Below are 111046 nucleotides of genomic sequence, written 5' to 3' on the forward strand. Positions count from 1 at the left end.
CTTCGATGATCTTGTGAAGTTCCGCCAATATGTCAGCGACCCGTTGGGTTGTTGCGCGTTGCCCATTTTAGAACGCCACCGCGTTTCTCGCCATATAGCCACTTCCCCGGATGGCCCGTTTGAGACCTGGCGAGGGGTACTAAAGATGTCCGCTCACTGGGGCTGACCGGAAGTCGTCTCGGGAGAACCAAATCGACGCGATTGACCCAGAACAGACATTGGTGACCGATCACTCCTCCGAGGTTGAATTGTCGCCATCGCGATGTATAACGGCGTTCGGGTGCTCGCTGCATTGAACAGCGACAGGTCAAGCGATGGTCGGGCCGCCACGCGGAAAGCGTGCGCCCGTGAACGATAGCTCTTCATTCGACGATCTGCCGAAAGCCCAGCGGCTGGCGGAACAGGCCCTCAGCACCCTACATAGGTTCCTGCATGTTGAGGCTGTCAGCGGTGCCGTGCTCCTCGCGGCCGCGGCCGCTGCACTTATCTGGGCCAACTCTCCGTTCGCTCATAGCTATCACGCCTTTTGGAACCTTCCGCTCACAATCGGTGTCGGCGAATACGTGTTTTCCCGGTCGTTGCATTTCTGGGTCAACGACGCACTTATGACCGTCTTCTTCCTCGTCGTGGGCATGGAGATTCGGCGCGAGGTCCATGAAGGCGCACTGAGCAGACTCGACCAAGCCATTCTGCCGCTGGTTGCCGCGACAGGTGGCGTCATCGTGCCGGCGCTCATCTATCTGAGCCTCAACAGCGATCCGGCTAGAGGGCAGGGCTGGGCCGTGCCAACCGCGACAGACATCGCCTTTGCAGTCGGAGTGCTCGCGCTGCTTGGACGAACGATCCCGGTCAATGTGCGTGTGTTCTTGCTTGCTCTGGCGATCATCGACGACATCATTGCGGTACTGATCATTGCCCTGTTCTACACCGCAAGTCTTCAGCCTGGCGGTTTCATCATCGCGTCAATTGGCGTTCTCGCGGCTTTGGGATGTCAGCGGTTCGGGATCGGTTCTGCGCCCTTTTACGTACTGCCCGGTTCTTTGGTTTGGATTGGGTTCATGGTAGCCGGCATCCATCCAACTCTTGCAGGTGTCGTGCTCGGGCTGATAACTCCGGCACGCGCCATACCGATGCGGGAGCCGCCACTGGAAGTCGTGTCGCGAGTGCTCAAGCAGTTGCGAAGCAGCGATGCGGTGAAGGCAAGGGATCCGCACCTGTTAGAGCAACCGCTGCGAGACCTTCGCATAGCTCACCGCGAGATATTGCCGCCGGTGTCGCGGGTGCAGATGGCAATGCATCCGTGGGTGGCTTACGGCGTCATGCCGATCTTCGCGCTGGCAAATGCCGGCGTCAGCTTAACGGGCACTGATCTCTCCGCAGGGGGCCACCTGGTGATGATGGGCACTGCGCTTGCCTTGGTCGCTGGGAAACCGCTTGGCGTCGTCGGTGCGACTTGGGTCGCGGTACGACTGGGCTGGTGCCGCCTTGCTCCTGGAGTTACGTGGGGTGGCGTCTGTCTGGTCGGCCTGCTGGCTGGTATCGGTTTTACAATGTCGATCTTCATCTCGATGCTCGCCTTCTCCGATCAAGGATTATTGAGGGCGGCGAAACTGGGCGTCCTCTTCGGTTCGCTTGTCGCCGCCACACTCGGCCTTGGCTGGGGAGCGACCTACGTTCGACGTCAGTGAAAGCAGCTCAAATGTCTTTCAAAGCTCCCCACGTATCGTTTGTATCGCTTGCCGTCGAGATTCTGCCCTCCGGGGTTACCCAAGTGATGATCGTAGAAACTGGCTTGCACCTAAATCCGAAGCATTCCTCGTACAATAAATCCGCCGTGGAAGGTCTCATTTCGGCCGCGCAGGAATATGTTAGCGTCAACATAGAAGGTCCTGCCGCTATTCGGCTTGTTTCGACCCAAAGCGGGGAGATCTGACGGTCTGCTCCCGTTGTTCGTCGGAATCAGCTCTATTGCGCTTCGCCATCTCGCCAAAGGTTTGATCCGCCGGTAAATCGTCAATGAAAGATGATAAACTTCTATTCTGGCTTTCAGTAGTAGTGGGCCTCCTTGTGATCGGCTACTCGCTCTACGTTCTCTATTTCATTATCGGTTGAGAATGTTTGTGGCTCCTTATTGCGATGTTTGGGCATGTCCGCCTGTGGCCCTGAGCAGACCTCCGCAACTTCGGGTTTTTCGCGCTATCCCCATCTTGTCGCGTTGCGCATCTACATCCGCAGGATCGGCTCTGTGCTTCCTGGGTGAGCAAAAATCGAATCCGTTCTAGTGCTACATTGCGACCTCACCGACGTCGGCGTGTCCGCTTTTCCCCCTAGGTCGTATCCCTTAGGGGTGGACGCGAGGACTGACACATTGTCATGTCCGCCTCGTTGCATTGATTTAGATCAAGGTCGTCTCTACCGAACGGCCATTACTTCCGATTACGCTTTGGGAAAGCCTGGACCGCGCTGCGCCGTCAGCAAACGGCAGGGTGGTTTTCTGCACCAAAAAACCAATGCCGGCGGCTTCGAACGTACCTCGCAAGTCACGACCCCCGAACGACCAACGCAAAGATTTCACAGAAGGCATCAAAGGCGGCACGCATTTGTGTGTGCCGAACTACTGCAGACGCTAGCGGCCTGGCTGCGCGCCGTGCGGAGTCGGCCGACGCGTCCACCAGCCATCTTGTCTTTCGATGCATCAGGCGATGAGCCTCTGATGCATCATAAAGAGGGAGCGTAACCATGTTGAGTTCCGTATTGCCCGACAAACAACCCTTTACTGCAACGCCGCCACGCAAGACACCTGGTTGGCTAAAGCGTTCAAGCACTGTCCTGCTGGGCGCGACGATGATGACGATGATGATGCCGCTGGTTGGGCCGGCCAGTACGCCAGCAGCAGCTCAGCAGCCGGCCCAGAAACCAAACATCCTCTTCATCATGGGCGACGACATCGGATGGATGCAGCCGCGCATCTACCATCAAGGACTGATGGTCGGCGAGACGCCCAACATCGACCGCATCGGACAAGAGGGCGCCAAGTTCATGCACTACTACGCCGAGCAGAGTTGCACTGCGGGGCGCAATGCCTTCTTCACCGGTATGAACCCGCTACGCACGGGCATGATCCCGCCACAGCTGCCAGGCAGCCCGACCTACCTGCGACCTGGCACCCCAACGATCGCGTGGTTCCTGCGCGACCTCGGCTACAACACCGGCGAGTTCGGCAAGAACCACCTGGGCGACCACACCGACGCGCTGCCGACCGCCCACGGCTTCCACGAGTTCTGGGGCTATCTATACCACCTGGATGCGATGCAGGGCGTGAGCTTCCCGGACATTAACAAGACCCCGACCCAGCAGACCGTCGCCCCACCCTGCAGGAACACGCCGATCCCGGGTCTTGCGGAAGTGCCGGGCGCGGTGGATCCGAAGATGGTAACGAAAACAAAGACCTGCCTGACGCCCCCGCGTCCGGTCATCTGGTGCAAGTCCTCCGACGGCACGGCGAAGAACCAGACCTGCCAGGACCAGGGCCCGCTGACCCTCGAGCGTTCGAAGGGGGTGGACGAGGAAATTTCGGCCAAGGTCATCGACTTCCTCGACCGCAACGATCCCAAGAAGACCAACAAGCCGTTCTTCGTCTGGTACAACCCGGCGCGCATGCACGTCACGACCGTGCTGAACGAGAAGTACATGGCTATGGTCGGCGAGCCCGGCGGCAAGGATTGGGGCGTCAACGAAGCCGGCATGAAGCAGATGGATGACAATATCGGCTATGTGCTGCAGAAGCTGCAGGAGATGGGCCAACTCGACAACACCATCGTGGTCTTCACCACGGACAACGGCGCCGAGACCTTCACCTTCCCCGACGGCGGCGTCACGCCGTTCAAGGGCTCAAAGATGAACACCTGGGAAGGCGGCATGCGCGCACCGTGCGTTATCCGCTGGCCGGGCGTCATCAAGCCGGGCACGGTGAAGGACGAGATCTTCGCCTCGCTCGACTGGCTGCCCACGTTTGTTGACATCGCCGGCGGCCCCAAGGGCGACGGCCTCAAGGCGCAAATCGAGGCCGGCAGCTACCCGGGCATCGTCAAGACCACGCTCGACGGCTTCAATCAGCGCGACTATCTGGAGGGAAAGACCGAGAAGTCCGCGCGCGACGTCTTCTTCTACTATTCCAGCGCGCACCCGTCGGCGGTGCGCTACAAGAATTGGAAGATGTATTTCGCGATCGCGCCCGAAACCGCGACTGGCTTCGTGAACCCGGGAGTCCAGACGATGTTCGCGGCCGGCATGGTAAATCTCAAGCGCGATCCATTCGAGATGGGATGGGGCGATGAGAAAAAGGCGGCTTTCTGGTTCAGCGGTGCGCTCGCCGGACCAGTCACGGGTTACATATACGACTGGAACCTGCTGCCCATCGGCCAGGCGCTGTGGCTCGCAGAGCTCGAGACCTACAAGACGTTCCCGCCGATGCAGGATCCGGCCAGCTACAACCTCGACCAGGTCATGGAGCAGCTCAGGAAGTTGCCGAACCACCCGAGCCAGTAGCTGACCGCGCGCAACACGACCACGCGGGCGCCTCTACGGGGGCGCCCGCTCACGACAAGTGAACGATGAATGCGCTTCCGGTGCAGTCGCTTCCAGAGGCGGTCTAACCCATGCGTTTGGGTGGCGAAGTAAGGAAAATTGCTCGCGACCATGAAGAACCGAACCAGCTGCCACCGTCCAGCAACTGAGAGCAAAAGGGTGTGGTGAACCTACTGCGCGCAACAGGGCGTACGAAATGCTAGCCGGCGTCAAGGCGACCGTGCCCGCTCCGTCTTCCTGGAATCAAGCGTTTGCGAACTGGACGGCGAGACTAAAAACGAGTGTCACTGTTACGGCATCGACAGATATGAGAGGCCATGCCCATGTCAGCCAGATCGGATCGACTTCGCATCGAGGACGTTACTCCTTCGCTGGTCGCGGTCTCGGGGCGCGGCTTTCGACGCGTGACATCCTTGTTTGTGCTCTTGGTATTGCTCTGTTGGCCAACGCAAGAAAGCTTTGGCGCCGAGAATCTGGAATGTCCTGAGATCGGAGCCGCTTCCGTTCCCGATCTCATCGGCGACACTTCTGGTGGGGGGCTATTTGTTTCCGAAAACCGCATTGATCTCGCCAACGAAATCAATGAGGCGATCAACAGGCTGCAAATCACCAGTCCCAACATCTCGTGGACCGAGGTGCAGAACGTCCTGGTTGCTGCCTATTGTCGTGTCGTGGCCCGCACGGGGGGACTTACTGCCTCCGAGAAATGGGGCCGCATGCGCCAGTTCGACAATGTCCTGGAGCAGCAGATCGCAGCGAACACGATGCCGGCGGGAACGCTGATCATTGCCAGCGTTCCTCTTCCGCCGGAGGTCTTTCGAGAACTCAGGAGGCAGGCCTTTGTCTCAAATCAAACGCCGGCTCAACTGATGACAGCCATTTTGAGTCGGGCAACAGGGAAGTAGCCGACAGCACGGCGGCTACGTTCGTCTTGCATTTCGAAAAGGTCGGCGAGTGGTTTGTCGAATCGGTCGGCCCACAGATGGCTGCCTGTTTCGGTATCGACTAGTTGCACGCACACCCGAAAACGATCCCCGCTCCGCTGCACGGAACCTTCGAGCACGTAACGAACATTCAGCTCGCGGCCAATCTGCTTGAGATCGACTGCTTTGCCCTTGTAAGTAAATGCGGTGTGCCGACCAATCACGAACGAGCCTCTGATGCGTCGGATTTAACCGCGCGCGGCGGACGCGAGACTGTAGCGGTCAAGCGGATGGCTCGTTCTCGTTCAGCACATCCACAAACCGCGCGTGTAGCGTTATCTCATGCTTTGATCCGTCAAGCAGAACACGAAGGCGGTGGCGCGTTCCGCCAGATCCGAGAACAACGCCATGTCGGCCGACCATTCTGGGACCCGCCGCTGCGTTCACGATGATCCGTTGCCCTTTCACCAGCTCGTTTTTGACGAGTGTGAGGTCCAGCAGGTTCGGCAGGCTGCGTCTGTTTGGCGGAGGCATGGTGGAAACTTAGCGCCGCCAGACGCGAAGCAAAACGTCTCGTCGTCGTACCAGGTAGTTTGCGATCAGCAGCCTGACAGCCAAGACGGCGAGCGCGACAACAACAATCTCGCAGATCATTTGGACCTCGAAACGTTCATTTACTTCACGAGATCATCAAATCGTCAAGGCTCGTTGTGTTGCGCGACGGAATTACGTTAGACGATCGTTTAAGAGGGTTTCAGCAGACAAAATCGGTCAGCTCAATCAAGCTTAAGCGTCAGCTCGCAACGGCGACCTAGCAGGAAGCATCAAGAGCATCAGCGAGTCGAGCGGCGGTTTTGGGGTCAAGGCGGAACAGCTTTATAGCCTTTGCGACACGGGTCGTAGGCGGTCTCACTGCTAAACTTAGGCCTTAGGCTCGTCCGGAAAATCGAAGCTGAGAAAAATGAGGGTGACCGCTCCGACGATCAAGAGCACGACGCACAGCGCCGCGATTCCGTAGGGCCACACTTAGGTCTCCGTTGGAAAGAACGAAGCCGACGCGCCGAGTATAATGGCACGCCGGCGTCGCCATGCTGAATCCGGACAGGGCAACTCGTCCGGTGACGGCAGCGTAATCGGGCAACCGACGAGCGCAATCGAAGGCTGAAATTAAGCTTGAGCGGTAGGGTAAATGAGGGAGGAACTGCCCGACAAGCGAAGGCGTGTGCCCAGAGGAAGAAGCCGATGACCTGTTCGACTAACTTTCATGTCAAGACGCGAGGATCGGACTAGATCACAAACGTCGTACCAAGATTAAGGACCATCTTTACCATCCACTGGCCCCTGATCGTAAAGGTCATCGGGTTCGTGTTGGGTAAATCGAAATTAAAAAAGACGCTTCCACTCTTATTGAATGCCACGCCGGACAAGTCATCTGGTGAAAAGGACACGTTTTGCGTGACGTCACCGCGATGCCCCTTAATGTCCTTCAACGAAAATGGGCCGCTGAAGGTGCGCATAAGTTGCGTGTCTAATTGGAAGTCCGTGTCCGCAACACCACTTCCCGAGATTGGTCCGGAGCAACCCAACAGTGCTGCGATGTTAGCTACCCTGCTGCCAATCTTAAACGATATCGATGCGGTGCCCGACGACGTGCGTACCCTCAGCACGTGCGCAGCAATAAACCAGTCGTCCGCCTTTGTGTCTGCTGCCACGGCTGCCTCCCGCTGTAACTGAAACCTCTCGCCAGCGACTGGAGATTAACCGTCCTGATGTCATACCCATGTGAAGAGGTTCACACGACGTAAAACGACATCGGGTGATGCGCCCATTGTGTTGTTCAACAGAAAGGCCGCAGCGGCGAACCACTGCGGCCTGCTGCCGGGTTAAAATTTATAAGTGAAATATTGAGTCCAGCCCCGGCGAGATGAAGCCTACAGCGCGGGTGCCTGGGCGCAATGTCGTCGATGTTACACTGTGGGACAATTAAATGCGTCAGCTTCGCTGACTGAGGTGGGACTCGCCGGGGCTGGCGAAGGCGAGCCCTCAACCCCAAGGCCGCGAAAGCTAAAAGCTCCGGCTGCCTTGACGGACGCAGTAGTCTGCACCTGATCGGCGCAGATGCGAGCGTTAAAACAATATCGAAATTTGGCGGCTCCCTCAACGAAGCCAGCGTCAATTTACCGCTGATGCCCCAGGCCGATACCCAACACGATCGCCTTCTGACGTAGCGCGCCCTCGGTTCGCTTGGTCATCTTGGCGATTTTGACGACCGGCGTGCGAGCCTTGGAGTGCGCCTTCAATTCTTTGATATTTTCCTTCGTCCACTCGCGGCGAACCAGCTTTTTCTTCTTGGCCAAAACGGCGCTCCTTCCATGTTGAAGGCGCGGTCTAACAACATGGCGCAATATACGCAACAAACGCTCTGCGCACTTACGGAGATTTAATGGCCGACAACGAACAGCTAGTTCTATCTATTTCGGCTGACACGCGGGAAAATGCAGAACCAGCAAGACAATCGAAACGGCGACTGAGGCGGTAGACGCCAAGACCACGACATCGAAGACCTTGCCGCTCGTTCTGCTCGGCACTTTGCGCCAGTGCATGGCAGTCTTCTCGCTCAGATTTTCGGCGCAGCACCAGCCCGGTCAAAGACCGGCACTTTTTCTTCGTCGTCAGGTGCTGCAGCAGATGGCGTATCTTCTGCCGCGTGCCGCAACGTTTCGGTTTGAGCGTCCAGGCCATCGACAGTTTCATTCGCCTGACTGCCGGAGTCGTGCGGTTTCGTCGGAACTTGGCCAGCGCCGGAACCAGTAACGGGATCCATTGTGCTCGAACCACGTGGCGTCCGATTTTGCTGTGTCATCGGAACCTCCCTGACGAGTCAATTTTTTCGCTCGCTGCAGGTTCCAGCCAGCAGAGTCCGCTAGCAATCGCGGCTATGTCGACGCCGCCGGTTGAAGATCTACTGGCCGCGGGATGGCAAATTGGCGCGGATCGCGATGCGCGCAACGCGGAGGTGGATCTACTGCACATGATGTAAGTCCAGCGGCGCCGCCCAGCCAGCGATGGCCGGCATCACATAGGCGGCCATCGGTGCTGACGACGGTGACCGCGGATGGCGTGACGCGGCGCGCGGTGTGCATCGTTGGCGGGAGGATCGGGCGGGGAAGCCGGTGAGGCCGCAAGGAGAGGCGCGGAGGAGGGCGGCTGCCCAGGGAGTGCGTAGTTAACGAAATATCACCACTTTCTTGTGACTCTCTGGACTCTGAAGGGGAACTCCATGGCTGAAACCTCGATCGAGTGGACCGATGCGACGTGGAATCCTGTCGCCGGCTGCGCCATTCTCTCGCCCGGCTGCACCAACTGCTACGCCATGCGGATGGCCGCGCGCCTCGATGCCATGGGTGTTGCAAAGTATAAGGGGCTGACGCGAAAGAGCGGCGGCCGAGCGAAGTGGACCGGCAAGCTTTATCTGGATCGCAAGGCGCTCGACGCGCCGAAAGGCTGGGGTAAGCCACGCCAGATTTTCGTGAACTCAATGTCGGACCTCTTCCACGAAGATGTGCCGGCGGATTTCATTGCCGAAGTGTGGTCGACGATGGCGGCGACACCACAGCATACATACCAGATCCTCACAAAACGGCCGGATCACATGGCCAAGATCACCTCAGGTCTGCCGTTGTTGCGCAACGTTTGGCTCGGCACTAGCGTAGAGAGCGCGGACTATCTTGGCAGAATCGATGAATTGCGTGCGGTGCGGGCCGTGGTGCGCTTCATCTCGTTTGAGCCACTGCTCGGGTCTGTCGCCGATGCTAACCTCAAGAGAATTCACTGGGCAATTGTGGGCGGCGAGAGTGGTCCGAAGGCTCGGCCGATGGATGCTGAGTGGGTTCGCGAAATCGAGTCCGCATGTCGCCGCTACGACACCGCATTTTTCTTCAAGCAGTGGGGCGGCAAAAATAAGAAGGCTGCTGGGCGCACATTGAATGGGCGGACCTACGATGAGATGCCTTCAGCTACAGCTTGAAAAAATCACCTTGTCCTTCTGGGTTGGCAGCCGTCTTCCAAAATTTGTGCGCGAGCTCGTGCTTGGCTACCAGAAGCAGCCAGTAGAGGTGCTGGCCACCACTATTTTTTAGGAGCTTCATTTCGGTGGATGCCTTGGTACCTAATCCAGATACGAGGTCTCTCCAATGATCGATAATCTCGCCGCGGATGCCACGCTGAGCCTGATCAGCGTCGATTACATCTTTCCAGCCTGGGGCGAATCTGTCGAACGCTGATAGAGCAGATCCGATGTTTTCGTCTAGGTTTCGTTGAAGGTCCATTTTGCTGAGGTGAACCAGCATATCCATTCGAGTTCGGCGCGAGAGCGTCCTGAAGATGTTGATGTCCAGGGCGCCCAAGCTGTACGGATCGATGAATGCGAAGTGCAGGCCCTTCGGTTCTAAGCGCTTCAGAATTGCGAGCGAAGTATCGACGGCTTCGCCACGGATAGCGGCCACAGGTGCGCCAAGCGCGCGCAGACGCTTTGTCGCAGCGTTGAGCCGTTCCTCATCCATGTCGGCGATATACATTTGCGAAAAAGGCGCCTTGCCGGCTACGCTCTTCCGCCACGCGGCAACGCAGCTTCCGTCAATGAAAGCGCCGGTGGTTTTAATCTTTGAGCGACCTGGTCCGCAAAATAAGTCGATGTAGGTAGCGCCGGCCTTTCCTGGGGCGATAAACTTGGAGCGAGCTCCACGCGAGATGTCGATGTATCGACAAAGTAGATCCTGCTTCTCTTCTGCCCAGGGTCCCACCTCTTCGGCGGGGAATCCATCGTCGCCGGCAACAAGCTTCCCCATGGCTACCTCTGCGATGTTGGCAAACGAGGTGGGGAGACACCTAGAGAAGTCCGCAGGTAGATGGAACTGAAAGCAGCTTCTACCACGCGCGAGCCGTCTAAGACGTAATGCCGCTGATCGCCAACTTCCCCGAAGGACGCTTCAGGACCCCACTGAAATCCTTTACAATCGATCGTCAGATCGAGCGTGGACTTCGCTTGTCGAAGCCAGATAGGATGGAATGTCTCCTTGAAGTGATCTTCCTTGAGAGTTACGACGATATGGAGCGTGGTCTCGTCGACCATGTTCTCGTCAGGCGTCCACACCATAGCTTTGATGTAGTCTTTTGAGCTCTCGTGGCATTTGAGCGTAATCCGCCTTACCGCACCCAAAAATTTGGTGCCGCGAAATGCGAAGGTTCGAGAGTTTACCTCCGACATAGATCCGTTGATGTAGCGACGAACGCGAGGCTCTTCCGGGTTTTCGTCTCGGTGCCCGCGAAATGGCCACTCGATGCCAGCTCTCACGGTTAGTTCAGTGCTTTGAAGTATTAATAAGCAGTCTGACTCTTCCAGTTCATAGTTGAATGACTCGGCCCCCAATAAGCGGATGCCTTTGTCGGCAGGTTCGACGGTCTGCGCCCTATCAAACATCGACCAGCTTGCCCATGCTTTAGTCCCGCGTGAAGCCGGCGCACAGCCAGCCAAGAAGCCAAAACAACCCAAAGCTAAGAGCCGAGCACACTGTGGTAGTGCCGAGCCCGATGAAGAACGGACCTAGGAAGAATTCCATAGGGGCAGGCGCGTTTGCTGCCGCTATGGCTACCTCGGCAGGGGTGCCGCCGTAGCCAGGGCCGAAGCACCCCGATCCGTCGTAATCGATTTTCGACTTATCGTATTCACGCATTTTGACGGGCTGGCCGGCGGATAGCTTGTCGTAAACGCACTTTGCCTGTCTGTATCTGCCGTCAGCGGAAGATTGTTGATCGATTGCGATCACAATCGTCGTTATCACGCCGACGATTCCAACGAGTCCCGCGACGACGATGCCAACCCGCTGGAAGCCCCGGATAAAGCGGGCTCCAGCTGACAATGGCGGTTTCGGCGTAGCGATTGGTCCGATCTCTCTCATGTGGGCCGTAGCTGATAGGTGGGCGCGCGTCTGCCACGGCCCAGAGGAAGGTAGTCAAGCAAGCAACGGAAAAATCTTCCGTTGCTTTCACCAGGGAGACGGCCAACACGGCGCAGCGCCCTGTTTCGGATTGAGCGCGTCGTACACCCGCACGCCTGTTTAATCAAATAACCGGACAATTCTGATCGCCGCCGGCCCACGCCAATAACAGCGTTTTGTATCTCTCGCTTGCCAGGGTATTGCCTGAACGAACCGTCAGCTTTGAGCCGGCCGGCTGCTTATCTACACGGGCTGAGACGTAGTAATTGCGTGTTCCCATGTTGATCAAGGAAAGTGTTAGCTCTCCATAGCCGAGTTCTGAATACAATTCCGAGTCGACCGCAAAGGATGCGTAGGCGCCGACGTTACCGGCAAAACAACGCTTCGCAGTCGTCGAAACTCTCCGATAAATTTCTTGGTAGTTTTCGGGATATGTCTGGACGATCGGTGCAGCTTTAGCTTCGAGTTCGGCCGGTGTCGAAGAACAGCCCGCAAGTAGCAATGTGGCGCAAACCGCCACGATTCCCAAATTACGCATATTGGTCCCCCAGACCCAAGGCGCCACCATAGAGCGAGGGAGGTGGGGAGGGCAACCGCCTCGGATTGGACTTTAGACCGATTTGTTGCGCTAAGCTCGGCTCATGGCCGAGTCGATTGACTGGACCGACGACACCCCACGCCGCCTATCGGTAATCGCCAAGCTCGCCTTCCCTGATGGAGGGATGACCGCGAGCAGCCTAAGGCGAGAGGCCGAGCGAGGCCGGCTCGCCGTTGAGCGCACCGCAGGGAAGGATTTCACGTCGTTTCAGGCCATCGCGGAGATGCGAAAGCTGTGTCGCGTTGAGCGGAAGGAAACACCCAGCTTCCCCCATGGGGCGTTTTCGGTAAAGCGGTCGGGGGCATCGTGGGTTGTCGATGACGGGGCGGGTGAGACATCTAGGCTGGATGCGCTGCACAAGCAGCTATCGAAGAGACCTAACGTCTAGCCGTAAAATCCCACGATAAAACGGATGGCAAAGAACGCCCCAGCGGCGACGGTCGCTGTCGCGCCGATCGCAAGCATCACTCGCAAGCTCTCGTCCATGGTACCTCGCATACAAGACGGCCCCCGCGGGGCAACGCGGAGGCCGCTGTTGAGACGCCTCAGGCCGGGGAAACCTGAAGCAAGAGATCAATCTCTGGCCCGCAGGATGGTTCCTGTGCCTTTGACGGCGAAATACGAATCAGCTCTCGGCGTTAGGGTATCTTGACGCGCAAGGCAGCGAGGCCTGCTGGCGTGATCCGGTACGCCCCCGCCGTGCTCCCACGCTCAATCCAGCTCTTCGACAGCATGTTTGCTATGGTGCGCTGACCGGTGGGCTCAAGGGCTCTCAGTGTCAGCTCGCGACCCGCCCGCAGTTTCTGCAATGCATCTCGCTCCGAGCTGGTCGGCAGGTGGCTGGCGCGGGCTGGCATCTATTTCTTGGCCTTCAGTCCGAGTCGCCCTTGGGTTAGAGCGGCATATCATTGATCGGCTCACGCGGCTTGCTCTGCGTAACTCGTACGGCTTAACGCGCGATCGTCAAAGCGAGTAGGTGGTAATCACTGGAAGCTTGCCGGGTTGGGCTTGACGCCTCGCGTTCTCTAGCGCTTTCAGCCGCTCGGTGGGTGACCGCCCCTCCAGCCATCTGGAAGTGATGACGGTCCCAGAGACCACATAATCTCCGCATGCAGCGCAGTGAAAACCATCGCCGTCATGAGTTTTCGGTAGCGGCTCAGCAAGTTTCCCGCAGACTGCGCAACGCATCGCTTCACTCCAGTTTGAGTTGGCGAGACCAGGGCGCGCTAGAATCGGCGAGACCATTCGTCCAGCAGTCTTTCGATCTTGATCAATAGCGCCATTTCAGCCGCGCCAGCCTCGATCTTTTTCTTCGAACGTCGGAGAAACACCGTTAGATCATCAGCAAAGTCAAAGGGTCTACGTGGTGATGTGGATTTAGCCAACTTCCAATAGGGCAGTCAAATGAGCCGGACGACAGTGGAAGTAAATGACTGACTTAGATCTTAATGCTAGCGCGGGTATCGATCTCTCCACGCATTTCTGTGCAAAGACCTACTATACCGGCCTAAGAGACGCGGGCTGCGACCCCGTCGTTTACGCTCTTCACATCCATCTCGGGGAGTCCTCGGTGAGCAACCTCAACAAATGGGCTGCGCGGCACGATCCGGACGGCGCGCTGAGGCTGGAGTGTGCGCGCGCTGCGTGGGCCAAGCGGACTTCAGACGACGAGATCATTGCGCTCGGCATCCGTCAGTAGCTGAAAGGTCACTGGCCCGCCTCAGCGCAAGTTGGGGCGGGCTTATTGTGCTACTTAGCTTTGTCTTCTGCTGATATTGCGGATTCCATGCTAAAATTGAACAGCAATTTTTCAGTAAATATTTCAGGAGGGGTCCCGGAATGACTAAGCTGATTTTGATTGCTTTTGTTGCTTTGGTTCTGACCGCCGCCGTTGGACAGGCTCAGCAGGGCGCGCTTCGCAACCCGCAAAAATGGGAGAAGTGCCGGCAGCTCGCTACCGAACGCGGCTTTTCGAGCGCAGGCGGAATAATGAAGGGACAAGGTCGCGCCAAGAGAGAGTTTGTGCGAGCCTGCATGCAGGGGAAGCAAAGCTAACTGGCGATTGCTGCGCTAAACTATATCATCGGCGGCCGGTCGTACCTGACACCCATCGAGCCCGCGCCGCCGAGGCCCGCTCCAGTCGCGAAGCTGGGGCGGGCTACCGCTTTCCCCGGAAGCGCGCTAAGCGTGCACCAGCAGGGGACGTCACATGTCAGACAAGGCCCGCGAGTTTATCGATTTCTGGGCTGAGAACAGCATCCACGCTGTCGAGCAGTACCGGACTGCGGGCGCGTCGCAGGATGTGGCGGAACTAACGCGGCGTCTCATCGGAGCTGCCAAAGGGCAGGGCATTTCGGAGGCCGATTTGCGGGCGGCGATTGGCGACATCGCCGCCTACATCGAAGAGCTTCTGAGGGCTGCGAACACGGCTGAAAGCGAGCGACGTCAGTCTACGTAGGTGCGCCGCAACCCTTGCGGATGGTCAGTCTCCTTCGCGCTATTTCCCGTTCAGTGCAGCAGCGATCTTGCCGCCGATGGCCTCCACCGCCCGGCGCGCCGCCTCGTCAGCCAAGTGAGCGTAACGCTGCGTCGTGCTGGGATCGGCATGACCGAGGAGGGTACCGATAACCGGCAGGCCCATCTGGTCGCCGATTCCAACGCTGGCAAAGCTATGCCGCAAGTCGTGGATCCTGACGCCGCTCACACCAGCCCGCTTGCAAATGGCAGTCCATGGGCGCTTCAGGTCTGCGCGCGGTTTCTCATTCTTAGTCCCGGCCGATTCGCCGGCAATCACAAATGCGCCCAGCCTGGTCAGGGACTTGATGATGTCGAGAGCGGCGGTCGGTAGGTAAATCGTTTTCTTGCCGGTTTTGCTGTCGGCCAACCGCAACACACCGCGGTCCAGATCAACTTCAACCCAGCGCAGGTGCAGAATTTCCCGCAAGCGAGCGCCCGTGAGCATGAGCAATCTGACGGCCGCGGTGGCATAAGGTGACATTTTCACAAGCTGCCCCACAGGTGCATGCTTGGCGTCCCCTGCATCTACCGGCAGGCCCACGGTCTCGGCCTCTATCATGGCGTTGCCGATCGCCAGCAGCTCGGCGGTAGTGAGGAAGCGTTCGCGACCCTCTTCCTCGTTTAACTTGACTCCGGACGCCGGGTTCATGCCTTCCGGCACGTGACCGTGGCGTGAGCCCCAGCCGTAGGCCGCAGACACCAGCTTGATTGCCCGATTGGCGGATACGCGGGCCTCGCGCGACATCAGGGCGTGCGCGCGTTGTACATCAACCCGTGTCAGCACCACTGCCTTGGTTGAGCCCATCCGAGGCTTAACGTGCTTCTTGTGCAGCATGCGGTAAAGGCCGGCGGTGGACGCTTTTTTGTGCTCGGCGACGTATTCCTCGATGTATTTTGAGACCAGTTCCTCAACCGTCAGGCTGGCCCGCTCGTCGCTTCGGTTTTGAGCAAGGTCCTTTCCCAGTGCAGCGTTAGCAATCGCCTTACGGGCCGCCTCGCGGGCCTCATTGGCCTTCAGGGTGCCGACCCGGCCCAGCTTTAATCGCTTCTTGCTGCCGCCGGCTACGGGGCGGAATTCGGCGAAATATGTGCCCGTGCCCGTGGTGGTGCGATAGAGCCCGAAGCCAGCCAGTTCATCGTCGAAGTAAAAGGTTGTTTTATTCGGGACCGCAGACTTCATCAGCGCGGCTACGCTATCGGTCGAAATCCTGATCTTGGCCATGCCCCACCAAATTTATAGCCAGTATGTAGCCAGCAGTCTGGCTATTGCTCCGAAAAAGGCAAGTGGTCATTGGTTTGATTGTGTTGGATTTGTAGGGGTTTTCTACGTTTCATCCAACGTCAGGAATGGCTATAAAACAGGTCGTTTATAACTGGGAGACTAGGGGTCGGAGGTTCAAATCCTCTCGCTCCGACCATTTTTTCCAACTCATCGGTGGATTGACCGTCGGCGTGGAGCCTGCTCCCGCTGCGTGACGCATGCGCGACGACCGGTAGCGGGCGGCTGCTTCTGGGGGCGGAAAATTAAAATGTCGAAAACAACCCCATGCACAGTAGCGAACCCATTGGCGAATTATGTTTTTCCGAATCGATTTGACGCGTCGGGCAAAACAGGAGCATGATGTCACCATGCCAGCCTGTGGGACGGGGGAATATTCACGACAGCTGCTTCAATGCATTGCGTCGCAGGGACTTGGGAGGCGCGACGTCCGGAGCGGAGTTGTCTTCTCCCCGCGCTATGATGTGTAACCTGTCCTGGCGGCAAGCAAGTAGCGTCCGCGCCGCGCGAGTTTCACGGTAGTCAACCTCCCGGTTGCGAAGGCGCTCGGCCTGGTGCTTCCAACGTCCGTTCTGAGCCGCGCAGACGAGGTGATTGAATGACATCTTGCTGATGAAGTTCACCAGACCTCATGTCTTGCGTCGGGGGTTGCTAGGATGGGTAGGTAGTCCGCTGCCCTTGGCGAGGTCGCGGACAGGTTTAAACGGTTTGGTAAGAATGGAGTCTTGATACTGGGACGGGCTTGGGGACTCACGGGGTCCCTTAGATGGAGCGTTCAGCGCGATCCAAACGAAAAGTAAGTCGAAAGCGCTGGGTTGTTTGTTACGGTAATTTTTCTATTGAATGTCGAGACGAAGATGGCGCGAAGAATTTGGCAGCCAAGCTCCGTAAGCGCCGATACCGTGTCACAGCCCGGACAGCCGATGGCGTCTCACCTTCGTGGCGAGTAGAGCCAGACGAAATCGACGAGTGGATATCTTCACCCACGCGCCCTAGTCGCTCGCCGCGGGTTCGGCCTACGAAGAATCGATGATTTGCGAAACACTCGAGTTGGATCGCGGCTTCAGCACGTTGGTTTCGCCCGCGTCTAGTTCAACTTCGGACACACTCTAGCCCCGATTTGGCTGCTGGAATGCTGGCTCTCGCGACTCATCTGGAGTTGCAGCCAACTTGGGTCGAGATTGGTTCCGCAGGAGGAACGAGCGCTCCTGCAGCTATCCAGCGATCGGTCTTGCGTGTGATCCATCGCAAGGCCTGTGAAGGCCCCGGTCTTCCCCATTGGCTGGGGCCTTCCTTTTGCGCCAGATCACAAAGATATTGGCATCGCGGCGTCTGAGGAACGACTCTCCAAGGGAGAGATTGAAAAATCGGTCTGTGGCGAATCTGGACCTCCTCAAGGTCTCGCCATCCACCCGGAACGGCCCCACCGTCTGACGCGCGTTTGGCGATGGGCCGGTTTTCGTAGGTATTCACTCAACTCCCGCCGGCTCACAAAGTCGGCGGGGTTTTTAGCTAGCCGTCTTGGCATCGGACTCCGAAGTTGTCGCAGGTGCGAGCGAAGGCATCTGTAGCATTTGCGTCTTCAAAGCAAAAAAGTGTGCCGACGTCGGCACGATCGATCCACCAGTCGACCTTGTTCGCCTTCGCAATGCGGGAAGCCTCTCCGCGCAGTAGGTCGAGCTGTCTTCCGGCGGCATGGACTATCAGGCAATTTTTCTTGGGCATATGTTTTGTCCTCAATAGGAAAGCTGAATTGATCGCCATCAAAAATGGAAAACTCATGGCCATGGGCTCGGCTCAATGCAGCCCGCAGATAAATCAACTGCTTAGCAGGATGCCCGCTCTCCCGCGTAGAGCGGGCATGAGGCGACGTTTTCGCAAACTACCTCAAATACCCCACCACCATCCGTGTCGTCTCATCCACCAGCGTCCTCACCATCTTCTCCGAGAGCATCTCGGCCTGGTTCAGCACCGTGTTGTGCGCGACCGCCTCGATCGCACTGACGCAGATGAAGGTCGCCAGTCCCGGGTCGATCTTGCGCATCTCGTTGCGGCGGCTTTCGAGATAGGCGCGCACGAGGGTGTGGACCTCGCGGTTGAAGGCTTCGACGTCCTTGAGCTGGCCGGTGCGCGGGATCTGCTCGGCAAGCACCCGATGTAGTTTGGGATCGATGCGGTGGGCTTCGATCGCGACGGTGACGAGGCGGCGCACGGCTTTGTCGATCGGCAGGTCGGCGACCTCGGTGAGGGCGGCACGGACGATGCCCATGATCTCCTCGTTGTGACGGTCGATCACGGCGGCGACGAGCGCCTCCTTGCTGGGAAAATACTGGTAGAGCGAGCCGACGCTGACGCCGGCGATTTCGGCGATCCGGTTGGTGCTGGCTTTCTCAAAGCCTTCGCGGACCAGAATGCGAGCGGTTGCCTCGACCAGCGCGTCGACGGTGGCGCGCGATCGCGCTTGCAAGGCATTTTTCCGGGGTTTTGTCGGCGGTTTGCGCGCCATGGGCCTGTGATCCGAATGCGAGTAGGAAAAGCGAGCGAATGCTCGCATTATATCCGCATGTGGCGGCGGTCGACACAAGCCTTTTCGTGCCCATACGAAGAGCCCGGTCTGGAGGAGACCTGACATGAGCGTTGCAAAGATCGCATCGGCCTTCCAGTTTTGTCCAGGCGGCCGGCTGTTGAGGATGCGGCCACCCGGCGATCCCGCGCCGAGCCTGCAGAGCCGTTGCTTCAACGCGCTGTTGCGGCAGCTTCCGTTCAAGAAGCACCTTGCCTCGGCCGAGGCCGTGCAGGCGCATGTGCAGAAACTCGCATTGCAGCCGGCCTCCTACGAGCCGACGGGTTTGGGCCGCGGCGTCGAGGTGACGTTGACCAAGATGGGCGGATGGCCGGTCTATTACACGGCGCCATCATCGGGCCATGAGGGCTGCAACCACGTCATGTTCTTGCACGGCGGTGGCTTCATCAACGAGATCGTGCCGGCACATTGGCGCTTCGTCGGCCAGATGACGCGCAGGGCGCGCGTCGTCTGCGTGGTGCCGATCTATCCGCTTGCGCCGCATGCCACCGCCAAGGATCTCGTGCCGGCGACGGCCGAACTGTTGCGGATGCTGCTGGAGGATGTCGGGCCCGCAAAGGTCACGGTGGTCGGCAATTCCGCCGGCGCGGGACTGGCGCTCGCTGCCTGCCAGTGGCTGCGCGACCGCGGGCATCGGCAGCCGGGCCGGCTGATGCTGATCTCGCCGGCGGCCGATGCATCGGTCAGCCGTCCGGAGCAGGTCGAGATCGCAGGCCGCGATCCGATCCAGGACATTCCGGGGATCATTGAGGCGGGGCGGCTCTATGCCGGCGAGCTCGATGTCGGCCATCCCTTCGTCAGCCCGCTCAACGGCGCCTTCCGTTCGCTCGCGCCGATGACAATCTTCTCGGGCACGCGCGATCTGCTCTATCCCGATAGCGTCGATCTCGCGGAGCGCGCGAGGGCGGCGGGCGTGCCGGTCGAGCTGCATCTGCTCCGTGACCAGCCGCACAATTTCGCGCTGATGCCGACGCCGGAAGGGCGACAGGCGCGTGCGATCATTCTGCGTGCAGTGGCTTAAAGGGAAGGCGTGATCGTCGTCACTGGGGCGCGCCGCCGCAATGGGGTCTGGCGCTAGCGGTGCCCGCGCGGAGAGACCAGGCTACCTCCGGGGCGTTTCCTCATCCGTAGTCTTGCGGGGCCTTAGGCGTGGCCCTTGATCTCGTAGTGACCCGGCACGCATTTGTAGCGCTCGAGGCGCCAATTGGCGTGATAGATCGGATGCTCGCCCATCCATTTGGCAAGCGGGGCCTGTGCGCCGATCGCGCACTGCATCATCGACATCTCGGGCGTCATGTTGCTGTCGGTCACGATTTCCTCGATGCAACTGCCTGAGCTGGCTGCGCTCAGCCGGCAGAGCACGGCAACCACGGTCACGAACATTCCTGTCACCTCATCGGTAGTTTCAGACCACGAAGAGGATGCAAGCGGAGTGCCAGAGCCTGTGACACAAACAACACGCTGACCTAGCCGACTCGACCCAGCGTCCACCTCCATTTGGTGATTCGGATTGTAAAAAAATTGCCCCTAAACCGAAGCCGGGCAAATACGGGGAATCCCCAAGGAAAAGGGCGAGGAAGGATCGCAGGAATGAGCGATTGTGGGGGCAGCGCCGCGCGAAGCGCCCCTTCACAAGGCCTGCGCAGCCGATAGGCTCGAAAGCGGGCGGATACTCGTCAAGAGAGCGGGACCGCCGCAGGACCAAAGGAAACGCGAGGGTAGACCATGAAGGCACGACCGACCGGCGTGATCCCGCCGATGACGACGCCGTTCCGGAAGGACGGCGAGATCGACCTTGGGCTCGTGGCGCCCCAGGTCGACTGGATGATCGGCGCCGGCGCGCATGGCGTCGCGGCCGGCGGCTCGACCGGCGAGGGCCACACGCTCGATCACGAGGAATATCGCGACCTGATGGCCGCGACGGTCGAGGCGGTGAAGGGACGCATTCCCGTGATCGCCGGCATCATCGTGGACTCCACGCGCGATGCGATCCGTCGCGGCAAGCTCGTGCGCGACATGAATGTCGCAGCGCTCCAGGTCACGCCGGTGCATTATCTGTTCAAGCCCGACGACGAGGCGATGGTCGCGCACTTCCGCGCCATGGCTGACGAGACCGGCATGCCCATCATCATCTACAACGTGGTGCCGTGGTCCTATCTGTCACCGGCGCTGCTGGTGCGGATCATGACCGAGGTGCCGCTGGTGGTCGGCGTCAAGCAGAGCGCGGGCGATCTCAAGCTGTTCGCGGATCTCATGATGATGGCGCCGGACAAGCTGATCTACAGCGCGGTCGATGCCCTCATGTATCCGTCCTACACGCTCGGCGCCCATGGCTCGATCGCCGCGATCCTGACCGCGGCGCCGCATGCCTCCGTCGCGCTGTGGGATGCGGTGAAGGCGGGCGACCATCCGCGCGCGCTCGACCTGCACAAGAAGCTGTTGACGCTGTGGAACGCCGTGATCGCCGACAATCTGCCGGCCTGCACGCGTTACGCCCAGACGCTCCAGGGCTTGCCCAGGACCTATCCGCGCGCACCGATGCCGGAGGCCTCGCCGGCGCAGCAGGCCGCCACTCGCAAGGCGCTGGAGGCACTCGGCGCGTTGAACGGGGTGCGTGTCGAAGCGGCCGAATAGTCCGCCGGCCGAAATTATCGATGTCCAATTGCAGCGCCGATCCGCTTTTACCTGCGGATGCGGCGCTGCTACATTTTGCGCGCGCCGCGATGCGCGGCGCTAGCTGTGAAGAAACATACCGACAAGGGGAGGGACCGAAGTCCCATGAAGGATTTTGCAGGAAAGATCGCCGTCATCACCGGCGGCGGCACGGGGATGGGACGCGAGCTCGCACGGCAGCTCGTCGCGGAGGGCTGCAATGTCGCGATGTGCGACGTCTCCGAAGCCGCGATGGCCGAGACCAAGCGGCTCTGCGAGGTCGAGAAGCTGCCGCAGGGCCTGCGGGTCACGACCCATGTCGCCGACGTCTCGATCGAGGACCATCTCAAGCGGTTTCGCGATGAGCTCGCCGAGCAGCAGAAGACCGACCGGATCCATCTCCTGTTCAACAATGCCGGCATCGGTGGCGGCGGCAGCCTGTTCACCAATACGCGCGAGCAGTGGGAGCGCACCTTCAACATCTGCTGGGGCGGCGTCTATCTCGGCGTGCGCACCTTCCTGCCGATGCTGGTGGCGGCGGACGAGGCCCACATCGTCAACACCGCGAGCGTCAACGGCTTCTGGGCCTCGATCGGCATGGGACAGGCGCACACCGCCTACAGCTCGGCCAAGTTCGCGGTGAAGGGATTTACCGAAGCGCTGATCAACGACCTCCGCCTGCACGCGCCGCACGTCAAATGCTCGGTGGTGATGCCCGGCCATATCGGCACCTCGATCGTCTCCAATTCGCGCAAGGTGCAGAGCGCCGACGGGTCGGAGCGGCTCAATGCCGACGAGGTCGCGCTGACCCGCAAGCGCATGGTCGCGGCTGGCGTGCCGGATGCTGACAAGATGTCGGACGAGGACATCCAGGCTGCGTTCGCCGAACGCGCCCGCAGCTTCCTCGAGGACGCGCCGACGACGGCTGCGCAGGCCGCGAAGATCATCCTCGACGGGGTCAAGGCGGACCGGTGGCGCATTCTTGTGGGCGAAGACGCAAAGCGCCTTGACGAACGCGTGCGCGCAACGCCGGAGCAGGCCTACGACCGCGCCTTCTATGAAAGCTTTACGCAGGAAGTTGGCTGGCGGCTCGGTTGATTCGGTTTGGCTGAGACTATCAACGAAACGTCCGCGTATCTGGGTATGACGACCATCATGGCAAGAGGTGCGGACGTATTATTACACAGGTAATTTACATGTTACGCAGGTAACTTTACGTGCCACCTCTTGCCACTTTCCGACGCCTTATGACGATTTGGAATGTCACGCATGCGACATGCTCCGTCGTTCAAGCAATGTTCAAGCGATGGTGATGTGAAACGGGTCTCATTCGGCGCACGGCAGCTTGGTTGGTGAACCAAAATAGTTTAGTCCATCAGGGGTAACGCCATCATAAAGCGTAGCTCCGATGATACCCGCATGCCTCTCCGACGACTGGATCCTCTGCCCGGAGAGAGAGGATATTTCCGCTGAATTCACGCGGCTCCTCACCGCGGCGCAGGAGGGTGGCGCCACCATCGCAGAATGCCTGATGATCGCGCGGCAGCTCAAGCAGGGCGGCGAGCAGTCCTGGCACCGCGAGTGGAAGCGGCTAGCGCAAGCCAACCGGCAGCGTGCCGAGGCGGCATTCGCGGAAGGCCACATGGCGACCGCGCAGCGCAACTGGCTGCGGGCAATGAATTACTACGGCGCGGCCGCGATGCCGCTGGACCAGGCCGACGAGCGCCGCTGGGTCGCGGTGCTCGCCATGCAGGAATGCGCGCGCCGCTTCCTCACCGCGCGCGGTCCGGCTGGCGAGGTCGTCACGATTCCCTGGGCCGATGACGGACACGTTTTGCAAGGCTATTTCCTGCCTGCGTCCCCGGCCGGCAAGCGGGCTCCGACCGTGATCTGCATCGGCGAGCCCGGACACCGCAAGGAAGAATTCCTGTTCAAGCTCGCGCCGCATGCGCGCGAACGCGGACTGTCGATGCTCGCGCTGGACCTGCTCGGCGACCAGCGTGACGACTATACCGACACGCTCCTGCAGCGCCGCGACCTCGAGAGCTCGATTGCCAGCGTCATGGATTATCTGGAGACGCGCCGCGACGTCGATTTCGATCGCGTCGCCATCGTGGCCGACGGGTGGGGCTCTTCCTTCGTCGCGCGCGCGGTGTTGCAGGAGCCGAGGCTCGCCGCGGCCGTCTGCGACGGCGGTCTGTGGGACCTGCACGAACGATCCTTCTTCGCCAGCCGCTTTGCGATGAGCGACCTCAGCATCGTCCCGGTGCCGTCGGCGCCGTTGATGGCCTCGAGCGTCGACTGTCCGGTGCTGATCACGCTCGGCGAGGACGGCTGGCTCAAGGCCGACCGGGCGCGCCAGATCGTGCAGAAGTCGCGACTCGGCAGCTCCGACATCGTGCTGAAGGTGTTCACCGCGCAGGAGACCGGCGCGGCGCAGGCCCATGCGGACAATCCCAGCCTTGCCAACGAATACATCTTCGACTGGCTGGAATCGCAACTGGGCGCCACGGGGCGGCGGATCTGAACGCCGCCTGCTGTCTTAAAGCGCGATGAGATTGGGATGAATCGTCATCGCGATTTAGGTTGTTGCTTGGGCATGATCTTTTCGGAAAACCGCTTCGCACTTTTCCGGATCATGTTTTAGTAGTCGAGGGATATCCTGACGCAGGCCTTTTCGAGCCGGGTCTTCAGCGTCGCCAGCTTGCCGGTGAATTCGGTCAGTTCGTTCTCGTCGAATTCCTGGAAGACGAATTCGCGGATCGTTTTGTACTGCTCGTTGAGGCTTGCGATGTGCTTCTGCGTCTTCTCGACCAGCGACAGCCGCACCACGCGGGCGTCGGTCGGCGAGGGCCGCCGCCGCAGCAGGCCCTTCTTCTCCAGCAGCTTGGACTGGGTGGTGACGAAGGACGGATCGACGTGGAGCAGCTTGGAGACCACGTTGACGGGCACGCCGTCGTCCTTGTCGAGGTCGGAGATCGCCATCAGGATCAGCCATTGCGGACCGCTGATGCCCAGCGTTCTCGCCCAGAACTGACGCAACTCCTCCAGATACATGTTGATCGACGAAATTTCCCAGGTGAAACGCCTGATGATATCGAGATTGCCGATGGAGCGGAGGCGCGCCCCTTCCTTCCTGGTCGCTGACACAGCGTCACTCCCGTGATCTGATTCTTTTCCGGCCGGTGTCTTGCACGGCCATAGTCCACGCAAGTCTGCCCTGACGCAAGTGCAGAGCAGGGTAATTTTGTCACTAAAACTACAAAGATGATCAGCTCAGCATATTCCCTCACTCGCGGTGTTGCGCGCGGGGCACAGGTTTAGTGAAACAACAAAGCTGACTAAATAAACTATTTTGATTAGCGGAACGGCGCAGGCATATTGGCCCGTGACGGTGGGGGGTACTCAATCGTCCCGTTGCAGGTGGTTCGCTCACGTCCCTCGCGTCGATGCGGGTGTGTCCAAAAGCGCGAAGCGGCCGAGCGGATTTGAAAAGACGGGGATCTGGGGGGCCTCACGGTCCGGTCTCCGTAAAATGAGCAACTTGGAGGTTTTATATGAAAGTGGTGAAGAGCCTTTTGCTCGGCACTGCGGCGGGTCTGATCGCCGTCGGCGGAGCACAAGCGGCCGATCTTCCGGTCAAGGCCAAGGCGGTCGAGTACGTCAAGATCTGCTCGCTCTACGGCGCGGGCTTCTACTACATCCCGGGCACCGACACCTGCATCAAGCTCGGCGGCTATCTGCGTGCTGAAGTCGCGCTCAATGCCGGCGGCAACTACAGCGCCGCCTACAACGGTGTTTCCGGCGCGAACAACCGCCTGTCGAACTACTATTTGGCGCGCGCTCGCGAGGACCTCAACATCGATACCCGTACCGCGACTGAGTACGGGGTGGTTCGCACTTACTTTGACGCGGTGTTCACCTGGACGACCGATAACTATACGGGAAGCGGCTCGGCAACAGGCGCGACCGTTTACTCGCAACTCGGAAGCACGGGCGTGTCTGCGCCGAACAACGCAAGCTCGGGCACGATCTCGGGTGGTACGCTCGGCGTCTACTATGCGTTCATCCAGTTCGCCGGCTTCACCATGGGTAAGTCCGTGTCGCAGTTCGACGCGCCCTGGACCAACTATCCCGGCAACAACTTCGACCAGCTCGTCGGTGGCAGCGGCTCCGTGAACGGCGTCGCCCAGTTCACCTACACGGCCGATTTCGGCCAGGGCGTGACCGCGACCGTTTCGGCGCAGGACCAGACCCAGTTCTTCACGACCAACATCTGGAACACCGCCGGCATGTCCACCAGCGGCGTCCTCGGCGGTGCTTACGGCTCGAACGATATCGGCGGCACTAGGTCGCCCGACATCGTCGGCATGGTTCGTGTCGACCAGGCCTGGGGCCTGTTCCAGGCGTCGGTGGCTGCGCACGACAACCACGTCGCCTACTACGGCGCGTCCGAAGTCACCGGTCATCCGGAAGACAAGTGGGGCTGGGCCGTTCAGCTAGCTCTGCAGATCAAGAACATCCCGACCGGTGCTGGCGACGTGATCAACATCTCGGGCGTCTATACCGACGGCGCGAGCCGCTACAACTTCCAGTCGCTGGCGGCGACCAGCTACTCGATGTTCGGCGGTTCGGGCAGCGCGTATCAGAGCATCGGCTTTGCCGGCGTGTCTGACGCGGTGTTCGGTCCCAACGGCCAGCTCGAGCTGACCAAGACCTACGGTTTCCGTGGTGCCTACACCCACAACTGGAACCCGTACTGGAATACGGCGCTCTACGGCGCGTGGGCTGCGGTCAACTACAGCGGCACGGCGAAGGGCCTGATCTGCGGCAGCGCTGCGTTCGCCTCGCTGACCGGCACCTGCAACCCGGACTTCAACATCGGCCAGATCGGCGTCATCACCCGCTGGACGCCGGTCAAGAACCTGACCTTCTCGGCTGACTTCGTCTACAGCCACCTCGACCAGAAGTACTCGGGCGTGATCACCACCCCGGCGCTGGCGTCGGTTGCCAAGCCTGCGGCAACCTACGAGCTGAAGGACCAGGACACCTACAGCCTGCTGCTGCGCGCCCAGCGCAACTGGTAAGCTGAAGACCGTTCCGATCTGATAGAGCCCCGGCGGGAAACCGCCGGGGCTTTTTCATGAAAGCGGCCTTCGGAAAATCCGGCAACACGTTGCAAACGACGAAGACGAGCTATGCGAATCGATCGCCCTCAAACTTATTTACTTACCTGAGTTGATCAGCTATCTTGTTTTCAGCCGATTACGAAAGTCACGGCTCTTAGCTTCATGCTAAGCCTCCAGAAACCTCCGGTGATGCCCCGCCGGAGGTTTTTCGTTTTGGGATTTTCCTTCAGCCGCGCATCACACGGGCGCGCGAGTTCGGCCGGTAGGCGAGGCGGCTGTGGCCGACGCAGTAGGACTGGCCGTCGGGCGCGGTATTGCCGCAGAAGCAGAAGTCGTCTGCGCCCGGCGTCGAGATCGGCCAGCGGCAGCGATTCTCGGCGAGCTCCAGCAGCGAGCAGCGGTTGGCATCGTCGATTGGACCCGCGACCACAGGTGTGTCGGTGTCGCCGTAGATCGTGGCGAGCATCTCATATTGCAGCCGCGGTACGGCTCTCGTCCCGCGCCGCGGCGCGAGGCTCCGCTCGAGCTTGCGCTCGTCGCTCGTCCTGCCGCGCGTGAGATTGAGCCGGGACAGCTTGCCGATCACCGCGTTGCGGCTGACGCCGATGTCGGCAGCGATCTCGCTGCAGGTGAGGCCGGCCTCGAAGTGCTGCTTCAGAAGCTCAATTCGTTCGTTGGTCCAAGTCGGTGAAGAAGCAGTCGGTGAAGAAGTTGGTGAGAGAACAGGCATTGTAACGGTCCCAGGTTGCAGATGTCGGCCATCCGCCTCTCGAGATCCGTCCGCCTCACGTCCGGCGCGCCCTCACGTTCTGCCGTTGTCGCGAATCGACAGAAGCCCGTCCTTGATGGCGAGACGGATGCCTTCCTCGATCAGTGTGCGTGCGACGCCGGGAACGCTGGTGCCGTGGGTGCCCTGTCTCACCAGTTTTTCCAGATAGGTGATGGTCGAGAGCGCCAAGGTTACGGGAATGCGGTCAGTCTCGGCTTTTTCGGTGGCCATGGCCCGAACGCTAACCTCATACTAGGATACATAAAAGTAACGATTAAGACTCTATTTAGGTTCAGGGGTGGAAGTCAAATCCGGGCAAGACCGGTGTTTCAGCTCATTGGAATCGCTCGGGAAATCAGGCGCAGCTCCGCGCGCCGCGCGGGATGCCGAGCGGCGGCGGAGTGGGGACGGGGCCGGGCAGGCGGGTGGAGCTAGCCGTGCACGATCGCCTTTTCGATCATGCAATGGATGCCTTTGCAGCCGTTGACGGTCTGCGTCACCCGCAGGTCGGCGGCCAGGCTGCACAGCGTGTAGGCGTCCTCGCGCGACAGGTTTCGCGTCTCGCCGAGCAGCACGATCATGTCGCGCAGCGCGCGCACCACGCACTGGTCGAGGTCGGGGTCCATGGCCATGGTCATGTAATGCGTCGCCGTTTCGGCGCGGGGATAGTCGAACCTGAGGTCCTTGCGCAGCGTCAGGCGGAAGCGGCCCTGAAGCGCGGTCTCGATCGCGGTGACGCAGACCTCGCCGTCGCCCTGCACACCATGGCCGTCGCCGCAGGAGAACATCGCGCCCGGGACGAACACCGGCAGATAGAGTGTCGCACCGGCCCCGAGCTCCTTGTTGTCGAGATTGCCGCCCATTGCGCGCGGCACGAGCGAGGAGATGCGGCCCCAGGCCGATGGTGGCGAGACGCCCATCACGCCGAAGAACGGCTTGAGCGGCAGATCGAGGCCCCAGGGCATGCGGCCGACCATCCGCGACCGGTCGAGCGGGATGTTCAGGATGCGCGTTTCGTGGAAATCGTCGGGCAGGGTGCCGGACAGCGGCTTGATCATGTTCCAGCCCCAATCCTGCCGGAGCTGGACGTCGAGGATCTCGACCGCGAGCACGTCGCCGGGCTCGGCACCCTCGACTGCGATCGGGCCGGTGAGGATGTGGCCGGGCAGCATGCGCTCGTTTTTGGCGTGAACCTCGAACATCTCCGGCGGAATGTGAAATTTGGTGCGGTCGGGCAGCATGTCGGGCCCGCCGCTGATGGTGTCGACCGTCACCTCATCGCCGCTTTTGACGGTGAGGACGGGTTTGAGCGCGGCTTCGAAGAACCCCCAATGGCAGGTCTCGGGGCTCGAATGCAGGTGGTGATGGGTCATTGGCCGCGTCCAATCGGTTTCATCAGAACTCGTCATGAGAACCTGTTATGCCCGGGCTTGACCCGGCGATCGATCCTCTTTCAAGAAGATTTCTGAAGATGGACGGGCCGGTCAAGCCCGGCACGATCATTCCAGCGAGGCTCCCCTGTATTTCGTTCTTTCCAAGACCCTCGGCACCGCTCTGCTGCCGATCAATCTCCTGATCGAGCTCGGAATCCTGTCGCTGCTGCTGATGGCGACGCGGTTTGCTGCGGTCGGCCGCAAGCTCGCCGTGACCACGCTGGTGCTGCTGGCGTTGGTCGCGTTCTCGCCGATCGGCAATCTTCTGCTCTATCCGCTTGAGTCGCGTTTCCCGGCGTGGGACCCGTCGCGGGGCGCCCCCGACGGCATCATCGTGCTCGGCGGCTCGATCGACACCGATCTGTCGGCGGCGCATCGCACGCCCGTGGTTGCGCACGCGGCCGATCGCATGCTGGCACCGGCCGACCTCGCGCGGCGCTATCCGAACGCGCGTATCGTCTTCACCGGCGGCTCGGCGAATCTGGTCGCGACGGAGGCGAGGGAGGCCGACTACACCGCGCCCATACTGGAAAGCCTGGGCATACCGAAGGAGCGCCTGATCCTCGAGCGCGACTCCCGCAACACCTGGGAGAACGCGATCTTCACAAAGCAGCTGGTGACGCCGAAGCCGGGCGAACGCTGGCTTCTGGTCACGTCGGCTTTCCACATGCCGCGCGCAATGGGCATTTTCCGCAAGGCCGGGTTCGATGTCGAAGCCTATCCGGTGGATTGGCGGATGGGTGGGCGCGACGGGCTCTTCGCCTTCACCCGCAATGGGGCAGATGGTCTCGGCAAGACCGACGTCGCCGTGCGCGAATGGATCGGCCTTTTGGCGTATCGCATCATGGGGCGGACCGGCGAGTTGCTTCCGGGACCGGGCAAGGACTAAAACGGGAGTCGCAAAACAAGAACAGAGTACCGGCGCGCGATCGCCGGTCGGGAGGACGCCATGCAACAGCAGAGCGCAGACAGGATCGATCTTGCCGGCCTCGTCGCCGACCTCAACAGCCTGCTGCGGCTGAAGACGACGGTGATCGGCATGAAGCTGTTCGCGAGCGCCGCCGACATGGAGGCGATCCCGAAAATCCGGCGGCCGAACGCGGTCCACACCACCGACCAGATCGTCAGCATGGCTGCACGTCTGGGCTGGACGGTCGGCATCACCGCCGACGATCTTGTCGGCGCGCAGTGTCGCGCCGTGATCGGGCTTGCGCCGCAGGACGAAAAATGGCTCGCCGGCGAAAACTATGTCGGAGTCTGGCACGGCACCGCCGAGGACGCGCGCAAGCGCCAGGAGGCGCTGGACGTGGTTCCGTTCGGGCAGTATCAGGCGCTTGCGGTTAGTCCGCTCGCCAGCGGGCGGCTCGATCCGCCCGACATCTGCCTGGTCTATGCAACGCCGGGGCAGATGATCATCCTGATCAACGGGCTGCAATATACCGGCTACAAGAAGTTCGAATGGGGGGTGGTCGGTGAGACCGCCTGCGCGGATTCCTGGGGGCGGGCGCTGAAAACCGGCGAGCCCAGCCTGTCCTTGCCATGCTATGCCGAACGGCGCTATGGCGGCGTGCCGGACGAGGAGATGCTGATGGCCTTGAAGCCCTCGCATCTTGCCAAGGCGATCGAGGGCATGAAGGCGCTGGCCAAGAACGGCCTGCGCTATCCGATTCCGCCCTATGGGATTCAAAGCGACGTCCGCGCCGGCATGGGCGTGAGTTACGCGAAGAAATAAAGGTCGACCATGAGCTCAGCGAAATTCGACATCGTCGTCTACGGTGCGACCGGTTTCACCGGCCAGCTCGTCGCCGAATATCTGACTCAGCATTACAAGGGTGACCACGCGCTCAAATGGGCGATGGCAGGCCGTAGCCTCGGCAAGCTCAAGTCGGTACGCGATGCGATCGGCGCGCCCGGGAATACGCCGCTGATTGTCGCGGATGCGTCGGACGCGGCCTCGCTGAAGGCGATGGCGGAGCAGACGATGTCGGTGATCACCACCGTCGGCCCGTATCAGCTCTATGGCGAGGAGCTGTTAGCTGCCTGCGTTGCTACCGGCACCGATTATTTCGATCTCTGCGGCGAGCCGATCTGGATGCGGCAGATGATCGACAAGTACGAGGCGGCCGCCAAAGAGAGCGGCGCGCGTATCGTGTTTTCCTGCGGCTTCGACTCCGTGCCGTTCGAGCTCGGCGCGTTTGTCGTGCAGGAAGAGGCCAAGCGCGTGTTCGGCGCTCCGGCCTCGCGTGTGAAAGGCCGCGTGCGCGACATGCGCGGCACGCTCTCGGGCGGCACCGCAGCGAGCGCCAAGGCGACCTTCGATGCGGTCGCAAAGGACATCAGCCTGATCGCGATCCTGAACGATCCGTTCGCGTTGACTCCGGGCTTCACCGGCCCGAAGCAACCGAAGGGCAACAGGTCGCTGCTCGAGGAGGACCTGCAATCCTGGGCCGCGCCGTTCATGATGGCACTGATCAACACGCGCAACGTCCATCGCTCCAACATGCTGATGGGCTTTCCCTACGGCCAGGACTTCGTCTACGACGAGATGGTTCTGACGGGTCCCGGCGAGAAGGGCGAAGCCAACGCGCAGCGCGTGGTGGCAGCCAACGCCGAGAAGACCGGTCCGAACGCGCCGAAGCCGGGCGAGGGGCCCTCGAAGGAAGAGCGGGAGAACGGCCGCTTCGACCTGCTCTATGTCGCGATCGCGCCCGACGGCCGCATGGTTCGCGCCGGCGTCACCGGCGACCGCGATCCCGGCTACGGCTCGACCTCGAAGATGATCTCCGAATGCGCGATGTGCCTGTTGCGCGATGTGACAGATGTCCCGGCCGGATTCTGGACGCCGGGCGCGGCGATGCAGCACAAGCTGATCAAGCGGCTGCGGGATAATGCTGGGCTGACGTTCGGAGTGGAAGCATAAGGTCCACGGCTCCCAAGGAAGCGTGATCCGTGTCCGCGAAGTTCGACATCGTCGTCTACGGCGCAACGGGATACACCGGCCAGCTCGTCGCCGAATATCTCGCTGCAAGCTATGCCGGTGACGGCGCGCCGACATGGGCGATGGCCGGGCGCAGCAGGGACAAGCTCGCCTCCGTTCGCGATGCGATCAGCGCACCCGCTGACACGCCGCTGATCGTGGCGGACGCAGCCGATCCGGCTTCGTTGCGGGCGATGGTCGATCAGGCGAAGCTGGTCATAACCACTGTCGGTCCCTACCAGCTCTACGGCTCCGATCTGCTTGCCGCCTGCGTCGCGTCGGGCACCGACTATATGGATCTCTGCGGCGAGCCGATCTGGCTGAAGCAGATGATCGACAGGTATGACGCGGCGGCGAAGGCGAGCGGCGCGCGCATCATGTTCTCCTGCGGCTTCGATTCCATCCCGTTCGAGCTCGGTGCGTTCTTCGTGCAGGAGGAAGCCCGTCGCGTGTTCGGAGCGCCGGCGCCGCGCGTCAAGGGGCGCGTCCGCGACCTCAGCTGGAAGTTCTCCGGCGGCACCTCGGCGAGCGCGAGGGTCACCTTCGAAGCAGTCGCGCAGGATCTCAGCCTGGTGTCGATCCTCAAGGACCCCTTCGCATTCACGCCCGGCTTCGAGGGGCCGAAACAGCCGCGCGGCAACAAGCCCGTTTTCGAGGAAGACCTGCAATCCTGGTCCGCCCCGTTTGCTATGGCGACGCTGAACACGCGCAACGTCCATCGCTCCAACATGCTGATGGGATTCCCGTATGGCCGCGATTTCGTCTACGACGAGATGGTGCTGACGGGGACGGGGGACGAAGGGCAGGCCAACGCGAAGCTCGTCATGGCCGCCAATAGCGAAAAGACCGGCCCCAAAGCGCTCAAGCCCGGCGACGGGCCATCGAAGGAAGAGCGCGACAACGGTCATTACGACGTGCTCTATGTCGCGATCGCGCCCGACGGCCGTCAGGTGCGCGCGGCGGTGAAGGGCGATCTCGATCCCGGCTATGCCTCAACGGCGAAGATGGTTTCCGAATGCGCGATCTGCCTGCTGCGCGACACGCCTGATGTCCCGGCCGGTCTCTGGACGCCGGGCGCAGCGATGCAGCACAAGCTGATCAAGCGGCTGGTCGATCACGCCGGGCTGAGGGTTGAGGTGGAGAGATAGGCGCTTTTGCGTGCCTAAATGACGGTGTCGTCGCCCGGCTTGACCGGGCGACCCAGTATTCCAGAGACAGTGTTGTTGAATCGAGAGGCCGCGGCGTACTGGATCGCCCGCCTTCGCGGGCGATGACAGTGAGATTGCCGCTACGCCGCCCGCGCATCATACGCGTACATGAACTCCATGCTCTTCGAGCCCAGCGGCAACAGCCATTTCATCATCTGATTGCGGACCCATGCGCCGGTGGCGCTGAACTCGCGCTTGCTGTTGCCGTTGCGGCGCGCCATCGCGACGATCTTTTCCGTGCGCGGGCGCCGCTCGGCCTCGAAAGCCTGGAAGGTGGCGCCGAGCTCCTGGCCCTCCTGCATCAGCCGCGCGAGCCGCATCGCATCCTCGAGTGCGAGCGAAGCGCCCTGGCCCGCGTGGGGGCTGGTCGCATGCGCGGCATCGCCGATCAGCAGGGAGCGCTTGCGCGACCAGGTCGGCAAGGTCGCGACGTCGAGCGTGTCGGTGACCACGATATTCTCGGCCGCGTCGATGATATCGGGGATCGGATCGTGCCAGCCGTGATGGAAGCCGCGCAGATGCTGCTTCAGCGTCGCGTGGTCGAGCGCGCGGAACATCGCCGCGTCCATGCCGTGCGCGGGCTGCGTGCTCCACCACATCACGCCGTCGTTCGGATCCGGGCTGCAATAGCCGTAACCGAAGAAGCCGCTCTTGCCGAACGTGGTCTCGACGTGCCGGCCGATCGGCCTGCCATCGAGGACGGCGTGCGGCACGAAGCCGCCGAACCCGATCAGCCCGGTGTCGAACGGTTGCGGACCGTCCGGCACGACCTGGCGGCGCACGACCGAGTGCACGCCATCGGCGCCGATCAGAAAGTCGCCTTCGGCCGTGGTGCCGTCGGAGAAGTAGGCGATGATCGGCTGGTCGCCGCGGTCCTCGATCTTGATCAGGCGCTTCTCGAAATAGAGCGAGACGCAGGCGCACCAGGCCTTGTCGATCAGGATTTCGTTCAACGTTGCGCGGCAGACATTGACGGCCGGCTGGCCGAAGCGCCGCGCCATGTCGCGGTTGATCGAGCCGAGCCGTTCGCCGCTCTGCGAATAGAAGTCGAAGGATTCAGCGATCGAGCCGCGGCTGATCAGCTCGTTCGCGAGCCCGATCTCGTCCAGCACATGCATGCCGTTCGGTGCGATCTGGAGGCCGCCGCCGATACCTTTCGAATAAGGCCAGGCCTCGTAGATCGCGGATTCGATGCCAGCGCGGCGCAGCAGGATCGCGGTGACGGGCCCGGCGATACCGGCGCCGATGATCAGGGCCTTGCGGGGACGGTTGGACATGGCTTGCTCCCGACGTTTCCGTGGTGCTAGGAGAAATTACGGTTGCTAAATCTCTTAGTAGCTAAGATATATATCGACTAAGATATGAGGTCGGCCTTGTCAAGGACGAAGGCGCGCGCGGCGCTGTTGCAGGAGCTCGAGGAGGCGATGCGGCGGTCGTCCGCGCAGGGCGTGCTCTATGGCCAAACGGTTGCAAACGTTGCCGGAATTGCCAATTCCGACCTCGAATGCATGGACATCCTCTATCTCGAAGGACGCGTCACCGCGGGCCGGCTTGCCGAGGTCACGGGGCTGACGACGGGCGCCATCACCGGCGTGGTGGACCGACTCGAGAAGGCCGGGCTGGTGCGCCGCGAGCGGGACGAGCAAGACCGCCGCAAGGTCTTCATTTCCGTCGTGCCCGAGACGGCGATGAAGATCGGCCAGCTCTACGTGCCGATGCAGCAGGCGATGGAGAAGGTGTTTGGCGCCTATTCCGACGAGGAGCTGCGCCTGCTGCTGCGCTTCGCGACCGAGGGCTACAAGGGCGTGCTCGCTGCAACCGAGGCGCTGAAGGGCCTGCTCGATACGCCGCCGGAAAAGCGGCCCGATCTCAAGCTGAAGAAGCTTCGTCGCTAGAGCGTTTTCGAGCGAAGTGGATACCGGTTCGCGTCAAGAAAACGCGTCAAAACAGAAAGCCAGACATTACCGTTCCGATTCCATCGGAACGGTATTGTCCTTGATCTTGTAAGCCTGCGCAGCCGCGATCATGCCCCACATCGCGCCCAGCATCATCCAGAAGTGCCGCCAGTGGTCGGTGTCGATCACGAAGCTCTCGCCGACGGTGCCGACGAAGGCGGAGAAGATCGCCAGATAAGCGCGCTGCCAGGGCACACGGACGAAGATGTGCCTGATACCCATGATCACGGTGGTGAAGACCAGCGCGGGGTAGCACACGCCGGAGAGCCAGCCGCCGGACATGAAGGCGTTGAGGTAGGAGTTGTGGGTGTCCTCGGGGAAGTAGCGGTGGAATTGCAGGGGGCCGATGCCGAACGGCAGGTCGAGCGCCATCTCCGCGCCGAGGATGTGCCGGCCGAACCGGCCGAAGCGGCCTTCGTCATAGCTCTGGTCGAAGCTCGCGCGTTGCTTGAACATCTCGGCGGTGGAATCGAATGACAGCAGCACCGCGATCAGCGCGAGGCCCAGCACCGCGGCGACGATCGCCATGACGACGATGCGCGAGCGTTGCGCGTTGGTGCGGCTGGTCAGCACCATCAGCACCAGCATGAAGGCGGAGGTCAGCACCAGTCCGCCCCAGGCGGCGCGGGAGAACGCGAGCAGGATCGCCAGCGACATGATGCCGAAGGCGATGACGTTGCGGAACGCCTTGGCAAACTTGTCGGAGACCACGCTCTGGAGCGCGAACAGCGCCGGTAGGATCAGGAAGGCGCCGAGCACGTTCGGGTCCTTGAACGTGCCGCGCGCGCGCCCGTAGAGTGTGAGGAGATCGTCTCCGCCGGGAACCAGATGGAAGTAGCCGGCGACCGCAGACAGCGAGGCGACCATCGCGCCGACCACGAGGCCGCGGCGGAGCATGTCCAGCCGGGCCGCGGTGTCTTCCGAGGTGACCATCGCGAAGAACACGACGGTGACTGCCATGTACCACGAGGTCGCAATCCAGCTCGCCACCTCGGACTGTTCGTACAGCGGGACCGCGCTGATCGTGTAGCCGACATTGAGCAGGACCAGCATCAGGATCAGCGGCATCAGCACGAGCCGCAGGCGCAGACCGGTCGCGAAGAAGGTGACGGCGGCCAGCAGCGTCACGATCTCGTAGGGGCTCGGCTCGATGAAGACGATGGCGCCGGAGGCGCCGGCCAGCCACACCAGCGCGCGCTGGATAGCCAGCACGCCGGGCGCAGCCGGTGCGGCTAATTTCACTCCACCGGCTGTCGCCGCATACGCCATCACATGCTCATACGCTTACGCAACTTGTACGCCACAACTTCCGCCGTCATGCCCCGCGCAGGCGGGGTATCCAGTACGCCGAGCCGTTCGTGGCAGTTTCCACTGCCGGCGATTACTGGATCGCCCGGTCAAGCCGGGCGATGACAGTGTGGCTCGGGGGTAGCAAACTCAATACGCGTTCTCGTTCTTGGTCAGCAGCGAGACCGGCGTCTTCAGGAGAATGACGAGGTCGAACAGCACCGACCAGTTCTCGATGTAGTAGAGGTCGAATTCGACGCGCTTCTGGATCTTCTCTTCATTGTCGATCTCGCCGCGCCAGCCGTTGATCTGGGCCCAGCCGGTGATGCCGGGCTTGACGCGGTGACGAGCGAAATAGCCGTCGACGGCTTCGTCGAAAAGGCGGCTCTGGAGCTTGCCCTGCACCGCATGCGGACGCGGGCCGACCAGGGACAAATTGCCTGAGAACACCACGTTGAAGAGCTGCGGCAGCTCGTCGAGGCTGGTCTTGCGGATGAAGCGGCCGACGCGGGTGACGCGCGGATCGTTCTTGGTCACGACCTTGGAGGCGGTCGGGTCGGCCTGATGGTGGTACATCGAGCGGAATTTGTAGACGTCGATGCGCTCGTTGTTGAAGCCGAAGCGCTTCTGGCGGAACAGCGCCGGGCCGGGGCTGTCGAGCTTCACCGCCAGCGCCACCAGTCCCATCACCGGCAGGGCTGCGAGCAGCGCGAGGCCGCCGACGATGCGGTCGAACAGCCACTTCATCACCAGGTCCCAGTCGGTGATCGGCGCCTCGAACACGTCGAGCGTCGGCACCTCGCCGAGATAGGAATAGGAGCGGGGACGGAAACGCAGCTTGTTGGTGTGCGCGGAGAGCCGGATGTCGACCGGCAGCACCCAGAGCTTCTTCAGCATCTCCAGGATGCGGGTCTCCGCCGAGATCGGCAGCGCGAACAGCACGAGATCGACGCGGGTGCGGCGGGCGAATTCGACGATGTCGTCGACCTTGCCGAGCTTGCGCGCGCCGGCGCAGGTGTCGAGCGCGCGACTGTCGTTGCGGTCGTCGAACACGCCGAGCACGTGGATGTCGGAATCCTCCTGGGCATTCAGCGCCTCGACCAGTTGCTCGCCGTTGCTGTCGGAGCCAACGACGATGGTGCGGCGGTCGAGCCGGCCCTGGCGTGCCCAGGCGCGCACCAGCGAGCGCAGCACCAGACGTTGGGAGATGAGCGCGGCGAGCCCGAGGAAGTAGAAGGCGGCAAGCCACAGCCGCGACATTTCGCTGCCGAACTTGGCGAAGAAGGATACGCCGATGAACAGCAGGAAGACGAACGACCAGGAGGAGATCATCCGCGTCATCTGCCGGAGCTGACCGCGGAACAGCTGCACCTGATAGATGTCGGCGGCCTGGAAGCAGACCACGACGGCGATGATCTGCGCGGGATAAACCCAGCTGAAGGAGCCGGCGAGCGGCATGACATAGCCGACATAGAGCGCGATGCCGACGAGGCTCAGCAGGGCGAAATCGGCCAAACGGACGAAGCCGGTGATCACGATCGGAGAATAGGCGCGGGCGACCTTCTGGTTGACGACGTCGAGCGCGGCGGGCGAGAGCCGGCGGCGGCGCTCCACAAACGGTTGGTCAGCTGGCTTCGCCGCGGCGCCTGTCGCGGCGTCGAGCATCGAGCGTGCGTTGAGCGGTTCCACGGGCGTCCACGTCCATTCCAAAAAACCCGCGGGTCGCAGCGTTGCGCCCCGGGCGAGCATCCCCTGGCACGTCGATTATCGGACAAATCGGAAGATTCTCTAAAGCGGTCTTAAGGATGGTTAATGATTGGCAAATGCGTCGCGATAACCCGCGAGCACGCCGTCAACCATCGCCTGCTGGGAGAAATGCGCGGAGATGCGCTCGCGCAGGGCGGATGCGCGCTGCGCGGTCGCCTGCGGATCGTCGAGCGCGGCCGCGATCGCCTCCGCCATCGCTTCGGCATTGCTCGCCGCGAACAGGGCCGGGCTCTCGGGCCCAAAAATCTCGGGGATGCCGCCGACGCGGGCCGCGATCATGGGAATGCCGGCAGCTCCAGCCTCGATCACGACGTACGGCATGGAATCGCCGCGCGAGGGCACGACCAGCAGCCGCCCCTTGGAGAAGCCGTAGCGCGCCTTGACGTGACCGATGAAGCGGATGGCGCTCGAGAGGCCGAGCCTGTCGACCTGCGCCTTCAGCGCCGCCGTCTCCTCGCCGTCGCCGCCTAGCGTGAGCGTGACCTTCTTGCCGCCCTCGTGCAGGCGCGCCACCGCATCGACCAGCAAATCCGCGCCCTTGATGTGCCTGAACTCGCCGACATAGGAGAGGTCGGTGGCATCGTCGGCGATGCTAACAGGCTCGAATTCTTCCGGCGTCACGCCATTGAAGACGCAATGCACCACGCCCTTGGGTGTGCCGACGATGCGCTGATAGGTGTCGCGCGCAAACGCGCTCTCGAACAGAAACAAGTCCGTCGCGTCCATCAGCGTGCGTTCGAGCCGCGCGTAAAACTCGCCCTTGAAGGTGTTGAGGGGATAGTGCAGCGAGCCGCCATGCGGGGTGTAGATGCGGATGGTGTCGTTGGATCGCCGCCGCATGCGGACGAAGGCGCCGGCCTTGGCTCCGTGGCCGTGCGTGACGTCGGGTTTGAGCGCGGCGATCAGGCGCCGCATCCGCAGCCACACCAGAAAATCGTCAGGCGACGGTTCGCGACGGATCGCCAGCCGGTGCACGCCGAGCTTCAGCCGCGGCGCGAGCTCGGCCAGCGCCTTGTCCGCGCGCTCACCACCGGTGAGGCTGTCGGCGAGAATCCCGACGTGATGACCGCGATCGACCTGACCGTTGGCGAGATCGAGGATGTGGCGGAAGATGCCGCCCACGGGAGCGCGCACGGCGTGCAGGATGCGGAGCGGCCGGTCGGGAGAGGGGGGCATGATCAGAACCAGCGCTCGACGGCGAATGCTCGAACAATTCTCGAAATATCGAGATGGATTAAGAGCCCTCGTGGTTAACAAACGGTGTCGGCGCGGTGCGCGCCGGTCGCGGCAGGGCGCGATTAACCCAGCAGCAACCTTAATGGAGTGTAATCGCCCCGGTTGAGGTAGAGTCGCAGCGTTGCCCTGCGGGAGTGTTCGATGCGTTTAGCGTTCTGGCGTGCCGGCAAGGACAAGGCGGTGGTCGAGCGGGCTATTTCGAAGCCCAAGGCCGAAGCCAAATCGACCGAAGCCGCGCCCAAGATTGAAGCAGAGCTTGCGCCCGTTGCTGCGAAGCAGGCACAAGCCGAATCCGGCGACATCGATTTGCACGCGCTCGGCGCGGTGCTCGCCCGCAAGCGCGGCTGGATCATCGTGCCGACGGTGCTCGCGCTCGTCGCGTCGATCGCCGCCGTCAATCTCATCACTCCGCGTTACAAGTCGGAATCCCGCATCCTGATCGACGGCCGCGAGAACGTGTTCTTGCGGCCGAGCAGCGACCGCAGCACCGAAGAGCGGCAGTCGCTCGATCCCGAGGCGGTGACCAGCCAGGTGCAACTCGTGCTGTCGCGCGATCTCGCGCGTGAGATCATCAGGAAGAACAAGCTCGCGGAGCGCCCCGAATTCGATCCAGTGCTGCAAGGCATTTCGCCGCTGAAGTCGCTCGCGGCGCTGATCGGCATCGGCCGCGATCCGTTTTCGATGACGCCGGAAGAGCGGGTGCTAGATGCCTATTACGAGCGGCTCCAGGCCTACGCCGTCGACAAGTCGCGCGTGATCGTGGTCGAATTCCAGTCCGCCGATCCCGACCTTGCCGCGCGCGTCGCCAATTCGATCGCCGACGGCTATCTCGTGCTCCAGCAGAATGCGCGCCAGGATCAGGCCCGCAGCGCCAGCCAGTGGCTTTCGGGCGAAATCGAAAATCTGCGCAAGAAAGTCTCCGACGCCGAAGCCAAGGTCGAGGACTTCCGTTCCAAGTCGTCGCTGTTCGTCGGCACCAACAACACCACGCTCTCGAACCAGCAGATGGGCGAGGTCAATACCCAGCTCAACAACGCACGCTCGATGAAGGCGGATGCTGAATCCAGGGCGCGGCTGATCAAAGAGATGCTCCAGAGCGGCAAGCCGATCGAGGCGTCCGAGGTGGTGAACTCCGAACTGATGCGGCGGCTGTCGGAGCAGCGGGTGACGTTGCGGGCGCAGCTTGCCGAACAGTCATCGACGCTGCTCGGCAATCACCCGCGGATCAAGGAGCTGAAGGCGCAGCTTGGCGACCTCGACAACCAGATTCGCGACGAAGCGGCCAAGATCTCGCGCTCGTTCGAAAGCGATGCGCGGATCGCCAGTGGCCGGGTCGACGGCCTGACGGCGAGCCTCGATCAGCTCAAGAAGCAGGCGACCTCGACCAACGGTCAGGACGTCCAGCTCCGCGCGCTCGAGCGCGAAGCCAAGGCGCAGCGGGACCTGCTCGAGACGTATCTTGGGAAGTATCGCGAGGCCAGCACCCGCGAAAGCATCGATACCGCGCCGGCGGAAGGCCGCATCATCTCGCGCGCCATCGTCTCGAATACGCCGGCCTATCCGAAGAAGCTGCCGATCGTGCTGATCGCGACGATCGCGACGCTGCTGCTCTCGTCCGGCGTCGTCGTCACCGGCGAGCTGTTGCGCCAGACCGCGCCGCGCGCGGCGGCCGTGTTCACGCCGGCGCAGACGCAGGCACCGGTGCGCCAAGAGCCGGTAGTCCACCAGCCGCTGGTCCAGCCGGTCGTCCAGCCGGCGGCTGAACCGATGCTCGATCCGGTTGTGGAGGACCTTACGCCGCTTCAGCCCGAGATGACGGCCGATGCCGACGTCACTGAATTCACCGAGATCGAGCATCTGGCCGACAGCCTGCGCGCTGCGGGGCCGGCGGCGAAGAAGGTCACGGTGCTCGGCACCGCGGCCGGCGAAGCTATCACGCTGTCGACGCTGACACTGGCCCGGCACCTGGCGCGCGATGCGCGCGTCGTTGTGGTCGATCTCGCCGCATCCTCGCCGACCATCGCCGCGGTGTCCGTCGATGCTTCGGCTCCCGGCCTCGCCGAGCTGATGCAGGGCGAGGCCTCGTTCGCGCAAATCATCACCCGGGACAAGCTCTCGCGGCTGCATCTGGTCATGGCCGGCCGTCCCGGCTTCGACCGCAGCCTGCTGCAATCGCCGCGGGTGACGCTCGCGATCGATGCGCTGCTCCGCGCCTACGACCACGTGCTGGTGGACGCCGGCAGCGCCTCGGACCTCCCGGCCGAACTGCTGACGGCGCATGCCCGCGCCGTCGTGGTGCCCGATGCCTCGATGGCGCCGGATGCCCGCACGCTGATGTGCGAGCAGCTGCGGGCCGTCGGCTTCAGCGAGGTAACGATGCTGAGCAGGCCGGTGCAGCCGTCGGACGCGGCCGAAGCACCGCGCGGCGTGGCGGCGTGATCTCTCTTACCCTCTCCCCTTGCGGGAGAGGGTGGCTCGCCGCGTAGCGGCGGGACGGGTGAGGGGTATCTCTCCGCGAGTCTCATGGCCGTTTAAATTTGCGGAGACATACCCCTCATCCGGCGCCATAGCCGAAGCTTCGCTTCGGCGTTCCTAAGAACGGCGGCCGAAGGCCGCCTATGCAACCTTCTCCCGCAAGGGGAGAAGGGAAGGGCAGCTCGCAAGTGGCTAGAGATTGAGAGGCTGTGACGCCTACCCGAACGTCTGCCGCAGCCGCCGCGCCAGATCGAACAACATCTGGTTCTGCTTCACCAGCCGTTTGCCGTGGCTCAGCGAGGACATCGCCATCGCCGCGAGTTTTCCGCGCGCGGTCAGGGGCACGAAGCTGTCGAAAATGTCGTCGTCGTCCTTGCAGAACATGCGTTTGTAATCGTCCGAGCCGATGCCGAGATCGAGCGAGCGGTAGCCGCGTTCGGCGTAGCGGTCGATGATGTAGCGCATCAGGATCAGCCCGGGGCTGTAGCGGGCGTGCTCGGACATCGTGTAGGTGTTGAACATCATCGAGAAGCGCTGGCCGTCGGCGACGCCGGCGAAGATCGCGATCACCTCGTCGTCGCATTCGAGCGCATGGATGTCGATGACGCGGCCTTCGCCGCGCGGCGACAGGCATGCGCTGCGGATGAACGCTTCGACGCCGGGCTCGGCAAAGACGTTGGGCAGTTTCTGTTCGGCCATCCGCGCCGGCTTGACCCGGAAGAACCAGTCGAGCAGGCGGGTGACGTCCGCATCCGTGGTGGCGAGGTGATAACGATAGCCGGCAAGCGCCTGGAGCTTCTTTTCCTTGCTCTTGAGGCGGCGGCGAAAGGAGTTGCTGATCCGCGATGTGGGCGGCCCGCCCGGCTCCATCGCCAGGAGAGGGCAGCCGTTGATCGCACTCTGCCGCGGCAGCTGCGCGAACGGGTTGTGCTGGTCGTGCCAGCGCAGCGGCTGCTGCGTCAGCGCGAGCACGTCGGCATGCTCGCGCAGCGGCGCAAGCAGCGCGTCGAGATCGGCGCTGGCGACCTCGGCGGCGAACGCGGCGTTCCACAGGCCCATGTTGAAGGTGGTGTGCTTGCCGCCCATGAAGCAGGCCGTGCGCACGCCGTGGCCTTGCCGCAGCGAGAGCGGCAGCAGCAGGAGCGGCTGGCGCTCGGTGTCGCGGGCAATGACGATGAAGGGACTGGCGCCGTCGTGGCTGCCGACCAGCCGTTGCCATGGGCTGAGCAGGTCGAAGCGCTGGTAGGGCGTGAAGAGGTGACCGCTCTCCTCGAACGCGCGCCAGACCGTCTCGGCCTCGGCCAGATCGGTGACGATATCGACATGCGCGATACGGCTCGCTTTCGACCGCGCTGGCGATTCTGCCGTCCGGCTTTGCATCGCCGCAGCCATGGTCATTCACGAAACCTGTCGAGAAACGAAAAATTTGCGTATTTCGGCCTGTGGCCGACCTTTGCAAAGAAATGTCAACAAAGGGTAATGACAATCAGGCGAACGCGAAGGTGGGACATTGGCATCCGACGACAGATGGCTGGAGCGGTTGCGGCTCGAGCTGGCCTGGTTCACCGGTCAGGCTGTGCTGCGCAGCCGCGGCGCCGGCGCGATCCTGCGGTTTCAGCACGTGCGGCCGCGGCGGCGCGGCGCGTTTCAGCCGCTGCGTGAAAGCGAGATCAGTCCGCAATTTCTCGATCGCGCCATTGGTGCGCTGAAGCAGTGGGGATATGACTTCCTCGGCATGGACGATGTCTGCCGCCGCGCGGTGACGCTGCCGGAGAAGCGGCGCTTCGTGGCGCTAACCTTCGACGGCGCCAACAAGGACCTCATCAGCTTCGCCTATCCAGTGCTGGCGCGCCACGCCGTGCCGTTCACGATCTATGTGCCCACCGCGTTTCCCGATGGAGTCGGAGAGGCCTGGTGGCTCGGGCTCGAGCGGATGATCGCGCGCGAGAGCCGCATCAACCTGATGATGGGCGAGAAAGAGCAGCGCTTCACCGTCACAGGCAACGCCGAGAAGCAGGCGCTGTTTTCGTTCGTCGAGAGCTGGCTGCGCTCGTTGCCGCCGGCGGATTTGTCGGCTGCGATCGCCGATCTCTGCACGCGCTACCGGGTCGACCTCGCCGCGCTCTCGCGCGAAGCGTCGATGGATTGGGAGGATCTGGCAAAGCTTGCGGCGGATCCGCTGGTCACGGTCGGCAGCGCGACGGTGAACTATCCCGTTCTCGCCAACATGAAGGACGCCGCCGCGTTGCGCGAGATGACGATGGGCAAGGCGGTGGCGGAAGCGGCCTTCGACCGCGAGATCAGGCACTTGGCCTTTCCGTTCGGCGATCGCTCGTCTTTCCGGCGCAGCCATGTCGTCATGGCGGAGGAGGCCGGCTTTGCCAGCGCCGTCTCGACCATCCCCGGCATCGTGGACGCGGAGGGGCGCACCAATCTGCGCGCATTGCCGCGGATTTCCTGGGACGGCCGGATACAATCACTGCGCATGCTGCGTGTGCTGGTGTCCGGTGCTGCCTTCGCGCCGGTGAAACCGACCCGCAGCGTTACGAATTAAGATTTGACGCGATCCGGCCGCTGCATCCAACTCACGATCGGCATCGCCGGCAGCACCCAGCCCATGCCGACCACCACGTAGTAGATCGCCTGCCACCAGCCGGACTCGGCGATCCACGGCATCTGCGCCAGCGCCATGCCGAGCAGGGCCCAGACGGTGGCCAGCACCAGGAGCAGGATGGCGCCGAGGAACTTGCGGGTGCGGATCGTCATGGCGGAATGCTGCGGCCTTCGCGTAACTTGCGCTGCGGGAGCGGGGGACTATAAGGGGCACGCAGTCCGGTTCAAGTCTCTTTGCAACAAGGCTTGGTTTTGCCCCTGAAATGACGACGATTTTCGCTCCGACCAATCCGCATCGCGCCGTGCGCTGGTGGCTGATTTCCGTGGCCGCCCTCATCGCGCTGATGGTGCTGGTCGGCGGCGCGACGCGGCTGACGGAATCCGGCCTCTCGATCGTCGAATGGAAGCCGGTTACGGGCAGCGTGCCGCCGCTGTCGGAGGCGCAGTGGACCGAGGCCTTCGAGGCCTACAAGAAAATTCCGCAATATCGCGAGCTCAATGCGGGCATGAGCCTGTCCGAGTTCAAGGAGATTTTCTGGTGGGAATGGAGCCACCGGCTGCTCGGCCGTTTCATCGGCGTGGCCTATCTGCTGCCGTTCCTGTTCTTCCTGTGGCGCGGCGGCCTGTCGGGTGAGTTGAAACGGCGGCTGTGGCTGCTGTTCGCGCTTGGCGGACTCCAGGGCGCCGTCGGCTGGTGGATGGTGGCCTCGGGCCTCACGGAACGTGTCGAGGTCTCGCAATATCGACTGGCGACGCATCTGGTGCTCGCGCTCCTGATCTTTGCCGGCATCGTCTGGACGGTGCGGCGGCTCGCCGAGCGGCCGCAGATCATTGCGCCCGCGCGGCTGAGATTCACGAGCGTGCTGCTGCTCATCGTGACCTTCGTCCAGATCTATTTCGGCGCGCTGGTCGCGGGTCTGCGCGCCGGGCGTGCCTACAACACCTGGCCGCAGATCGACGGCGCGTTCATTCCCGCAGGCGACCGGCTCTGGTTCGAGACGCCGTGGTGGCGCAATATGTTCGACAACGTGCTGACGGTGCAGTTCGAGCACCGTATGACGGCCTATGCGCTGTTCGTGCTGGCGGCGCTGCACGCGTTCGATGCGGTACGCTCGCGCACGGCGGCCGGCGGTGCGCTCTGGCTGTTCGCCGCGGTCAGCCTGCAGGCTGTGCTCGGGATCCTCACGCTGCTCAACCAGGTGCCGATCGATCTCGCGCTCTCGCATCAGGCGGTCGCGATCGTGGTGCTCACGCTTGCGGTGATGCAGGTGGAGCGGCTGGCCTCGCGACAATCTGCGCAGGCGCAGCCGCGCGCGGTTCCGGTCGGTCAGGCCGGCTGATCAGGTCAGCAATAGCCGTAGACGCCGCAGGCGTAGGGCAGGCGCCAGAAATAGCCGACCTGCGGTCCGCCGTAGTACGGGCCCTGATAATCGTAGCTCCAGGGCCGGCCATAATAGCCCGGCAAGGTGCTGGAGCCGGGCAGGAGCGGCGTGCCGGGCAGGTTGCGGATGTAGCTGCCGATGCCATAGGCCGGCGAGATCAGCGCATCCGGATCGGTCTCGACATAGACCTGTGGCGGGTCCTGCGGCGGCACGGCAGCGCGCCGTCTCGCTGTGGCCGGCAGATCGGCGGCAACGGCAGCTGAGACCGTCAGCATGGCGGCAAGGGCAGGTACCATCCAGCGCAGCATCGTCGGCTCCGAATCAAAGGGGCGATCCAAGGACGATGTATGCGGCAGATATGGTTAATGACTGTTAACTGACTGCGGCCAAAACGGCCGCCGTCATTCCGGGGCGGTCCGGCAGGACCGAACTCAGGTGCGCAATTGCGCACCTGAGAATCTCGAGATTCCGGGTCTGGTCCTTCGGACCATCCCGGAATGACGATGGCAATTACGCCCCCAGCGCCTGCTCCAGATCTGCGATCAGATCTTCCTTGTCTTCGATGCCGATCGAGAGCCGCACCACGTCGGGGCCGGCGCCGGACTTCACCTTGGCGGCGTCGTCGAGCTGGCTGTGCGTCGTCGAGGCGGGGTGGATGACCAGCGAGCGGGTGTCGCCGACATTGGCCAGGTGCGAGAACAGCTGCAGCTTCGACACCAAGCTGACGCCGGCGTCATAGCCGCCCTTCAGGCTGAAGGTGAACACGGCGCCTGCGCCCTTCGGCGCGTATTTCCGCGCGAGCTGATTGTACTTGTCGCTTGCCAAGCCCGCATAGCTCACCGAGGCCACCGCCGGATGGCCGGCGAGGAATTCGGCGACGGCCTTGGCGTTGTCGCAGTGCTTCTGCATGCGCAGCGGCAGCGTCTCGATGCCGGTCAGGATCATGAAGGCGTTGAACGGCGACAGCGCGGGTCCGAGATCGCGCAGGCCCAGCACGCGGCAGGCGATCGCGAAAGCGAAATTGCCAAAGGTCTCCTGGAGGCGGATGCCGTGATATTCGGGCCGCGGCTCCGACAGCATCGGATATTTGCCGCCCGTGGACCAGTCGAACGTGCCGGCATCGACGATGATGCCGCCGAGCGAATTGCCGTGGCCGCCCAAAAATTTCGTCAGCGAGTGCACGACGATGTCGGCGCCGTGATCGATCGGGCGGATCAGGTAGGGCGAGGCCAGCGTGTTGTCGACGATCAGCGGCACGCCCGCCTTGCGCGCCACCGTCGAGATCGCCTCGATGTCGGTGATGCTGCCGCCGGGATTGGCAATGGACTCGATGAAGATGGCCTTCGTGCGCGGCGTCACCGCGCGCTCGAAGCTTGCGATGTCATCGGAATCGGCCCACACCACGTTCCAGCCGAAGCTCTTGAACGCATGCGAGAACTGGTTGATCGAGCCGCCATAGAGCTTGCGCGCGGCGATGAATTCGTCGCCGGGCTGGAGCAATTGCTGCAGCACCACGACCTGTGCGGCGTGGCCCGAGGCGACCGCAAGCGCGGCGGTGCCGCCTTCGAGTGCGGCAACACGCTCTTCCAGCACCGCGTTGGTGGGATTGCCGATGCGGGTATAGATGTTGCCGAATGCCTGCAGGCCGAACAGCGAGGCGGCGTGGTCGGCGTCGTTGAAGACGAAAGAGGTGGTTTGATAAATCGGGGTCGCGCGCGCACCGGTGGTGGGATCGGGCTGTGCACCGGCATGCACGGCGAGGGTCGAAAATCCCGGAAGGCGATCGCTCATTGAGGGCGTCCTGTTCTTGTGATCTGAAATCGCGCGGCATGCTGATCGGCGACGCGCCCGCCGTCAAGGCGCCGCTTCACATCACGGCGCTACGATTGTCACGTTCGCGCAACGGAAGTCTATTGCGTCAGCTCTGCTCGGTCTTGTTCTTTGCTGCGCGATCGGAAGCCGCGGTGTCACCGCCGCTGACACTCATCCGATTGAGGGATAGCCGCATGCCTTGCGTCGGAGCCGGCGGCCGTTTGGAGCTCAGCGTGCGTGAATTGACGCCCATCCAGGAGATCTCCGACGACAAGCGGCCATATTCGATCTTCGGGCAGCGGTTCATTACGACCTTGATACCGACCGATTCCGCTTTCGCCGCTGCCGCGTCGTCACGCGCGCCGAGCTGCATCCAGATCACCTTCGGCAGCGGATCGAGCGTGAGCGCTTCTTCGACCACCGGCATGATGTGGCTGGAGTTGCGAAAGATGTCGATCATGTCGACGGGGCGGGCGATGTCGGAGAGCGAGGCGACAAACGGCTTTCCGAGCAGATCCTTGCCGACATGGCCGGGATTGACCGGGATCATGTCATAGCCGCGCTGCGCCAGATATTTGAACGCAAAATAGCTCGGCCGCACATTGACGGGCGAGGCGCCGACCATCGCGATCGACTTCACGCTGTTGAGGATGCCGCGGATGTAATTGTCGGGATAGGCGTCGTGGTTCATCTTTTTCTTTCTCTGACCCTCATGGTGAGGAGCGCGGCCCGCGCGTCTCGAACCACGAGGCCACAGTCGGGCCTCCATCCTTCGAGACGCCGCGTTCCGCGGCTCCTCAGGATGAGGAGTTGACTATTCATCCCGCCATGTTGGCGTGCGCTTCTCGATGAAGGCGCCGATGCCTTCCTCGGCGTCGCGCGCCATCATGTTCTCGGTCATCACCTCTGCCGCATAGCGATAGGCGTCCGCAAGGCTCATCTCGGCCTGGCGGTAGAACGCCTCCTTGCCGAGCTTGACGGTGTAGGCCGACTTCAGCGCGACCTGTTCGGCGAGGGCAATTGCGGCCTCGCGCTCGGTGCCGGCCGCGACCACGCGGTTGATGAGCCCGATCTCGCGGGCGCGCGTGGCCGGGATCGGCTCGCCGGTCAGCAGCATTTCCATCGCCTGCTTGCGCGGCACGTTCCGCGACAGCGCCACCATCGGCGTGGAGCAGAACAGGCCGATATCGACGCCCGGCGTGGCGAAGCTCGCCGCTTCCGAGGCGATCGCGAGATCGCAGCTTGCCACGAGCTGGCAGCCGGCCGCGGTCGCAATGCCCTGGACGGCCGCGACCACGGGCTTCGGCAAATGCACAACCGCCTGCATCATCGCGCTGCAGGCGGTCATCATCTCGGCAAAGAAGGCGCGGCCGCGATCCGGGTCAGTGCGGCGCGCCGTCAGCTCCTTCATGTCGTGGCCGGCGGAGAAGGCGGGGCCGTTGGCTGCGATCACGACGCCGCGGACCGCCTTGTCGTCGCGGATCTCATTGAGCTCGGCATGCAGGCTTGCGATCATCGCCTGCGACAGACTGTTGCGGGCGGCCGGGCGGTTCAGCGTCAGGACCGCGATGGGCCCTATGGTCTCGCGCAGCAGGCTCGACGGTTGCGGGGAGGGGGCGCGGGCGGCCTGGGCGGACATCGAAGCGTTTCCGGTTGGATTCTTGCAATTGGATGACGCAGATAACTTAATGTAACAGGGGACGTGAAGCGAGGGTGAGGCGAAGCATGGCGTTAGCGAAAATGAGCGTGGCGGAGGTCGAGCAGTTTCTCCGTGACGAGTTTCCCCAGGCCTTCAGCGGCGATGACATCACGATCGAGAGCGCCGACGGCCAGACCTGCCTTTTGCGCCAGCGCTACAGCGAAAGGATGCTGCGGCCGGGTGGAACCGTGTCCGGCCCGACGCTGATGGCACTGGCCGATTTCGCGATGTACGTGGTGCTGCTGTCCGCGATCGGGCCGATCGGGCTTGCGGTCACCACCAATCTCAACATCAACTTCCTGCGCAAGGGCCAGCCCGGCCAGGATGTGCTGGCGGAGGCGCGGCTGCTCAAGCTCGGCAAACGCCTGGCGGTCGGCGAGGTGAAGCTGCTGTCCGGCACGTCGCCCGATCCGATCGCTCATGTCACCTCGACCTATTCCATTCCAAATGTTTGAGCTTTTCGCAGGTAATATAGCACCATAATTTTAAGATATTGATTTTGCTATTGTAATTCCCGCTCTGGGGCATTGACCGTTGTGCGTCTCTTCTCTAGAAAACCGCCCAGTCCGGCGCGGTGTTCGCGCCGATATCTCCCGTCCACGGAAACTCCGATATGAAAACCTTTTCGGCAAAGCCGGCTGAGGTGACGAAGAAGTGGGTACTGATCGACGCCAAGGGTCTGGTCGTCGGCCGTCTCGCCACCATCGTCGCCATGCGCCTGCGCGGCAAGCACCTCCCGACCTACACCCCGCACGTTGATTGCGGCGACAACGTCATCATCATCAACGCGCAGCATGCGGTCCTCACCGGTCGCAAGCGCGAGCAGAAGACCTATTACAAGCACACCGGTTATGTCGGCCACGTCAAGGAGCGCACCGCGCGCCAGATCCTTGAAGGCAAGCATCCCGAGCGCGTGCTCGAGAAGGCCGTCGAGCGCATGATCCCGCGTGGTCCGCTCGGTCGCGTCCAGATGGGCAACCTCCGCGTCTATGGCGGCGCCGATCATCCGCACGAGGCCCAGACGCCCGAGAAGATCGACATCGCCAAGTTGAACCGCAAGAACACGAGGGCCGCATAACATGGCCGAATCCATCCAGTCGCTCGACCAGCTCTCGCAGCTCAAGACGGCGGCGGCGCCCGACGCGCCCAAGCACGAGAAGAAGGTCGACAAGTTCAACCGCGCGTACGCCACCGGCAAGCGCAAGGACGCGGTCGCCCGTGTCTGGATCAAGCCGGGCGCCGGCAAGGTCACGGTCAATTCGCGCGAGGTCGAGGTCTATTTCGCCCGTCCCGTGCTGCGCATGATGATCGAGCAGCCGTTCTCGGTGGCCGCGCGTTCCGGCCAGTACGACGTGATCTGCACGGTTGCCGGCGGTGGTCTGTCCGGCCAGGCCGGTGCCGTCCGTCACGGCATCTCCAAGGCGCTCACCTATTTCGAGCCGGAGCTGCGTACCGTGCTCAAGAAGGGCGGCTTCCTCACCCGCGACTCCCGCGTGGTCGAGCGCAAGAAGTACGGCAAGGCCAAGGCCCGCCGGTCCTTCCAGTTCTCGAAGCGTTAATCGCTTCGGTCACATTCGCCGCGAAAGCGGCTTCAATGAGATGCAAAAGGGCGCTGATTTCAGCGCCCTTTTTGTTGTTCGTTTGTATGCAAATTGATGACGTGTTTCCCGAAAACTTGGCCCCGCATGAAAACCTGAATGGAACTCGCGGGACATAGCGTCGCATCTGGAAGGGCGCGCAAGTCGGCTGGGCCGATCGCGTAACTTGCTATGTCTAGAAGGGGGCCGACATGATGTCGCTCGATAGCATCACGCTCTATTTGGTCGCCACCATGGTTGCCGCACTGCTCGGCGCCATGATGGTGTTTTTCGGCAAGCAGGAGAACAGCCCCGCGCTGAAATGGTGGGGCACCGCGTATCTCCTCGGCGCAGCGTCCGTCGCGCTATGGACCGCGGCCGGCGACAAGCTCGGCCCGCATCTTTACCTTGCGCTGAACGCAGTCGGCTTCGTCGCCTGCGGCATGGTGTGGAATGCGGCGCGCGTCTTCCACGGCCGCAAGCCGAATTGGCCGGGTCTCCTTGTCGGCGCGCTGGCCTGGGCCGCCGCCGTGACGCTGCTTGATCCCGCCGCGTCCATGCTGCGCATGATCGTCGGCGCCGGCATCGTCTCGGTCTATGCGGCACTGACGGCGAGCGAGCTCTGGGTCGAGCGGCGCAAGAGCCTGCAACGGCGCTGGCCGGCCTTCGTGGTGCCGGTGCTGCACGGCTGCGTGCTGATGCTGCCGATCGTGCTCGGCAGCTTCCTGCGTCCGAACGATGCCGGCTTCTCCGGCAGCATCTGGGTCACCGTGTTTGCGGTCGAGCTCATCCTCTATGCCGTCGGCACCGTGTTCGTGATCTTCATGCTGGTGTCGGAGCGCACGGTGACGGCGCACCGGACCGCCGCGTCCACCGATCCCCTGACCGGCATGCTCAACCGCCGCGGCTTCTCGGAAGCCTGCGGGCGCGTGATCGAGCGCGAGGCCAAGGCCGGCCGTCCCGTGACCGTGATGATCTTCGACATCGATCACTTCAAGTCGATCAACGACCGCTTCGGCCATCCTGCCGGCGACGAGATGCTGAAGCTGTTCTCGACCGTCGTCGTCAGCAACCTGCGCATGACCGATATGTCGGGCCGCATCGGCGGCGAGGAGTTCGCGGCGCTGCTGCCGTGTTCGCTGGAGGAGGGTGTCCTGGTTGCCGAGCGCGTGCGCGAGGCGTTCGAGACCTCCGGCGTCGTCGTCGATGAGGGCCCGGTCGACACCACTGTCAGCATCGGCGTCGCCGGCGGTCCGGCCGGCACCGAGCTCGAGGTGCTGCTGGCCTCGGCCGACACCGCGCTCTATCAGGCCAAGCGCGGCGGTCGTAACCGGGTCGAGGCGGCGGAGGAGCTGCCGCTGTCGCTGGAGAACTGGCGCCGCCAGAGCGCGGCGCGGGTTGGTGCGCCGCAGGCGCGTCCGGCCACCGCCTGAAGCCAAGAGGCGCCTCAAGAGGCGCCTTCGGTAATCCGCTGTTTACCATTCGATCCCTACCATTGCGGTCATGGAAGCGATCCGTCGACAGAACCCGCAGGCTGCCCTGATGTCGCTCGAAGCCGCTGCGGCCTCGGCACGCGGCGGCTTCGCTTGCGTGTTCTCCACCGCGGATGAATACGAGCGCGCGCTCATCACCGAGCGCCGCGCCCAGGGGCGCTACACGCAAAGCCGTAGCTACTGGCCGCTCGCGCTGTTCATCGGTTGCGCGCTCATCGTGGCGGGCACCGCTCTGCTGTTCGCCTGAGAGCACGCATTTTTGACCGGTCAGGGCGCCGATTCGGTGCCTTTTTCTTCGTTGCGGTCTACGGTAGACACACCCATCAAACAAACAGGGTGGAAACCGATGATCACCGAGATTGCGCAAATCGACGTCAAGCCGGGCAGCGAGAAGGATTTTGAGGCGGCCGTCGCCAAGGCCAAGGCCGCCTTCGGCGGTTCGAAGGGCTTTCACGGCTTCGAGCTGCACAAGTCGATCGAGAAGCCGCAGCGCTACCGGCTGATGGTGAAGTGGGCGACGCTGGAGAACCACACCGTCGATTTCCGCGGCTCGGAGAATTTCACCGAATGGCGCGGCCTCGTCGGTCAGTATTTTGCTTCGCCCCCGGAGGTCGAGCACACCGAGACCGTGCTGACGACCTGAGCGACTGCACGACGCCTTACGCCGCCTCGTTGCCTGAGCATGATCTTTTCGGAGAACCGCTGCGCACTTTTCCGGATCATGCTGCCAGGGGCGGCGCCTCGTACGTCTTGAAATGGTCGATCATGACCTTGGCGATGGCGACCAGTGGGAGCGCCAGCGCCAGGCCCCAGATGCCGAACACGACGCCGAGCAGGATCTGGAACGCGAACAGCGTGGCCGGCGGGATGTCGAGCGCCTGCCGCTGCAGGATCGGCGTCAGCACATAGCTCTCCATCGCGTGCACGCCCATGAAGAGGAGGAAGGCCGACAGCGCCGGAATCCAGCCCGAGGCGAGGCTCGCGAGCACCACGACGACGCCGGCAATGATGGCGCCGACGGTCGGAATGAAGGCGAGCAGGCCCGCCTGAATCCCCAGGATGAACGAGCCGGGGATGCCGATGATGGCTAGCCCGATCCAGGTCACGATGCCAACCGCGATCATCACGACGATCTGCGCGATCAGCCAGCGTTCCAGCGTCTCGCTGATGCCGTCGATGATCAGGGTGACGCGGGTGCGATGCCTCGCCGGCGCCAGGAACAACAGGCCGTCGTGGTAGACGCCGGGCTGGGCGGCGAAGGACAGCCCCAGGAACAGCACGATGAAGATGTTTCCCACGCCGTGGATGGTGCCGAGCAGGAGCTTGAAGGTCTGGCTCACGATCGCGCCACCGCTGGAGGCCAGCGCGCCGGCGCCGGGCAAGGAACCGCGCGGGGGTGCTGCTGGCGAGGGTGTCGAGTCCGATGGTGGATTGGCCGAAGCGTCAGACGCAGCGCTGCCGAGATCGAAGAAGCTGGTGTCGATCCCGTGGTTGTCCAGGAAGGTCTTCACGTTGCCGATCTGCGACTTGATGGTCTTGCTCAGCAGCGAGGCCTGCTCGGCGATGGTGGCGCCGCCGAGATAGGCGACGCCCGCGAGCAGCACCGCAAGCACGACGCAGACGATCGCGAGCCGGACCGGATGCGGCAGGTGCACGCGGCGGCCGAGCGCGTTGGTCAGCGCGTTGAGGCCGACGCCGAGCAGCATGCCGGTGAAGATCAGCAGCAGCGTGGTCGCAAAATACCAGGTGAAGACCAGCATCGCCGTGAACAGCACGACACCGATGCCGCCGACCGAAATTGCCCAAGCCAGATCGGTGCGGGTCGTGGGGCGTTGGTCTGCGAGGATGGTCACATCATGTCCTTTTCGGCGGCTGCGGGCGGGGCACTCTTTCGGCAAACGCGCTTTCGATCAAGACCGCGTCAACGCGCTGGTTTGACGCTGTCGCGCGAACGGTGCAGAGCGATGAGGAGAAAACAGGTGGGGGGCGCTTGAGTTTCATCAGCAAGTGGGCCGGTCTGCTCGGGCTTCTGGCCGTGATCGTGATCGGTGACCAGATCCGGATCAACCGGCCCAGCCACAAATACCGCCTCACGGTTGAGGTGACGACGCCTGACGGGATCAAGACGGGGTCCGGTGTTCTCGCCGTCGTGCCTGACCGCAACTATAACCGCGGCGGCCGCACCACGATGCGCGGGGAGGCCGTGTTCGTCGATCTCGGCCAAGACGGCGGCAAAGGCAAGAACCTGGTGGCATTGCTGGCGCATCAGCAGGGCGGCAAGCTCGACCTCGACGACATCAACTATGTCGCGCTCCGTGCCTATGGCGCCGCGCGCGGCAACCGCGTCTCGTTCAACGACATCAGCCGGCAGGCCGGCATTGTCCCGGTGCAGGGGGAGTTGATCCCCGTGCTCGTGAGCTTTGGCGATCCCCGAGATCCCCAGACCGCGCGCCTTGTCGCCGGCGACCATGCGGATGCGGTTCTGGGCGATGGCTACGCCGTCCGTGCCCTCACCGTCGAGGTGGTGCCCAACGGGTTTTGGCCGATCGATTTCGGCGGGGTGCTGGGGGAGCCCGTGACGCGCGGAATCGAGGCGAAATTGCCCTGGCTGGCCACGCCGGACGATCCGGCGGCAACCGCGCTGAAGGCCGCCGGCCTGCCCGTCGTGGGGACAACCGAGGCCCGGGAGGCATTTGCGCGAAAATAGCATTGCCGTCCCGCGATCCCTTCTGTTGAATTTGTTCCATCCCAAGGGCATGTTTGGAGAATCTTCTTACGCGGGAGGTCGGAACGGGAGATGAGAAAGCCGGTCGTCGGCGTGATCGGGAACGCCCATCGCGTCGAAAATCGATTTCAGGTCCAGATGGTCGGCGAGCGCAATTTGCGCGCTGTGGCCGAGGTTTCCGGCGGCCTGCCGATGATGTTTGCGGGAGCGCCCGACATCACCGATATCGGCGCGCTGCTCGATGTGGTCGACGGGATCGTGCTTACCGGCGCCCGCGCCAACGTCCATCCGACCCGTTTCAATGTCGACCCGTGCGAGCGGCACGAGCCCTACGACATCCACCGCGACGAGGTGGCACTGGCGCTCTCGGTCGCTTGCGTGTCCCGCGGCATTCCGCTGTTCGGAATCTGCCGCGGCCTCCAGGAGATGAACGTCGCCTTCGGCGGCTCGCTGCATCCGGAGATCCGCGAAATCCCCGGCCGCATGAACCACCGCATGCCCAGGCTCGAGAACGGCGAGATTCACCCTGATCCAACCGTGGTGTTCGCCGACCGTCACGATGTCGACCTCACGCCCGGAGGCGCCTTCGCGCGGCTGCTCGGCTGCGAGAAGATCAGGGTCAATTCGCTGCACGGCCAGGGCATTCTCGACCCCGGCAAGCGCGTGCTGATCGAAGGCATCGCCGAGGACGGCACCATCGAGGCGATCCGCATCGCGGAAGCCCCGACCTTCGCGCTCGGCGTACAATGGCACGCCGAATACGACCCGCAGCGCAATCCGATCAACCGCAAGCTGTTCGAGGCGTTCGGCGAGGCGATGGTCGTACGCCAGCGCGCGGCGGCGTAGCAAGAAGCTCGCTCGCAGCCCTCGACTGAACGGCGCCTTGGTTTCGCAGCTTACGCCGTCCGCTCCATCCGTCGCGCGCGATAGGCCTGCGGCGACATCAGGGTGAGCTTGCGGAAGGCCTTGCGAAAGCTGCTCTCGTCCTCATAGCCGGCCGTGCGTGCGATGGTCTTGATCGGCTGCGCGGTCGTCTCCAGCAGCGTGCGCGCATGCTCGACGCGGCGGCGCATGATGAAGGCTTGCGGCGGCTCGCGCGTGAGCTCCTGGAACTTCCGGTTCAGCGTGCGCTCGCTGAGGCCGAGCGCATCGGCGAGGCGCTTGACCGTCATCGGGCTCTTGCCGGTGCGGCGAACCAGCAGGTCGGCCCGGGTCAGCAGCGGGTCCTGCGACAGCAAATAGCCGACGGGCATGAAGATCGACTGGGTGCGTTGCGCGGTGTCGATGACGACGTAGTCCGCGCAGAGCTTTGCAATCGCCTTGCCGTCGACCATCTCGATCAGCCTGAGCAGGAGGTCGACCCACGACATCGGTCCGGCCGCGCAGACGATGCGGTCCGCGACCGTGATGACGGCGTCGGCGGCGAGGTCGATGGTGGGATGGCGCTGCCGCAGCTCGCCTTGCAGCCACCAGGTGATGGTGGCGCGGCGGTGGTCGAGCAGGCCGCTGCCTGCAAGCAGGAACACGCCGCTGCAGAACGCGCCGATCAGCCGGCCGCTCGCATGCTGCTGCCGAAGCCAGGCGCCGGCGCGGGCATATTGCGGTTGCAGGCGTTCCGCCGTGACGTGATCGACGAGGTTGCCGGGGACGATGATCGCGTCGAAGCGACCGCGTTTGCCGACCGCGCCATCGACGGCGACCATCTGGCCGCCGCCGGCGCGCACCGGCTTGCCGTCGAGCGAAAGCACCTCCCAGGCGAAGCGCGTTTTCGCACCGCTCTGCTGCATCACGTGATTGGCGAGCGACAGGATGTCGGCGACCCCGGCGATCGCCGAATGCATACAGCCTTCCAGCGCCAGAATTGCGAGCTTCATGAGACCTCCAGGACAGGCGCGGCGATCCTAGCCGATCGGCGCGGGGCTGCGTGGCGGAAATTGCCCGATCTCTGTCTCATCCGCCACTGCCTTGCCGGCGCCGTCAGGTCCAGTCTCGTGCCGTCGTCACACGACATCATTGGAGAGAGACATGCCTTACGTCACCATTTCCACCGTCCGCGGCATCCTGGATGCCGGGCAAAAGAAGACCTTGCTCGAACGCGTCACCGATCTCCTGGTCGAGGTCGAAGGGCAGGGCAATCCGGACTTCCGCCGCAACGTCTGGGTCAGGATCGAGGAGCAGGAGCCGGCGCACTGGTCGCTGGGCGGCATGCAGCCGACGCCTGAGATCATCGCCGGCATGTTCGGCACGATCGGCGCGGATGGCGTGCGGGTCCCACGGCCGTAGCAGCACAGCGTGCGCGGGCGGACCAGCCAAAGGCATGGTTCGCCACCGCCCTGTGCTCAATCGATCTGCGGGGCGATTTCCATTGCATCGCACAATCACAATCACGACCATGGCCCGCATGCGGCCGCATTGAGGTTCGCAAGACGCGCACCATATGCTCTGCAAGGGAGCCCTGCCGTGCAGACCATGAAGGCGGCCCTCGTTGCGGCGATTGGCGTCGTGGCTTTGATCTGCTGCCTCCTTCCCAGCTCAGCGGAGGAGAACGGCCGTCTTGCATTGGTCGTTTCGATCGACGGAGCCATCGGCCCTGCGTCGGCCAGCTACGTCAAGGAGGCTTTGGCCAAGGCAAGCGAACGGCGTGCCGAGGTCGTGCTTCTGAGACTGAACACGCCCGGCGGCCTCAATTCCAGCATGCGCGAGATCATCGCGGATGTGCTGGCCTCGCCGATCCCTGTCGTCGGTTACGTCGCGCCATCCGGCGCCCACGCGGCGAGCGCGGGGACCTATATCCTTTATGCGACCCACATCGCGGCGATGGCGCCGGGCACCAATATTGGCGCCGCGACGCCGGTGCAGATCGGCGGGCCGCTGCCGGGTCTTCCGAGCGGACCGGCGGACAAGGGCGGCAAGGACAAGAAGGACGGTGACCAGCAGAGCGAGTCCAAGGATCAGCCCAAGGATGCCATGACGGCCAAGGCGACCAATGATGCGGTTGCCTTCATCCGCAGTCTTGCGGAGCTGCGCAACCGCAATGTGGACTGGGCGGAGAAGGCGGTCCGTGAGGCTGCCACGCTCTCTGCGAACGCCGCGCTAGAGGCTCATGCCATCGATCTCGTCGCGCGCGATCAGGCTGAATTGCTGAGGCAGATCGATGGTCGCGTGGTCGAGGTCGCAGGCGGCAAGACGCAACGCCTGGTGACAAAGGATGCCGTCGTCGAAGCCATCGATCCCGGACCGATATCCCGCTTCCTGGCGGTGATCACCGATCCGAACGTGGCGTTCATTCTCCTGATGGTCGGCATCTACGGCTTGATCTTCGAGTTCATGTCTCCTGGAGCCGTCGCCCCCGGAGTCGTCGGCGCGATCTGCCTGCTGATCGGCCTCTATGCGCTCAATCTGCTGCCGATCAATTATGCCGGCCTCGCCCTGATGTTGGTTGGACTCGTGCTTCTCACCATCGAAGCCTTCAACCCGACCGTGGTGATCGGGCTCGGAGGGATCATCGCGTTCGTGCTGGGAGCGCTGATGCTTTTCAGGGGCGAGGCGCCGGGCTACCACCTGTCGTGGTGGGTGATCGGCATCACCGCAGCAGTGTTCGCCGGCTTTGCGCTCGTCGTGCTCGGTTCGCTTCGGCGCGTCGGCAGGGCTCCTGCACTGGTCGGCGCGCAGGCCATGCGAGGCTTGCCCGCCGAGGTTCTCGACTGGAATGGGAACGAAGGTCATGTCTTCGCCCATGGTGAGCGCTGGCAGGCGCGCGGCGCCGAAACGTTCAAGCCCGGAGAGACGGTCGAAGTCGCCAACATCGTCGACCTGACGCTGCTGATACGGCGCGCACCAACAGGCGAGGGAGGTACATCATGATGCTGGAATATCTGACCTATGCGGCGCTTGCGTTGCTCGTCATCATGTTCCTGTCCCAGGCTATTCGAATCCTGCGCGAATACGAGCGTGGCGTCATCTTTACGCTCGGCCGCTTTACCGGCGTGAAGGGCCCGGGCCTCATCATCCTCATTCCGATCGTGCAGCAACTGGTGAAGGTGGATCTGCGGGTGATGGTGCAGGTCGTGCCGCCGCAGGACGTGATTTCGCGGGACAACGTCTCCGTCAAGGTCAACGCCGTTCTGTACTTCCGCATCGTCGACCCCGAACGGGCCATCATCAAGGTCGGCGACTACATGGCCGCGACCAGCCAGCTCGCCCAGACGACCTTGCGCTCGGTGCTCGGCAAGCACGAGCTCGACGAGATGCTCGCCGAGCGCGACAGGTTGAACGCGGACATCCAGGAGATCCTCGACAAGCAGACCGACGTCTGGGGCATCAAGGTCACCGGCATAGAGATCAAGGACGTCGATCTCAATGAAACCATGGTGCGCGCGATTGCCAAACAGGCCGAGGCTGAGCGGTTGCGGCGGGCCAAGGTGATCAATGCGATGGGCGAGCAGCAGGCTGCCGAAAAGCTCGTCGAGGCCGGCCGGATTCTCGCGCAGGAGCCTCAGGCGATGCAACTACGTTATTTCGCGGCCCTGCACGACATCGCGGGCGAACGGTCCTCGACCATCGTCTTTCCGCTGCCGACGGGGCTGCTCGACCATTTTGTGCCGCGGCGCGACAACCCGTAGCCATCAGCGGCAGGATGACCCATCTTCGGCCCAAATGGAGGTGTCGAATATCGTTCCCAACTTAAACGGGAGGAAAATTCGATGACGAAGCATGCCGCCAGACCAGCAAGCCGCCGCCGAAATCGGACATTGATGCTCACCGTTCCGCTGGTCGCCCTCGCACTTTGGTCGTGGAGGATCGATGCGGCGCAGGCCGCAGAGCCGGGCAAGGACGCGACGGCGGCCGGCCTGCCGCGCATTCTCGTGCTTGCGACGGGAGGCACCATCGCAGGCCAGGCCGACACGCGCGCGACCGGCGCGTACAAATCCGGCCAGATCACCGGGGAGCAGTTGATGCAGTCGGTACCGGGCCTGGACAAGCTCGCGAAGCTGAACGCTGAGCAGATTTCGTCGATCGGATCCCAGGACATGAACGACAAGGTCTGGTTTGCCCTGGCCCGCCGCATCCAGGACGCCTTCGACAAGAATGAAGCCGATGGAATCCTCATCACCCACGGCACGGATACGCTCGAGGAGACCGCGTTCTTTCTCGACAATGTCGTGCGCGGCGACAAGCCGGTGGTGATCGTCGGTTCGATGCGTCCGGCCACGGCGGTGAGTGCGGACGGCCCCGGCAATCTGTACGAAGCGGTGCAGGTGGCGGCCGATCCGCGCTCTCGCGGCCGCGGCGTGATGGCCGTGCTGAACGACAAGATCCAAAGCGCCCGCTCGATCACCAAGACCAACACCACGAGCATCGAGACGTTCAGCTCCCCCAATGACGGCCCGATCGGCTATGTCGACACCGCCGGCGGCATCCGTTTCATGACCCAGGCCGCCGGCAAGCGCACGACCTATCCGCTCCCGGCAGGCGAGCAATTGCCGCGCGTCGAGATCGTCTACTCGCATGCCAACATGGACGCCGTTCCGATCGAGGACGCCATTTCCCACGGCGCCAAGGGCATCGTGCTGGCCGGCGTCGGCGACGGCAACACGTCGAAGCAGGCCCTCGATGCGCTCGAAGCGGCGGCGAAGAAGGGCATCATCGTCGTCCGCTCCACGCGGGTTCGATCCGGCTTCGTCACCCGGAATGTCGAGGTTGACGACGACAAGAACGGGTTCGTCGTGTCCGAGGACCTCAATCCGCAGAAGGCCCGTGTTCTCACTCAATTGCTGATCGCGGGCGGGGTTACGGCTCCGGCCGAGCTCCAGCGCGCCTTCACTGCAACGTGGTGATTGGGCGCGTCGTGTCCTGCAGGGAGGGTTAGCGTAATCCACCCTGCGACTCCCCAAAACGAAAAGGCGCTCCTCGCGGAGCGCCTTTTGCTTGTCGCAGAGAGTTTGGGCCGCTTAGCCCGAATAGTACATGTCGAACTCGACCGGGTGCGGGGTCATTTCGAAGCGCTCGACCTCGGTCATCTTCAGCTCGATGTAGCTGTCGATGAAGTCGTCGTCGAACACGCCGCCGTTCTTGAGGAAGCCGCGGTCCTTGTCGAGGTTTTCGAGCGCCTCGCGGAGCGAGCCGCACACCGTCGGGATCTGCTTCAGCTCTTCCTTCGGCAGGTCGTAGAGGTCCTTGTCCATCGCCGGACCCGGATCGATCTTGTTCTTGATGCCGTCGAGGCCGGCCATCAGCATCGCGGCGAAGCCGAGATAGGGATTGGCGAGCGGATCGGGGAAGCGCACCTCGACACGCTTGGCCTTCGGCGAAGCGGTGTAGGGGATGCGGCAGGAGGCCGAGCGGTTGCGCGCGGAGTAGGCGAGCAGCACGGGAGCCTCATAGCCCGGGACCAGACGCTTGTAGGAGTTGGTCGACGGGTTGGTGAAGGCGTTGATCGCCTTGGCGTGCTTGATGATGCCGCCGATGTAGTGAAGGCAGGTCTCCGACAGGTCGGCGTACTTGTTGCCGGCGAACACCGGCTTGCCGTCCTTCCAGATCGACTGGTGCACGTGCATGCCCGAGCCGTTGTCGCCATAGACCGGCTTCGGCATGAAGGTGGCGGTCTTGCCGTAGATGTGCGCGACCTGGTGGATGCAGTACTTGTAGATCTGCATGTGGTCGGCCATCAGCGTCAGCGTGTCGAACTTCATGCCGAGCTCGTGCTGGGCGGACGCGACTTCGTGGTGATGCTTCTCGACCTTGACGCCCATCTTGGCCATGGCGCCGAGCATTTCGGAGCGCATGTCCTGCACGGAGTCCTGCGGCGGCACCGGGAAGTAGCCGCCCTTGGTGCGGACGCGGTGGCCGAGATTGCCGCCTTCATATTCGGTGTCGGAGTTGGTCGGCAGCTCCGAGGAGTCGAGACGGAAGCCGGTGTTGTAGGGGTTGGCGGAGAAGCGCACGTCGTCGAACACGAAGAACTCGGCTTCGGGGCCGACGAACACGCTGTCGCCCACGCCCATCGACTTCACCATGGCCTCGGCCTTCTTGGCGATGCCGCGGGGGTCGCGGTTGTAGGGCTCGCCGGTGGTCGGCTCGAGCACGTCGCAGGTGATGACCATGGTGGTCTCGGCGAAGAACGGGTCGATCGTCGCGGTCACCGGATCCGGCATCAGGCACATGTCGGACTCGTTGATCGCCTTCCAGCCGGCGATCGAGGAGCCGTCGAACATCGTCCCTTCGGCGAAAATGTCCTCATCGATCATGCTGATGTCGAACGTCACGTGCTGCCACTTGCCGCGCGGATCGGTGAAGCGCAGGTCGACGTATTTGACGTCGTTGTCCTTGATCGATTTCAGGACGTCTTTGGCGGTCTTCATGCATACCCCTTTTGGCTCTGCGGGTCGGTTTCCAGGTGAGCAAGATTGTTCTCGCTTTTGGCGAGTTCGCGCGCGAGCGCACAAACAAAATCAGGCCGCCGAAGCAGCCTTTTTCTTGTCGGAGTGTCGCAAAATGCGGGATAGCACCCGGCTCAGATAGCGTCCAGCCCGGATTCGCCGGTCCGGATGCGGATCGCCTCTTCGATATTGGAGACGAAAATCTTGCCGTCGCCGATGCGCCCGGTCTGCGCGGCGCGGCGGATCGCGTCGATGGCGCGCTCGACCAGATCGTCGCCGATCACGATCTCGATCTTCACCTTGGGGAGGAAATCGACGATGTATTCTGCGCCGCGGTAAAGCTCGGCGTGGCCCTTCTGCCGGCCAAAGCCCTTGGCCTCGGTCACGGTGATGCCTTGCAGGCCGACTTCCTGAAGCGCTTCCTTCACCTCGTCGAGCTTGAATGGCTTGATGATGGCTTCGATTTTCTTCACTGCGCGCCTCCCGGCCTTTCGATCAAATAGCAACGTCTTCGTCAGGATGCGCTTTTCTTAACGCACGATCTTGTCTTCGCTATGCCGGGATGCCTGACCAACCCGGCAACAACGGCCGGCCACACCCTGATAGATTGCCAGTGAGCACGACGAACCGAAGCGGCTTCCTCGAAAGCAGGGTCTATGCCAAGTTGCAAATGCCCTGATTATTGGAGCGTTATCAGCCTTTTAACGCGCATCTCTGATAGGTGGAGCCGACTGGCTCAAAATACCGCAGACTACGAAATAGGCAATCGGTTCAATATCTGTGCAAATCGTTGTTCTGCCGGGTGGGTCTGTACGGAACGTGCCTGTTGAAAAGGCGTTTGGACCAGGGAAGTGGCATGGAAGTTCTGACCAACGCTGAAATGCAGCGCGCCGACCAGCTCAGTATTGCGGCAGGCACGCCCGGCTTCAAGCTGATGCTCAGCGCGGGACAGGCGGTCGCGGAGGCCGCCAATGCGCTGGTGGAGGAGGGGCCGATCCTGATCGTGGCCGGTCCCGGCAACAATGGCGGCGACGGTTTTGTCGCAGCCGCCGAACTCGCCGCGCAAGGGCGCGACGTCTCGGTGATCCTGATGTGCGAGCGCGACCAGCTCCAGGGTGACGCGGCCTCCGCGGCGCGCGGCTGGAAGCACCCGGTGCTGCCGTTCAATCCGCAGGCGATCGGAAAGCCCGCGCTGATCATCGATGCGCTGTTCGGCGCGGGCCTCAGTCGCCCGGTCGACGGCGAGGCGCATGCGATGATCGAAGCGATCAACGCCAACGGCGCCCCGGTGCTCGCGGTCGACCTGCCGAGCGGCATCAACGGCACCAGCGCAGCTGTGATGGGCGCGGCGGTGAACGCCACCGAGACCGTCACCTTCTTCCGCAAGAAGCCGGCGCATTTGCTGCTGCCCGGCCGTATGCATTGCGGCCACGTGCGCGTCGCCGACATCGGCATCGACGCACAGGTGCTGGACGAGATCGCGCCGCGGACCTTCGAGAACGATCCGGATTTCTGGGGCACCGCCTTTCCGGTGCCGCGCATCGACGGCCATAAATACGCACGGGGCCACGTGCTGGCGGTCTCGGGCGATGCCGCCGCGACCGGCGCGGCGCGGCTCGCCGCCCGTGGGGCTTTGCGGGCCGGAGCGGGCCTTGTGACATTGGCAACGCCGCGCGATGCGCTCGCGATCAATGCCAGCGCGCTGACTGCGGTGATGGTTCGCGCCTGCGACACAGCGGTCGAATTCGGCGCGTTGCTCGGCGACAAGCGCTACAGTACCTGCCTGATCGGACCCGGCGCGGGCGTCGGCGATCGCACCTGCGATCTGGTCCACACGGCGCTTCACGCGCAGCGGCATCTGGTGCTGGACGCGGATGCGCTGACGAGCTTTGCCGCAAACCCCGAGCGGCTGTTTGAATCGATCAAGTCCTCTGAGGACAGTGCGGTGGTGCTGACGCCGCACGAGGGTGAATTTCCGCGCCTGTTCTCCGACCTCAGCAACAAACATCCGGGCCGCTCGAAGCTGGAGCGCGTCCGCGCCGCGGCCGAGCGCTGTGGTGCGGTCGTGCTGCTGAAGGGGCCGGACACGACGATCGCCGCCCCTGACGGCCGCGCCACCATCGCCGCCAACGCGCCGCCCTGGCTCGCCACCGCGGGCGCCGGCGATGTGCTCGCCGGCATCATCGCAGGGCTCCTGGCGCAAGGCGTTCCGGCCTTCGAGGCCGCCAGCATCGGCGTCTGGATGCATGGCGAGGCGGCAAGCGAGGCTGGGCCGGGGCTGATCGCGGAGGACCTGACCGAGACGCTGCCGGCCGTGCACCGGCGGATCTATAGTGCGCTGGGGGTGGAGTATTAGTGCTCAGGCAGCTCGCACTCACCGATATGGGCGAGGCCGCGCAGGTCCATCGGATTGCGTTTGACCAGGCGATGCCGTGGCTGGTTGGGCTGCACACACCTGACGAGGACAGCTGGTTCTACCGCGAGCGCGTTTTCACGACGTGCCGTGTGTGGGGACGGTTCGATGATGGCGTCCTGAGCGGGATCATCGCCTTCCGCGAAGGTTGGGTCGAGCAGCTCTATGTGCTTCCCGCCGCCCAGGGGCGCGGCGTCGGCACAGAACTCCTCGATGTCGTCAAGCGGGCCAGCGACCAGCTGGAGCTCTGGACCTTCGAGCGCAACGCGCCGGCGCGGCGCTTCTATGAGGCGCGCGGGTTCGCACTGGTTGAGCAGACCGACGGGGCGCGGAACGAGGAGCGGGAGCCTGACGCTCGCTACCTCTGGACGGGGCGGTAGCCGCTCACTCCACCGCGTACCAGCGCACCAGCCGCGGCGCGGCCCAGTCGGTCACGACGGATTCGATCAGCCAGCGTCCGGGTGAGGTCGCCGCGAATGCGATGCGCTGGGTCTGGCCGGGCTCGATTGCGAGCGTGTCGAGCCAATAGGGCTTCCAGCCGTCGTCGAGCTTGTCGAGCAGGCGGAAATGATGGCCGTGCATTTGAAACACGGTCGTGGCCGGTCCGGGGTTCTTGAGGGCCAGCACGACGGTGCGGCCGGCCTTGGCGCGGAAGACGGGATTGGAGGAGACGGAGAAGCTTGCAGGCCGTGCCCAGCCGGCCTCGGGCGCGCCGAGCGCGACATCGAACCGCAGGGCGCCTTTGAGGTCGAGCTTCTCGGGGAGGTCGTTCAGGGGGAGCGGCTGTGGCGGCAACAGCGGCGCGCGCCGCTCGAGCTTGCCAGATATCGTGAGGCTCCCGACCTGGCGCGCCTCCTTGCCGTCATGCAACAGGAATGGGGCCGATGTGGCCGCGTCCACGAAGGCGTCGGCGCGTGCGCCGGGGGCGAGCACCAGGGCGCCGTTGCGCGCCGGGAATGGCTCGGCCGGCTGTCCGTCCAGGGCCATCACCTGGACCTCGTGGCCTTCCAATTTGATCGCCAGAACAGAACGTTGCGAGCCGTTGATAAAGCGCAGCCGCAGCCGCTCGCCGGCCGTGGCTGAGAGTTCGAACGAAGTCCGTCCATTGAGGGTAAAGAGCGGTGTCGCGTCCCCGGGGGCGCGGCCGGGCGGAAGCGCGGTCCCATCCGGCCGCAGGCGCCATTCCTCGATCAACAGGACCTCGTCGCGGTCGACAGGGACGCGATTTGTCTCGCCGGCGATGATCGGAAGCGGGCGCGCGGGCAGCTTCAGACCGTCTTCGAAGAGGCGGAAGTCGGCTGCCAAAGTTCCTGCATTTGGTATTGAAACAATTGAGGTTTCAGTCACATCCGGCGCAGTCGGCGTACGCCCTCGCAACGGGTCGGCCCCGGCCGGGCCATTCAGGCCGTACCAGACTGGCGCAAGCGGGACAGGCAGGTCGTTCCGGAAGACCACCTCGCAGCGGTCGCCTCGCTTGAGACGGACGTTGCCGATATGGCTTACGGCGGCCAGCTCCCAGATCGGTGTAGCCGGCTGACCCGGCCTGAGCGCCAGGGTTGCCGGCCTTGCCTGCAGGGCGAGCTGGGCGGTGACAGCGGGGGCCGCGCCGCCGGCGATCAACCCGGCTGCGGGGGCTGCAAGTCCAGCTCCAAGTCCGGCCAAAACCTCACGCCGGGTCGGGTCAGAGATCCGCGTTTTCATGGCTCGATGCGGACCATGAAGCGCTGGATAAGTCCAGCCGTCGCGCCTACTTAAAGCCTGTCTCTATCGGGCCATTTTTTTGCTGCGAACAGTCAGGCACATGCTATAAGCCCGGCCGCCCGCGGCATCGCGGCCGGTCTTGATGCAAATTCACGCGGGCGTGGCGGAACTGGTAGACGCGCTGGATTTAGGTTCCAGTGACGAAAGTTGTGGGGGTTCGAGTCCCTCCGCCCGCACCAAGCGCTTTCAGCGTTTGCACGGATTACCGAAGGGCTGCTTCCTCACGGAGTGTTTCCGGCGGAAGTGGTCCGATGAACCACCGGCGTTGAGGCGTCTTGCCTCGCGCCGGTTCGATTAATGACAGCGTCCCGACGCATGCGTGCCGGGGCCGAGCGAGAAGAAGATTGGACGCCATGCAGGTCACAGAAACCCTCTCGGAAGGTTTGAAGCACGAGTTCAAGATCAGCGTTCCCGCGTCTGATCTCGACGCCAAGGCTGGTGCCAAACTCGTCGATCTCAAGGACAAGGTCCGCATCAACGGCTTCCGCCCCGGCAAGGTGCCGGTCGCTCACCTGAAGAAGGTCTATGGCCGCTCGGTGATGGCCGAGACCATCGACCAGACCATCCGCGACACCAACACGCAGCTGTTCTCCGACCGCGGTTTCCGCCTCGCGACCGAGCCGAAGATCACCATGCCGACAGAGCAGGCCGAGGTCGAGGAGCTGCTCAACGGAAAAACCGATCTGACCTACACGGTCGCGATCGAAGTGGTGCCCGCGATTGCGCTCGCCGATTTCAAGAGCTTCCAGGTCGAGAAGCCTGTCGCCGACGTGTCCGACACCGATGTCGACGAAGCCATCAAGCGCATCGCCGACAGCAACCGCGGCTATGCGGCCAAGGCCGAGGGCGCCAAGGCCGAGTCGGGCGACCGCGTCACCATCAACTTCAAGGGCACCATCAACGGCGAAGTCTTCGAGGGCGGCACCGGCGAGGGCATCCAGGTAGCGATCGGTTCCAATACCTTCATCCCCGGTTTCGAGGAGCAGCTCACCGGCATCGGCGCCGGCGAGACGCGCACGCTGAAAGTGTCGTTCCCCAAGAACTACATGAACGACAAGCTCGCCGGCCAGCCGGCCGAGTTCGAGACCACCGCGACCTCGATCGAGGCGCCGCAGGACGTCGCGATCGACGACGAGTTCGCCAAGACGCTTGGCCTCGAATCGCTGGACAAGCTGAAGGAAGCCGCGCGCGAGCGTCTGGCTGCCGAGTTTGCCGGCGCGACGCGCCAGCGTGTCAAGCGAGCGCTGCTCGACCGCCTCGACGAGGCGCATCGCTTCGAAGCGCCGCCGTCGCTCGTCGACGAGGAATTCAATCTGATGTGGAACTCGGTCAAGGCCGAGATGGATTCGGCCGGCAAGACCTTCGCGGACGAGGATACCACCGAAGACAAGGCCAAGGACGAGTACCGCAAGATCGCAGACCGCCGCGTGCGGCTCGGCCTCGTGCTGTCCGAGATCGGCGAGAAGAACAAGATCACCGTGACCGACGACGAGGTCGGCCGCGCCGTGATCGAGCGCGCTCGCTCGATGCCGGGTCGCGAGAAGGAAGTCTGGGACTATTACCGCAACAACGCCCAGGCGTTGGCCCAGCTTCGTGCACCGATCTACGAGGACAAGGTCGTCGACTTCATCCTCGAGCTCGCCAACGTGACCGAGAAGAAGGTCTCGCGCGAGGACCTGTACAAGGACGAGGACGCGGAAAAGACCGCAGCCTGAAGGCTCTAGAGCGTTTTCGAGCGAAGTGGATACCGGTTCGCGTAAAGAAAGCGCGTCAAACTTAGAATCTAGAGCTCCGTTCCGATTCCATCGGAACGGGGCTCTAGGACAGCCTTCCATTAAGGATGATCAGCAAAGGGGCCCGGCTAGCCAACTGGCTGGCTGGGCCTGTTTGCGAGAATCAGCTTCAAGTGCCCCGTGGATTAAGCCTTAATTCGCTCCGCACTTGTCTGGCGCGAATTGGGCTATATCTGTCGGTACGCCCTGTACCCAAGTCTTATACCAAGCGTTCTACCTCTACCCACTTCCTGCATCACTGGCGTCCATCGGCCTTCCGGCAAATCCAGCCAAACTGGCAGCCAAGACTGGCAATGTCCGCCTCCTAAAACCCTAGGTGACTCATGCGCGATCCGGTTGAAACCTACATGAACCTCGTGCCCATGGTGGTCGAGCAGACCAACCGTGGCGAGCGCGCCTACGACATCTTCTCGCGCCTGTTGAAGGAGCGCATCATTTTCCTGACCGGGCCGGTCGAGGACGGCATGTCGACGCTGGTGGTCGCGCAGCTCCTGTTCCTTGAAGCGGAAAATCCGAAGAAGGAAATCTCGATGTACATCAACTCGCCGGGCGGCGTGGTGACGTCGGGCCTCGCGATCTACGACACCATGCAGTTCATCCGCCCGCCGGTCTCGACGCTGTGCACGGGCCAGGCCGCCTCGATGGGCTCGCTGCTGCTCTGCGCCGGCGAGAAGGACATGCGCTTCTCGCTGCCGAACGCGCGCATCATGGTGCACCAGCCCTCCGGCGGCTTCCAGGGCCAGGCCACCGACATCATGCTGCACGCGCAGGAAATCCTGAACCTGAAGAAGCGGCTCAACGAGATCTACGTGAAGCACACTGGCCAGACCTACAAGACGATCGAGGACGCGCTGGAACGCGACAAGTTCCTCACCGCGAACGACGCCAAGGAGTTCGGCCTGGTCGACAGGGTCATCGACAAGCGCGCCGAAGAGCCGGCGGCGAAACCGCAGTAACGCGAACGGGGCTGCAACATCGATCCCTGGAATACCTATGGGGATTTCTCGGGATCGTCAGGGCGACGTTCACGTTAACGGCGCACTACGCGGCGGCGCAAAAAACAGTCTTGCGCCCCGCGACAGGCAGAAAGTTCCGCTTTCGTGCTTGTTTTTCGTGGCAATCCAGCAACTCCGGGGCGATTTCGATCACTTCGTCCGTGCCAAGACGTGAAATCACGGTATTGTCACGGGTAGCCAGCGCCCCCTCGATTAGCGAATTCTTGATAGTCGGGTGACAGCATGGTTGGCTACGATTGATCGGCTATGATCGCGGAGAATCGAGTGACCGTGATTCGCACGGGATGTAACGCGTAGGGTCTTTTTTGGTACGGAATTTGCTCTATTTGAACTTCATACGGCATGCGTGCCGGAATGGAGCGATCGAGCGGAGCGGGATCGAACCGCGGACGGAGACATGAATGAGTAAGGTCGGCACGAGCGACTCCAAGAACACGCTGTATTGCTCGTTCTGCGGCAAGAGCCAGCACGAAGTCCGCAAACTGATCGCGGGTCCCACGGTCTTCATCTGCGACGAGTGCGTTGAGCTCTGCATGGACATCATCCGCGAGGAGAACAAATCCTCGCTCGTGAAGTCGCGCGACGGCATTCCGACGCCGAAGGAAATCTGCAAGGTCCTGGACGATTACGTCATCGGCCAGAGCCATGCGAAGAAGGTCCTGTCGGTCGCGGTGCACAATCACTACAAGCGCCTCAACCACCAGACCAAGCACAACGACGTCGAGCTCGCGAAGTCGAACATCCTGCTGATCGGTCCGACCGGTTCGGGCAAGACGCTGCTCGCGCAGACGCTCGCCCGCATCCTGGACGTGCCGTTCACGATGGCCGACGCAACGACGCTGACCGAAGCCGGCTATGTCGGTGAGGACGTCGAGAACATCATCCTGAAGCTGCTCCAGGCCGCCGACTACAATGTCGAGCGCGCCCAGCGCGGCATCGTCTACATCGACGAAATCGACAAGATTAGCCGCAAGTCTGACAATCCCTCGATCACGCGCGACGTGTCGGGTGAGGGCGTGCAGCAGGCGCTGCTGAAGATCATGGAGGGCACGGTGGCTTCGGTCCCGCCGCAGGGCGGCCGCAAGCATCCGCAGCAGGAGTTCCTGCAGGTGGATACCACCAACATCCTGTTCATCTGCGGCGGTGCGTTCGCCGGCCTCGAGAAGATCATCTCGGCGCGCGGGCGGTCGACCTCGATCGGCTTCGCCGCCCAGGTGCTCGCGCCGGAGGATCGCCGTACCGGCGAGATCTTCCGCCACGTCGAGCCTGAGGACCTCCTGAAGTACGGTCTCATCCCCGAATTCGTCGGCCGTCTGCCGGTCGTGGCGACGCTCGAGGATCTGGACGAGACCTCGCTGAAGAAGATCCTCACCGAGCCGAAGAACGCGCTGGTGAAACAGTACCAGCGGCTGTTCGAGATGGAGAACATCGAGCTGACCTTCGCCGACGAGGCGCTTGGCGCGGTCGCCCGCAAGGCGATCGAGCGCAAGACCGGCGCGCGTGGTCTGCGTTCGATCCTCGAGGCGATCCTGCTCGAGACCATGTTCGACCTGCCGGGCCTGGAAGGTGTGGAAGAAGTCGTGATTTCGCGCGAAGTCGTGGAAGGTACGGCCCGTCCGCTCTACATCTACGCCGATCGGTCCGATCGCGCCGTCGAGAACGCCAGCGCCTGATTTTCGGCGCTGGAACGCTCCAATCGTCTTTGATAGTAGCGGCTGCGGAATGGTTCTCCGCAGCCGATGTTGCGTCGCTTATACGCGTGCGTAAGCGCCTGATGGCGCGCGTCTTTCAATGACTTGACACCCCCCCGGTCGATAGCCACCTAATGTCGGCGGCGAGCGAGAATTCTCTTCAAGATTCGCCTCAGTTCCGATCCGGCAAGCCCGGTCCAACCTTCGAATGGTAGGCCGGTTTTCTGGATCACCTCGGCACCTTGTGGCGGTTGCGCATGAGCATGGCGGGCTGCGTGCAAGGGGGCAAAGCAAAAGGAAAAGGCCATGACTAATCCAAAACCCCGGCCAACCATCGTCCATGGCGAAACGCACGCCTATCCCGTGCTGCCGCTGCGCGACATCGTCGTCTTCCCGCACATGATCGTTCCGCTCTTCGTCGGTCGCGAGAAGTCGATCCGCGCGCTCGAAGAGGTGATGAAGAACGACGCGCTGATCATGCTCGCGACGCAGAAGAACGCGTCCGACGATGATCCGGCGCCCGATGCCATTTACGAGACCGGTACGCTCGCCAGCGTGCTTCAGCTCTTGAAGCTTCCCGACGGCACCGTGAAGGTGCTGGTCGAAGGGCTCGAGCGTGCGCGCGTGCAGAAATACACCGATCGCAGCGAGTACTACGAAGCGACCGCGATTGCGCTCGCCGACACCGATGCGAAGTCGGTCGAGGCGGAGGCACTGTCGCGCTCGGTCGTGTCCGATTTCGAAAGCTATGTGAAGCTCAACAAGAAGATCTCGGCCGAGGTCGTCGGGGTCGTGCAGGCGATCACCGATTTCGCCAAGCTCGCCGACACCGTTGCCTCGCATCTCGCCGTCAAGATTGCGGATCGCCAGCAAATCCTGGAGACGCTGTCGGTCACCACGCGCCTCGAGAAGGTGCTGGGCCTGATGGAGAGCGAGATCTCGGTGCTGCAGGTCGAGAAGCGCATCCGCTCGCGCGTCAAGCGCCAGATGGAGAAGACCCAGCGCGAGTATTATCTCAACGAGCAGATGAAGGCGATCCAGAAGGAGCTCGGCGACGACGACGGTCGCGACGAACTCGCCGATCTCGAAGAGAAGATCTCCAAGACCAAGCTCTCCAAGGAAGCGCGCGAGAAGGCGCAGCATGAGTTGAAGAAGCTGCGCCAGATGTCGCCGATGTCCGCGGAAGCGACCGTCGTGCGCAACTATCTGGATTGGCTGCTGTCGATCCCGTGGAACAAGAAGTCCAAGGTGAAGAAGGATCTGGAATCGGCGCAGGCGGTTCTGGATGCCGATCACTACGGGCTGGAGAAGGTCAAGGACCGTATCGTCGAGTATCTCGCGGTGCAGTCGCGCGCCAACAAGCTGACCGGACCGATCCTCTGCCTCGTCGGACCGCCCGGCGTCGGCAAGACCTCGCTCGGCAAGTCGATCGCGAAGGCGACCGGACGTGAGTTCGTGCGCGTCTCGCTCGGCGGCGTGCGCGACGAGGCCGAGATCCGCGGTCATCGCCGCACCTATATCGGTTCGATGCCCGGCAAGATCATCCAGTCGATGCGGAAGGCGAAGTCGTCCAATCCGCTGTTCCTGCTGGACGAGATCGACAAGATGGGCGCCGATTTCCGCGGCGATCCGTCTTCGGCGCTGCTCGAGGTCCTCGACCCCGAGCAGAATGGGACCTTCAACGACCACTACCTCGAGGTCGACTACGATCTGTCCAATGTGATGTTCATCACGACCGCGAATACGCTCAATATTCCGGGGCCGCTGATGGACCGCATGGAGATCATCCGGATCGCGGGCTACACCGAGAACGAGAAGGTCGAGATCGCGCGCAAGCATCTGATCCCGAACGCGGTGTCCAAGCACGGCCTGGACTCCAAGGAGTTCTCGATCGACGACGACGCGCTGCTGCTGTTGATCCGCCGCTACACCCGCGAAGCGGGCGTGCGTAATCTGGAGCGTGAGCTCTCCACACTCGCCCGCAAGGCGGTGAAGGAGCTGATGATCTCCAAGAAGAAGTCGGTCAAGGTCACCGAGAAGACTCTGGAAGAGCTTCTGGGCGTGCCGAAGTACCGCTACGGCGAGATCGAGAGCGAGCCGCAGGTCGGTATCGTCACGGGCCTTGCATGGACCGATGTCGGCGGTGAGCTCTTGACCATCGAAGGCGTCATGATGCCCGGCAAGGGCAAGATGACGGTCACGGGCAATCTGCGCGACGTGATGAAGGAATCGATCTCGGCGGCGGCGTCCTACGTGCGCTCGCGTGCGATCGTCTACGGCATCGAGCCGCCGCTGTTCGACCGGCGCGACATCCACGTGCACGTGCCGGAAGGCGCGACGCCGAAGGACGGTCCGTCGGCGGGCGTGGCAATGGCCACCGCGATCATCTCGGTCATGACCGGCATTCCGGTCCGCCACGATGTCGCGATGACCGGCGAGATCACGCTGCGCGGCCGTGTGCTGCCGATCGGCGGCCTGAAGGAGAAGCTGCTGGCTGCTGCCCGCGGCGGCATCAAGATGGTGCTGATCCCCGAGGACAACGCCAAGGATCTCACGGAGATTTCCGATGCGATCAAGGGCGGCATGGAGATCATCCCGGTGTCGCGTCTGGACGACGTCGTCGCCAGGGCGCTGGTGAAGAAGCCGGTGCCGATCGTCTGGGAAGAGGACACCAAGGTGACGGTGAAGCCGGACGGGGACGAGGCCGCCGGCGGACTGACCGCTCACTAAGGTTCAGCGAAAGATGATAAAACGGCGCCTTCGGGCGCCGTTTTTGTTTTGGGGGCAGGGGATCAGGGCGATGCAGATCGACGGGCAGTGCCATTGCGGGCAGATCACCTTTGAGGCCGAGGTCGACCCCGAGGCGGTGTCGGTCTGCCATTGCCGGGATTGCCAGACCCTGACGGGATCGCCGTTCCGGGTGACCGCGATCTGCACCAAGGCCGACGTGCGCGTGACCAGCGGCACGCCAAAAGTCTACGGCAAGCGCGGCGACAACGGCCGGATGCGTTTCCAGCACTTCTGCGCCGACTGCGGTTCCCCGCTGTTCACCAGCGGCGAGGGTGATCAGGCCGACGATTGGGGCATCCGCTGGGGCTCAATCCGCCAGCGCGACAAATTGCGGCCCATCAGGCAGATCTGGTGCCAGTCGGCGGCGGTGTGGATCGACGCGGTGCCGCTGCTGCCGGGGAGGCCGGGGGATTAAGGCTGGCTTGCCAAGCCGAAGCTCGCCGCAAAAAGCCCGACTTCGCCCGTTGGGATTCGGCGTGGCAGCCTGCGTCGCTGCGCGAGCGCAGGCTGGTGGGCGGTCACGGATTCGAACCGCGGACCCTCTCGGTGTAAACGAGATGCTCTAACCAGCTGAGCTAACCGCCCCAAGGCGCCTCTTTAGCCCTCCCGCGGGTGTTCGAGCAAGGCCCGAACGCATCGCAAACAGGGCTCGAGCAAGACCGCCTTTGTGATGATTGTCACAGGCGTCCGCCCGCGAGTCGGCCAATGTCCACCGCAATTCACGATGGAGGGGTGGCCAATGTGTGCTCTGCTGGACCTCATCTACCGACATTGTTGCCGGGCGTGTTTGCGCGAAGCGCGACGCATGAGCCGCCGCGGCTCGATCATTCCAATTTGGTAGTTCCGGCTGACGGCGCGCCGATTTGGCCGCTGGCGGCTGTCCTGCCTCGTTGCGCCTGGCATCGGACGCCCACGAGCCGCCCTCCAAGGGTCCAAAATTGCCCTTTTTCGGTCATCTTTTTGATCGCCATCCGAACCAACGTTACGGCTCCCTGTGGCAGCGTGGAGTATCGCCGTGATGAGTGATCTTCGCATCAAGCTGGAAAGGTACGAGTCGAAAGCCGCCCACTGCATGAAAGCGGCTCAAGAAGCTCCTGATGAGGCCGGTCGGGCCTTCTACGAGGAGCTTGCCAACTATTACGACGAGCTGGCAGCCGACTTTCGCCGCGTCCTCGCCAAGCGAACCGGAGTTTCGCTCGCGGCCGAATGATCCGGCATAGCGCAGGTCGGCAGTTGAAGACCTCGGCGGTCCGTCAACCTCTGACGCCGTGTCGTGCGGCGTGAACGCAAGAACGTCTCGCTGACAGGTGGACCGAACAGGCCGCCTCAGTTGACGGCGTCCTTGCTTTTCGGCATCGGGGTCTTTCGACCAAGCTGCCGGAGGGGATCCATGGAACAGCCAAGCGGACACGCAGAGAATGCCGACCAGATCGCCTATTGGAACGGTCCGAGCGGGCAGCGCTGGGCCGATCGGCACGCGGCCCAGGAGAGCCTGCTCGGCCCCATCGCCGACGTGCTGATCGATCGCGCCAGGCCGAAGCCGGGCGAGCGCGTGCTCGATGTCGGCTGCGGCTCCGGTGCGACGACGTTCGCGTTCGCGAAGGCTGTCGCGCCCGATGGCTTCGCGCTCGGCCTCGACGTCTCCGATCCCATGCTGTCGCAGGCGCGCGCGTTTGCGCCAAAAGGCCTGCCGCTCGATTTCGTGCTGGCGGATGCGACGGTGCATCCGTTCGAGCCGGCGAGCTTTGACCTGCTCGCCTCGCGCTTCGGCGTGATGTTCTTCGCCGATCCCATTGCGTCCTTCACCAACCTCCGCCGCGCGCTGAAGCCGACCGGACGGCTCGCCTTCGCCTGCTGGCGCGAGCCGAAGGAAAATCCGTGGATGATGGCGCCGCTGATGGCGGTCTACAAACATGTCCCGAAGATGCCACCGGTCGGGCCGGAAGAGCCGGGCCCGTTCGCCTTCGCCTCAGAGGAGCGCGTGACGCGCATCCTGAAGGGCGCGGGCTTCGTAGACGTGGCGATGGCGCCGCACAATCTCGCGATGGATGTCGCCATCGGCGGTGGTCTCGATGCCGCGGTCGAGGGCTCGCTCCAGATCGGCCCGGCCAGCCGCGCGCTCCAGGGCCATCCGCCGGAGACGTATGCTGCCGCAAAAGCCTCAATCCGCGAGATGCTGGCGCCGTTCATGAAGGGACAAAGCGTGGCGCTGCAGGGCGCGATCTGGATCGTCACGGCCAAGGCAGCGTAGGCGGCGCTCTACCCACCGTCATTGCGAGCGTAGCGAAGCAATCCAGACTGCCTCCGCGGAGACAGCCTGGATTAGCTTCGTCGCTTCGCTCCTCGCAATGACGACGTGGTTGGGCCTGTGAGTCCTAAACCACATCATCCGGCGCGAGCGCGCAGCCGTTGTCGGGATGCGTCTCGATCTGGAGCGTGGCGTGGCCGATGCGGAACGACGCCCTCAGCATCTGCGCCGTCTCCATCAGGAATGCATCGCCGGCCCCGGTGGGCATGACGAGATGGCAGGTCAGTGCCGTCTCGGTGGTCGAGATCGGCCAGACGTGGAGGTCGTGGATTCCCGAGACGCCGGGCCGCTCCAGCAGAAAGATCTTGATCGCGGCGATGTCGGTGCCCTTGGGCGCCGCCGCCATCGACATGTCAATGGAGCCGCGCAGCAGGCTGGTGGTGCTCCAGAGGATGGTGGCGCAGATGACGAGGCTGGTGACGGGATCGAGCCAGAGCCAGCCGGTCCAGATGATCAGCGCCGCCGAGATCACGACGCCGAGCGAGACCGCGGCGTCGGCCGCCATGTGCAGATAGGCGCCTTCGATGTTGATGTCGTCCTTGCGTCCGCGCGCGAACAGCATGGCCGTAAAACCGTTGATGAGGATGCCGATACCGGCGACCACCATCACGGTGACGCCTGCGACCGGCTCCGGCTCGCGCAGCCGCAAGATCGCCTCCCAGCCGATCGCGCCTGTTGCGACCAGCAGGAACACTGCATTTGCCAGCGCTGCCAGGATGGTGGAGGCGCGAAAGCCATAGGTGAAGCGGCCGCTCGGCGCGCGCCTTGCCGCGATCGACGCGCACCAGGCCACGACCAGGCCGAGCACGTCGCTGAGATTGTGGCCGGCATCGGCTAGCAGGGCGGTGGAGTTGCCGATATAGCCGTAGATCGCCTCGGCCACGACCAGCGCGGTGTTGAGCGAAATGCCGATCGCGAATGCCGTGCCGAAATCGGCGGGCGCATGGACATGCGCGTGGCCAGAACCGTGGTTATGCCCGTGATCATGCCCGTGGCCGGCATGATCATGGTGGTGATGACCGTGATGGTCGTGGCTGCCCAAATCTAGCGCTCCCCGGACGCCGCCAAATCAGACGCCATTGTAGGCGTTTCGGTGTCTGCGTCACGCCGGAACAGCGCATAGAGCGCCGGCAGCACCAGCAGCGTCAGCACGGTCGAGGAGATGATGCCGCCGATCACCACGGTCGCCAGCGGACGCTGCACCTCGGCGCCGGCGCCGGTGGCGAGCGCCATCGGCACGAAGCCGAGGGAGGCGACCAGGGCGGTCATCAGCACCGGGCGCAGCCGCGTCAATGCACCCTCACGCACCGCGTCGGCCACGGGGCGCCCCTCGCTACGCAGCCGCTCGATGAAGGCGATGATGACGAGGCCGTTGAGAACGGCGACGCCCGACAGCGCGATGAAGCCGACACCGGCACTGATCGATAAGGGAATACCGCGCAGCAACAGCGCGGCGACCCCGCCGGTCAGCGCCAGCGGCACGCCGGAGAACACCAGCGCCGCATCCGCCGCCGATCCCATGCCCATGAACAGCAGCAGGAACACCAGCAACAGCGCCACCGGCACCACGATCGTCAGCCGCTTGGTGGCGGAAACCAGCTGCTCGAACTGTCCGCCCCAGCCGATCCAGTAGCCGGGCGGCAGCTTGACCTTCTCGGCCACGGCCTCTTGGGCCTCGGCGACGAAGGAGCGCAGGTCGCGCCCGCGAACGTTGGCCATCACCACCACGCGGCGCTTGCCGTTCTCGCGGCTGATCTGGTTGGGGCCGGGCGCGATCTCGATCGTCGCAACCGAGGACAGGGGCACGTAGCGGGGCGTCGAACCCGATGCACCCGGCCAGGCGGTCTTGGTGACGGCGGGGACATCGTCGCCCGGCGGCAGCGGGATCGGCAGCGATTTGATCGTATCGGGGTTGGCGCGCAGGTTTTCCGGCAGCCGCACCACGATGTCGAAGCGGCGATCGCCCTCGAACAGCTTTCCGACCGGCTTGCCGCCGATCGCGATCTCGACCAGGTTCTGCACCTCGCTGAGACTGAGTCCGTAACGCGACAACGCTTGGCGGTCGAGCTTGACGGTGAGGATCGGCAGGCCTGCGACCTGCTCGGTCTTCACGTCGGCGGCACCCTCGATGCCGCGGACCACGCCGTTGACCTGCTGGGCGATGCCGGCCAGCACGTCGAGATCGTCGCCGAAGATCTTGACGCCGACATCGCTGCGGATACCGGCGATCAGCTCGTTGAAGCGCATCTGGATCGGCTGGGTCATCGCATAGGCCGTGCCGGGCAGGGTGTTGGCGGTGCGCTCGATGTCCTCGATCACCTCGTTCTTCGGCTTGGCGGGATCGGGCCATTCCTCACGCGGCTTCAGCGTCACGAAGGTGTCGGCGACATTCGGAGGCATCGGATCGTTGGCGATTTCGGCGGTGCCCATCTTGGAGAAGACCGTCGCCACCTCTGGAACCTGCTTGAGCGCCTTCTCCAGCCGAATCTGCATGTCGGCGCTCTGGGTCAGGCTGGTGCCGGGAATTCGGATGGTCTCGATGGTAATGTCGCCTTCGTCCAGGCTCGGGATGAACTCGCCACCCATGCGCGTCGCGGCGAAGATGCTGCCGGCGACGATCAGGACGGCACCGAACGCGACGCTGCCGCGGTAGCGGATGGCACGCTCGAGCAGCGGCAAATAGAACCGCTTTGCCGCCCGCATGAAGATGTTTTCCTTCTCCGAGACCTTGCCGGTGACGAAGATCGCCACCGCAGCCGGGACGAACGTGACCGACAGCAGCGCCGCGCCCGCGAGCGCCATCAGCACGGTCAGCGCCATCGGCGTGAACATCTTGCCCTCGGTGCCCGTCAGGGTGAGGACCGGGAGATAGACGACCGCGATGATCAACGTGCCGAACAGGCTCGGCTTGATGACCTCGCGCGCGCCCGCGTGAATCGTCTCCAGCCGTTCCTCCAGCGACAGCAGCCGTCCGCGCCGGCTCTGCTCGACGGCGAGCAGCCGCAAACAGTTTTCGACGATGATGACTGCGCCGTCGACGATGATGCCGAAATCGATCGCGCCCAGGCTCATCAAATTGGCGCTGACCTTGCTCTCGACCATGCCTGATATCGTAAACAGCATCGAGAGGGGAATGACACAGGTGGTGATCAGGGCGGCGCGGATGTTGCCGAGGATCAGGAACAGCACTGCAATCACCAGTGCCGCGCCCTCGACGAGGTTCTTCTCGACGGTCTCGATGGTGGCTTCCACCAGATGTGTGCGGTCGTAAACCGCGTGCGCGATCACGCCCTCAGGCAGCGATTTTGCGATCTCGTTGAGTCGAGCTGCCACGCGCTGGGCCACGGTGCGGCTGTTCTCGCCGATCAGCAGCATGGTGGTGCCGAGCACGGTCTCCTTGCCGTTGGCTGACGCCGCGCCCATGCGGAGCTCGTGCCCTTCCCGCACGTCGGCGACGTCACGGATACGTACCGGCACCCCGCCACGCGAGCCGATCACTATGTCCTTGATGTCGTCGATATTGGCGACCTGGCCGGGCGCTCGGACGAGATATTGCTCGCCGTTGCGCTCGATATAGCCGGCGCCGACATTGGCGTTGTTGGCGGTCAGCGCCGTCATGATGTCGCGGAAACCGAGCTTGTAGGCCATCAGACGGGCGGGGATCGGCAGCACGTGGAATTGCCGCTCGTAGCCGCCGATCGAGTTGACCTCGATCACGCCAGGGATGGTGCGCAATTGCGGCTTGATGATCCAGTCCTGGATGGTACGCAATTCCGTCGGCGTGAATTCGAGGCCGGTCGGAGATTTCGCGCCCGGCTTGGCTTCCACCGAGTAGACGTAGATCTCGCCGAGACCGGTCGAGATCGGCCCCATCGCAACTTCGACGCCGGCCGGCAACTGGTCGCGTGCCTGCTGGATGCGCTCGTTGACGAGTTGGCGTGCGAAATAGATATCGGTGCCGTCCTGGAACACGACGGTGACCTGGCTGAGACCGTAGCGCGAGATCGACCGGGTATATTCGAGCTTGGGCAGGCCACCCATCGCGGTCTCGATCGGAAAGGTGATCCGCTGCTCGGATTCGAGCGGCGATAGGCCGGGCGCACGGGTGTTGATCTGGACCTGGACGTTCGTGACATCAGGCACGGCATCGATCGGCAGACGCGTGAAGTTCCAGGCGCCGAAGGCGCCGACCGCGAGTGTGATGAGGATGACCATCCAGCGCTGGCGGATGGCGAGGGCGAGGAGGGCGTCAATCATGGTCGGCCTCTCCCTTGCCCATCTCCGCCTTCACCACGAAGCTGTTCTCGGCGACGTAGCGTTCGCCGGCCGAGAGGCCTGCACGGATCTCCACGAACTTCGCATCGGAATCGCCTGTTTCCACGGGGCGGGCCTCGATCTTGTCGTCGTCTTCGCGGACGAACACGACCGTCTTATTCTCCAGCATCTGGATCGCCCCTGTGCGTACCGCCACGGCGACGTGACGTTTTGCGAGCACAAGCCGCGCCGTGACGAACAGGCCGGGACGCAAGCGCCCGTCCGGATTTGGCAGCACCACGCGGGCGAGCGCGGTCTGGGTCTCGCTACTGCCGATCGGCGCCATGTAGGCGATCGTGCCCTTGATCTCGCCGCGGCCGTCGTCGGGATCGATCAGCACCTCGTCATTGAGGCGAACGCGCCGGAGGTCCTGCCGGTAGATCGACAGGTCGACCCAGATCGTCGAGAGGTCGGCGACCACGAAGGCCGGCTTCTGCTCGGAGACGTATTCGCCGAGCGAGATCTGCCGCTCGATGATGGTGCCGGCGATCGGCGCCTTGAGCTCGTAGACGGTGAGGCTCTGGTTGCTCTCGATCGCGGCGAGCAGATCGTCCTTGCCGACCCTGTCGCCGATGCGCTTCTGGATCGATTTGGCGACCCCCGGAAAGCGCGGCGTCACCTGCACGACCGCTTCCTGGTTGGCGCGCAAGATGCCGTTGAAGGACAGCGTATCGGTCAGCGTCGCACTCCCGGCCTCCGCCAGCGTGATACCGGCAGCTGCCAGCTTGACGTCGGAGATGCGGATGCGGTCGGCGCCGTGCTCGTCCTGCTCGACATGGTCGTTCGGCTTCTCCGGCTTCTTCTCCGCGGCATGCTCGGTGTGCGTGACCCCGGCAGGGGCGAGCAGGGAATAGCCGTAAGCGCCGAGTGCTGCGGCCACGATGGCGACGAGAATGGTGGAGGATTTCTTCATCGCGCGCTCTCCCGGGCCAGCGCAAAGGGATTGCCGACGAGGCCTTCGATGGTCGCAACGCCGGCATGGAAGTTCTGCAGCGCCTCCTGCTCGCGCAGCCGCGCCTGGGTGACGCTCGCCTGAGCGTCGAGCACTTCGAGCAGCGAGAAGCGGCCCTGGCCGTAGCCCTGCGCGATCGCCTCCGAGGCTTCCGTGGCTTTCGGAATCGCGGTCTCGCGCAGCACCGCGAGCTCACGCAGCGAGCCCTGGAGCGAGTCGTAGGCGCGGCCGGCGACCACGATCAGCGTGTTGCGGTTGGCCTCGCGCTCGGCCCTGGTCTTGGCGAGGCTTTCCTGCGCCGAGAGGATGTTGCCCTGGTTCTGGTCGAACACGGGGATCGGCACCGAGACGGTGAGGCGCACCGCGTCGTCATTGGTCTCGTTGAAATGGCGCCATCCCGCCGCGATCCGCACGTCGGGATAGGGCCTTAAGCGCGCCATCAACAGCTCGGCGTTGCGCTGGGCATACACGGCCATCCAGCGCACCAGCTGCGGATTGGCATCGATGGCGGCCACGACCGACTGGAACGTCGGCGTCTTTCCCGTGGTATCGAGCCGGCCGGAGACATCGCCGAATTTTACCGCGGGATCCCCCATCAGCACCGCAAGCTCGCGCCGGGCGCTCGCCAGCGTCGCCTTGAAGCGTTCGCGGTCGGCCTTCACCAGGGCGGACGCGACCTCGGCGCGGCCGGTCTCTGCTGGCGAGGAGGCGCCTGCCTCGACGCGGCGGCGCAGCAGCGGCGTCAGCCGGTCGATCGCGGCGATCTGCTCGTCGAGGATCTGGATGCGCCGCTGCGCGCCGAGCACGCTGAGGAAGGCGATCGCAGTCTCCGACAGCACCTCCAGCCTGACGGCCTTGCGCTGGATCGCGGCCACCTCGATGCCGGCGGCGCCTGCGGCGATCCGCGCGTCACGCTTGCCGAACAGCTCGAAGGCCTGGCTGATCTGGAGTGTGGTCTCGGCCGATCTCGTGCCGCGATAGATGCCGGAGCCGAACGAATTGTCCTGTTCATAGGACAGTTCCGGATTGAGCAGCGCGCCGGCCTGGATGCGCTGCCCCGTGGCGATGCCGACGTCGCGTTCTGCTGCGGTGAGCCGCGGGCTCGCGGCCAGCGCGCGCGACAGCGCGCTCCGCATCGTAAGCGTCTGGGCGTGCGCGTGCTGCGTCAGCCAGGGGCCAACGAAAATCGCCATCGCGCAGGCAAGGCGCGCGGCAGTCCGTCTGCAAGACATGAAGGTGACCTGTGAACAATAGCATCGTAGGCGCACGGGCGCCCGGCTGATCAGTTCAGGTCAGATGTTTGGGGGGCGGAGAGTCGGTGTCAGGCACGACGCCTGCAAGCACAGTCAGCCGAGGCGGATTTGACGCGGCCACCAACTCCGACATTGCGTCAGGCAGCAGCAGTTGTGCGAAGACCACCGAGAAACAGCCATGACAGTGATGGGCTGCCAGCGTCTTGCTATCCGTATCTCCGGAATGGGGTCCCGGCGACGCAGCGATTTCCAGCTGGCCGAACGGATTGGTCACGTCCAGGCATTGGCACGTATGCAACACGCCCGACAGCAGATAGCTGATTGCGAGACACGCAGCCAACAGCCCGCGCCAGTTGCGCAGGCGAAACAATCTGATCGGGCGGCGGATCGCAGTCACGAAGTCACTCTGGTTACGTCCGGGTTCGTAGCATGGCGACCGGAACAGTGTCGACCCGCAATAATGTTACGTGTGCGGAACTGAACGTCGCACCCGCATGTGTCCATGCGATTGCAAGCAGCGTCGTTCGTTCATCGCCATCGTTACGGTCCGATGGTAAGATAGAAACGACGAGAGGGAGCTCGGAATGCCCGAAGAGTCTTGCTGCTCGCATGATGCGTGCTGTGGGGAAGCCGCCAAACCTCGTGTGGAGGAAGTCGCTGCGTCAGGCTGCGCCGACTGCTGCTCGGCGGGCGTTCCGGTCTTCGACGGGCTCGATCCGCGATACAAGCGCGTGCTGTGGACCGTCATCGCCATCAACGCGGCGATGTTCGTGAGTGAAATGGCGGCGGGCCATTTGGCCGGCTCCCAGGCTCTCAAGGCCGACGCTCTCGACTTCCTCGCCGACACGGTCACCTACGGCCTGAGCCTTTCGGTGATCGGCGCGAGCATCAAGACGCGTGCCACCGCCGCGTTGTTCAAGGGGTTGTCGCTCAGTGCCATGGCCGCCTGGGTGTTCGGGTCAACGCTCTATCAGACCCTGGTCCTGGGGCTCCCGCGTGCGGAGCTGATGGGAGCGATGAGCCTGGCCGCGCTGGCAGCGAACCTGACCTCGGTTCTCCTGCTCGCGCGCTACAAGGACGGCGACGCCAACGTGCGCTCGGTTTGGCTCTGCTCGCGCAATGACGCGATCGGCAACGTCATCGTGATGGTCGCTGCCATCGGTGTATTTGGAACCGCGACGGCATGGCCCGATCTGGCTGTCGCCGCGGTAATGGCTGGAATCTTCCTCACCTCTTCGCTGCAAATCTTGCGGCAAGCATGGGCGGAGTATCGCGGCGGGCAAGCTGCCGTGACTGCCTGAGGGGGGCCTTTGCGCCCGATCCAAACGCGGAAAGGCCCCAGCCCGGGGCTGACCGGCTGAGGCCTTATGTGCTCACATTCTCATCCTTGGGACTTGAGGCGCTAACGCGCCCCGCACTGGATCGTTCCGCAGGGCTCGGAATTATTTTGCCCTGCTGCCGGGGGTAGCAGCGTTCCTACGCCTTCTCCTCCCAGATCATCGCGAGATGCACGATCGTCTGCACCGCCTTTTCCATGTCCTGCCGGCTGACCCATTCGAGCCGCGAATGAAACGCGTGCTCGCCGGCAAAGATGTTGGGGCAGGGCAGGCCCATGAAGGACAGGCGCGAGCCGTCGGTGCCGCCGCGGATCGCGGTGCGCATCGGGCGCAGGCCGGCACGGCGGATCGCCTCGATCGCGTATTCGAGGATCTGCGGGTGACGGTCGATCACCTGCTTCATGTTGCGGTACTGCTCCCTGACCTCGAACTTGTAGGTCGAGCGCGGATAGTCCTTCATCACGTCCTTGACGATGTTCTCCAGCAGGACTTCCTTCTCCTTCAGCCCTTCCTCGGTGAAGTCGCGCACGATGAAGGAGAGCGTCGCCTGCTCCAGCGCGCCGTCGATGCCGATCGGATGCAGAAAGCCCTGCTTGCCTGACGTCGTCTCGGGCGAGCAGCCTTCCTTGGGCAGGCGTTCGACGATGGCGGCTGCGATCTTGATCGCGTGCTCCATCTTGCCCTTGGCGTAGCCTGGATGGGCGCTAACGCCGTTGATGGTGATGGTGGCGCCGTCGGCCGAGAAGGTCTCGTCCTCGACGCTGCCGGCGCTCTCGCCGTCCATGGTGTAGCCGAAATCGGCGCCGAGCTTCTTCAGGTCGACATTGTCGACGCCGCGGCCGATCTCCTCGTCCGGCGTGAACAGGATCTTGATGGTGCCGTGCTTCACATCGGGGTTGTTGATGAAGAAATGCGCGGCATCCATGATCTCGGCGACGCCGGCCTTGTTGTCGGCGCCGAGCAGCGTGGTGCCGTCGGTGGTGATGATGTCGTTGCCGATCTGGTTCTTCAGCGCGGGATGTTCAGTGAAGCGGATCACCTGGCTGGTATCGCCCGGCAGCGTGATATCGCCGCCGCGATAGTCCTTCACCAGCTGCGGCTTGACGTCCTTGCCGGTCACGTCGGGCGAGGTGTCCATGTGCGAGCAGAAGCAGATCACCGGCACCTTCTTGGTCGTGTTGGCCGGGATCGTTCCGTAGACGTAGCCGAAGTCGTCGAGATGCGCGTCGGCGACGCCCATGGCCTTCAACTCGGCGGCGAGCACGCGGCCGAGATCTTTCTGTTTCTCGGTCGAGGGCGAGGCCGGGGATTCCGGATCGGACTGGGTGTCGATGGTGACGTAGCGCAGGAAGCGTTCGGTCACAGTGTGCGAAAAGGAGAGGGAGGACATTTCTGGTCAAACCGCCGGGTCTTGGGGGATGCAGGCGGTATATCAGAAAAGCGGGCCGTGATGCGGCCGGAACGAAGCGGATCAGGCTTAACGAAACGTAGCTGCTAGATCGCTTCCTTGAGCTCCTTGACCGGGCGGAAGGCGACCTTCTTGCTGGCCTTGATGTGGATCGCCTCGCCGGTGGTGGGGTTGCGGCCGGTGCGGGCGGCGCGCTTGCGGACCTGGAGGATGCCGAGCCCGACGATGCGGACGCGGTCGCCCTTCTTGAGGTGCTTGGCGATCAGATCGACCATGTCGGTCAGGACGGCCTCGGCGTGCTTTTTCGAGAGGTCCTGGCTCTCCGCGACGTCAGCGGCGAGGTGCTTGAGCGTGATGGTGGCGGGAGCGGCTGCCTTCTTCGCCGAATCCTTCTTGGCCGAATCCTTCTTAGCCATGTCTGGCCTCCTCAATGACAGGGAAGCCCCGGAAAAGCCGGTCAAGCGTGGGGATCCCTCCAAGTCCTGGAAGGCGTAGACGATTCGGGCGCGGGCTGACTATGCCACGAGTTCCCGGCGGACGCCGGCAATGCCGCGAAAGGCATCGAGAAGTTCGGGCTAAGACTATGAAGGGATTGCCAAAATGGCGCGAGAGACGGGGCTCGAACCCGCGACCTCCGGCGTGACAGGCCGGACAGAAGGCCCGCGAATTCAATCAGAGTTTCAACTTTCTGGGAACCGAAACGAGCACCAAAAAAGGCAAAGTTGAAACCCGGTTTTGGGAACTCTATTCCGACCGCAAACACAACCGCACAACCGGATAAATCGCTTTTAAGTTGTTGTAAGAACAAAAGAAGGCCGCCCTGGTCGGAGACTCCTTGGCGCGCCAACCGTCTTGTCCCGACCCTCATTTTTCTAAAGCGGCGCCCTGTGTCTGCGCGCCGCCAACCGTATTTGGTTCTGTGCGACCAACCAGATTCGGCGGCACACCTCGGCAACAATAGCGCCGACTGGCTCAGGCCGGGGCGCGATCTTTTTCTCCATCAGGAGATTCCATGGGTAATCGAGCAAAACGTCGAGCATATGCTTTGGGCGTAATGAAAGATCCGCGTCTAACGGATTTTCACAGGCAACTCGCCTTGACGATGGCGTTCATGGATCGCAGGGGCTTCATCCTCTGTGAGCTAGATGGCAAATTCTATTTTGAGCCGAATTCACAGTACGCATTGTCTCATGCGAGCGCGGGCATCTTTTAGTATTGGGAGATATTTGAGTGAAGATTTTGAACGTGCGCCCATGTTCGGGCGGGAGGCGCTTTGCCTCTATCGACGTTGAGATTGCGCCCGGAGTTCGGGCGATGGATGTTTCCGTCATTCGCAAGACAGACGGCTCGCTGCGTGTTTTTGGTCATTCGCTGACCTTTGATCGCAGTGTTGCCGATGGCCTGGCGCGCGCCGCGGTCGCGGTCGGAGGGTGTCAGCTTGAGCACCAATAAACAGCGCGAGCCCGTGCCCGGTAGCGCTTCCGACATTAAGCGCAGCCGCGACTTCTGGCTTTACGGCGCCGAGAATCCAAAAAGCATCAAGGCCGAACGAAACCTGTCCCAACTAGCGGAGTGGGATGACCGACTCACGCCCGCAGCCAGGAAGGTGCTCGATTTCCTGATTGACTGGGAACACGACGGGCGCGGCGATGCGCTGGCCTCGCGCGAGCATATCACGGCTCACCTGAATGCTAGGGCGCCGGATGGTTGCAAGATATCGGTGCGAACGGTGCGCGACGGGATTGATTGCCTACTGGCGTCGGGTTGGGCCGTCCGCACCCTCAAGGGCACGGGCCAAAAGAATGCCTCCCGTTACGTCGTGCCGCCCTACATTCTCGAAAATGCTGCACATGGCAAACTACCAAATGTGGCCAACCGGGCGCTACACGACGCCGGCTTGGCCACAACTTCAACCGGGCGTGACGTGACGCCATGTACCGGGCGCTACACGACGCCCGGTAATGTCACAACCGGGCGTGACGTGACGCCACAAGACACACATACAAGAGACGCGCCTACGGACGCGTCTACTTGTAGTGATATAGATATTCCGCAAGCTTCGCCCGCCGCCGGGGGCGGCGAGCTTGCGGGTGGGTTCGATCTGCTTGCAGCTGCGTACGCCAAGCCAGGTGACAACCTGGTCGAGGCCCGCAGACAGTATGATGCCATAGCGCCTGACGAAGCAGAGCAGGCCCGTATGGTAAGGGCCGCGGAGTCGTGGCGTGCATCTGCCAAGGGACCGCGCATGGGCCTTGCCCGGTGGCTTGAGCAAAAGCGCTGGCTTACCACCTATGAGTTCACGCAAGACAATAGGCGGGCCAACCGTTTCCCATCGTGTGTGGTGACGTGGATTAAGCCGGCAGCCGGTGGGGGAGCGCGGGTGAAATACCGTGACACGAACGGTAGCCTGCAAACGCAGCAGCTTGACGTGGACGAGTTGGAATATTTCACAGACGCTTGCAGTACCGACAGGCCGGCCTGTAGCAGCGCGAGCGACGATTTGCACGAGTTCATCGGCGCGCGGTTTCATGTCGATGAGGATGGCTGCTTCTGTGGCTACCTCGGGCAGGAGGCGGCGTGACCGGGCAGGGGCCATCTTATCCCTGCCACCCTCGAACCAAGGGCCAGCACGGCACACAGAATCTTCTTTGATTGTTTGATTATTCGACCGGCCCGCAGAGGCTGGCGAAATCAAGAGCCGCGCGAGTGGCCTTTTCGTCACGTTACGAGGACTACCATGAACCCCGCAAACGACAACGCACCGCTTCAGGCCAGCGACTTCCCCAACACCCCAGAAGGGCTTGCCGCCCGCCGCGCTTGGTTAGCATCAGCCCCCGCTACCCATGCCACACACCACGAGCAGTCGCCCTGTCTGACGTGGTGTAAGCGCGAGCGGGACGAAGCTACATTCCTTGGCCTTAAGCTCTGGCGCAGCCTGAACGAGCCGCCGCGCACGGCTGCGAACGACAATGAGCCGGACGAGAATGACGTGGAGGGTGGCGAGCAACCCGTAGCTCCGAACATGGACCGCGAGATGGTGGATGTCAGCGCTAAGCAACTGATTTGGGCGGTCAAGAACAAGCGGGCGCGTTGGGTCGACAATAAGCTGGTCAAGGTTTGGGACGGCCACAAATGGACCAGTCCCGACGCCCTCTTCGGCAAGATACGCACGCGCAAGAGCGAGAAAGCCGATGCCGAGATCTTCGACGCCGAAATGCCAGACGCCCAGGTGGAGTTGACTCGGGCACTGGACACCGAGAAGCTGCGTGCCCGGTTGGGTCATAAAACCGCAACCAGCTTGGACATGGCGGCGGGTGACGGCACCTTAGGCGAGATCGGCGAATATCTGGGATTCAGCGGGCAGTATGCGCAACGCTCGGCCGGCAAGGAGGTTCGCGCGGCGGTCGTTGCGCTTAACGCAGCGCTGGCGGAGGGCGAGCAGGATGCGGCTTGACGGAGAGGCGGCCACCTGGCGCCCTTCGACTTCTGTCAAATTGTGCATGCCACTAGGTGATGTAAGATGATCATATGCATAGGGCAGTCATTTTGGCCGTAGGTTTATTGGCGCTCGCACTGGCTCTATCGCGTGGGCATCAGACGGCTGTCCTGCCCACGCAGCCGCTCCCCCCGGTCAACGCCCCCGACAAGTAGCGTTCTAGGCGGTCTTAGCCAGTCTTCCGTTCTAGCATCGCCATTTCAACTTGGTCGGCCAGAAGCGTGAGATGGTTGGTGAGACGATCAAAAAGCTCACGCTTGGCTGAATCGGTTGCCAAATCTCGGATCAGCGCGCACTCGGCCGCGTCTTTGCGAAGCTTTTCCGCCTGAGCCTGATAGTCTTTCATCCGCCGATGCCTGCTGCTTGTTCCTTGCAGTTTCATCCTCGGAACACGCAGAGTCAACCTGCTCTTACTTCGGCGGCTGCAACCCGGGGGATCTCAGCCACTCGCTCATGTGCGAGCCGGTCTCAGCCTGTCTGGCTTTGCGGAGGAGGTCCTCTCGTTGAGGACTGTGGGGAAGGGCTTTGGCTTGTTCGCGGAGGCGTCTCGCTTCTTCGGCAAGACGGACCTCTAGGATGTCTGTTTGTTTGAACCTACGCCGTTCACTCATCGCTCAACCTCCGAATACGGTGTCCTAATCCGTCAACGGAACTGCCGATTTGAATATGCAGATACGCGGCTGTCGGTTCCATAGTTGGGATATATTTTCAAATAGGCCAGGCCAGCCTTGGGGCAACGCAATGTCCGCCACCCGACATAGGCGTGTACGCTCGCAAGGCACCCAAACTCTTTAGTCCTTATAGGCAGGTTTCTGTCTCACGTGACGTGCACCGACTTTAACGCCGGTTTCGACCGGCGTCCTTTTTCCGGCCTTGAGCCGTGAAGCCGCTGGGCGGCTTTTTATTTTCTCCTCTAATCGCAACTCCCAAATCTGAAAGGATAGCGGCCAAATGGCCACGCTAAACGCTGCGCTCGACTCAATTGAGCGCCATCTTGATTTCCCGCGTTCGCGAAGCACCGGAATCGCGAGGCGGTTACAGGAGGCCGGCCTACTGCCCTCCGGCGCGCCCGGCGTGCCTCCCGTCCTAGACGAGGACAATGTCCTCGACCTCGTTGTTGCGCTCGCCTCGGACACAGAGCTGCACAACGCGGTGGGCGCAGTCCAAGCGTTTCATGGAATGACGCCAGGAGGTGCTGATCTCAACGGCGCATCCGATTCAATTCCGAATGCACCTATCGCTATCTCCATCCTGGTTGAGGATGCCAGGGCAGGTGTTGCGGAGGCTCGCAAGTCGCAGATTGCCGTCTCCTGTAACTGGCGAGCGGTTGCGATCCATAAGCCGGCTGGCGGCGTTCAGCGCTTTTGCGAGGTCGGAAAAGCCGGCTCGCACTGGCAGTCAAACGGACATCACCAATCAACCACCATCAGCGTGGCGGCGCTTGCTGATGCAATCACCGAACTTTTTGGAGACGATAAGTAATGGCGAAGAAAGACACTGCGGAACCGTTTCGCATCCCGTCATTGGTTGAATCGGACAGCAATTACGCTGGTCTAATCGCCAAACGGGAAGCGCTGAACGATCGGTATCGCGAGCTGAGTGCCGAACGCTCTAAACTTCGCAACGCGATTGAAACGGAGAAGGCGGCCGGAGGTCAGCGTCTTCCACCTGAAGTGGCTGCCTTGCTCGGCGATGCTCCAGACAGCCTGACAATGCTGACGCAGCGGCAGCGTGAAATCGCTACCGAGATGTCCACGATCGAGGCTGGACAAGAGGTGATTCTTAGGCGCCTCGATGAAGCCCGCAACGTCGCTAGCAAGCTTGTTTGTAGCGCTATGCTGCCAGAGTACCGGCGCCGCCTTGGTGCGGTGTGTGACGCTGCCAAAGATCTGGAGGCTGCTCGCCAAGATCATGATGCGCTCCTTGACGATATTGAACGCGAAGACGTGCGCCTCGATTATTTGCGACCGATTCGTGCGTTCTTTCTTGGCGATCGGCATGATGGGAAGATCAGCTATTTTCTGAAGGAAGTCCGGGAGGCGGGTCACAATGCTTGAGAAAGCCACCTCAGAGCGTGCGCGGTCAAGCAAGCAATCGCGCCGCATCAAACTGCCCGGCAAGTCCGAAACCTACGCCAACACCGACCCCGTCGAGATTGCGCGCGAGTTGCGGGCGCAATCCAAGCTTGGCAAGCGAGAGGCCCGGCTCGCTGCCGCCGAGGAGAAGTTGCGTGACAGATAACGTGATCACCGGCTTTGCTGTGGTGTTCGGTGACGAAACCGTAATCGGCGGCGACTTCCGGGAAAGGATTGCTCCGGGAGCATTCAGTCGAACTCTGAAAGAGAAGCCGGACGTTGTGATGTTGCTCGATCATGATTCCGGCCGCGTTCTGGGCAGGACGGCGGCTGGAACACTCTCTCTGCGAGAGAGTAGCGCTGGCTTGTACTTTGCTCTGACCGTCGATCCTTCAACGCCAGAGGGCCAGACCGCACTGGGAACGGTAGGCAGGCAGGATGTCCGTGGATGCTCATTTGGTTTCAGAGTACGCGCTGAAGCTTGGGACGACGGTGGCGACCGATTGCCGTTGCGAACGATTACAGATGTAGATCTGTTCGAGCTAACGTTGACGGCATTCCCGGCCTATCCAACGACGACTGCGGCTATGCGTTCATCCGCCGCCGACAACAACGAGGCAGCTCGCCGACGCATCGAGGCGAAGATGCGAGCCCGCGGCATCCTCTAGCGAGTGCCGGGGAGGGGTGGGGCAGATCCCCTCCATCTTCGCCGTCAATTACCGGGCGCCCCATGCAACGCGCGTGAAGGGTGCCCCAGAGTTTAAAATATTTTGGAGACCTGAATGGCCTCACCCAAACCGCCCGAGCACCTCTCGCGCGCCGCCAGGACGTGGTGGCGCCAGGTGCACGCGGACTTCGAGTTAGACGACCATCACCGACACTTGCTGCGTTTGGCGTGCGAGAGCATGGACGAGGCGGAGAAGGCCCGCGCCGCATTGGCGGAGCATGGCCATGTCGTGCTTGACAGGTTCGGCTGCCAAAAATCCTCGCCATGGTGCGACATTGAGCACAAGGCGCAGAACAGATTTCGGATCCTGTGCCGCGAACTAGGGCTGGATGTGCAGTCGGATGACGGACCGCGAATGCCTCGCGATGCAACTTACGGGGTTCGCCGCTGATGCCCGTGCGCAAGCGGAACAACAAGCGGCGCAACACGGGCACTCTCGATGATTGGGAATGGGCGCTCGAAATGGGCTGGCCGTGCACGGGGGATCTGGAAGGAATCTGCGAACTCGACGCCCACGGCCATCCTGACCTAGAGGCGGCGCGCGATGCTTGGCAGCGGTTCGGGGCGGAAATCATGGCTAGGTGGCGCGCGGAACATCCGAATGGATCGAGGTACGCCTGCTGGGGGCTCGAACAGTTCGGTGAACCACCGTGCCGGTAAGGCCCGCAGGGCGCGCCAAGCGGCGCCATTCTGCGCACATTACCCCAGAGGCAATCAAGCTTTTCCGGCGCGGCCTCAACAATCCACACGACCGGGCCATTAGGATCGCGCTTGCCGCAGCGCTCGGCCGATCGAAGTTCGCCGCTAGCCCGCTAGATCGCAATCCACAGTCGCTGATCGGTTGCGACCGCGAACCTGTTGAAGTCGTGCTCGGGCTGCGGGCGCAGTTGCAGAGAGAGATCGGGGACCATCTATGCTCCATCACCGGCTGAGGCACTGCCCGTGGGCGTCGGTGGCTGAGAGACCGATAGGGCTCCCGCCTGCATAGCATGGAGCGCATCATGGACCAGCCGTTCCCGGATTTTCTGCAGGTCGCATCCGTGGGTATTTTAGGAGCGAGCCCAAGCGCCTTTTTCTGATAGCAACCAATCACCGGGCGACGAGTTGCCAGTTTTTCCCAACCGTCAGGGCGTCCATGAGTATCCGGGATCAGCGTGCGCTCGCCCGTCTGGGCAGCCAGAGCGTCTCACGTCCGGAACGAGCGGGCACCGATGCACAGCAGGCCGCAAGGCAAGGGGATGTTGTGAACCAGGTTGAGACGACCGAAGAACTTTCCGACGTACCGGATTCGGAAAGTTCGCTGTTCGGGTTGTGCGTGCTCGGCCTGGCGGGCATCGCAACGCTGGGCTGGATCTGCACGCTCGCCTGGATAGCGTGGCGCCTCGCCGCATGGGTACTGTCCTGAGGCGGGTTCGCGGCTTTGAAGAAATTGGCACAAACTGCATAGCTTGCCTTTGGAACCGGTTGCTATGATCACTCATGGGTCGTGAATGGTTGTTTCGTATCGCGGTAGTTGTGCTTGGCCTTGTGCCGGTAGCACTGATCGCCTTCGCTCTCTTCGAAAGAGCGTTTCATTGATTTAGCTCAATTCGACCCGCGCTGCCGAGCGCTCCCTCCGTATTGTCAGGGAGGCGCAGCAAATGACCCGCCGTCAGCTGGCTTTATGAATCGCTGGTATGGGCATCAACCGCGCTTGCCCTCGCGGTAATCGCATCCATGATGTGGTAAGGCCGCCTCATTGCCGGCGCTGGCCTGTTTTCGAGGCCAGTGGCCTGATTTGAAATTCACGGTGGTTTGATTTGAAAAGTTCACTTTGGAACCGAAGGCGCCCTGTCTGCATATTAAGCTCGCGAGAACTCAAATCCTGCGGTTAGGACCCGTAAAGACGAGGTTGTGTCATGAAACAGCGCCGTCGTTTCACGCAGACCGTGTCACTGGAAGAACGACTTGCCGAAGAAGCAAAACGCCTCCGCGAACAAGCCAAAACCCTCCCCCATTGTCCTCAACGAGAGGATCTCCTCCGCAGGGCTCGGCAAGCTGAGACCGGCTCACACATGAGCGAGTGGCTGAGATCGCCCGGGTTGCGGCCGCCAGAATAACTGACGACGATGGACCGATACGCGCTCTATTATCGTCTGTTCCTTGGCGATGATGGTAGCCGGCTTCGCCTACCTGCTGTCCCAATAAGTCGCGAAATGAGCAATTTTGCTCATCATGCTGCTTCCAGCCGTGCTACTTTTTCCCAATGCGTAACGAATTGGTCTATCGTGGCGTTGTGATCGTGCTGGGGATGCTGCCGGTAGCGGCTACCGTCATTGGCCTCTTTTTCCTGTAAGGCCGTCAGCTGGATCCCGAGGTTGGTCATTCAATAGGAACGATCGTCCGACAGAAAGATTGAGCAATCGGTCTGTGGCTCGTTCCTAGGTTCGCGCCATCCACCCGGAACCGCTCATCGTCTAACGCGCGTTGGGCGATGGGTCGGTTCTCGTAGGGCCGCCTCAGTTGGCAATGCTTCCGCGCCAGTTCGCCTCAGCTGGCCGCGGGTTTCTTTTTGGCTAACCCGTCTTGGCATGGAACGCCGAAGCTGTCGCAAGTGAGCGCGAAAGCATCTTTCGCCTTCGAGTCTTCAAAGCAGAAGACCATGCCGACGTCGGCCCGATCGATCCACCAGTCGACCTTATTCTCCTTCGCAATTCGGGAAGCTTCTCCGCGCAGTAGATCGAGCTGTTTTCCGGCCGCACGGACGATCAGGCAATTTTCCTTGGGCATAATCGCGAATCCTCAAATGATGAAAGTGCACGGCAGCTTGCGCCGCGGATCAAGCTGGTGAGCCTATCACGTCGTACTCGAATGCCACTCCCTCGGGATCGTTCTCCTCGAACCACGTTTCCGCGGCATCGACCGTCGCGAAGACCTTAATGTGATCGACGTCGCCGACCTGTTTGGCGGTGTTAGCGTACGCAAAGACGATCATTGATCCCTCTTCAGCTTGCGCCGGGCCAGCCTTTCTTTTGTCGGAATTCCGGCACTAGTTTTCGTTTTCAAATATGGAGAAGTTAAGTGGCTTTGGGGACGGTAAAATGGTTCAACCCGACGAAGGGGTACGGTTTCATTCAACCAGATTCGGGCGGCAAGGACGTATTTGTCCACATCTCGGCAGTCGAGAAAGCTGGTTTCACCTCGCTCGCAGAGGGAGCCAAGGTTAGCTTCGACGTCGTGAACAATCGCGGAAAAGACTCGGCGGAAAATCTACGGATCGGGTGAGCCAACGAGCCGCGACGCGACGGTAGGCGCCACACGAAAAGGCCGCAGCGGCGGACCTCTGCGGCCAGCCGGGTTAAAATGAAAACGTGAAATATGGATCCAGCCCCGGCGAGATAAAGCCTACAGCGAGGGAGCCGGGCGCAATGTTATCAAAGTTACACTTGCAAGAAAATTATTAGGTCAATTCTATTGACTGAGGGAGGGCCCGCCGGGGCTGGCGAAGGCGAGACCTTAGCCCCAAGGCGGCGAACGCTCCGGCTGCCTTGACGGACGCAAGCAGTCTGCACCCGGTCGGGGCAGATGCGATCGTTAAAACAATATCGGAATTTGGCGGCTTGTGGAAATCAGTATGATCGAGCCAGCGTCAATTTACCGCTGATGCCCGAGGCCGATTCCCAACACGAGAGCCTTCTGACGTAGCGCGCCATCGGTTCGCTTGGTCATCTTGACAATTTTGGCGACGGGCGTCCGTGCCTTGGAGTGCGCCTTCAGTTCCTTGATATCGGCAGCAGTCCACTCGCGACGAACGGTCTTCTTTTTGGCCAAAGTTCACTTCCCTTCAATTCAATTCGTGGCGGCGTTCTAGCACGCGAGTCACCAAGGTCTCAAATGATTGATCTCGGCAATTCGGCACCGTCGCCGGCGCAGGCTCTTACGCTTAGCGAGCTGGTAGCGTACATAACTTCCCACGAGCGTGAGCGTATCCAACCTCGTAAAACACATTCGGATTCCGACCGGACATGTCTGCGATGATAAAATCTGCAGCGTCGATCTGGCGATAAATCCGCTCCAGCATGGTCTCGGAAAAGATTTGTTCGTCAACTCGCTCAGCGACAATCCCGAGCTCATCTGCGATAGATTTGATCCCGACTTTGTAGATATCGTCAAAGTCGGACGCGAACGGCATCAAGACAAATGCGAATGGTTTGAGCTGGGTCATTCATTTGCCCCGCTTCACGAACCGCACTCCAGGCCCGCCATCGATCGATTGGCCGTCGCTGAGGAAGATAACTCCGGCGGCTTCGAGTGCAGCGCGGATATCGGCGGCCGTCCTGGGCAACAGCTCCTCACCGCGCTCTAGCCTAGTAATCGTGTTGGTGGACACCCCGGCGGCCTCAGCGACCTCACGAACACCCAGGTTGAGGGCAGCGCGGGCCATTCGGGATTGAGAAGCGGAAATCACTGGCACCCCCAAAGTCGTGTGGAACCGCTACACTGTAGCGAAAACGACTTGACGTAGCAATAGCCGTGACTATGGTTACTGTGTAGCGATTCCGCTACAAAAGGGTGGGTTCTATGGCATATACGAACAGTGAAAGTCCGCGCTTGGGCAGTTTGGTCTCGATATTGGGTGGAGCAAAGCTAGGCTTTGTTGTTGGCTTTAGACGGGGCGGCTTCATCAAGGCTGCCACCGTTCATAAAGACGGGCGGCGCGATACTGCTTATCATCTGTTGGAGTCGCTTAGCGAACCGGATCCCCATAACATCGCAGAGATGGTCCGCTTTTACGATACATGCGCTGGATTCTACGACGGCTCAGCGGGTGCCGAAGGCGACGTTGCGGGGTTGATCGAGAGGATTCGCGAACAGCTACTCGACCTAGCTTTAGCGGTCGGACAAGCGATACAGGAGATGAGGCCACCCTATGATCGCGAGCGAATTCGGGTCTGCCTAGACTACGCTATGCGCACAGGTGTGTCGGCAGACCGCATAGCGCGGGAGCGCTTGAGGCTTGAGGCCACATGTGGGTCGGTCTGCTTATAAATGCCGGATGACGGGCGGGCTTTTTTCGCCATCGCCGAAGAAATTTACGGGTTTTGCCTATGATCCGCGCTGGCTCGATATATACTGTTTGGTGGCGCGTTCTACGCCGTGTGCGTCGGCTCAAGCCGGCGAGGTTTGCGAGCAGTTCATTTCAGGGGCGCGCCTTGCCCAATCCAGCCAACGACAACATTCGTGGAAGCGCGATCCGCTTCCCCGTCGACCCGCGCCTCGTGCCGCCACAGAAGGCCGCGCGACGCCTACACCTGACAGAGTCCGACTTCCGAGCCAAGTTATCCGCCCTGCAGCGTATTGGCTTCCCGGCTGCCTGCCCGGTGACGGGCCACTATGATCTGCAGGCCATTGACGCCTGGCTGGATCGACGCGCCGGGCTCGGTGCATCATCTGGTGTGGCCTTAGATGCCCGTGACGTATTCGAGGAGCGGTTGGCCAGCCTTGGGAAACATTAAACTCAAGCATTACGTGGTGCGCAAAGGGAAGCATGGCTACTGGCTTCCCACCGCGAAGATGCGCGCCATGGGATTTGGGATCGTGTCCTGCGGGCACGACGGCCCTGATGCTTGGGCTATCGCAAAGGACTGGGAGGAACGCTACCAGCGCGCCCGCAAGGGGCTGGAGAAAGCACCGGCGCGCGTCTACCCCACGGGCAGTGTGGGCGATGGCTTTGAGCGTTTCCGCCGCAGCAACGAGTGGAAGTCGAAGCCGCCGCGGACTCGCGAAGATTGGGACCGCGGCTGGAAGTACATCTATCCTGTTTTCGGTGACGTTGATCCAAAGACCGTCACCTTCGAATTGCTGGACCGGTGGTATGGCCAGCTCAAGGTTGTGAAGGGCAATGGCGAGGCCGGACGGGCGCTCAAGATCTGGAGGGCGCTGTACAACGTACTGGCCGGCATGAAGCTCTGTACGCCCGAAGCGGACCCGTCACAGATCATCCGAAAGACTGGCGTGCCCGGCCGCACCGAGACATGGAGCGAGGGCGAGGTTGTTCGCCTCGTCAAGGAAGGATGGCGCACCGGCTATCGAGGGCTGGCCTGCATCATCGCCATTGCGTGGGATACCGGCTTTGCTCCAGTGGACGCCCGTACCCTGACACCCGCCCAGGCCGTTACCAGCGGCTCCGACATGGCGTTTACCAGCGATCGGGCTAAGACAGGCGAGCCAGCGATAGGCACGCTCACAGCCCGCTCGCAGCGGCTTGTCGAGGCCTACGTTGCCGAGCTGGACTACGACCTGCACGACGACGCGCCGATCTTCCGGACCAAGGGCTTCAAGCCGACTGGAAAGGGCGGCCGGCCACGTCTCCCGGTTCCATACACCAAAGACTCGCTAATCGACGATTTCGCGGACCTGCGCCGGTCGGTTTTCGGCAGGGGCGAGATGCGCCGACTCATGGACATGCGCCGGACAGGCGCGGTCGAGGCGAATGCCGGAGGGGCGTCCGTCGAGACCATTGCCGCCAAGATGGCGAACAGCATCGACCAAAACCGGAAGCTGCAGAAGACCTACATGCCAGTTAACATTGCGGCGGTTCGGGCCGCGGACGAGGCGCGCAGAATCGGCCGGAGACTGCTCGGTTCGGAACAGAACAAGCTCAGAAAGTTGAAACTCGGTGGTGGGGAAAGTTGAAACTGAGGGGGTTACCCACCGCTAAGCCATTGAAACAATGGCGCGAGAGACGGGGCTCGAACCCGCGACCTCCGGCGTGACAGGCCGGCGCTCTAACCAACTGAGCTACTCCCGCGTGGTTCGCTGAAAGCGCGCGGAACGAGGGGGGACTTAAAGGCGGGGCTTGGTGAAGTCAAGGACGTTGCGCTTTGTCAGGACGCATCGGCTAAGCATTGCTCTGGAAAACGAAAAAGGCCGCCAGGCGGCGGCCTCTGTCAGCCCGAAACAGGGCGTGTCAGCGAATCTCCGACGTGCCTGCGCTGGTCACGGCAACGGGCTTCCCGGCCTTGATCACGTGGGCCGATTGGGCGGTCTGGCTGTAATCGGCATTGGTGCGGGCTGCGATCCCGAAGCCGGCGACCAGAATACCAGCAACCAGCGCCACCACCACGATCTTCAGGTGGGTGCCACGATCAGCCGAGTGAATTGAGTGGTTCATATAAGCCTCCCGACGGGCTTAGCCGCCGTCTATGGGCTCATGTCTTAAGGACCATCTGTTTCCGGATGGTTTCGCGGGTTCCGCAAAATGGTTTCATTAATACGCCCGCTTGGTTTCGCCGGGCTGGCGGCCGGAACAGGTCTCAGGCGGCCGCCCGGCCGATATCGTCCCGGATCGAACGGGCTGCCCAGACGAACAGCAGGGCGCCCAGTGTGGTCGTGACCGCCGCCGAGAGCAGGGAATAGCGCACGGCGTCCGCGCCGTAAGTGCCCTTGAGGGCGTCGTTGACCATGCCGACGGCAAGCGGGCCGACGCCCTGGCCGAAGCAGGTGGCGGTGAGCGCGATCAGGGCGGAGGCGAGCGCCCGCATGCTCGGCTTCGCGACCGTCTGCGCGATCGCGAAGATCGGTCCGAGATGGAAGCCGACCAGGAACGAGGTCAGCGCCAGCATCGCGACCATCATCGCGAAATCCTGCGTCAGCATGCACAGCGCGAACACCGGGCCGGCGAGCCCCGAGGTGATCGCCGGCGCCCACAGCTTCCAGCGGTCGTCGCGGCGGCTGATTTGCGCCACCACGAAGCCGCCGAGCAGGGTGCCGGCCATGCCGGCGAGCCCCTTGAAGGTCCCGGCATAGGTGCCGATCTCGGCGCTCGACAGATGGTGCACGCGTGCCAGGAACGGCGGGATCCAGGCCGCCGTTGCGTAGTTCGTATAGGTGGTGAGGCAGAAGCCGACCAGCACGATGATGAAGCTCTGCTGCGAGGCCAGGAAGCGCAGTGTCGGCCCGAGCGGCTCGGGCACAAAACTCTCCTGCATCGCGCCGCGCTTCGGCTCGGAGATCGTCAGCCACAGAATCAATGCGAGCAGGATGCCGGGCAGGCCGGCGACGTAGAACGCCATCCGCCAGCCATAGTGCTGGTTGACGTAGCCGCCGATGAAATAGCCGAGGAAGACGCCGAGATAGGTGCCGATGGCGTAGATGCCGAGCGCGCGCGGGCGCTCGTTCTTGGTGAAGAGATCGGCGACGATCGATTGCGAGGCGGGCGAGCCCGCGGATTCGCCGATGCCCACGCCGATGCGCGCCAGCGCCAGCGAGGTCACGCTCGAGGCCGACCCGCACAGCGCCGTCATCGCACTCCAGAACGCAAGGGCCACCGCGACGATGTTGCGCCGGTTGAGCCGGTCGGCGACGCGCGCGATGGGAATGCCGAGCAGGGAATAGAACAGTGCGAAGCCGAAGCCCGCGAGCAGACCCATCATGGTGTCGCTGAGCTGAAACTCCTTCTTGATCGGCTCGATCAGGACGTTGAAGATCGTGCGGTCGAGGAAGTTCAGCGCATAGATGATGGTGAGCAGGCCCAGCACGTAATAGCGCCGCGCCGGGGGCTTTGCCGCCGCAGTCGTCTGCACCGACATCTGTGACGTCACATCGACCATCGCATCCCCCCAATTTGTCTTTGTTATCGTTGCCGGTCCAGCCCTTCGTGAGGCTGGTCGAGAGCGTTTTCGAGCGAAGTGGATACCGGTTTGCGTGAAGAAAACGCGCCAAAAACTCAGCCTTCGCGGATGTAATTCCCCGCTTCGAATTCGACTGGCGCAGCACTTGCGTCGAACGATACGCCGATCGGATCGCGGTCTGCCTCCATCGCCTCCAGTTGCTCGCTCAGCATGCGCCGGATCATCAGGATGCCGCGGTCGCTCTGGCCGAAATGCTCCTCGGAGTGGATGGTCTGCGGGCCCTGGCCGACCTGGGCCTCGTAATCGCCCGGGAATTGCTGGTGCTCGGCTTCCGTCATGTCCCACCAGAATTTGCCGTTGAACTTCGAGCGCATGCGGCCGATGTCGCCGGAAGTCTTGACGCGGCCGGCGACGTAGATGCGGAACGAGGTGTCGTCGATCGGCAGCGTCCAGCCGATCGACTCGACGCGGGCGAATTGCGCCACGCGCGGGTTCGGCACGACACGGAGCGTGGGGAGGGCCGCTTCGGTGACGCGATAAAACACCTTGCCGTCGTCCTGCTTGCGGATCGAGCGCACGGCGATGCCGCGCGGCGTCTTGTCGAACCTCACCTCCGGCATCGAGGCCATCATGTCAGTGAATTGCGGCCCCGAGAACGAGCCGTGCAGCACCGGCACGTGATAGGGATCGACCACGTTCTCGAAATGCTGTAGCCAGTTGCAGGGGATGATCGCGGGGCCGCCGCCGCCGATCGAGGAATCGTCGGCTTCGACGAACTCGCCTTCGTCCATGTTTTCCAGGCATTCGTAAGCCGGCAGCACCGGGCGTTTCTCGGCCGGGCCCATATAGGCGAAGATCAGCCCATAGCGCTCCTCGACTGGGTACCAGGGCTGGCGCACCTTGTCCTTGAACTGGCCGCCGTCGGGCTCGCAGGGCTGCTCGAGACAATGGCCTTCGGCGTCGAACTTCCAGCCGTGATAGCAGCAGCGGATGCCGTCTTCCTCGACCTTGCCGTAATAGAGCGTGGTGCCGCGATGGCAGCAGCGTGCATGGAGCAGGCCGACACGGCCGTGCTTGTCGCGGAACAGCACCAGATCCTCGCCGAGCGCGCGGACCTTCTTCGGCCTGTCGGTGGCATCGCTGACCAGCGCGACCGGATGCCAGTAGCGGCGCAGCAGCTCGCCCATCGGCGTGCCGCGAACGACCGAGGTGAGTTCGGTGCGCGTGTGCGCCGGCTTCATCGCATAGGCGGTGCCGAGATCGCGATCCCGCTGGGTCATCGTCATGCTGTTCCTCCCGCCGCTGGCCTTAGGTGGCCGGGTCGTTTTGATGCGGTGACCCAGTGAAAAATAATTCGATGACAATGTCAACGATATTCCAGAATGCCTCTTAATCGCATTTGGAATCAGGTTGGGGAGGTTGCGCTACCAGCGCTTGGCACGCCCCGGCTTTCTTGGCAGAGGTGGATCATGAGCCAGACATCGAGCAGGGACGGGCACGCATCGCCCGATGCGGACGAAAGCCACTCGCCGGCGCCGATCACCGTGATGCTGTCGTCACGGCTGATGGTGCTCGCCAATTTGCTCAAGCGCGGCGCCATCCTGCGCTACAAACGCCTCGCCGGATTGTCCTCGGTCGAGTTCGGTCTCGTCGCCTCGCTCGGTCGCCGTCCGCCGATGAGCGTGGCGCGGCTCGCCGAAGCCGTCGGCCAGGACAAGGGCCAGATCAGCCGCGCGCTCGCGGAGCTCGTCTCGCGCAAGCTGATCGCGAAGTCGGCGAACCCGAAGGACAGCCGCGAGGTGCTGGTCGCGCTGACAGCGGCAGGGCTCGCTGCGCATGATGCGATCGTCGAAGGCGCGCAGGAGCGCAATCGGCAATTGCTCGAACAGTTGAGCAAGGACGAGTTCGAGACGCTGCTGGCGCAGATCGACCGTCTCACGGCGACAGCCGAGAAGATGCTCGAAGCCGAGAAAGTTTCACGCTGATCTCTCGGAAATCTCCGGGAATGTTGGATCATTTCTAAGAACCCTTCTAAGAGGTTTTCAATTAGGGAATTCGCGCGCGCTCACCTAAGCGTCACTGCAAGCGCCTGCCGTTGGGGGAACGACGGCATGACGCAAGCAAACAGACATGTTGGGGTGCGCGTTGAACAGTCTTCGTATGCTGCGGTCGGTCGTCTTGGCGACCGCGTCTGCTTTCGCAGTGGTACCGCAGGCATCGCTTGCGCAGTCCTCGGCGCAAGGCGGTGCGCAAAACCTGCCGTCGGTCACCGTCAACGCGCCGGAAGCACGACGCCGCGCACCTGCTGCGGCCGCCCGCCGCGTGGCGCGGCCGTCGGTAGAGACCGCCGCCAGCCGCAGACCGCTTCAGCAGCGCAATGTCGGCTTCGTCGAGACGCCGCGCGGTCCGGTGAACGGCTACGTCGCCAACCGCAGCTCGTCGGGCACTAAGACCAACACGCCGATCATGGAGACGCCGCAATCGGTGTCGGTGATCGGCGCGGACCAGATCCGCGACCAGAAGGCGACCAAGCTCGACGAGGTTCTGCGCTACACCGCCGGCGTGCGGGCTGGCACCTTCGGTGCGGACACGCGCAACGATTGGTGGCTGATCCGCGGCTTCAAGTCCGACGACATCGGACTGTTTCTCGACGGCACGCAGCTGTTCTACACGGCCTATGCGAGCTGGCGGCTTCCGCCGTCCAATATGGAGCGAGTCGAGGTGTTACGCGGCCCGTCGGCGGTGCTCTATGGTGGATCGAGCCCGAGCGGCATCGTCAATGTCATCAGCAAGATGCCGCCGACCGAGCCGATCCGCTACATCGAGACCGGCGTCAACAATTTCGGCAACGCCTATGTCGGCTTCGATGTCGGCGGGCCCGTTGCAACGCAGCCCCAGGACGGCAAGCTGTTCTACCGCGTCGTCGGCGAGATCAGGAACGGCGACACGCAGGTCAACTTCACGCCGGACAACAACTACTTCATTGCGCCGTCCTTCACCTGGAAGCCGGATGCCGATACGACTTTCACGGTTCTGGCGTCGGCATCGAAGACCGACACCCGCGGCATCAACTTCCTGCCTTACCAGGGCACGGTGACCAACGCGCCGTTCGGCAAGATCCCGACCAGCTTCTTCGCCGGCGATCCCAGCGTCGACAAGTTCACGCGCGAGCAGGAGATGCTCGGCTATCAGTTCGAGCGCAATGTCACCGACGATCTAACGTTCCGGCAGAATGCGCGATTTGCGCATATCGACCTGACCTATCGCGGTTACATCGGCAACGGCTGGGACAATATCAATGCGGCCTCTCTCGGTCGCTACAATTGGTATGCGAAGGATACCGCCAACCAGGCCGATCTCGACAACCAGCTGGAATATCGCTTCAACACCGGTCCTGTCAGGCACACGATGCTGTTCGGTGTCGATCTGAAGGGCTATCAGATCGACGACTATCAGGCCTTCAACTTCGGCACCGTTCCTCCGATCAATGTGCTCAATCCGGTCTACGGCATTAACATCCCGCTCACAGGCCCGCCGTTCCGTAACTTCCTGATCACGCAGAAGCAGGCCGGCACCTACCTCCAGGACCAGATGAAGCTCGGTAACTTCACGCTGGTGCTGAGCGGCCGCAACGACTGGGTCGAGACGACGCAGGCCGCCCGTGACACTGGGGCGACGCTCGCCAGCAACAATGACAGCCAGTTCAGCGGTCGCGCAGGCTTGATCTACAATTTCGACAACGGCATCGCGCCCTACATCTCCTACGCGACGAGTTTCAACCCGATTATCGGGCTCAACGCGCAAAATCAGCTGTTCCAGCCGGAGACCGGCCAGCAGGCCGAAATCGGCGTCAAGGTCGCCCCCAAGGGATTTGATGGCTACTTCACTGCCTCGGTGTTCAACCTGAAGCGCCAGAATGTACCCACTACCGATCCGATCATCACCACGCTGCAGAACCAAACCGGCGAGGTGACCTCGCGCGGCATCGAGCTCGAAGCGGTCGCAAATGCGACGAAGGAGTTAAAGTTCATCGGCGCCTTCACGGCCTATCATCTCTTCACCAGCAGGGACCTGAACCCGGCGCTGGTCGGCAAGACGCCGACCAACACGCCTGAGCTCCTGGTCTCGGGCTGGGCCGACTACACATTCAAGGACGGACCGCTTGCGGGATTCGGCTTCGGCGGCGGCGTGCGCTATGTCGGCGCCTCCTGGGCGGACGCCGCCAACACCCTCGAGGTTCCCGCGGTCGTGCTCGGCGACCTCGCGGTCCACTACGAGTGGCAGAACTGGCGCACGGCAATCAACGTGATCAACCTGACCGACAAGATCTATGTCGCAAGCTGCGCGGCGGCCTCGTCATGCTTCTACGGCGACCGCCGGCGCGTCACCGCCAGCGTCTCCTACAAGTGGTAGGCACCGGCGAGGGGAGGGCCTCGTGAAGGCGCGCACGGTCAGGCTCTGGTCCGTGGTCCACACCTGGACCAGCCTGATCTCGACCGTCTTCCTGCTGCTGCTCTGCCTGACCGGCCTGCCGCTGATCTTCCATCACGAGATCGATGAGCTCCTGGGCTATGCCCCCCAGCCCGAAGCTCACGCGGGCGCGGCGCGTGCGACGACGCAAGCCGTCGCCGACGCCGCGCTCGCCGCCGATCCCGGCCGGGTGCTGCAATATATCGCCTGGGACAAGGACGAGCCCGGGATCGTGACCGCGTTCACCAACAGCGCCGTCAACGGGCTGCCCGACAACACGACCGTGCGCGCGTTCGATGCGATGTCGACCAAGCTGCTCGGACCGGTCGGCATCGGGCCGATGCTGATCATGCTCAAGCTGCATACCGACATGTTTGCCGGCCAGCCCGGAAAACTGTTCCTCGGCGGGATGGGCCTGCTGTTCGCCATCGCCATCATCTCCGGCGTGGTGCTGTACTGGCCGTTCACCCGCCGGCTGCGCTTTGCCACCATTCGCGGCCACGCCTCGCGCCGCGTGCGCTGGCTCGACTGGCACAATCTGATCGGCGTCGTGACGGTGGCCTGGGCACTGGTGGTAGGCCTCACCGGCGTCGTCAACACCTGGGCCGAGCTGATGCTCAACCAGTGGAAGGCCACCGAGCTTGCCAGCATGGTCGCGCCCTATGCCGGCAAGCCGCCGCCGTCGCATCTGGCTTCGCTCGACGATGTTGTGGCGCGCGCGAGGCAGACGGCGCCCGGGATGGAGGTTGCCTTCATCGCGTTTCCGGGAACGCCGTTCACCTCCTCGCACCACTTCGCCGCCTTCATGCGCGGCGACACGGCGCTGACGGCGCGGCTGCTCAAGCCGGTCCTGCTCGACGGCGAAACAGGGGAGGTCGCCGACAGCCGGGCGCTGCCGGTCTATCTCCAGGCGCTCCTGATCTCGCAGCCGCTGCATTTCGGCGATTATGGCGGGATGCCGCTCAAGGTGATCTGGGCCGTGCTCGACATTCTCACGATCGTTGTGATCGGCAGTGGCCTCTATCTCTGGCTGGCACGGCGGCGCAAGCGCGCGCCCGCCCGGAGCGACGCATTCGCCAGACGAACCCCGGTCCCGTCGTGATGCATGGCTCCTCTGACCGCTCGGGCCTGTGGATACGTGTCTTTGCTGCACCCATCCTGCTCGCGGCTGCGACCATCACCGGCCTGCTGGCTGCGCTACTCTGGGGAACGGTCGGCCAGTATGTCGCCTGGGTGACGGTGGGAGCCCCGGTGCTGGTCATTGCCTGGGTTTGGGTGCGCTGCCGCACCCAAAAAACCGGGCAATTATCGCGGACGACACGCGGCAAATAGCTGCCTCGGCCCGTGTGCCGCAATCCTCGAACGGCTGCCCTGCAAAACTGTGGCCGCCCTTGCTGGGATTGGCGATCTGCTCCATACCAGCCGCGGGGCGATTCCGGGATTTCTATCGTTCTGGGGGCGGTAAAGGGCCTAAAAAGAGCGTGTCTTGCGCCCATTGGTGCACTGCGCTAAGGCTCAGAACAATTCCAAACTGGACGAATCCGTGGCTGTCCCGAGGCTGCGGGAAAAAGGGCTCGTCAATGAGCGGCATTCTGCAGAACTATCTTCCACTCGTCGTCTTTATAGGGGTAGCGGGCCTCATCGGCCTCGTGCTGCTGATCGCGCCCTTCATCGTGGCGTTCCAGCAGCCGGACCCGGAAAAGCTGTCGGCGTATGAGTGCGGTTTCAACGCCTTCGACGACGCTCGCATGAAGTTCGACGTCCGCTTCTATCTGGTCGCCATCCTCTTCATCATCTTCGACCTCGAGGTGGCGTTCCTGTTTCCCTGGGCGGTGGCGTTCGGCAAGCTTGGCGCGACCGGCTTCTGGTCCATGGTGGTGTTCCTCGGCGTGCTGACGGTCGGGTTCGCCTATGAATGGAAGAAGGGAGCACTGGAATGGGATTGAACCCTGCAACGTCCTCTGGCCCGGTCGTCGCGCCGGCCCCCAAGGGCATCCTTGATCCGTCGACCGGCAGGCCGGTTGGCGCCAACGATCCGTTTTTCCTCGAGGTCAACTCCGAGCTGTCCGACAAGGGCTTCTTCGTGGCCGCGACCGACGACCTCATCACCTGGGCCCGTACCGGCTCGCTGATGTGGATGACCTTCGGTCTCGCCTGCTGCGCGGTCGAGATGATGCAGGTCTCGATGCCGCGCTACGACGTCGAGCGCTTCGGCTTCGCGCCGCGTGCCTCGCCGCGCCAGTCCGACGTGATGATCGTCGCCGGCACGCTGACCAACAAGATGGCGCCTGCGCTGCGCAAGGTCTACGACCAGATGCCGGAGCCGCGCTACGTCATCTCGATGGGCTCCTGCGCCAATGGCGGCGGCTACTACCACTACTCCTACTCGGTCGTGCGCGGCTGCGACCGCATCGTGCCGATCGACATCTACGTGCCGGGCTGCCCGCCCACGGCGGAAGCGCTGCTCTACGGCGTGCTGCTGCTGCAGAAGAAGATCCGCCGCACCGGCACCATCGAACGCTAAGGTTTTACGTCATGGACGACGCCAAGCTCGACGCCCTGGGGCAGACGATCGTTAGCGCGCTTCCGGGCGCCGCCATCGGTCATTCGGTTGCCTTCAACCAGCTCGCGGTGGATGTCGAGGTCAGCAAGATCGTCGAGGTGGTCAAGTACCTCCGCGACGATCCGAAATGCCGGTTCATCAACTTCACCGACATCACGGCCGCGGACTATCCGTCGCGCGAGAAACGCTTCGACGTGATCTATCACTTCCTGTCCCCGACCCTGAACACGCGGATCCGGCTCAAGGCCCAGGCCGACGAGACCACGCAGGTGCCGTCGCTGATCGACGTGTTCCCCGGCGCGGACTGGTTCGAGCGCGAGGCCTACGACCTCTATGGCGTGTTCTTCGTCGGTCACCCCGACATGCGCCGCCTGCTGACCGACTACGGTTTCGAGGGCCATCCGCTGCGCAAGGATTTCCCGACCACCGGTTTCGTCGAGGTTCGCTACGACGACCAGGAGAAGCGGGTGGTGTACGAGCCTGTCCGGCTCAACCAGGAATTCCGCAAGTTCGATTTCCTCTCGCCGTGGGAAGGGGCGGACTATCCGCTTCCCGGTGACGAGAAGGCGGGACCGAAGGTCTGACCATGAACGAGCAACCCGAACAGCTTCGCAATTTCACCATCAACTTCGGGCCCCAGCATCCGGCTGCGCACGGCGTGCTGCGTCTGGTCCTTGAGCTTGACGGCGAGATCGTCGCGCGCGTCGACCCGCATATCGGCCTGCTTCACCGCGGCACCGAGAAGCTGATCGAGCAGAAGACCTATCTCCAGGCGATCCCTTATTTCGACCGGCTCGACTACGTCGCGCCGATGAACCAGGAGCACGCCTTCTGCCTCGCCGCTGAGAAGCTGCTCGGCATCGAGGTGCCGCGCCGCGGCCAGCTGATCCGCGTGCTCTATTGCGAGATCGGCCGCATCCTCTCGCACCTCCTCAACGTCACCACGCAGGCGATGGACGTCGGCGCGCTGACCCCGCCGCTGTGGGGCTTCGAAGAGCGCGAGAAGCTGATGGTGTTCTACGAGCGCGCCTCCGGCAGCCGTATGCACGCAGCCTTCTTCCGCGTCGGCGGCGTGCATCAGGATCTGCCGCAGAAGCTGGTCGACGACATCGAGGCCTGGTGCGATCCGTTCCTGAAGGTCGTGGACGACCTCGATCGTCTCCTCACCGCCAACCGCATCTTCAAGCAGCGCAACGTCGACATCGGCGTGGTGCCGCTCAAGGAAGCCTGGGAGTGGGGTTTTTCGGGCGTCATGGTGCGCGGCTCGGGCGCGGCCTGGGACCTGCGCAAGTCGCAGCCCTATGAATGCTACGCCGAGATGGATTTCGACATCCCGATCGGCAAGAACGGCGACTGCTACGATCGTTACCTGATCCGCATGGAAGAGATGCGCCAGTCCGTGCGCATCATGAAGCAGTGCATCCAGAAGCTGAACGCAGCCGACGGGAAGGGGCCTGTCGTCGTCGAAGACAACAAGGTCGCGCCGCCGCGCCGCGGCGAGATGAAGCGCTCGATGGAAGCGCTGATCCATCACTTCAAGCTCTACACCGAAGGCGTCCACGTGCCGGCCGGCGAGGTCTACACCGCGGTCGAGGCGCCGAAGGGCGAGTTCGGCGTCTATCTGATCTCCGACGGCACCAACAAGCCCTACAAGTGCAAGATCCGCGCGCCGGGCTTTGCGCATCTTCAGGCGATGGACCACATCTGCCGCGGCCATCTGCTTGCCGACGTCTCGGCGATCCTCGGCTCGCTCGACATCGTGTTCGGAGAGGTCGATCGGTGATGGCGCAGGCGCCAATCCAGTTTGACCGTGCCTCGGGGGCCCTTGAAGGGGCCAACCTGTGGGAGCGGACGGCTGCCTTGGCGCTGGTGACGGGATCGAAGATCTCCTCGCATTTCTCGCACATGGGCTACATCGCCTGCGCGAACCTGCTGCGGAAGACGCTGCCCGAGCGCAACATCGCGATCAGGCTCAATCCCGATGCCGTGTTCGAATTCCCCTACGGCGACGGCTATTGGAGCAAGCTGCTCAACCGCTCCTACAACTACGAGGACGAGCTGGAGGTCCTGTTCGCCGACTCCATCGACGTCGACTACACGCTGCTCGATTGCGGCGCCAATTACGGCTACTGGTCGGTGCTGGTCTCGAGCAAGCCGTTCGGATCGCACAAGGCGATCGCGATCGAGCCGTCGGGGCAGAACTATCCGAAGCTTGCCAACAACGCCCGCGTCAACGGCAACCGCTTCGAGACGCTGAAATGCGCCATCGGCGCGGCGCGCGGTACCGCGCGGCTGTCAGGCACCAAGCATGAGGCCTTCAGCATCGCCGGCGCACCGTCGGCGGGCGGCGAGGACGTGCCGGTTCTCGCGCTCGACAATCTCATCGATGACGGCAAGGTGGCGGCCCACGGCAAGTACCTGATCAAGCTCGACGTCGAGGGCGTCGAGATCGAGGCGATCAAGGGCGGCGCACGGCTGCTTGAGACCGACAGCGTCATCATGTGCGAGGAGCACGGCAGCGATCGCAGCCACGCGGTGTCGCGCTTTATCCTCGAACAGACGCCGCTGAAGCTGATCGTGTTCGATCCGCGCAGCAACCGGATGGAGACCGTGACCGAGCTGTCGATCCTCGACCGCATCAAGGTCTCGACACACGTCGGCTACAACGTTTTCGGCACCGCAAGCGCATTCTGGCAGGGCAGGATCGATGCCCTGAATGCGAAAACCGCGCGCCGTATGCAGTGAGAGATAAGAGATGTCCGTTCGCCGATTAGCACCGAAGGAAGTCCAGCCCGCGAGCTTTGCGTTCACGGAGGAGAACCTCGCGTTCGCCAAGCAGCAGATCGCGAAATATCCGGCCGGCCGGCAAGCCTCCGCTGTCATCGCCATCCTCTGGCGCGTCCAGGAACAGCACGACGGCTGGGTGTCGGAAGCCGCGATCCGCGCCGTCGCCGATCTGCTCGACATGCCCTATATCCGCGTGCTCGAAGTCGCGACCTTCTACACGATGTTCCAGCTCGCCCCCGTCGGCAAGAAGGCCCACGTCCAGGTCTGCGGCACCACGCCGTGCCGCCTGCGCGGTGCCGAGGATCTCATCCACGTCTGCGAGCACCGCATTCACCACGAGCCGTTCCATCTCTCCAAGGACGGTAATTTCAGCTGGGAAGAGGTGGAATGTCTCGGTGCCTGCGTGAATGCGCCGATGGTGCTGATCGGCAAGGACACCTATGAGGATTTGACCAAGGAAACCTTTGGCAAGGTGCTCGACGGCTTCGCCTCGGGCAATCCGCCGAAGCCCGGTCCGCAGAACGGCCGCCAGTTCTCGGCGCCGACGGGTGGGCCGACCACGCTGAAGGAGATCACCTGATGCGTGATCTCCCCGCAATTGGAGGGAACGAAGCCGTGAACAAATGGGGCTTCGTCGCCATGCACGCCGCGGTCGCGGCCGCCTTCATGTTCCTGCTGCAGCGCTTCGTGATGAACGCGACGCAGGAGAGCAGCCTACTCTGGGCGCTGACCTTCGCCGTCTGCGCCGCCGGACTTGCCTACAAGCAGTCCAATCGTTGATCGGAAAGCACTGAAATGCTCGAGGACAAGGACCGCATCTTCAAGAACCTCTACGGCCTCCACGACTGGGGGCTCGAGGGCGCGCGGCGCCGCGGCGCCTGGGATGGTACGAAGAATATCATCGACAAGGGCCGTGACTGGATCATCAACGAGATGAAGGCGTCGGGCCTTCGCGGGCGCGGTGGCGCCGGCTTCCCGACCGGCCTGAAATGGTCGTTCATGCCGAAGGAATCGACCGACGGCCGCCCGAGCTATCTCGTCGTCAACGCCGACGAATCCGAGCCCGGCACCTGCAAGGATCGCGAGATCATGCGGCACGATCCGCATCTCCTGATCGAAGGCTGCCTGATCGCGAGCTGCGCGATGAACGCGCATGCCTGCTACATCTATGTCCGCGGCGAGTTCATCCGCGAGCGCGAGCATCTCCAGGCCGCGATCGACCAGGCCT

General features: G+C 62.7%; 115 protein-coding genes, 3 tRNA genes and 1 pseudogene (1 of these 119 only partly in view). 68 read left to right on the forward strand and 51 right to left on the reverse strand.

Going from position 1 to position 111046, the window contains the following annotated elements; translation table 11 throughout:
* Positions 1-347: 347 nt before the first annotated feature.
* The 3 genes from nhaA to AB7Z56_RS19560 all read left to right on the forward strand — a co-directional run bounded on the left by nhaA (position 348) and on the right by AB7Z56_RS19560 (position 5492).
* Entirely contained in the window at positions 348-1688 is a 1341-nt protein-coding gene (gene nhaA / locus AB7Z56_RS19550) for a Na+/H+ antiporter NhaA (RefSeq protein WP_283016708.1), read from the forward strand.
* A gap of 1156 nt (positions 1689-2844) precedes the next feature.
* Positions 2845-4548, forward strand: coding sequence for an arylsulfatase (locus tag AB7Z56_RS19555; protein ID WP_414643474.1), 1704 nt, complete (start codon positions 2845-2847; stop codon positions 4546-4548).
* A 356-nt stretch (positions 4549-4904) separates the two neighbouring features.
* Positions 4905-5492 carry a hypothetical protein gene (locus AB7Z56_RS19560; protein ID WP_283016707.1) on the forward strand — a complete coding sequence of 196 codons (588 nt, stop codon included), beginning with the start codon at positions 4905-4907 and terminating at the stop codon, positions 5490-5492.
* Between the two features lie 20 nt (positions 5493-5512).
* Here AB7Z56_RS19560 and AB7Z56_RS19565 read toward each other — a convergent pair.
* The 4 genes and pseudogenes from AB7Z56_RS19565 to AB7Z56_RS19580 all read right to left on the reverse strand — a co-directional run.
* Positions 5513-5758 (reverse strand): annotated as a pseudogene (locus tag AB7Z56_RS19565) (adenylate cyclase); the annotation flags it as partial.
* Between the two features lie 1038 nt (positions 5759-6796).
* Positions 6797-7222: a hypothetical protein gene (locus tag AB7Z56_RS19570; protein ID WP_283016706.1), complete on the reverse strand. Its 426-nt coding sequence runs from the start codon at positions 7220-7222 to the stop codon at positions 6797-6799.
* 465 nt (positions 7223-7687) lie between these two features.
* Entirely contained in the window at positions 7688-7867 is a 180-nt protein-coding gene (locus AB7Z56_RS19575; RefSeq protein ID WP_038960078.1) for a hypothetical protein, read from the reverse strand.
* Positions 7868-8127: 260 nt separating this feature from the next.
* Positions 8128-8373 (reverse strand): hypothetical protein, encoded by a 246-nt coding sequence (locus AB7Z56_RS19580; RefSeq protein ID WP_283016705.1) that lies wholly within the window; start codon positions 8371-8373, stop codon positions 8128-8130.
* Positions 8374-8790: 417 nt separating this feature from the next.
* On the opposite strand from AB7Z56_RS19580, the gene AB7Z56_RS19585 reads away from it, so the two are divergent.
* A complete protein-coding gene (locus AB7Z56_RS19585) occupies positions 8791-9537 on the forward strand; it encodes a DUF5131 family protein (protein ID WP_354125518.1) in 747 nt (248 codons plus the stop codon).
* Here the strand turns inward: AB7Z56_RS19585 and AB7Z56_RS19590 are convergent.
* The 4 genes from AB7Z56_RS19590 to AB7Z56_RS19605 all read right to left on the reverse strand — a co-directional run bounded on the left by AB7Z56_RS19590 (position 9527) and on the right by AB7Z56_RS19605 (position 12044).
* Complete coding sequence (locus AB7Z56_RS19590) at positions 9527-10357, reverse strand: three-Cys-motif partner protein TcmP (RefSeq protein ID WP_354234585.1); 831 nt, start codon at positions 10355-10357, stop codon at positions 9527-9529. The two genes, AB7Z56_RS19585 and AB7Z56_RS19590, sit on opposite strands and share 11 nt — an antisense overlap.
* A 2-nt stretch (positions 10358-10359) precedes the next feature.
* Positions 10360-10989, reverse strand: a complete 630-nt coding sequence (locus tag AB7Z56_RS19595) for a hypothetical protein (RefSeq protein WP_354131599.1) — start codon at positions 10987-10989, stop codon at positions 10360-10362.
* Positions 10990-11008: 19 nt separating this feature from the next.
* Positions 11009-11467 (reverse strand): hypothetical protein, encoded by a 459-nt coding sequence (locus tag AB7Z56_RS19600; RefSeq protein WP_354123668.1) that lies wholly within the window; start codon positions 11465-11467, stop codon positions 11009-11011.
* 163 nt (positions 11468-11630) lie between these two features.
* Complete coding sequence (locus AB7Z56_RS19605) at positions 11631-12044, reverse strand: hypothetical protein (RefSeq protein ID WP_253571249.1); 414 nt, start codon at positions 12042-12044, stop codon at positions 11631-11633.
* Positions 12045-13674: 1630 nt separating this feature from the next.
* Between AB7Z56_RS19605 and AB7Z56_RS19610 the strand changes: the two genes are divergently transcribed.
* From AB7Z56_RS19610 to AB7Z56_RS19620, 3 genes are all read left to right on the forward strand, one after another.
* The gene (locus AB7Z56_RS19610; RefSeq protein WP_283016701.1) at positions 13675-13803 is read left to right on the forward strand and encodes a hypothetical protein; all 129 of its coding nucleotides are present in this window, start codon (positions 13675-13677) and stop codon (positions 13801-13803) included.
* Positions 13804-13943: 140 nt separating this feature from the next.
* A complete protein-coding gene (locus AB7Z56_RS19615) occupies positions 13944-14159 on the forward strand; it encodes a hypothetical protein (RefSeq protein WP_208088241.1) in 216 nt (71 codons plus the stop codon).
* Between the two features lie 154 nt (positions 14160-14313).
* Entirely contained in the window at positions 14314-14562 is a 249-nt protein-coding gene (locus tag AB7Z56_RS19620) for a hypothetical protein (protein WP_283016700.1), read from the forward strand.
* A gap of 39 nt (positions 14563-14601) precedes the next feature.
* Here AB7Z56_RS19620 and AB7Z56_RS19625 read toward each other — a convergent pair whose 3' ends face one another.
* The 3 genes from AB7Z56_RS19625 to AB7Z56_RS19635 all read right to left on the reverse strand — a co-directional run bounded on the left by AB7Z56_RS19625 (position 14602) and on the right by AB7Z56_RS19635 (position 18367).
* The gene (locus AB7Z56_RS19625) at positions 14602-15843 is read right to left on the reverse strand and encodes a tyrosine-type recombinase/integrase (RefSeq protein ID WP_283016699.1); all 1242 of its coding nucleotides are present in this window, start codon (positions 15841-15843) and stop codon (positions 14602-14604) included.
* Between the two features lie 1569 nt (positions 15844-17412).
* The gene (locus AB7Z56_RS19630; protein ID WP_223154006.1) at positions 17413-17688 is read right to left on the reverse strand and encodes a hypothetical protein; all 276 of its coding nucleotides are present in this window, start codon (positions 17686-17688) and stop codon (positions 17413-17415) included.
* 94 nt (positions 17689-17782) lie between these two features.
* The gene (locus tag AB7Z56_RS19635; RefSeq protein ID WP_231142100.1) at positions 17783-18367 is read right to left on the reverse strand and encodes a TetR/AcrR family transcriptional regulator; all 585 of its coding nucleotides are present in this window, start codon (positions 18365-18367) and stop codon (positions 17783-17785) included.
* A 163-nt stretch (positions 18368-18530) separates the two neighbouring features.
* Between AB7Z56_RS19635 and AB7Z56_RS19640 the strand changes: the two genes are divergently transcribed.
* Positions 18531-19505: an alpha/beta fold hydrolase gene (locus AB7Z56_RS19640; protein ID WP_441256402.1), complete on the forward strand. Its 975-nt coding sequence runs from the start codon at positions 18531-18533 to the stop codon at positions 19503-19505.
* Positions 19506-19627: 122 nt separating this feature from the next.
* Here the strand turns inward: AB7Z56_RS19640 and AB7Z56_RS19645 are convergent, their stop codons facing one another.
* On the reverse strand, positions 19628-19867 hold the full coding sequence (locus tag AB7Z56_RS19645; RefSeq protein WP_028152628.1) for a hypothetical protein: 240 nt from the start codon (positions 19865-19867) through the stop codon (positions 19628-19630).
* Positions 19868-20209: 342 nt separating this feature from the next.
* Here AB7Z56_RS19645 and AB7Z56_RS19650 point away from each other — a divergent pair, with 342 nt between their 5' ends.
* The 3 genes from AB7Z56_RS19650 to AB7Z56_RS19660 all read left to right on the forward strand — a co-directional run bounded on the left by AB7Z56_RS19650 (position 20210) and on the right by AB7Z56_RS19660 (position 23663).
* Complete coding sequence (locus AB7Z56_RS19650; RefSeq protein ID WP_028152627.1) at positions 20210-21118, forward strand: dihydrodipicolinate synthase family protein; 909 nt, start codon at positions 20210-20212, stop codon at positions 21116-21118.
* Between the two features lie 144 nt (positions 21119-21262).
* Entirely contained in the window at positions 21263-22234 is a 972-nt protein-coding gene (locus AB7Z56_RS19655; RefSeq protein WP_063982923.1) for an SDR family NAD(P)-dependent oxidoreductase, read from the forward strand.
* 310 nt (positions 22235-22544) lie between these two features.
* Positions 22545-23663 (forward strand): alpha/beta hydrolase family protein, encoded by a 1119-nt coding sequence (locus AB7Z56_RS19660; protein ID WP_063982924.1) that lies wholly within the window; start codon positions 22545-22547, stop codon positions 23661-23663.
* Between the two features lie 116 nt (positions 23664-23779).
* Here AB7Z56_RS19660 and AB7Z56_RS19665 read toward each other — a convergent pair whose 3' ends face one another.
* A complete protein-coding gene (locus tag AB7Z56_RS19665) occupies positions 23780-24286 on the reverse strand; it encodes a MarR family winged helix-turn-helix transcriptional regulator (protein WP_028152624.1) in 507 nt (168 codons plus the stop codon).
* Between the two features lie 407 nt (positions 24287-24693).
* Here AB7Z56_RS19665 and AB7Z56_RS19670 point away from each other — a divergent pair, with 407 nt between their 5' ends.
* Positions 24694-26223 carry a porin gene (locus AB7Z56_RS19670; protein ID WP_063982925.1) on the forward strand — a complete coding sequence of 510 codons (1530 nt, stop codon included), beginning with the start codon at positions 24694-24696 and terminating at the stop codon, positions 26221-26223.
* A gap of 268 nt (positions 26224-26491) precedes the next feature.
* Here AB7Z56_RS19670 and AB7Z56_RS19675 read toward each other — a convergent pair whose 3' ends face one another.
* The 3 genes from AB7Z56_RS19675 to AB7Z56_RS19685 form a co-directional block, all read right to left on the reverse strand.
* Positions 26492-26995 (reverse strand): GcrA family cell cycle regulator, encoded by a 504-nt coding sequence (locus AB7Z56_RS19675; protein WP_063982926.1) that lies wholly within the window; start codon positions 26993-26995, stop codon positions 26492-26494.
* Between the two features lie 72 nt (positions 26996-27067).
* On the reverse strand, positions 27068-27265 hold the full coding sequence (locus AB7Z56_RS19680) for a hypothetical protein (protein ID WP_007603456.1): 198 nt from the start codon (positions 27263-27265) through the stop codon (positions 27068-27070).
* A gap of 200 nt (positions 27266-27465) precedes the next feature.
* The gene (locus AB7Z56_RS19685) at positions 27466-28407 is read right to left on the reverse strand and encodes an acetamidase/formamidase family protein (protein ID WP_085400755.1); all 942 of its coding nucleotides are present in this window, start codon (positions 28405-28407) and stop codon (positions 27466-27468) included.
* Positions 28408-28639: 232 nt separating this feature from the next.
* Here AB7Z56_RS19685 and AB7Z56_RS19690 point away from each other — a divergent pair, with 232 nt between their 5' ends.
* The 4 genes from AB7Z56_RS19690 to AB7Z56_RS19705 are packed head-to-tail and all read left to right on the forward strand — an operon-like array spanning position 28640 to position 32592.
* Complete coding sequence (locus AB7Z56_RS19690; RefSeq protein ID WP_223154008.1) at positions 28640-29356, forward strand: YdcF family protein; 717 nt, start codon at positions 28640-28642, stop codon at positions 29354-29356.
* Between the two features lie 60 nt (positions 29357-29416).
* A complete protein-coding gene (locus AB7Z56_RS19695) occupies positions 29417-30199 on the forward strand; it encodes a DUF169 domain-containing protein (RefSeq protein ID WP_166342045.1) in 783 nt (260 codons plus the stop codon).
* 9 nt (positions 30200-30208) lie between these two features.
* Positions 30209-31387, forward strand: coding sequence for a saccharopine dehydrogenase family protein (locus tag AB7Z56_RS19700; RefSeq protein WP_135215973.1), 1179 nt, complete (start codon positions 30209-30211; stop codon positions 31385-31387).
* Positions 31388-31416: 29 nt separating this feature from the next.
* On the forward strand, positions 31417-32592 hold the full coding sequence (locus AB7Z56_RS19705; RefSeq protein WP_354112943.1) for a saccharopine dehydrogenase family protein: 1176 nt from the start codon (positions 31417-31419) through the stop codon (positions 32590-32592).
* A 140-nt stretch (positions 32593-32732) separates the two neighbouring features.
* On the opposite strand, the gene AB7Z56_RS19710 is transcribed toward AB7Z56_RS19705, so the two are convergent.
* Positions 32733-33929 (reverse strand): FAD-dependent monooxygenase, encoded by a 1197-nt coding sequence (locus AB7Z56_RS19710; RefSeq protein ID WP_063982932.1) that lies wholly within the window; start codon positions 33927-33929, stop codon positions 32733-32735.
* 147 nt (positions 33930-34076) lie between these two features.
* On the opposite strand from AB7Z56_RS19710, the gene AB7Z56_RS19715 reads away from it, so the two are divergent.
* Complete coding sequence (locus AB7Z56_RS19715; protein WP_063986329.1) at positions 34077-34547, forward strand: MarR family transcriptional regulator; 471 nt, start codon at positions 34077-34079, stop codon at positions 34545-34547.
* 66 nt (positions 34548-34613) lie between these two features.
* On the opposite strand, the gene AB7Z56_RS19720 is transcribed toward AB7Z56_RS19715, so the two are convergent.
* From AB7Z56_RS19720 to AB7Z56_RS19730, 3 genes are all read right to left on the reverse strand, one after another.
* Positions 34614-35876, reverse strand: coding sequence for an O-antigen ligase family protein (locus tag AB7Z56_RS19720; RefSeq protein WP_063982933.1), 1263 nt, complete (start codon positions 35874-35876; stop codon positions 34614-34616).
* Between the two features lie 168 nt (positions 35877-36044).
* Positions 36045-37583, reverse strand: coding sequence for an undecaprenyl-phosphate glucose phosphotransferase (locus AB7Z56_RS19725; protein WP_354131597.1), 1539 nt, complete (start codon positions 37581-37583; stop codon positions 36045-36047).
* Between the two features lie 120 nt (positions 37584-37703).
* On the reverse strand, positions 37704-38837 hold the full coding sequence (locus tag AB7Z56_RS19730; RefSeq protein WP_063982935.1) for a glycosyltransferase family 4 protein: 1134 nt from the start codon (positions 38835-38837) through the stop codon (positions 37704-37706).
* A gap of 201 nt (positions 38838-39038) precedes the next feature.
* On the opposite strand from AB7Z56_RS19730, the gene AB7Z56_RS19735 reads away from it, so the two are divergent.
* Complete coding sequence (locus AB7Z56_RS19735; protein ID WP_231142096.1) at positions 39039-41336, forward strand: GumC family protein; 2298 nt, start codon at positions 39039-39041, stop codon at positions 41334-41336.
* 252 nt (positions 41337-41588) lie between these two features.
* Here AB7Z56_RS19735 and AB7Z56_RS19740 read toward each other — a convergent pair whose 3' ends face one another.
* The gene (locus AB7Z56_RS19740; RefSeq protein WP_063982937.1) at positions 41589-42770 is read right to left on the reverse strand and encodes a GNAT family N-acetyltransferase; all 1182 of its coding nucleotides are present in this window, start codon (positions 42768-42770) and stop codon (positions 41589-41591) included.
* Positions 42771-42882: 112 nt separating this feature from the next.
* Between AB7Z56_RS19740 and AB7Z56_RS19745 the strand changes: the two genes are divergently transcribed.
* Entirely contained in the window at positions 42883-43926 is a 1044-nt protein-coding gene (locus tag AB7Z56_RS19745; RefSeq protein WP_063982938.1) for a polysaccharide deacetylase family protein, read from the forward strand.
* Here AB7Z56_RS19745 and AB7Z56_RS19750 read toward each other — a convergent pair.
* Positions 43923-44138: a DUF2842 domain-containing protein gene (locus AB7Z56_RS19750; protein WP_063982939.1), complete on the reverse strand. Its 216-nt coding sequence runs from the start codon at positions 44136-44138 to the stop codon at positions 43923-43925. The two genes, AB7Z56_RS19745 and AB7Z56_RS19750, sit on opposite strands and share 4 nt — an antisense overlap.
* A 110-nt stretch (positions 44139-44248) precedes the next feature.
* Between AB7Z56_RS19750 and AB7Z56_RS19755 the strand changes: the two genes are divergently transcribed.
* Complete coding sequence (locus tag AB7Z56_RS19755) at positions 44249-45325, forward strand: COX15/CtaA family protein (protein WP_063982940.1); 1077 nt, start codon at positions 44249-44251, stop codon at positions 45323-45325.
* A gap of 5 nt (positions 45326-45330) precedes the next feature.
* On the opposite strand, the gene AB7Z56_RS19760 is transcribed toward AB7Z56_RS19755, so the two are convergent.
* The 4 genes from AB7Z56_RS19760 to AB7Z56_RS19775 form a co-directional block, all read right to left on the reverse strand.
* Positions 45331-45675 carry a hypothetical protein gene (locus AB7Z56_RS19760; protein WP_063982941.1) on the reverse strand — a complete coding sequence of 115 codons (345 nt, stop codon included), beginning with the start codon at positions 45673-45675 and terminating at the stop codon, positions 45331-45333.
* A 202-nt stretch (positions 45676-45877) separates the two neighbouring features.
* Positions 45878-47158 carry an O-acetylhomoserine aminocarboxypropyltransferase gene (locus AB7Z56_RS19765; RefSeq protein WP_028149015.1) on the reverse strand — a complete coding sequence of 427 codons (1281 nt, stop codon included), beginning with the start codon at positions 47156-47158 and terminating at the stop codon, positions 45878-45880.
* A 127-nt stretch (positions 47159-47285) separates the two neighbouring features.
* On the reverse strand, positions 47286-47870 hold the full coding sequence (locus AB7Z56_RS19770; protein WP_063982942.1) for a CoA-binding protein: 585 nt from the start codon (positions 47868-47870) through the stop codon (positions 47286-47288).
* Between the two features lie 123 nt (positions 47871-47993).
* A complete protein-coding gene (locus AB7Z56_RS19775) occupies positions 47994-48818 on the reverse strand; it encodes an enoyl-CoA hydratase (RefSeq protein WP_063982943.1) in 825 nt (274 codons plus the stop codon).
* An 86-nt stretch (positions 48819-48904) separates the two neighbouring features.
* Here AB7Z56_RS19775 and AB7Z56_RS19780 point away from each other — a divergent pair, with 86 nt between their 5' ends.
* The 6 genes from AB7Z56_RS19780 (at position 48905) to AB7Z56_RS19805 (ending at position 52591) form a co-directional block, all read left to right on the forward strand.
* Complete coding sequence (locus AB7Z56_RS19780; protein ID WP_039147848.1) at positions 48905-49333, forward strand: PaaI family thioesterase; 429 nt, start codon at positions 48905-48907, stop codon at positions 49331-49333.
* Positions 49334-49491: 158 nt separating this feature from the next.
* Positions 49492-49956, forward strand: coding sequence for a 50S ribosomal protein L13 (gene rplM / locus AB7Z56_RS19785; protein ID WP_008137961.1), 465 nt, complete (start codon positions 49492-49494; stop codon positions 49954-49956).
* A gap of 1 nt (position 49957) precedes the next feature.
* Positions 49958-50437, forward strand: coding sequence for a 30S ribosomal protein S9 (gene rpsI / locus AB7Z56_RS19790; RefSeq protein ID WP_007611021.1), 480 nt, complete (start codon positions 49958-49960; stop codon positions 50435-50437).
* Between the two features lie 230 nt (positions 50438-50667).
* Positions 50668-51888, forward strand: coding sequence for a GGDEF domain-containing protein (locus AB7Z56_RS19795; protein ID WP_231142094.1), 1221 nt, complete (start codon positions 50668-50670; stop codon positions 51886-51888).
* 70 nt (positions 51889-51958) lie between these two features.
* A complete protein-coding gene (locus AB7Z56_RS19800) occupies positions 51959-52195 on the forward strand; it encodes a hypothetical protein (protein WP_063982945.1) in 237 nt (78 codons plus the stop codon).
* A gap of 99 nt (positions 52196-52294) precedes the next feature.
* On the forward strand, positions 52295-52591 hold the full coding sequence (locus tag AB7Z56_RS19805) for an antibiotic biosynthesis monooxygenase family protein (protein ID WP_028155908.1): 297 nt from the start codon (positions 52295-52297) through the stop codon (positions 52589-52591).
* A 76-nt stretch (positions 52592-52667) separates the two neighbouring features.
* On the opposite strand, the gene AB7Z56_RS19810 is transcribed toward AB7Z56_RS19805, so the two are convergent.
* Complete coding sequence (locus tag AB7Z56_RS19810; protein ID WP_135215989.1) at positions 52668-53801, reverse strand: AI-2E family transporter; 1134 nt, start codon at positions 53799-53801, stop codon at positions 52668-52670.
* A gap of 137 nt (positions 53802-53938) precedes the next feature.
* Here AB7Z56_RS19810 and AB7Z56_RS19815 point away from each other — a divergent pair, with 137 nt between their 5' ends.
* Positions 53939-54655, forward strand: a complete 717-nt coding sequence (locus AB7Z56_RS19815; RefSeq protein WP_063982947.1) for a hypothetical protein — start codon at positions 53939-53941, stop codon at positions 54653-54655.
* Positions 54656-54745: 90 nt separating this feature from the next.
* Entirely contained in the window at positions 54746-55519 is a 774-nt protein-coding gene (locus tag AB7Z56_RS19820; protein ID WP_354131595.1) for a gamma-glutamyl-gamma-aminobutyrate hydrolase family protein, read from the forward strand.
* 50 nt (positions 55520-55569) lie between these two features.
* Here AB7Z56_RS19820 and AB7Z56_RS19825 read toward each other — a convergent pair whose 3' ends face one another.
* Positions 55570-56547: a GlxA family transcriptional regulator gene (locus tag AB7Z56_RS19825; protein ID WP_063982949.1), complete on the reverse strand. Its 978-nt coding sequence runs from the start codon at positions 56545-56547 to the stop codon at positions 55570-55572.
* Positions 56548-56698: 151 nt separating this feature from the next.
* On the opposite strand from AB7Z56_RS19825, the gene AB7Z56_RS19830 reads away from it, so the two are divergent.
* The 4 genes from AB7Z56_RS19830 to AB7Z56_RS19845 all read left to right on the forward strand — a co-directional run bounded on the left by AB7Z56_RS19830 (position 56699) and on the right by AB7Z56_RS19845 (position 60510).
* Complete coding sequence (locus AB7Z56_RS19830) at positions 56699-56956, forward strand: tautomerase family protein (protein ID WP_014494824.1); 258 nt, start codon at positions 56699-56701, stop codon at positions 56954-56956.
* A gap of 177 nt (positions 56957-57133) precedes the next feature.
* On the forward strand, positions 57134-58537 hold the full coding sequence (locus tag AB7Z56_RS19835; RefSeq protein WP_063982950.1) for an NfeD family protein: 1404 nt from the start codon (positions 57134-57136) through the stop codon (positions 58535-58537).
* Positions 58534-59295 (forward strand): slipin family protein, encoded by a 762-nt coding sequence (locus AB7Z56_RS19840; protein WP_063982951.1) that lies wholly within the window; start codon positions 58534-58536, stop codon positions 59293-59295. The genes AB7Z56_RS19835 and AB7Z56_RS19840 overlap by 4 nt, the downstream gene beginning before the upstream one ends.
* An 81-nt stretch (positions 59296-59376) precedes the next feature.
* Complete coding sequence (locus tag AB7Z56_RS19845) at positions 59377-60510, forward strand: asparaginase (protein WP_354131594.1); 1134 nt, start codon at positions 59377-59379, stop codon at positions 60508-60510.
* 114 nt (positions 60511-60624) lie between these two features.
* Here the strand turns inward: AB7Z56_RS19845 and glnA are convergent, their stop codons facing one another.
* Positions 60625-62034 carry a type I glutamate--ammonia ligase gene (gene glnA / locus AB7Z56_RS19850; RefSeq protein WP_063982953.1) on the reverse strand — a complete coding sequence of 470 codons (1410 nt, stop codon included), beginning with the start codon at positions 62032-62034 and terminating at the stop codon, positions 60625-60627.
* A 152-nt stretch (positions 62035-62186) separates the two neighbouring features.
* Entirely contained in the window at positions 62187-62525 is a 339-nt protein-coding gene (locus AB7Z56_RS19855; RefSeq protein ID WP_007603495.1) for a P-II family nitrogen regulator, read from the reverse strand.
* Positions 62526-62908: 383 nt separating this feature from the next.
* On the opposite strand from AB7Z56_RS19855, the gene AB7Z56_RS19860 reads away from it, so the two are divergent.
* Both AB7Z56_RS19860 and AB7Z56_RS19865 read left to right on the forward strand, forming a co-directional pair.
* The gene (locus tag AB7Z56_RS19860) at positions 62909-64408 is read left to right on the forward strand and encodes an NAD(P)H-hydrate dehydratase (protein WP_354131593.1); all 1500 of its coding nucleotides are present in this window, start codon (positions 62909-62911) and stop codon (positions 64406-64408) included.
* Positions 64408-64845 carry a GNAT family N-acetyltransferase gene (locus AB7Z56_RS19865; protein WP_354131592.1) on the forward strand — a complete coding sequence of 146 codons (438 nt, stop codon included), beginning with the start codon at positions 64408-64410 and terminating at the stop codon, positions 64843-64845. The genes AB7Z56_RS19860 and AB7Z56_RS19865 overlap by 1 nt, the downstream gene beginning before the upstream one ends.
* Before the next feature lie 4 nt (positions 64846-64849).
* Here the strand turns inward: AB7Z56_RS19865 and AB7Z56_RS19870 are convergent, their stop codons facing one another.
* Positions 64850-66166, reverse strand: a complete 1317-nt coding sequence (locus tag AB7Z56_RS19870; protein WP_354131591.1) for a multicopper oxidase domain-containing protein — start codon at positions 66164-66166, stop codon at positions 64850-64852.
* 154 nt (positions 66167-66320) lie between these two features.
* On the opposite strand from AB7Z56_RS19870, the gene AB7Z56_RS19875 reads away from it, so the two are divergent.
* From AB7Z56_RS19875 to AB7Z56_RS19900, 6 genes are all read left to right on the forward strand, one after another.
* Positions 66321-66405, forward strand: a tRNA-Leu gene (locus tag AB7Z56_RS19875).
* Between the two features lie 174 nt (positions 66406-66579).
* Positions 66580-67941 (forward strand): trigger factor, encoded by a 1362-nt coding sequence (tig, locus tag AB7Z56_RS19880; protein ID WP_354131590.1) that lies wholly within the window; start codon positions 66580-66582, stop codon positions 67939-67941.
* A gap of 401 nt (positions 67942-68342) precedes the next feature.
* Positions 68343-68975, forward strand: a complete 633-nt coding sequence (locus tag AB7Z56_RS19885; protein ID WP_063982958.1) for an ATP-dependent Clp protease proteolytic subunit — start codon at positions 68343-68345, stop codon at positions 68973-68975.
* A gap of 461 nt (positions 68976-69436) precedes the next feature.
* The gene (gene clpX / locus AB7Z56_RS19890; protein WP_014494834.1) at positions 69437-70708 is read left to right on the forward strand and encodes an ATP-dependent Clp protease ATP-binding subunit ClpX; all 1272 of its coding nucleotides are present in this window, start codon (positions 69437-69439) and stop codon (positions 70706-70708) included.
* Between the two features lie 324 nt (positions 70709-71032).
* Positions 71033-73456, forward strand: a complete 2424-nt coding sequence (gene lon / locus AB7Z56_RS19895; protein ID WP_441256403.1) for an endopeptidase La — start codon at positions 71033-71035, stop codon at positions 73454-73456.
* A 70-nt stretch (positions 73457-73526) separates the two neighbouring features.
* Entirely contained in the window at positions 73527-73931 is a 405-nt protein-coding gene (locus AB7Z56_RS19900; RefSeq protein ID WP_354112924.1) for a GFA family protein, read from the forward strand.
* Positions 73932-74024: 93 nt separating this feature from the next.
* On the opposite strand, the gene AB7Z56_RS19905 is transcribed toward AB7Z56_RS19900, so the two are convergent.
* Positions 74025-74101: transfer RNA gene (locus tag AB7Z56_RS19905), tRNA-Val, on the reverse strand.
* Between the two features lie 433 nt (positions 74102-74534).
* On the opposite strand from AB7Z56_RS19905, the gene AB7Z56_RS19910 reads away from it, so the two are divergent.
* Positions 74535-74726 (forward strand): hypothetical protein, encoded by a 192-nt coding sequence (locus tag AB7Z56_RS19910; RefSeq protein ID WP_014494837.1) that lies wholly within the window; start codon positions 74535-74537, stop codon positions 74724-74726.
* 180 nt (positions 74727-74906) lie between these two features.
* Positions 74907-75767, forward strand: coding sequence for a class I SAM-dependent methyltransferase (locus tag AB7Z56_RS19915; protein ID WP_354112923.1), 861 nt, complete (start codon positions 74907-74909; stop codon positions 75765-75767).
* 124 nt (positions 75768-75891) lie between these two features.
* Here AB7Z56_RS19915 and AB7Z56_RS19920 read toward each other — a convergent pair whose 3' ends face one another.
* The 5 genes from AB7Z56_RS19920 to AB7Z56_RS19940 are packed head-to-tail and all read right to left on the reverse strand — an operon-like array spanning position 75892 to position 82740.
* A complete protein-coding gene (locus tag AB7Z56_RS19920; protein ID WP_354112922.1) occupies positions 75892-76866 on the reverse strand; it encodes a cation diffusion facilitator family transporter in 975 nt (324 codons plus the stop codon).
* A gap of 2 nt (positions 76867-76868) precedes the next feature.
* Complete coding sequence (locus AB7Z56_RS19925) at positions 76869-80081, reverse strand: efflux RND transporter permease subunit (RefSeq protein WP_354112921.1); 3213 nt, start codon at positions 80079-80081, stop codon at positions 76869-76871.
* Positions 80074-81051 carry a divalent metal ion exporter adaptor subunit IhpB gene (ihpB, locus tag AB7Z56_RS19930; RefSeq protein ID WP_354112920.1) on the reverse strand — a complete coding sequence of 326 codons (978 nt, stop codon included), beginning with the start codon at positions 81049-81051 and terminating at the stop codon, positions 80074-80076. The genes AB7Z56_RS19925 and ihpB overlap by 8 nt, the downstream gene beginning before the upstream one ends.
* The gene (gene ihpA, locus AB7Z56_RS19935; RefSeq protein WP_354112919.1) at positions 81048-82322 is read right to left on the reverse strand and encodes a divalent metal ion exporter subunit IhpA; all 1275 of its coding nucleotides are present in this window, start codon (positions 82320-82322) and stop codon (positions 81048-81050) included. The genes ihpB and ihpA overlap by 4 nt, the downstream gene beginning before the upstream one ends.
* A gap of 55 nt (positions 82323-82377) precedes the next feature.
* Positions 82378-82740, reverse strand: coding sequence for a hypothetical protein (locus AB7Z56_RS19940; RefSeq protein WP_354112918.1), 363 nt, complete (start codon positions 82738-82740; stop codon positions 82378-82380).
* A gap of 187 nt (positions 82741-82927) precedes the next feature.
* Here AB7Z56_RS19940 and AB7Z56_RS19945 point away from each other — a divergent pair, with 187 nt between their 5' ends.
* Entirely contained in the window at positions 82928-83644 is a 717-nt protein-coding gene (locus AB7Z56_RS19945) for a cation transporter (RefSeq protein WP_259257325.1), read from the forward strand.
* Positions 83645-83819: 175 nt separating this feature from the next.
* On the opposite strand, the gene pepT is transcribed toward AB7Z56_RS19945, so the two are convergent.
* Both pepT and AB7Z56_RS19955 read right to left on the reverse strand, forming a co-directional pair.
* The gene (pepT, locus tag AB7Z56_RS19950; protein ID WP_014494845.1) at positions 83820-85070 is read right to left on the reverse strand and encodes a peptidase T; all 1251 of its coding nucleotides are present in this window, start codon (positions 85068-85070) and stop codon (positions 83820-83822) included.
* Between the two features lie 104 nt (positions 85071-85174).
* Positions 85175-85504: an HU family DNA-binding protein gene (locus tag AB7Z56_RS19955; protein WP_063982968.1), complete on the reverse strand. Its 330-nt coding sequence runs from the start codon at positions 85502-85504 to the stop codon at positions 85175-85177.
* 814 nt (positions 85505-86318) lie between these two features.
* On the opposite strand from AB7Z56_RS19955, the gene AB7Z56_RS19960 reads away from it, so the two are divergent.
* From AB7Z56_RS19960 to AB7Z56_RS19970, 3 genes are all read left to right on the forward strand, one after another.
* Positions 86319-86540, forward strand: a complete 222-nt coding sequence (locus AB7Z56_RS19960; RefSeq protein WP_354123678.1) for a hypothetical protein — start codon at positions 86319-86321, stop codon at positions 86538-86540.
* Positions 86527-87669, forward strand: a complete 1143-nt coding sequence (locus AB7Z56_RS19965; protein ID WP_354123679.1) for a hypothetical protein — start codon at positions 86527-86529, stop codon at positions 87667-87669. Before AB7Z56_RS19960 ends, AB7Z56_RS19965 begins: the two co-directional genes overlap by 14 nt.
* A 156-nt stretch (positions 87670-87825) precedes the next feature.
* Positions 87826-88542 carry a hypothetical protein gene (locus tag AB7Z56_RS19970; RefSeq protein WP_354123680.1) on the forward strand — a complete coding sequence of 239 codons (717 nt, stop codon included), beginning with the start codon at positions 87826-87828 and terminating at the stop codon, positions 88540-88542.
* Positions 88543-88753: 211 nt separating this feature from the next.
* Here the strand turns inward: AB7Z56_RS19970 and AB7Z56_RS19975 are convergent, their stop codons facing one another.
* Positions 88754-88930: a hypothetical protein gene (locus AB7Z56_RS19975; RefSeq protein WP_354123681.1), complete on the reverse strand. Its 177-nt coding sequence runs from the start codon at positions 88928-88930 to the stop codon at positions 88754-88756.
* Between the two features lie 64 nt (positions 88931-88994).
* Positions 88995-89195 carry a hypothetical protein gene (locus tag AB7Z56_RS19980; protein WP_354123682.1) on the reverse strand — a complete coding sequence of 67 codons (201 nt, stop codon included), beginning with the start codon at positions 89193-89195 and terminating at the stop codon, positions 88995-88997.
* Between the two features lie 340 nt (positions 89196-89535).
* Between AB7Z56_RS19980 and AB7Z56_RS19985 the strand changes: the two genes are divergently transcribed.
* From AB7Z56_RS19985 to AB7Z56_RS20015, 7 genes are all read left to right on the forward strand, one after another.
* Positions 89536-90066 (forward strand): hypothetical protein, encoded by a 531-nt coding sequence (locus AB7Z56_RS19985; RefSeq protein ID WP_354123683.1) that lies wholly within the window; start codon positions 89536-89538, stop codon positions 90064-90066.
* Positions 90066-90641 carry a hypothetical protein gene (locus AB7Z56_RS19990; RefSeq protein ID WP_354233675.1) on the forward strand — a complete coding sequence of 192 codons (576 nt, stop codon included), beginning with the start codon at positions 90066-90068 and terminating at the stop codon, positions 90639-90641. The genes AB7Z56_RS19985 and AB7Z56_RS19990 overlap by 1 nt, the downstream gene beginning before the upstream one ends.
* Positions 90634-90825: a hypothetical protein gene (locus tag AB7Z56_RS19995; protein ID WP_354123685.1), complete on the forward strand. Its 192-nt coding sequence runs from the start codon at positions 90634-90636 to the stop codon at positions 90823-90825. The genes AB7Z56_RS19990 and AB7Z56_RS19995 overlap by 8 nt, the downstream gene beginning before the upstream one ends.
* The gene (locus AB7Z56_RS20000; RefSeq protein WP_354123686.1) at positions 90815-91327 is read left to right on the forward strand and encodes an HK97 family phage prohead protease; all 513 of its coding nucleotides are present in this window, start codon (positions 90815-90817) and stop codon (positions 91325-91327) included. The genes AB7Z56_RS19995 and AB7Z56_RS20000 overlap by 11 nt, the downstream gene beginning before the upstream one ends.
* Before the next feature lie 114 nt (positions 91328-91441).
* Positions 91442-91777, forward strand: coding sequence for a P27 family phage terminase small subunit (locus tag AB7Z56_RS20005; RefSeq protein ID WP_354123687.1), 336 nt, complete (start codon positions 91442-91444; stop codon positions 91775-91777).
* Positions 91778-92521: 744 nt separating this feature from the next.
* Positions 92522-92791 carry an RNA-binding protein gene (locus tag AB7Z56_RS20010; protein ID WP_354123688.1) on the forward strand — a complete coding sequence of 90 codons (270 nt, stop codon included), beginning with the start codon at positions 92522-92524 and terminating at the stop codon, positions 92789-92791.
* A 493-nt stretch (positions 92792-93284) separates the two neighbouring features.
* The gene (locus AB7Z56_RS20015) at positions 93285-93485 is read left to right on the forward strand and encodes a hypothetical protein (protein ID WP_084795130.1); all 201 of its coding nucleotides are present in this window, start codon (positions 93285-93287) and stop codon (positions 93483-93485) included.
* Positions 93486-93598: 113 nt separating this feature from the next.
* Here the strand turns inward: AB7Z56_RS20015 and AB7Z56_RS20020 are convergent, their stop codons facing one another.
* The 3 genes from AB7Z56_RS20020 to AB7Z56_RS20030 form a co-directional block, all read right to left on the reverse strand.
* Positions 93599-93751 (reverse strand): hypothetical protein, encoded by a 153-nt coding sequence (locus AB7Z56_RS20020; RefSeq protein WP_354123689.1) that lies wholly within the window; start codon positions 93749-93751, stop codon positions 93599-93601.
* A gap of 164 nt (positions 93752-93915) precedes the next feature.
* Positions 93916-94155: a hypothetical protein gene (locus tag AB7Z56_RS20025; RefSeq protein WP_283016418.1), complete on the reverse strand. Its 240-nt coding sequence runs from the start codon at positions 94153-94155 to the stop codon at positions 93916-93918.
* Positions 94156-94204: 49 nt separating this feature from the next.
* Positions 94205-94360: a hypothetical protein gene (locus AB7Z56_RS20030; RefSeq protein ID WP_354123691.1), complete on the reverse strand. Its 156-nt coding sequence runs from the start codon at positions 94358-94360 to the stop codon at positions 94205-94207.
* Positions 94361-94446: 86 nt separating this feature from the next.
* On the opposite strand from AB7Z56_RS20030, the gene AB7Z56_RS20035 reads away from it, so the two are divergent.
* Positions 94447-94650 (forward strand): cold-shock protein, encoded by a 204-nt coding sequence (locus tag AB7Z56_RS20035; RefSeq protein WP_038935862.1) that lies wholly within the window; start codon positions 94447-94449, stop codon positions 94648-94650.
* Positions 94651-95019: 369 nt separating this feature from the next.
* Here the strand turns inward: AB7Z56_RS20035 and AB7Z56_RS20040 are convergent, their stop codons facing one another.
* The 3 genes from AB7Z56_RS20040 to AB7Z56_RS20050 form a co-directional block, all read right to left on the reverse strand.
* Positions 95020-95196 (reverse strand): hypothetical protein, encoded by a 177-nt coding sequence (locus AB7Z56_RS20040; protein ID WP_354123692.1) that lies wholly within the window; start codon positions 95194-95196, stop codon positions 95020-95022.
* A gap of 112 nt (positions 95197-95308) precedes the next feature.
* Positions 95309-95590 carry a hypothetical protein gene (locus tag AB7Z56_RS20045; protein WP_441256404.1) on the reverse strand — a complete coding sequence of 94 codons (282 nt, stop codon included), beginning with the start codon at positions 95588-95590 and terminating at the stop codon, positions 95309-95311.
* The gene (locus tag AB7Z56_RS20050) at positions 95591-95809 is read right to left on the reverse strand and encodes a helix-turn-helix domain-containing protein (RefSeq protein WP_354123699.1); all 219 of its coding nucleotides are present in this window, start codon (positions 95807-95809) and stop codon (positions 95591-95593) included.
* A gap of 769 nt (positions 95810-96578) precedes the next feature.
* Between AB7Z56_RS20050 and AB7Z56_RS20055 the strand changes: the two genes are divergently transcribed.
* On the forward strand, positions 96579-96881 hold the full coding sequence (locus AB7Z56_RS20055) for a hypothetical protein (RefSeq protein ID WP_354123700.1): 303 nt from the start codon (positions 96579-96581) through the stop codon (positions 96879-96881).
* The gene (locus tag AB7Z56_RS20060; protein WP_354123701.1) at positions 96868-98061 is read left to right on the forward strand and encodes a hypothetical protein; all 1194 of its coding nucleotides are present in this window, start codon (positions 96868-96870) and stop codon (positions 98059-98061) included. The genes AB7Z56_RS20055 and AB7Z56_RS20060 overlap by 14 nt, the downstream gene beginning before the upstream one ends.
* 38 nt (positions 98062-98099) lie before the next feature.
* Here the strand turns inward: AB7Z56_RS20060 and AB7Z56_RS20065 are convergent.
* The 4 genes from AB7Z56_RS20065 to AB7Z56_RS20080 all read right to left on the reverse strand — a co-directional run bounded on the left by AB7Z56_RS20065 (position 98100) and on the right by AB7Z56_RS20080 (position 101284).
* Positions 98100-98176, reverse strand: a tRNA-Asp gene (locus AB7Z56_RS20065).
* 159 nt (positions 98177-98335) lie between these two features.
* Positions 98336-98539, reverse strand: a complete 204-nt coding sequence (locus AB7Z56_RS20070) for a hypothetical protein (RefSeq protein WP_028149044.1) — start codon at positions 98537-98539, stop codon at positions 98336-98338.
* Positions 98540-98681: 142 nt separating this feature from the next.
* Positions 98682-99977, reverse strand: a complete 1296-nt coding sequence (locus AB7Z56_RS20075; RefSeq protein WP_354112917.1) for a spinster family MFS transporter — start codon at positions 99975-99977, stop codon at positions 98682-98684.
* A 116-nt stretch (positions 99978-100093) separates the two neighbouring features.
* The gene (locus AB7Z56_RS20080) at positions 100094-101284 is read right to left on the reverse strand and encodes an aromatic ring-hydroxylating dioxygenase subunit alpha (protein ID WP_135216779.1); all 1191 of its coding nucleotides are present in this window, start codon (positions 101282-101284) and stop codon (positions 100094-100096) included.
* A gap of 183 nt (positions 101285-101467) precedes the next feature.
* On the opposite strand from AB7Z56_RS20080, the gene AB7Z56_RS20085 reads away from it, so the two are divergent.
* The 12 genes from AB7Z56_RS20085 to nuoF all read left to right on the forward strand — a co-directional run.
* Positions 101468-101983 (forward strand): MarR family winged helix-turn-helix transcriptional regulator, encoded by a 516-nt coding sequence (locus AB7Z56_RS20085; RefSeq protein ID WP_038943030.1) that lies wholly within the window; start codon positions 101468-101470, stop codon positions 101981-101983.
* Positions 101984-102158: 175 nt separating this feature from the next.
* Positions 102159-104411, forward strand: coding sequence for a TonB-dependent siderophore receptor (locus tag AB7Z56_RS20090; RefSeq protein WP_208089450.1), 2253 nt, complete (start codon positions 102159-102161; stop codon positions 104409-104411).
* Between the two features lie 22 nt (positions 104412-104433).
* Positions 104434-105570, forward strand: coding sequence for a PepSY-associated TM helix domain-containing protein (locus AB7Z56_RS20095; RefSeq protein WP_135216781.1), 1137 nt, complete (start codon positions 104434-104436; stop codon positions 105568-105570).
* Positions 105570-105800: a hypothetical protein gene (locus AB7Z56_RS20100; RefSeq protein WP_063982974.1), complete on the forward strand. Its 231-nt coding sequence runs from the start codon at positions 105570-105572 to the stop codon at positions 105798-105800. Before AB7Z56_RS20095 ends, AB7Z56_RS20100 begins: the two co-directional genes overlap by 1 nt.
* 248 nt (positions 105801-106048) lie before the next feature.
* Positions 106049-106414 (forward strand): NADH-quinone oxidoreductase subunit A, encoded by a 366-nt coding sequence (locus tag AB7Z56_RS20105; protein WP_007603535.1) that lies wholly within the window; start codon positions 106049-106051, stop codon positions 106412-106414.
* Positions 106405-106992 (forward strand): NuoB/complex I 20 kDa subunit family protein, encoded by a 588-nt coding sequence (locus tag AB7Z56_RS20110; protein WP_014494855.1) that lies wholly within the window; start codon positions 106405-106407, stop codon positions 106990-106992. Before AB7Z56_RS20105 ends, AB7Z56_RS20110 begins: the two co-directional genes overlap by 10 nt.
* An 11-nt stretch (positions 106993-107003) precedes the next feature.
* Positions 107004-107615 (forward strand): NADH-quinone oxidoreductase subunit C, encoded by a 612-nt coding sequence (locus tag AB7Z56_RS20115; protein WP_085400362.1) that lies wholly within the window; start codon positions 107004-107006, stop codon positions 107613-107615.
* Positions 107616-107617: 2 nt separating this feature from the next.
* Positions 107618-108814 (forward strand): NADH-quinone oxidoreductase subunit D, encoded by a 1197-nt coding sequence (locus AB7Z56_RS20120; RefSeq protein WP_354112915.1) that lies wholly within the window; start codon positions 107618-107620, stop codon positions 108812-108814.
* Positions 108814-109776: an FkbM family methyltransferase gene (locus tag AB7Z56_RS20125; RefSeq protein ID WP_283016694.1), complete on the forward strand. Its 963-nt coding sequence runs from the start codon at positions 108814-108816 to the stop codon at positions 109774-109776. The genes AB7Z56_RS20120 and AB7Z56_RS20125 overlap by 1 nt, the downstream gene beginning before the upstream one ends.
* Before the next feature lie 10 nt (positions 109777-109786).
* Positions 109787-110398, forward strand: coding sequence for an NADH-quinone oxidoreductase subunit NuoE (gene nuoE / locus AB7Z56_RS20130; protein ID WP_028149052.1), 612 nt, complete (start codon positions 109787-109789; stop codon positions 110396-110398).
* Positions 110398-110598, forward strand: a complete 201-nt coding sequence (locus tag AB7Z56_RS20135; protein WP_028149053.1) for a hypothetical protein — start codon at positions 110398-110400, stop codon at positions 110596-110598. Before nuoE ends, AB7Z56_RS20135 begins: the two co-directional genes overlap by 1 nt.
* Before the next feature lie 15 nt (positions 110599-110613).
* On the forward strand, positions 110614-111046 hold the 5' portion of the coding sequence (gene nuoF / locus AB7Z56_RS20140; RefSeq protein WP_014494861.1) for an NADH-quinone oxidoreductase subunit NuoF. The gene runs 893 nt beyond the window's last position; 433 of the gene's 1326 nt are visible here — the first part of the coding sequence; its start codon is at positions 110614-110616; the stop codon falls past the right edge of the window.

The organism is Bradyrhizobium sp. 482_C4_N1_8 (assembly GCF_052075965.1).
GTDB lineage: Bacteria > Pseudomonadota > Alphaproteobacteria > Rhizobiales > Xanthobacteraceae > Bradyrhizobium > Bradyrhizobium barranii.

Coding starts and splice junctions, on each gene's coding strand:
- AB7Z56_RS19985 (WP_354123683.1), top strand. CDS start 89,536: ATGGCCACGCTAAACGCTGCGCTCGACTCAATTGAGCGCCATCTTGAT.
- AB7Z56_RS20100 (WP_063982974.1), top strand. CDS start 105,570: ATGCATGGCTCCTCTGACCGCTCGGGCCTGTGGATACGTGTCTTTGCT.
- AB7Z56_RS19775 (WP_063982943.1), bottom strand. CDS start 48,818: ATGTCCGCCCAGGCCGCCCGCGCCCCCTCCCCGCAACCGTCGAGCCTG.
- rplM (WP_008137961.1), top strand. CDS start 49,492: ATGAAAACCTTTTCGGCAAAGCCGGCTGAGGTGACGAAGAAGTGGGTA.
- AB7Z56_RS20090 (WP_208089450.1), top strand. CDS start 102,159: ATGCTGCGGTCGGTCGTCTTGGCGACCGCGTCTGCTTTCGCAGTGGTA.
- AB7Z56_RS19710 (WP_063982932.1), bottom strand. CDS start 33,929: ATGTCCAACCGTCCCCGCAAGGCCCTGATCATCGGCGCCGGTATCGCC.
- AB7Z56_RS20080 (WP_135216779.1), bottom strand. CDS start 101,284: ATGACGATGACCCAGCGGGATCGCGATCTCGGCACCGCCTATGCGATG.
- AB7Z56_RS19755 (WP_063982940.1), top strand. CDS start 44,249: ATGACGACGATTTTCGCTCCGACCAATCCGCATCGCGCCGTGCGCTGG.
- ihpA (WP_354112919.1), bottom strand. CDS start 82,322: ATGTCTTGCAGACGGACTGCCGCGCGCCTTGCCTGCGCGATGGCGATT.
- AB7Z56_RS19955 (WP_063982968.1), bottom strand. CDS start 85,504: ATGGCTAAGAAGGATTCGGCCAAGAAGGATTCGGCGAAGAAGGCAGCC.
- AB7Z56_RS19780 (WP_039147848.1), top strand. CDS start 48,905: ATGGCGTTAGCGAAAATGAGCGTGGCGGAGGTCGAGCAGTTTCTCCGT.
- AB7Z56_RS20025 (WP_283016418.1), bottom strand. CDS start 94,155: ATGCCCAAGGAAAATTGCCTGATCGTCCGTGCGGCCGGAAAACAGCTC.
- AB7Z56_RS19805 (WP_028155908.1), top strand. CDS start 52,295: ATGATCACCGAGATTGCGCAAATCGACGTCAAGCCGGGCAGCGAGAAG.
- AB7Z56_RS19885 (WP_063982958.1), top strand. CDS start 68,343: ATGCGCGATCCGGTTGAAACCTACATGAACCTCGTGCCCATGGTGGTC.
- ihpB (WP_354112920.1), bottom strand. CDS start 81,051: ATGAAGAAATCCTCCACCATTCTCGTCGCCATCGTGGCCGCAGCACTC.
- AB7Z56_RS19605 (WP_253571249.1), bottom strand. CDS start 12,044: ATGCGTAATTTGGGAATCGTGGCGGTTTGCGCCACATTGCTACTTGCG.
- rpsI (WP_007611021.1), top strand. CDS start 49,958: ATGGCCGAATCCATCCAGTCGCTCGACCAGCTCTCGCAGCTCAAGACG.
- AB7Z56_RS19970 (WP_354123680.1), top strand. CDS start 87,826: ATGAACCCCGCAAACGACAACGCACCGCTTCAGGCCAGCGACTTCCCC.
- AB7Z56_RS19730 (WP_063982935.1), bottom strand. CDS start 38,837: ATGCCCCCCTCTCCCGACCGGCCGCTCCGCATCCTGCACGCCGTGCGC.
- AB7Z56_RS19800 (WP_063982945.1), top strand. CDS start 51,959: ATGGAAGCGATCCGTCGACAGAACCCGCAGGCTGCCCTGATGTCGCTC.
- AB7Z56_RS19750 (WP_063982939.1), bottom strand. CDS start 44,138: ATGACGATCCGCACCCGCAAGTTCCTCGGCGCCATCCTGCTCCTGGTG.
- AB7Z56_RS19630 (WP_223154006.1), bottom strand. CDS start 17,688: ATGGCCATGAGTTTTCCATTTTTGATGGCGATCAATTCAGCTTTCCTA.
- AB7Z56_RS20005 (WP_354123687.1), top strand. CDS start 91,442: ATGGCCTCACCCAAACCGCCCGAGCACCTCTCGCGCGCCGCCAGGACG.
- AB7Z56_RS19680 (WP_007603456.1), bottom strand. CDS start 27,265: ATGGCCACCGAAAAAGCCGAGACTGACCGCATTCCCGTAACCTTGGCG.
- AB7Z56_RS19735 (WP_231142096.1), top strand. CDS start 39,039: ATGCGTTTAGCGTTCTGGCGTGCCGGCAAGGACAAGGCGGTGGTCGAG.
- AB7Z56_RS19625 (WP_283016699.1), bottom strand. CDS start 15,843: ATGGCCAAGATCAGGATTTCGACCGATAGCGTAGCCGCGCTGATGAAG.
- AB7Z56_RS20030 (WP_354123691.1), bottom strand. CDS start 94,360: ATGATCGTCTTTGCGTACGCTAACACCGCCAAACAGGTCGGCGACGTC.
- AB7Z56_RS19685 (WP_085400755.1), bottom strand. CDS start 28,407: ATGACCCATCACCACCTGCATTCGAGCCCCGAGACCTGCCATTGGGGG.
- AB7Z56_RS19600 (WP_354123668.1), bottom strand. CDS start 11,467: ATGAGAGAGATCGGACCAATCGCTACGCCGAAACCGCCATTGTCAGCT.
- AB7Z56_RS19845 (WP_354131594.1), top strand. CDS start 59,377: ATGACGAAGCATGCCGCCAGACCAGCAAGCCGCCGCCGAAATCGGACA.
- AB7Z56_RS19995 (WP_354123685.1), top strand. CDS start 90,634: ATGCTTGAGAAAGCCACCTCAGAGCGTGCGCGGTCAAGCAAGCAATCG.
- AB7Z56_RS19870 (WP_354131591.1), bottom strand. CDS start 66,166: ATGAAAACGCGGATCTCTGACCCGACCCGGCGTGAGGTTTTGGCCGGA.
- AB7Z56_RS19825 (WP_063982949.1), bottom strand. CDS start 56,547: ATGAAGCTCGCAATTCTGGCGCTGGAAGGCTGTATGCATTCGGCGATC.
- AB7Z56_RS19915 (WP_354112923.1), top strand. CDS start 74,907: ATGGAACAGCCAAGCGGACACGCAGAGAATGCCGACCAGATCGCCTAT.
- tig (WP_354131590.1), top strand. CDS start 66,580: ATGCAGGTCACAGAAACCCTCTCGGAAGGTTTGAAGCACGAGTTCAAG.
- AB7Z56_RS19645 (WP_028152628.1), bottom strand. CDS start 19,867: ATGTTCGTGACCGTGGTTGCCGTGCTCTGCCGGCTGAGCGCAGCCAGC.
- AB7Z56_RS19945 (WP_259257325.1), top strand. CDS start 82,928: ATGCCCGAAGAGTCTTGCTGCTCGCATGATGCGTGCTGTGGGGAAGCC.
- AB7Z56_RS19615 (WP_208088241.1), top strand. CDS start 13,944: ATGACTAAGCTGATTTTGATTGCTTTTGTTGCTTTGGTTCTGACCGCC.
- AB7Z56_RS19655 (WP_063982923.1), top strand. CDS start 21,263: ATGAAGGATTTTGCAGGAAAGATCGCCGTCATCACCGGCGGCGGCACG.
- AB7Z56_RS20050 (WP_354123699.1), bottom strand. CDS start 95,809: ATGGCCCGCGCTGCCCTCAACCTGGGTGTTCGTGAGGTCGCTGAGGCC.
- AB7Z56_RS20020 (WP_354123689.1), bottom strand. CDS start 93,751: ATGACCAACCTCGGGATCCAGCTGACGGCCTTACAGGAAAAAGAGGCC.
- AB7Z56_RS19670 (WP_063982925.1), top strand. CDS start 24,694: ATGAAAGTGGTGAAGAGCCTTTTGCTCGGCACTGCGGCGGGTCTGATC.
- AB7Z56_RS19675 (WP_063982926.1), bottom strand. CDS start 26,995: ATGCCTGTTCTCTCACCAACTTCTTCACCGACTGCTTCTTCACCGACT.
- AB7Z56_RS20045 (WP_441256404.1), bottom strand. CDS start 95,590: ATGACCCAGCTCAAACCATTCGCATTTGTCTTGATGCCGTTCGCGTCC.
- AB7Z56_RS19585 (WP_354125518.1), top strand. CDS start 8,791: ATGGCTGAAACCTCGATCGAGTGGACCGATGCGACGTGGAATCCTGTC.
- AB7Z56_RS20135 (WP_028149053.1), top strand. CDS start 110,398: ATGCGTGATCTCCCCGCAATTGGAGGGAACGAAGCCGTGAACAAATGG.
- AB7Z56_RS19620 (WP_283016700.1), top strand. CDS start 14,314: ATGTCAGACAAGGCCCGCGAGTTTATCGATTTCTGGGCTGAGAACAGC.
- AB7Z56_RS19860 (WP_354131593.1), top strand. CDS start 62,909: ATGGAAGTTCTGACCAACGCTGAAATGCAGCGCGCCGACCAGCTCAGT.
- AB7Z56_RS19640 (WP_441256402.1), top strand. CDS start 18,531: ATGAGCGTTGCAAAGATCGCATCGGCCTTCCAGTTTTGTCCAGGCGGC.
- AB7Z56_RS19910 (WP_014494837.1), top strand. CDS start 74,535: ATGAGTGATCTTCGCATCAAGCTGGAAAGGTACGAGTCGAAAGCCGCC.
- AB7Z56_RS19740 (WP_063982937.1), bottom strand. CDS start 42,770: ATGACCATGGCTGCGGCGATGCAAAGCCGGACGGCAGAATCGCCAGCG.
- AB7Z56_RS19580 (WP_283016705.1), bottom strand. CDS start 8,373: ATGACACAGCAAAATCGGACGCCACGTGGTTCGAGCACAATGGATCCC.
- AB7Z56_RS20070 (WP_028149044.1), bottom strand. CDS start 98,539: ATGAACCACTCAATTCACTCGGCTGATCGTGGCACCCACCTGAAGATC.
- pepT (WP_014494845.1), bottom strand. CDS start 85,070: ATGTCCTCCCTCTCCTTTTCGCACACTGTGACCGAACGCTTCCTGCGC.
- AB7Z56_RS19820 (WP_354131595.1), top strand. CDS start 54,746: ATGAGAAAGCCGGTCGTCGGCGTGATCGGGAACGCCCATCGCGTCGAA.
- AB7Z56_RS19700 (WP_135215973.1), top strand. CDS start 30,209: ATGAGCTCAGCGAAATTCGACATCGTCGTCTACGGTGCGACCGGTTTC.
- AB7Z56_RS19765 (WP_028149015.1), bottom strand. CDS start 47,158: ATGAGCGATCGCCTTCCGGGATTTTCGACCCTCGCCGTGCATGCCGGT.
- AB7Z56_RS19900 (WP_354112924.1), top strand. CDS start 73,527: ATGCAGATCGACGGGCAGTGCCATTGCGGGCAGATCACCTTTGAGGCC.
- AB7Z56_RS20105 (WP_007603535.1), top strand. CDS start 106,049: ATGAGCGGCATTCTGCAGAACTATCTTCCACTCGTCGTCTTTATAGGG.
- AB7Z56_RS19980 (WP_354123682.1), bottom strand. CDS start 89,195: ATGAGTGAACGGCGTAGGTTCAAACAAACAGACATCCTAGAGGTCCGT.
- AB7Z56_RS19560 (WP_283016707.1), top strand. CDS start 4,905: ATGCCCATGTCAGCCAGATCGGATCGACTTCGCATCGAGGACGTTACT.
- nuoE (WP_028149052.1), top strand. CDS start 109,787: ATGTCCGTTCGCCGATTAGCACCGAAGGAAGTCCAGCCCGCGAGCTTT.
- clpX (WP_014494834.1), top strand. CDS start 69,437: ATGAGTAAGGTCGGCACGAGCGACTCCAAGAACACGCTGTATTGCTCG.
- AB7Z56_RS19770 (WP_063982942.1), bottom strand. CDS start 47,870: ATGAACCACGACGCCTATCCCGACAATTACATCCGCGGCATCCTCAAC.
- AB7Z56_RS20120 (WP_354112915.1), top strand. CDS start 107,618: ATGAACGAGCAACCCGAACAGCTTCGCAATTTCACCATCAACTTCGGG.
- AB7Z56_RS20125 (WP_283016694.1), top strand. CDS start 108,814: ATGGCGCAGGCGCCAATCCAGTTTGACCGTGCCTCGGGGGCCCTTGAA.
- AB7Z56_RS19840 (WP_063982951.1), top strand. CDS start 58,534: ATGATGCTGGAATATCTGACCTATGCGGCGCTTGCGTTGCTCGTCATC.
- AB7Z56_RS20115 (WP_085400362.1), top strand. CDS start 107,004: ATGGACGACGCCAAGCTCGACGCCCTGGGGCAGACGATCGTTAGCGCG.
- lon (WP_441256403.1), top strand. CDS start 71,033: ATGACTAATCCAAAACCCCGGCCAACCATCGTCCATGGCGAAACGCAC.
- AB7Z56_RS19590 (WP_354234585.1), bottom strand. CDS start 10,357: ATGGGGAAGCTTGTTGCCGGCGACGATGGATTCCCCGCCGAAGAGGTG.
- AB7Z56_RS19830 (WP_014494824.1), top strand. CDS start 56,699: ATGCCTTACGTCACCATTTCCACCGTCCGCGGCATCCTGGATGCCGGG.
- AB7Z56_RS20085 (WP_038943030.1), top strand. CDS start 101,468: ATGAGCCAGACATCGAGCAGGGACGGGCACGCATCGCCCGATGCGGAC.
- AB7Z56_RS19650 (WP_028152627.1), top strand. CDS start 20,210: ATGAAGGCACGACCGACCGGCGTGATCCCGCCGATGACGACGCCGTTC.
- glnA (WP_063982953.1), bottom strand. CDS start 62,034: ATGAAGACCGCCAAAGACGTCCTGAAATCGATCAAGGACAACGACGTC.
- AB7Z56_RS20015 (WP_084795130.1), top strand. CDS start 93,285: ATGAAACAGCGCCGTCGTTTCACGCAGACCGTGTCACTGGAAGAACGA.
- AB7Z56_RS19720 (WP_063982933.1), bottom strand. CDS start 35,876: ATGGCGTATGCGGCGACAGCCGGTGGAGTGAAATTAGCCGCACCGGCT.
- AB7Z56_RS20075 (WP_354112917.1), bottom strand. CDS start 99,977: ATGGTCGATGTGACGTCACAGATGTCGGTGCAGACGACTGCGGCGGCA.
- AB7Z56_RS19760 (WP_063982941.1), bottom strand. CDS start 45,675: ATGCTGCGCTGGATGGTACCTGCCCTTGCCGCCATGCTGACGGTCTCA.
- AB7Z56_RS19690 (WP_223154008.1), top strand. CDS start 28,640: ATGGCGACGCGGTTTGCTGCGGTCGGCCGCAAGCTCGCCGTGACCACG.
- AB7Z56_RS19595 (WP_354131599.1), bottom strand. CDS start 10,989: ATGTTTGATAGGGCGCAGACCGTCGAACCTGCCGACAAAGGCATCCGC.
- AB7Z56_RS19555 (WP_414643474.1), top strand. CDS start 2,845: ATGATGACGATGATGATGCCGCTGGTTGGGCCGGCCAGTACGCCAGCA.
- AB7Z56_RS19925 (WP_354112921.1), bottom strand. CDS start 80,081: ATGATTGACGCCCTCCTCGCCCTCGCCATCCGCCAGCGCTGGATGGTC.
- AB7Z56_RS19990 (WP_354233675.1), top strand. CDS start 90,066: ATGGCGAAGAAAGACACTGCGGAACCGTTTCGCATCCCGTCATTGGTT.
- AB7Z56_RS20010 (WP_354123688.1), top strand. CDS start 92,522: ATGAGTATCCGGGATCAGCGTGCGCTCGCCCGTCTGGGCAGCCAGAGC.
- AB7Z56_RS19695 (WP_166342045.1), top strand. CDS start 29,417: ATGCAACAGCAGAGCGCAGACAGGATCGATCTTGCCGGCCTCGTCGCC.
- AB7Z56_RS19975 (WP_354123681.1), bottom strand. CDS start 88,930: ATGAAAGACTATCAGGCTCAGGCGGAAAAGCTTCGCAAAGACGCGGCC.
- AB7Z56_RS19715 (WP_063986329.1), top strand. CDS start 34,077: ATGCGGCGGTCGTCCGCGCAGGGCGTGCTCTATGGCCAAACGGTTGCA.
- AB7Z56_RS19660 (WP_063982924.1), top strand. CDS start 22,545: ATGATACCCGCATGCCTCTCCGACGACTGGATCCTCTGCCCGGAGAGA.
- AB7Z56_RS19795 (WP_231142094.1), top strand. CDS start 50,668: ATGATGTCGCTCGATAGCATCACGCTCTATTTGGTCGCCACCATGGTT.
- AB7Z56_RS20110 (WP_014494855.1), top strand. CDS start 106,405: ATGGGATTGAACCCTGCAACGTCCTCTGGCCCGGTCGTCGCGCCGGCC.